The organism is Azospirillum largimobile (assembly GCF_977007025.2).
The window spans coordinates 1-112,495 of sequence record NZ_CDRMUA020000001.1; the positions used below are offsets into that span (position 1 = coordinate 1).

General features: G+C 68.6%; 101 protein-coding genes, 1 tRNA gene and 1 pseudogene (1 of these 103 cut by a window edge). 60 read left to right on the top strand and 43 right to left on the bottom strand.

Annotated elements, in window-relative coordinates; genetic code table 11:
- Both dnaA and ACWPKK_RS00010 read left to right on the top strand, forming a co-directional pair.
- A partial coding sequence (gene dnaA, locus ACWPKK_RS00005; protein WP_452000232.1) for a chromosomal replication initiator protein DnaA occupies positions 1–1,533 on the top strand: 1,533 nt, incomplete at its 5' end.
- A 116-nt stretch (positions 1,534–1,649) separates the two neighbouring features.
- Positions 1,650–2,576 carry a GGDEF domain-containing protein gene (locus ACWPKK_RS00010; RefSeq protein WP_452000234.1) on the top strand — a complete coding sequence of 309 codons (927 nt, stop codon included), beginning with the start codon at positions 1,650–1,652 and terminating at the stop codon, positions 2,574–2,576.
- A gap of 26 nt (positions 2,577–2,602) precedes the next feature.
- On the opposite strand, the gene ACWPKK_RS00015 is transcribed toward ACWPKK_RS00010, so the two are convergent.
- A complete protein-coding gene (locus ACWPKK_RS00015) occupies positions 2,603–4,150 on the bottom strand; it encodes an ATP-binding protein (RefSeq protein ID WP_452000235.1) in 1,548 nt (515 codons plus the stop codon).
- Positions 4,147–4,890, bottom strand: coding sequence for a response regulator (locus ACWPKK_RS00020; RefSeq protein ID WP_452000236.1), 744 nt, complete (start codon positions 4,888–4,890; stop codon positions 4,147–4,149). The genes ACWPKK_RS00015 and ACWPKK_RS00020 overlap by 4 nt, the downstream gene beginning before the upstream one ends.
- 256 nt (positions 4,891–5,146) lie before the next feature.
- Here ACWPKK_RS00020 and ACWPKK_RS00025 point away from each other — a divergent pair, with 256 nt between their 5' ends.
- The 4 genes from ACWPKK_RS00025 (at position 5,147) to ACWPKK_RS00040 (ending at position 10,363) form a co-directional block, all read left to right on the top strand.
- Positions 5,147–5,800 carry a Spy/CpxP family protein refolding chaperone gene (locus ACWPKK_RS00025; protein WP_452000238.1) on the top strand — a complete coding sequence of 218 codons (654 nt, stop codon included), beginning with the start codon at positions 5,147–5,149 and terminating at the stop codon, positions 5,798–5,800.
- A gap of 197 nt (positions 5,801–5,997) precedes the next feature.
- Complete coding sequence (locus tag ACWPKK_RS00030; RefSeq protein ID WP_452000239.1) at positions 5,998–8,535, top strand: helicase-related protein; 2,538 nt, start codon at positions 5,998–6,000, stop codon at positions 8,533–8,535.
- Positions 8,536–8,704: 169 nt separating this feature from the next.
- The gene (locus ACWPKK_RS00035; RefSeq protein ID WP_452000241.1) at positions 8,705–9,187 is read left to right on the top strand and encodes an RNA-binding S4 domain-containing protein; all 483 of its coding nucleotides are present in this window, start codon (positions 8,705–8,707) and stop codon (positions 9,185–9,187) included.
- A gap of 81 nt (positions 9,188–9,268) precedes the next feature.
- Positions 9,269–10,363, top strand: a complete 1,095-nt coding sequence (locus ACWPKK_RS00040; RefSeq protein ID WP_452000243.1) for a Tim44 domain-containing protein — start codon at positions 9,269–9,271, stop codon at positions 10,361–10,363.
- A 243-nt stretch (positions 10,364–10,606) separates the two neighbouring features.
- Here the strand turns inward: ACWPKK_RS00040 and ACWPKK_RS00045 are convergent, their stop codons facing one another.
- The gene (locus ACWPKK_RS00045; protein ID WP_452000244.1) at positions 10,607–11,674 is read right to left on the bottom strand and encodes an ABC transporter ATP-binding protein; all 1,068 of its coding nucleotides are present in this window, start codon (positions 11,672–11,674) and stop codon (positions 10,607–10,609) included.
- 19 nt (positions 11,675–11,693) lie between these two features.
- A complete protein-coding gene (locus ACWPKK_RS00050) occupies positions 11,694–12,893 on the bottom strand; it encodes an extracellular solute-binding protein (RefSeq protein WP_452000246.1) in 1,200 nt (399 codons plus the stop codon).
- A 363-nt stretch (positions 12,894–13,256) separates the two neighbouring features.
- Here ACWPKK_RS00050 and ACWPKK_RS00055 point away from each other — a divergent pair, with 363 nt between their 5' ends.
- From ACWPKK_RS00055 to ACWPKK_RS00085, 7 genes and pseudogenes are all read left to right on the top strand, one after another.
- Positions 13,257–15,674: a transglycosylase domain-containing protein gene (locus tag ACWPKK_RS00055; RefSeq protein ID WP_452000248.1), complete on the top strand. Its 2,418-nt coding sequence runs from the start codon at positions 13,257–13,259 to the stop codon at positions 15,672–15,674.
- Positions 15,675–15,902: 228 nt separating this feature from the next.
- On the top strand, positions 15,903–17,141 hold the full coding sequence (gene icmH, locus ACWPKK_RS00060) for a type IVB secretion system protein IcmH/DotU (protein WP_452000249.1): 1,239 nt from the start codon (positions 15,903–15,905) through the stop codon (positions 17,139–17,141).
- A gap of 10 nt (positions 17,142–17,151) precedes the next feature.
- Positions 17,152–19,245 carry a type VI secretion system membrane subunit TssM gene (tssM, locus tag ACWPKK_RS00065; RefSeq protein ID WP_452000250.1) on the top strand — a complete coding sequence of 698 codons (2,094 nt, stop codon included), beginning with the start codon at positions 17,152–17,154 and terminating at the stop codon, positions 19,243–19,245.
- Entirely contained in the window at positions 19,242–19,913 is a 672-nt protein-coding gene (tagF, locus tag ACWPKK_RS00070; RefSeq protein WP_452000252.1) for a type VI secretion system-associated protein TagF, read from the top strand. The genes tssM and tagF overlap by 4 nt, the downstream gene beginning before the upstream one ends.
- A gap of 116 nt (positions 19,914–20,029) precedes the next feature.
- Positions 20,030–21,688, top strand: coding sequence for a tetratricopeptide repeat protein (locus ACWPKK_RS00075; protein ID WP_452000254.1), 1,659 nt, complete (start codon positions 20,030–20,032; stop codon positions 21,686–21,688).
- Positions 21,682–22,983 (top strand): annotated as a pseudogene (locus ACWPKK_RS00080) (MFS transporter); the annotation flags it as partial. The gene ACWPKK_RS00075 and the pseudogene ACWPKK_RS00080, both read left to right, overlap by 7 nt.
- Before the next feature lie 102 nt (positions 22,984–23,085).
- The gene (locus tag ACWPKK_RS00085; RefSeq protein WP_324866790.1) at positions 23,086–23,322 is read left to right on the top strand and encodes a hypothetical protein; all 237 of its coding nucleotides are present in this window, start codon (positions 23,086–23,088) and stop codon (positions 23,320–23,322) included.
- 3 nt (positions 23,323–23,325) lie between these two features.
- On the opposite strand, the gene ACWPKK_RS00090 is transcribed toward ACWPKK_RS00085, so the two are convergent.
- A complete protein-coding gene (locus tag ACWPKK_RS00090; protein WP_452000256.1) occupies positions 23,326–24,417 on the bottom strand; it encodes a PA0069 family radical SAM protein in 1,092 nt (363 codons plus the stop codon).
- 220 nt (positions 24,418–24,637) lie between these two features.
- Here ACWPKK_RS00090 and ahcY point away from each other — a divergent pair, with 220 nt between their 5' ends.
- From ahcY to ACWPKK_RS00105, 3 genes are all read left to right on the top strand, one after another.
- The gene (gene ahcY, locus ACWPKK_RS00095) at positions 24,638–25,936 is read left to right on the top strand and encodes an adenosylhomocysteinase (protein ID WP_452000258.1); all 1,299 of its coding nucleotides are present in this window, start codon (positions 24,638–24,640) and stop codon (positions 25,934–25,936) included.
- Positions 25,937–26,054: 118 nt separating this feature from the next.
- Positions 26,055–26,348, top strand: a complete 294-nt coding sequence (locus ACWPKK_RS00100; RefSeq protein WP_324871625.1) for a type II toxin-antitoxin system CcdA family antitoxin — start codon at positions 26,055–26,057, stop codon at positions 26,346–26,348.
- A complete protein-coding gene (locus ACWPKK_RS00105; protein ID WP_324871624.1) occupies positions 26,348–26,662 on the top strand; it encodes a CcdB family protein in 315 nt (104 codons plus the stop codon). The genes ACWPKK_RS00100 and ACWPKK_RS00105 overlap by 1 nt, the downstream gene beginning before the upstream one ends.
- 39 nt (positions 26,663–26,701) lie before the next feature.
- On the opposite strand, the gene ACWPKK_RS00110 is transcribed toward ACWPKK_RS00105, so the two are convergent.
- The 4 genes from ACWPKK_RS00110 to ACWPKK_RS00125 form a co-directional block, all read right to left on the bottom strand.
- On the bottom strand, positions 26,702–27,922 hold the full coding sequence (locus tag ACWPKK_RS00110) for an NAD(P)/FAD-dependent oxidoreductase (RefSeq protein WP_452000260.1): 1,221 nt from the start codon (positions 27,920–27,922) through the stop codon (positions 26,702–26,704).
- A 127-nt stretch (positions 27,923–28,049) separates the two neighbouring features.
- Positions 28,050–28,316, bottom strand: coding sequence for a hypothetical protein (locus tag ACWPKK_RS00115; protein ID WP_324871622.1), 267 nt, complete (start codon positions 28,314–28,316; stop codon positions 28,050–28,052).
- Between the two features lie 254 nt (positions 28,317–28,570).
- Positions 28,571–29,554, bottom strand: coding sequence for an SH3 domain-containing protein (locus ACWPKK_RS00120; protein ID WP_452000262.1), 984 nt, complete (start codon positions 29,552–29,554; stop codon positions 28,571–28,573).
- Positions 29,555–29,567: 13 nt separating this feature from the next.
- Positions 29,568–30,740, bottom strand: coding sequence for a hypothetical protein (locus ACWPKK_RS00125; protein ID WP_452000264.1), 1,173 nt, complete (start codon positions 30,738–30,740; stop codon positions 29,568–29,570).
- A gap of 316 nt (positions 30,741–31,056) precedes the next feature.
- On the opposite strand from ACWPKK_RS00125, the gene ACWPKK_RS00130 reads away from it, so the two are divergent.
- Positions 31,057–31,374, top strand: coding sequence for a ribbon-helix-helix domain-containing protein (locus ACWPKK_RS00130; protein WP_081505887.1), 318 nt, complete (start codon positions 31,057–31,059; stop codon positions 31,372–31,374).
- 77 nt (positions 31,375–31,451) lie between these two features.
- On the opposite strand, the gene ACWPKK_RS00135 is transcribed toward ACWPKK_RS00130, so the two are convergent.
- On the bottom strand, positions 31,452–32,330 hold the full coding sequence (locus ACWPKK_RS00135) for a TIGR01459 family HAD-type hydrolase (RefSeq protein WP_452000266.1): 879 nt from the start codon (positions 32,328–32,330) through the stop codon (positions 31,452–31,454).
- Between the two features lie 55 nt (positions 32,331–32,385).
- A complete protein-coding gene (locus ACWPKK_RS00140; RefSeq protein WP_452000267.1) occupies positions 32,386–33,660 on the bottom strand; it encodes a glycosyltransferase family 4 protein in 1,275 nt (424 codons plus the stop codon).
- 113 nt (positions 33,661–33,773) lie between these two features.
- Between ACWPKK_RS00140 and ACWPKK_RS00145 the strand changes: the two genes are divergently transcribed.
- Together ACWPKK_RS00145 and ACWPKK_RS00150 are read left to right on the top strand one after the other, a co-directional pair.
- Positions 33,774–34,580: an alpha/beta fold hydrolase gene (locus ACWPKK_RS00145; RefSeq protein WP_452000268.1), complete on the top strand. Its 807-nt coding sequence runs from the start codon at positions 33,774–33,776 to the stop codon at positions 34,578–34,580.
- Positions 34,581–34,676: 96 nt separating this feature from the next.
- Positions 34,677–34,767, top strand: a tRNA-Ser gene (locus ACWPKK_RS00150).
- Positions 34,768–34,953: 186 nt separating this feature from the next.
- Here the strand turns inward: ACWPKK_RS00150 and ACWPKK_RS00155 are convergent.
- Positions 34,954–35,352, bottom strand: coding sequence for a MarR family winged helix-turn-helix transcriptional regulator (locus ACWPKK_RS00155; RefSeq protein ID WP_310118925.1), 399 nt, complete (start codon positions 35,350–35,352; stop codon positions 34,954–34,956).
- A gap of 531 nt (positions 35,353–35,883) precedes the next feature.
- Here ACWPKK_RS00155 and ACWPKK_RS00160 point away from each other — a divergent pair.
- A complete protein-coding gene (locus tag ACWPKK_RS00160) occupies positions 35,884–36,567 on the top strand; it encodes a fumarylacetoacetate hydrolase family protein (RefSeq protein ID WP_452000270.1) in 684 nt (227 codons plus the stop codon).
- A 10-nt stretch (positions 36,568–36,577) separates the two neighbouring features.
- A complete protein-coding gene (xth, locus tag ACWPKK_RS00165; RefSeq protein WP_452000271.1) occupies positions 36,578–37,372 on the top strand; it encodes an exodeoxyribonuclease III in 795 nt (264 codons plus the stop codon).
- 63 nt (positions 37,373–37,435) lie between these two features.
- On the opposite strand, the gene ACWPKK_RS00170 is transcribed toward xth, so the two are convergent.
- The 3 genes from ACWPKK_RS00170 to ACWPKK_RS00180 all read right to left on the bottom strand — a co-directional run bounded on the left by ACWPKK_RS00170 (position 37,436) and on the right by ACWPKK_RS00180 (position 39,975).
- Positions 37,436–38,017: a histidine phosphatase family protein gene (locus ACWPKK_RS00170; RefSeq protein WP_452000272.1), complete on the bottom strand. Its 582-nt coding sequence runs from the start codon at positions 38,015–38,017 to the stop codon at positions 37,436–37,438.
- Positions 38,018–38,057: 40 nt separating this feature from the next.
- Positions 38,058–38,885: a YcbK family protein gene (locus tag ACWPKK_RS00175; protein WP_452000273.1), complete on the bottom strand. Its 828-nt coding sequence runs from the start codon at positions 38,883–38,885 to the stop codon at positions 38,058–38,060.
- 202 nt (positions 38,886–39,087) lie between these two features.
- The gene (locus ACWPKK_RS00180; protein ID WP_452004672.1) at positions 39,088–39,975 is read right to left on the bottom strand and encodes an MBL fold metallo-hydrolase; all 888 of its coding nucleotides are present in this window, start codon (positions 39,973–39,975) and stop codon (positions 39,088–39,090) included.
- Positions 39,976–40,236: 261 nt separating this feature from the next.
- On the opposite strand from ACWPKK_RS00180, the gene ACWPKK_RS00185 reads away from it, so the two are divergent.
- On the top strand, positions 40,237–40,998 hold the full coding sequence (locus ACWPKK_RS00185) for a hypothetical protein (RefSeq protein ID WP_452000275.1): 762 nt from the start codon (positions 40,237–40,239) through the stop codon (positions 40,996–40,998).
- Between the two features lie 30 nt (positions 40,999–41,028).
- Here ACWPKK_RS00185 and ACWPKK_RS00190 read toward each other — a convergent pair whose 3' ends face one another.
- Both ACWPKK_RS00190 and ACWPKK_RS00195 read right to left on the bottom strand, forming a co-directional pair.
- Positions 41,029–41,742 (bottom strand): response regulator transcription factor, encoded by a 714-nt coding sequence (locus tag ACWPKK_RS00190; protein WP_452000277.1) that lies wholly within the window; start codon positions 41,740–41,742, stop codon positions 41,029–41,031.
- A 129-nt stretch (positions 41,743–41,871) separates the two neighbouring features.
- Entirely contained in the window at positions 41,872–42,402 is a 531-nt protein-coding gene (locus tag ACWPKK_RS00195; protein WP_452000279.1) for a glycosyl transferase, read from the bottom strand.
- A 188-nt stretch (positions 42,403–42,590) separates the two neighbouring features.
- Here ACWPKK_RS00195 and ribA point away from each other — a divergent pair, with 188 nt between their 5' ends.
- The 3 genes from ribA to ACWPKK_RS00210 all read left to right on the top strand — a co-directional run bounded on the left by ribA (position 42,591) and on the right by ACWPKK_RS00210 (position 45,590).
- Positions 42,591–43,847 carry a GTP cyclohydrolase II gene (ribA, locus tag ACWPKK_RS00200; protein ID WP_324871609.1) on the top strand — a complete coding sequence of 419 codons (1,257 nt, stop codon included), beginning with the start codon at positions 42,591–42,593 and terminating at the stop codon, positions 43,845–43,847.
- 217 nt (positions 43,848–44,064) lie between these two features.
- Positions 44,065–45,060, top strand: a complete 996-nt coding sequence (locus tag ACWPKK_RS00205) for a hypothetical protein (RefSeq protein WP_452000281.1) — start codon at positions 44,065–44,067, stop codon at positions 45,058–45,060.
- On the top strand, positions 45,057–45,590 hold the full coding sequence (locus tag ACWPKK_RS00210; protein ID WP_452000283.1) for a L,D-transpeptidase family protein: 534 nt from the start codon (positions 45,057–45,059) through the stop codon (positions 45,588–45,590). Before ACWPKK_RS00205 ends, ACWPKK_RS00210 begins: the two co-directional genes overlap by 4 nt.
- A gap of 26 nt (positions 45,591–45,616) precedes the next feature.
- Here the strand turns inward: ACWPKK_RS00210 and ACWPKK_RS00215 are convergent, their stop codons facing one another.
- On the bottom strand, positions 45,617–46,360 hold the full coding sequence (locus ACWPKK_RS00215) for a YggS family pyridoxal phosphate-dependent enzyme (protein WP_452000285.1): 744 nt from the start codon (positions 46,358–46,360) through the stop codon (positions 45,617–45,619).
- A gap of 155 nt (positions 46,361–46,515) precedes the next feature.
- Between ACWPKK_RS00215 and ACWPKK_RS00220 the strand changes: the two genes are divergently transcribed.
- Entirely contained in the window at positions 46,516–47,103 is a 588-nt protein-coding gene (locus ACWPKK_RS00220) for a hypothetical protein (RefSeq protein WP_452000286.1), read from the top strand.
- 70 nt (positions 47,104–47,173) lie between these two features.
- Here ACWPKK_RS00220 and ACWPKK_RS00225 read toward each other — a convergent pair whose 3' ends face one another.
- From ACWPKK_RS00225 to ACWPKK_RS00235, 3 genes are all read right to left on the bottom strand, one after another.
- A complete protein-coding gene (locus ACWPKK_RS00225; RefSeq protein WP_452000288.1) occupies positions 47,174–48,262 on the bottom strand; it encodes a porin in 1,089 nt (362 codons plus the stop codon).
- Positions 48,263–48,724: 462 nt separating this feature from the next.
- Positions 48,725–49,825 carry a porin gene (locus tag ACWPKK_RS00230; RefSeq protein ID WP_452000290.1) on the bottom strand — a complete coding sequence of 367 codons (1,101 nt, stop codon included), beginning with the start codon at positions 49,823–49,825 and terminating at the stop codon, positions 48,725–48,727.
- Between the two features lie 312 nt (positions 49,826–50,137).
- The gene (locus tag ACWPKK_RS00235; protein WP_149227688.1) at positions 50,138–51,298 is read right to left on the bottom strand and encodes a porin; all 1,161 of its coding nucleotides are present in this window, start codon (positions 51,296–51,298) and stop codon (positions 50,138–50,140) included.
- Between the two features lie 335 nt (positions 51,299–51,633).
- On the opposite strand from ACWPKK_RS00235, the gene ACWPKK_RS00240 reads away from it, so the two are divergent.
- The 6 genes from ACWPKK_RS00240 (at position 51,634) to ACWPKK_RS00265 (ending at position 57,447) form a co-directional block, all read left to right on the top strand.
- Entirely contained in the window at positions 51,634–52,173 is a 540-nt protein-coding gene (locus ACWPKK_RS00240; RefSeq protein WP_149227686.1) for a DUF3576 domain-containing protein, read from the top strand.
- Between the two features lie 104 nt (positions 52,174–52,277).
- Positions 52,278–54,848, top strand: a complete 2,571-nt coding sequence (gene leuS, locus ACWPKK_RS00245; protein WP_452000293.1) for a leucine--tRNA ligase — start codon at positions 52,278–52,280, stop codon at positions 54,846–54,848.
- 94 nt (positions 54,849–54,942) lie between these two features.
- Entirely contained in the window at positions 54,943–55,407 is a 465-nt protein-coding gene (gene lptE / locus ACWPKK_RS00250) for an LPS assembly lipoprotein LptE (RefSeq protein WP_324866152.1), read from the top strand.
- Positions 55,408–55,425: 18 nt separating this feature from the next.
- Positions 55,426–56,451, top strand: a complete 1,026-nt coding sequence (gene holA / locus ACWPKK_RS00255; protein ID WP_452000295.1) for a DNA polymerase III subunit delta — start codon at positions 55,426–55,428, stop codon at positions 56,449–56,451.
- A gap of 47 nt (positions 56,452–56,498) precedes the next feature.
- Positions 56,499–57,029: a TspO/MBR family protein gene (locus tag ACWPKK_RS00260; RefSeq protein ID WP_310118960.1), complete on the top strand. Its 531-nt coding sequence runs from the start codon at positions 56,499–56,501 to the stop codon at positions 57,027–57,029.
- 79 nt (positions 57,030–57,108) lie between these two features.
- Complete coding sequence (locus ACWPKK_RS00265) at positions 57,109–57,447, top strand: GIY-YIG nuclease family protein (protein WP_452000298.1); 339 nt, start codon at positions 57,109–57,111, stop codon at positions 57,445–57,447.
- A 10-nt stretch (positions 57,448–57,457) separates the two neighbouring features.
- Here the strand turns inward: ACWPKK_RS00265 and ACWPKK_RS00270 are convergent, their stop codons facing one another.
- Positions 57,458–58,495 carry a lysine-2,3-aminomutase-like protein gene (locus tag ACWPKK_RS00270; protein WP_452000300.1) on the bottom strand — a complete coding sequence of 346 codons (1,038 nt, stop codon included), beginning with the start codon at positions 58,493–58,495 and terminating at the stop codon, positions 57,458–57,460.
- Positions 58,496–58,561: 66 nt separating this feature from the next.
- On the opposite strand from ACWPKK_RS00270, the gene ACWPKK_RS00275 reads away from it, so the two are divergent.
- The 3 genes from ACWPKK_RS00275 to irrA all read left to right on the top strand — a co-directional run bounded on the left by ACWPKK_RS00275 (position 58,562) and on the right by irrA (position 61,654).
- Positions 58,562–59,305: a glycerophosphoryl diester phosphodiesterase gene (locus tag ACWPKK_RS00275; RefSeq protein WP_324866142.1), complete on the top strand. Its 744-nt coding sequence runs from the start codon at positions 58,562–58,564 to the stop codon at positions 59,303–59,305.
- A gap of 283 nt (positions 59,306–59,588) precedes the next feature.
- Complete coding sequence (locus tag ACWPKK_RS00280; RefSeq protein ID WP_452000301.1) at positions 59,589–60,986, top strand: NAD(P)H-dependent flavin oxidoreductase; 1,398 nt, start codon at positions 59,589–59,591, stop codon at positions 60,984–60,986.
- 236 nt (positions 60,987–61,222) lie between these two features.
- Complete coding sequence (gene irrA, locus ACWPKK_RS00285; RefSeq protein WP_324866139.1) at positions 61,223–61,654, top strand: iron response transcriptional regulator IrrA; 432 nt, start codon at positions 61,223–61,225, stop codon at positions 61,652–61,654.
- Between the two features lie 44 nt (positions 61,655–61,698).
- On the opposite strand, the gene ACWPKK_RS00290 is transcribed toward irrA, so the two are convergent.
- Entirely contained in the window at positions 61,699–61,935 is a 237-nt protein-coding gene (locus ACWPKK_RS00290) for a hypothetical protein (protein WP_194911211.1), read from the bottom strand.
- On the bottom strand, positions 61,932–62,162 hold the full coding sequence (locus tag ACWPKK_RS00295; RefSeq protein ID WP_194911213.1) for a hypothetical protein: 231 nt from the start codon (positions 62,160–62,162) through the stop codon (positions 61,932–61,934). Before ACWPKK_RS00295 ends, ACWPKK_RS00290 begins: the two co-directional genes overlap by 4 nt.
- Positions 62,163–62,396: 234 nt before the next feature.
- Here ACWPKK_RS00295 and ACWPKK_RS00300 point away from each other — a divergent pair, with 234 nt between their 5' ends.
- Together ACWPKK_RS00300 and ACWPKK_RS00305 are read left to right on the top strand one after the other, a co-directional pair.
- Positions 62,397–64,526, top strand: a complete 2,130-nt coding sequence (locus ACWPKK_RS00300) for a sensor histidine kinase (protein ID WP_452000304.1) — start codon at positions 62,397–62,399, stop codon at positions 64,524–64,526.
- A 36-nt stretch (positions 64,527–64,562) separates the two neighbouring features.
- The gene (locus tag ACWPKK_RS00305) at positions 64,563–64,784 is read left to right on the top strand and encodes a hypothetical protein (RefSeq protein WP_310118976.1); all 222 of its coding nucleotides are present in this window, start codon (positions 64,563–64,565) and stop codon (positions 64,782–64,784) included.
- 61 nt (positions 64,785–64,845) lie between these two features.
- Here the strand turns inward: ACWPKK_RS00305 and ACWPKK_RS00310 are convergent, their stop codons facing one another.
- Positions 64,846–66,516, bottom strand: a complete 1,671-nt coding sequence (locus tag ACWPKK_RS00310) for a cation acetate symporter (protein ID WP_149227662.1) — start codon at positions 66,514–66,516, stop codon at positions 64,846–64,848.
- The gene (locus ACWPKK_RS00315; RefSeq protein WP_324866127.1) at positions 66,513–66,836 is read right to left on the bottom strand and encodes a DUF485 domain-containing protein; all 324 of its coding nucleotides are present in this window, start codon (positions 66,834–66,836) and stop codon (positions 66,513–66,515) included. Before ACWPKK_RS00315 ends, ACWPKK_RS00310 begins: the two co-directional genes overlap by 4 nt.
- A 230-nt stretch (positions 66,837–67,066) precedes the next feature.
- On the opposite strand from ACWPKK_RS00315, the gene ACWPKK_RS00320 reads away from it, so the two are divergent.
- The 6 genes from ACWPKK_RS00320 to ACWPKK_RS00345 all read left to right on the top strand — a co-directional run bounded on the left by ACWPKK_RS00320 (position 67,067) and on the right by ACWPKK_RS00345 (position 76,410).
- Positions 67,067–69,871 carry a cache domain-containing protein gene (locus ACWPKK_RS00320; protein WP_452000306.1) on the top strand — a complete coding sequence of 935 codons (2,805 nt, stop codon included), beginning with the start codon at positions 67,067–67,069 and terminating at the stop codon, positions 69,869–69,871.
- Between the two features lie 63 nt (positions 69,872–69,934).
- Positions 69,935–70,657, top strand: a complete 723-nt coding sequence (locus tag ACWPKK_RS00325; RefSeq protein ID WP_324866123.1) for a response regulator transcription factor — start codon at positions 69,935–69,937, stop codon at positions 70,655–70,657.
- Positions 70,658–70,856: 199 nt separating this feature from the next.
- Positions 70,857–72,509, top strand: a complete 1,653-nt coding sequence (locus ACWPKK_RS00330) for an acyl-CoA synthetase (RefSeq protein ID WP_452000308.1) — start codon at positions 70,857–70,859, stop codon at positions 72,507–72,509.
- A 205-nt stretch (positions 72,510–72,714) separates the two neighbouring features.
- A complete protein-coding gene (locus tag ACWPKK_RS00335; RefSeq protein ID WP_452000310.1) occupies positions 72,715–73,464 on the top strand; it encodes an electron transfer flavoprotein subunit beta/FixA family protein in 750 nt (249 codons plus the stop codon).
- A gap of 162 nt (positions 73,465–73,626) precedes the next feature.
- A complete protein-coding gene (locus tag ACWPKK_RS00340) occupies positions 73,627–74,553 on the top strand; it encodes an electron transfer flavoprotein subunit alpha/FixB family protein (protein ID WP_452000311.1) in 927 nt (308 codons plus the stop codon).
- 36 nt (positions 74,554–74,589) lie between these two features.
- Positions 74,590–76,410, top strand: coding sequence for an acyl-CoA dehydrogenase C-terminal domain-containing protein (locus ACWPKK_RS00345; RefSeq protein WP_452000313.1), 1,821 nt, complete (start codon positions 74,590–74,592; stop codon positions 76,408–76,410).
- Here the strand turns inward: ACWPKK_RS00345 and ACWPKK_RS00350 are convergent.
- Positions 76,352–77,011, bottom strand: a complete 660-nt coding sequence (locus ACWPKK_RS00350; protein WP_452000315.1) for a pseudouridine synthase — start codon at positions 77,009–77,011, stop codon at positions 76,352–76,354. The two genes, ACWPKK_RS00345 and ACWPKK_RS00350, sit on opposite strands and share 59 nt — an antisense overlap.
- A 79-nt stretch (positions 77,012–77,090) precedes the next feature.
- Between ACWPKK_RS00350 and ACWPKK_RS00355 the strand changes: the two genes are divergently transcribed.
- On the top strand, positions 77,091–78,017 hold the full coding sequence (locus ACWPKK_RS00355) for a 2-hydroxyacid dehydrogenase (RefSeq protein ID WP_452000316.1): 927 nt from the start codon (positions 77,091–77,093) through the stop codon (positions 78,015–78,017).
- Positions 78,018–78,165: 148 nt separating this feature from the next.
- Here the strand turns inward: ACWPKK_RS00355 and ubiB are convergent, their stop codons facing one another.
- On the bottom strand, positions 78,166–79,704 hold the full coding sequence (ubiB, locus tag ACWPKK_RS00360) for a 2-polyprenylphenol 6-hydroxylase (RefSeq protein WP_452000318.1): 1,539 nt from the start codon (positions 79,702–79,704) through the stop codon (positions 78,166–78,168).
- 6 nt (positions 79,705–79,710) lie between these two features.
- Positions 79,711–80,487: a class I SAM-dependent methyltransferase gene (locus ACWPKK_RS00365; protein ID WP_452000320.1), complete on the bottom strand. Its 777-nt coding sequence runs from the start codon at positions 80,485–80,487 to the stop codon at positions 79,711–79,713.
- A gap of 487 nt (positions 80,488–80,974) precedes the next feature.
- Here ACWPKK_RS00365 and rpmI point away from each other — a divergent pair, with 487 nt between their 5' ends.
- The 7 genes from rpmI (at position 80,975) to ACWPKK_RS00400 (ending at position 86,615) form a co-directional block, all read left to right on the top strand.
- Positions 80,975–81,175, top strand: coding sequence for a 50S ribosomal protein L35 (gene rpmI, locus ACWPKK_RS00370; RefSeq protein ID WP_012975158.1), 201 nt, complete (start codon positions 80,975–80,977; stop codon positions 81,173–81,175).
- A gap of 35 nt (positions 81,176–81,210) precedes the next feature.
- The gene (rplT, locus tag ACWPKK_RS00375) at positions 81,211–81,582 is read left to right on the top strand and encodes a 50S ribosomal protein L20 (protein ID WP_149228229.1); all 372 of its coding nucleotides are present in this window, start codon (positions 81,211–81,213) and stop codon (positions 81,580–81,582) included.
- A gap of 131 nt (positions 81,583–81,713) precedes the next feature.
- Positions 81,714–82,781 (top strand): phenylalanine--tRNA ligase subunit alpha, encoded by a 1,068-nt coding sequence (gene pheS, locus ACWPKK_RS00380; RefSeq protein WP_452000322.1) that lies wholly within the window; start codon positions 81,714–81,716, stop codon positions 82,779–82,781.
- 4 nt (positions 82,782–82,785) lie between these two features.
- Positions 82,786–83,034: a DUF4160 domain-containing protein gene (locus ACWPKK_RS00385; RefSeq protein ID WP_452000324.1), complete on the top strand. Its 249-nt coding sequence runs from the start codon at positions 82,786–82,788 to the stop codon at positions 83,032–83,034.
- A gap of 22 nt (positions 83,035–83,056) precedes the next feature.
- Positions 83,057–83,350 (top strand): DUF2442 domain-containing protein, encoded by a 294-nt coding sequence (locus ACWPKK_RS00390; protein WP_452000326.1) that lies wholly within the window; start codon positions 83,057–83,059, stop codon positions 83,348–83,350.
- 67 nt (positions 83,351–83,417) lie between these two features.
- Positions 83,418–85,829 carry a phenylalanine--tRNA ligase subunit beta gene (pheT, locus tag ACWPKK_RS00395; protein WP_452000327.1) on the top strand — a complete coding sequence of 804 codons (2,412 nt, stop codon included), beginning with the start codon at positions 83,418–83,420 and terminating at the stop codon, positions 85,827–85,829.
- A 432-nt stretch (positions 85,830–86,261) separates the two neighbouring features.
- Positions 86,262–86,615, top strand: a complete 354-nt coding sequence (locus tag ACWPKK_RS00400; protein WP_149228226.1) for a response regulator — start codon at positions 86,262–86,264, stop codon at positions 86,613–86,615.
- Between the two features lie 37 nt (positions 86,616–86,652).
- Here ACWPKK_RS00400 and ACWPKK_RS00405 read toward each other — a convergent pair whose 3' ends face one another.
- The 3 genes from ACWPKK_RS00405 to ACWPKK_RS00415 form a co-directional block, all read right to left on the bottom strand.
- The gene (locus ACWPKK_RS00405; protein WP_452000329.1) at positions 86,653–88,392 is read right to left on the bottom strand and encodes a DUF3369 domain-containing protein; all 1,740 of its coding nucleotides are present in this window, start codon (positions 88,390–88,392) and stop codon (positions 86,653–86,655) included.
- A gap of 62 nt (positions 88,393–88,454) precedes the next feature.
- Positions 88,455–89,387 (bottom strand): SH3 domain-containing protein, encoded by a 933-nt coding sequence (locus ACWPKK_RS00410; RefSeq protein WP_452000330.1) that lies wholly within the window; start codon positions 89,385–89,387, stop codon positions 88,455–88,457.
- Positions 89,384–90,337, bottom strand: a complete 954-nt coding sequence (locus ACWPKK_RS00415) for a LysR substrate-binding domain-containing protein (RefSeq protein ID WP_452000332.1) — start codon at positions 90,335–90,337, stop codon at positions 89,384–89,386. Before ACWPKK_RS00415 ends, ACWPKK_RS00410 begins: the two co-directional genes overlap by 4 nt.
- A gap of 159 nt (positions 90,338–90,496) precedes the next feature.
- On the opposite strand from ACWPKK_RS00415, the gene ACWPKK_RS00420 reads away from it, so the two are divergent.
- A complete protein-coding gene (locus ACWPKK_RS00420; RefSeq protein WP_452000334.1) occupies positions 90,497–90,721 on the top strand; it encodes a hypothetical protein in 225 nt (74 codons plus the stop codon).
- Between the two features lie 50 nt (positions 90,722–90,771).
- Positions 90,772–91,857: an asparaginase gene (locus ACWPKK_RS00425; RefSeq protein ID WP_452000335.1), complete on the top strand. Its 1,086-nt coding sequence runs from the start codon at positions 90,772–90,774 to the stop codon at positions 91,855–91,857.
- Between the two features lie 80 nt (positions 91,858–91,937).
- Here the strand turns inward: ACWPKK_RS00425 and ACWPKK_RS00430 are convergent, their stop codons facing one another.
- The 3 genes from ACWPKK_RS00430 to ACWPKK_RS00440 form a co-directional block, all read right to left on the bottom strand.
- Positions 91,938–92,546: a hypothetical protein gene (locus ACWPKK_RS00430; RefSeq protein ID WP_452000337.1), complete on the bottom strand. Its 609-nt coding sequence runs from the start codon at positions 92,544–92,546 to the stop codon at positions 91,938–91,940.
- Positions 92,547–92,704: 158 nt separating this feature from the next.
- Positions 92,705–94,507 (bottom strand): translation elongation factor 4, encoded by a 1,803-nt coding sequence (gene lepA / locus ACWPKK_RS00435; protein ID WP_452000339.1) that lies wholly within the window; start codon positions 94,505–94,507, stop codon positions 92,705–92,707.
- Between the two features lie 145 nt (positions 94,508–94,652).
- The gene (locus ACWPKK_RS00440; protein ID WP_452000341.1) at positions 94,653–95,213 is read right to left on the bottom strand and encodes a helix-turn-helix domain-containing protein; all 561 of its coding nucleotides are present in this window, start codon (positions 95,211–95,213) and stop codon (positions 94,653–94,655) included.
- Positions 95,214–95,623: 410 nt separating this feature from the next.
- On the opposite strand from ACWPKK_RS00440, the gene phbB reads away from it, so the two are divergent.
- Entirely contained in the window at positions 95,624–96,364 is a 741-nt protein-coding gene (gene phbB / locus ACWPKK_RS00445) for a beta-ketoacyl-ACP reductase (RefSeq protein ID WP_149273630.1), read from the top strand.
- Between the two features lie 95 nt (positions 96,365–96,459).
- On the opposite strand, the gene glgA is transcribed toward phbB, so the two are convergent.
- Positions 96,460–97,929, bottom strand: a complete 1,470-nt coding sequence (gene glgA / locus ACWPKK_RS00450) for a glycogen synthase GlgA (protein WP_452000343.1) — start codon at positions 97,927–97,929, stop codon at positions 96,460–96,462.
- 139 nt (positions 97,930–98,068) lie between these two features.
- On the bottom strand, positions 98,069–99,340 hold the full coding sequence (gene glgC, locus ACWPKK_RS00455) for a glucose-1-phosphate adenylyltransferase (RefSeq protein ID WP_452000345.1): 1,272 nt from the start codon (positions 99,338–99,340) through the stop codon (positions 98,069–98,071).
- 648 nt (positions 99,341–99,988) lie between these two features.
- Here glgC and ACWPKK_RS00460 point away from each other — a divergent pair.
- The 3 genes from ACWPKK_RS00460 (at position 99,989) to ACWPKK_RS00470 (ending at position 103,140) form a co-directional block, all read left to right on the top strand.
- Entirely contained in the window at positions 99,989–101,398 is a 1,410-nt protein-coding gene (locus ACWPKK_RS00460; RefSeq protein ID WP_452000347.1) for an ammonium transporter, read from the top strand.
- Between the two features lie 199 nt (positions 101,399–101,597).
- Positions 101,598–102,455, top strand: coding sequence for a pirin family protein (locus ACWPKK_RS00465; protein WP_452000349.1), 858 nt, complete (start codon positions 101,598–101,600; stop codon positions 102,453–102,455).
- A gap of 139 nt (positions 102,456–102,594) precedes the next feature.
- A complete protein-coding gene (locus ACWPKK_RS00470) occupies positions 102,595–103,140 on the top strand; it encodes an invasion associated locus B family protein (protein WP_324869701.1) in 546 nt (181 codons plus the stop codon).
- 21 nt (positions 103,141–103,161) lie between these two features.
- Here ACWPKK_RS00470 and ACWPKK_RS00475 read toward each other — a convergent pair whose 3' ends face one another.
- Entirely contained in the window at positions 103,162–104,265 is a 1,104-nt protein-coding gene (locus tag ACWPKK_RS00475; protein ID WP_452000351.1) for a catalase family protein, read from the bottom strand.
- A 272-nt stretch (positions 104,266–104,537) separates the two neighbouring features.
- Between ACWPKK_RS00475 and ACWPKK_RS00480 the strand changes: the two genes are divergently transcribed.
- On the top strand, positions 104,538–105,878 hold the full coding sequence (locus ACWPKK_RS00480) for a calcium-binding protein (RefSeq protein WP_452000352.1): 1,341 nt from the start codon (positions 104,538–104,540) through the stop codon (positions 105,876–105,878).
- 130 nt (positions 105,879–106,008) lie between these two features.
- Here ACWPKK_RS00480 and ACWPKK_RS00485 read toward each other — a convergent pair whose 3' ends face one another.
- Entirely contained in the window at positions 106,009–106,425 is a 417-nt protein-coding gene (locus tag ACWPKK_RS00485; RefSeq protein ID WP_452000354.1) for a hypothetical protein, read from the bottom strand.
- Between the two features lie 116 nt (positions 106,426–106,541).
- Complete coding sequence (locus tag ACWPKK_RS00490) at positions 106,542–107,456, bottom strand: pseudouridine-5'-phosphate glycosidase (protein WP_452000356.1); 915 nt, start codon at positions 107,454–107,456, stop codon at positions 106,542–106,544.
- Between the two features lie 52 nt (positions 107,457–107,508).
- Between ACWPKK_RS00490 and ACWPKK_RS00495 the strand changes: the two genes are divergently transcribed.
- Entirely contained in the window at positions 107,509–108,600 is a 1,092-nt protein-coding gene (locus tag ACWPKK_RS00495) for a ligase-associated DNA damage response exonuclease (RefSeq protein WP_452000358.1), read from the top strand.
- Complete coding sequence (locus ACWPKK_RS00500) at positions 108,597–110,198, top strand: cisplatin damage response ATP-dependent DNA ligase (protein WP_452000360.1); 1,602 nt, start codon at positions 108,597–108,599, stop codon at positions 110,196–110,198. Before ACWPKK_RS00495 ends, ACWPKK_RS00500 begins: the two co-directional genes overlap by 4 nt.
- Positions 110,199–110,362: 164 nt before the next feature.
- Here the strand turns inward: ACWPKK_RS00500 and ACWPKK_RS00505 are convergent, their stop codons facing one another.
- The 3 genes from ACWPKK_RS00505 to ACWPKK_RS00515 form a co-directional block, all read right to left on the bottom strand.
- Positions 110,363–110,995, bottom strand: coding sequence for a 2OG-Fe(II) oxygenase (locus ACWPKK_RS00505; protein ID WP_452000361.1), 633 nt, complete (start codon positions 110,993–110,995; stop codon positions 110,363–110,365).
- A 78-nt stretch (positions 110,996–111,073) separates the two neighbouring features.
- Positions 111,074–111,787 carry a 2OG-Fe(II) oxygenase gene (locus ACWPKK_RS00510; RefSeq protein ID WP_452000363.1) on the bottom strand — a complete coding sequence of 238 codons (714 nt, stop codon included), beginning with the start codon at positions 111,785–111,787 and terminating at the stop codon, positions 111,074–111,076.
- Positions 111,788–111,945: 158 nt separating this feature from the next.
- Positions 111,946–112,495: the 3' portion of a mitochondrial fission ELM1 family protein gene (locus ACWPKK_RS00515; RefSeq protein WP_324869710.1), read on the bottom strand. The gene runs 428 nt beyond the window's last position; only the last 550 of its 978 coding nucleotides appear in the window; its start codon lies beyond the right edge, outside the window; the stop codon is at positions 111,946–111,948.

A 112,495-nucleotide genomic window follows, 5' to 3' on the forward strand; every position in this document is an offset into this window, starting at 1 on the left:
ATGTCGGTCGGCGTGTCGTTGGATCAGCAGTGGGCGCGCATTCGCGGACGCCTGAAGGAAGAGGTCGGCGAGATCGCCTACCGGAGCTGGCTTCAGCCGCTGTCCGTCGCCAGCCTTGTCGGCGGCGAGGTGTGCATCGTCGTGCCCACGCGCTTCATGCGCGATTGGGTGCTGACCCACTATGCCGACCGCATCCGCGCCCTCTGGTCCGGCGAGAATCCGGAAGTCCAGTCGATCGACGTCATCGTCGCCTCCACCAACCCGCCTGCGGCGCTGGTCGCCGACAATGACGACAACGGCGACGACCGCCCCGCTCCGGCGCCGCGAGCCCAGGACTCCCGTTTCGCCGAGTCGCGCCCGGCGCCCCGTCCGGCGCCGCCCCCGCGTCCGGCCGATAACGGCTTCTCCTCGGAATCGGCACCGTCGACCGTCTACACCTCGGCTTCCTATGGCGGGGCGTCGGACGAGTCGCCGAACGCCGTCCCGGCGATCCTGGAGGACCGGTCCGACCTGTCCGCCGCGCTCGACCCGCGCTTCACCTTCGAGAATTTCGTCGTCGGCAAGCCGAACGAGCTGGCCCATGCCGCCGCCCGGCGCGTCGCCGACGCCACCACCGTGACCTTCAACCCGCTGTTCCTCTATGGCGGGGTGGGCTTGGGCAAGACCCACCTGATGCACGCGCTGGCCTGGCAGATCCGCAAAAACGACCCGAACCGCAAGGTGCTGTACCTGTCGGCCGAGAAATTCATGTACCAGTTCATCCGGGCGTTGCGCTTCAAGGACACGATGGCCTTCAAGCAGCAGTTCCGCTCGGTCGACGTGCTGATGATCGACGACGTGCAGTTCATCAGCGGCAAGGACTCCACGCAGGAGGAGTTCTTCCACACCTTCAACGCGCTGGTCGACCAGAACCGGCAGGTCATCATCTCCGCCGACAAGAGCCCGTCCGACCTGGAAGGCATGGAGGAGCGGCTGCGCTCCCGCCTCGGCTGGGGGCTGGTCGCCGACATCCACCCGACCACCTACGAACTTCGGCTGGGCATCCTCCAGGCCAAGGCCGACGCGCTCCAGGCCAGCATTCCGATGAAGGTGCTGGAATTCCTGGCTCACAAGATCACGTCCAACGTGCGCGAACTGGAAGGGGCGCTGAACCGCATCGTCGCCCATGCCGAGCTGGTCGGCCGCTCCATCTCGCTGGAGACGACGCAGGAGGTGCTGCACGACCTGCTGCGCGCCAACGACCGTCGCGTCACCATCGACGAGATCCAGAAGCGGGTGGCGGAGCATTACAACATCCGCGTCGCCGACATGCATTCCGCCCGCCGCGCCCGCGCGGTGGCCCGCCCGCGCCAGATCGCCATGTATCTGGCCAAGCAGCTGACCGCCCGCTCCCTGCCGGAGATCGGCCGCAAGTTCGGCGGCCGCGACCACACCACGGTCATGCATGCGGTCAAGAAGGTGGATGAACTGCGCGCCACCGACCCGTCCTTCGCCGAAGACGTGGAACTGCTGCGCCGGATGCTCGAAAGCTGAAGATCGCTTGATCCGCTGATCAACCGCGGCGTGTCGCCACGCCACCATCCCATCGCGACGGGAAGTTTGCTAAGGTCCGTCCGCACGGATTCTTTGCGGACGGCATGGGTGTTGCGGTGGAAACAAATATTCTTGTCGCTGACGATTCCGAATACTTCCGCGAACAGATTCGTGCGGATCTGGAAAGCAACGGTTACCGGGTTCTGCTGGCCGAGGATGGGGCGCAGGCGCTGTCGATCTACCGCAGCCACGACATCCACATCCTGATCACCGACCTTGAAATGCCGGTGATGACGGGGCTGGAACTGTGCTGGCACGTCCGGGCGGAGGACGACCAGCACCGCACCTTCACCATCCTGATGACCGGCGACACCGAGACCGCCCGGCGGATCGAGGCCTTCGATTCCGGCGCCGACGAGTTCCTGGCGAAACCCATCGACCTGTCGATGCTGCGCGCCCGCGTGCGGGCCGGCGAGCGCATCACCCGCATGCACCGGGTGATGGTGGAGATGCTGCACACCGATTACCTGACCGGTGTCCTGAACCGCCGCTACTTCATGGAGCGGCTGGAGCAGTCCTATCGCGCCGCGAAGGAGGACGGGACCGCGCTGGCGGTCGCCATGTTCGACATCGACCATTTCAAGACGATCAACGACACCCACGGCCACACCAACGGCGACCTCGCGCTGAAGCGCTTCGCCGACCATTGCGCCGCCCAGGTGCCGGACGGCGGCTTCCTCGGTCGGTTGGGCGGGGAGGAGTTCTGCCTGTGCCTGCCTGCCGACGACCTGGAGACGGCGCTTGCGCGGGTCGAGGCGATCCGCCGCTCCACCGCCGAACTCATGGTGGAAACCGGGACCGGGGCTAGCTTCGCCTTCACCGTCAGCATCGGCATGTGCCTGGTTCAGGACACCGACTCGGTCAACGACCTGATGACCCAGGCCGACGAGGCGCTCTACTTCGCCAAGCGCAGCGGCCGCAACCGCACCGTCCTGCGCGGGGCGGAAGGGGTGACGGTCAAGGCGCGCTTTTACGTGATGTGAGGCGGCCGGGTTCAGAGCGGCCGGGTTCAGAGCGGCAGGGTCACCGTCGCGCGCAGGCCGCTCGAACTCCCGCCGCCCCCGGTCCCATCCCCAATCCCACCGCCGCCGCCGTCGCGGTTGGACAGGGTCACGTCGCCGCCATGGCCGCGGATGATGCTGCGGGCGGTGGACAGGCCCAGCCCGACGCCGCCGGTATCGCGCGAGCGCGAGCGTTCCAGCCGGTAGAAGGGGGCGAAGACCTTCTCGAACTCCGCCTCCGGGATGCCGGGACCGTCATCGTCGATGTGGATCAGGGCTTGGCGGCCCTGACCGCCTGCCGAACCGCCGGCCTGCCCGTCCATGCCCGCCCCCTCCGCCAGCCGAACGGTGAAGCCGCCGCCGTACTTGATCGCGTTGTCCATCAGGTTGGCGAAGGCCCTGCGCAGCGCCACCGGGCGGCCTTCCGCCACCACATGGGCGGGACCTTCATAGACGGCGCGGTGGCCGGCATCGACGCGGTCGTCGCACAGGCTCTGCAGCAGGTCGGCAAGGTCGAAGCGGACGCGCGGCTCGCGCTGGGCATCGTCGCGGGCGAAGGCCAGCGTGGCGGAGATCATCGCTTCCATCTCGTCCAGGTCGGCCAGCATCCGCCGCTGCATCTCCGGGTCGTCGACCAGCTCGGCGCGCAGGCGCAGGCGGGTGATCGGCGTGCGCAGGTCGTGGCTGATCGCCGCCAGCATTTGGGTGCGGTCGGCGACGAAGCGGGCGAGCCGCGCCTGCATCCGGTTGAAGGCGCGGGTGGCGGCGCGCAGCTCGCGCGGGCCTTCCTCGGGCAGGGGCTGGGCCTCGCCGTCGACGCTGAGCCGCTCGGCGGCGGCGGCGAATCCGGCGAGCGGTGCCGTCACCCGGCGGGCGGCCAGCAGCGAGACCAGCAGGATCACCGCCACCACCGCCCCCATCCAGAACAGGAAACGGACGATGCCGAAGGGGCCGGCCAGCGGATCGCCGCCGGTGAAGCTCAGCCAGGACCCGTCGCCGAGCCGCACCGACAGCCGGACATGCGGACCCCAGCGCCGGTTCTCGTCGCCCATGAAGGGCGGGTGATGGTGGTCGTCGTCACGGCCCCCTTCACGGGGCGGGCGCTGGACCTCCACCAGGATGTTGCGGTCGGGGGTGTCAAGCGATTCGCGCAGCCGGCGTTTCAGCCCGTCGAAGCGGTTGCTCGAATAGGTCTCCGTCGGCAGCGGCGGCGGGCGGTCGGCGCGCCACTCCACCCGCAGGACCGGATCGTCGATGGCGCGCACCACCCGCTCGCGGCCCGCCGGCGGGGTGCTTTCCACCAGCTGGACGATGGCGGTGATGCGTTGGACCAGCACGTTCGGCCCATGGATCGGCGGCCCTTCGCTGCGGTCGGTCAGATAGACCAGCGCGCTGATCGCCTGGGTCAGCAGCAGCGCCAGCACCACCGTCAGCGCGATGCGCGCGGCGAGGCTGTCGGGAAAGCGGAGGCCCAGGCGGCGGAAGGCGCGTCGGCGGACCGATGGGCGATGCGGCGCCTTGGGCTTTCCGGCAATGTCGTCCGGCCGGGCCGTCATGACGCCACGCTGCCGCTGGTCACCGACGGGGTGAAGAGATAGCCGCCGCCGCGCACCGTCTTGATCAGGGTCGGTTCGGCCGGGTCGGGTTCGATCTTGCGGCGCAGGCGGCTGACCTGCACGTCGACGGAGCGGTCGAAGGGAACCGCCGAGCGGCCGCGCGCCAGATCCAGAAGCTGGTCGCGGGTCAGCACCCGCTGCGGATGCTCGACGAAGGCGACCAGCAGGTCGTATTCGCCGGCCGACAGCTGGACCAGCACGCCGTCGGGCGACCGCAGCTCCCGCTTGGTGAGATCCAGCGACCAGCCTTCGAAACGCAACACCGTGCCGGCCGCCGCCGGGGCGCCCGCCACCGGCGGGGCGGAGACGCGGCGCAGCACCGCCTTGATGCGGGCCAGCAGTTCGCGCGGGCTGAACGGCTTCGCCAGATAATCGTCGGCGCCCATCTCCAGCCCGACGATGCGGTCGGTCTCCTCCCCCATGGCGGTCAGCATGATGACGGGGGTCTGCGCCGTCTGCGGCGCGGCGCGCAGGCGGCGGCAGAGCGACAGGCCGTCCTCCCCCGGCAACATGAGGTCGAGGACGATCAGGTCGACGCGGGCGCCGTCGAGCGTGCGCATCATCTCCGCCCCGTCCCGCACCCCGGTGACCCGGAAGCCGTGCTTGGTCAGGAACTGGGCGACGAGAGAGCGGATTTCGCGGTCGTCGTCGACGACGAGGAGGTGGGGCGTGCGGTCCATGGCTCCCATGATCGGGCGAGGGGCGTCGGGGGTGAAGGAGAAATGTGTAACGCCGGGTTACGGGAGGGCGGGCGGTTACACTCTGTTACCAAATGGCGGGTTTGCGGACATTCGGCCGCAACGTTCGGCGCCCATTGTCTGGTCATCGGGACAGCGGCGGCGATGCAGCCGGCAACGTCCCAACGGAATAAGCCCCCTCCATCCGGGGTTTAGCCAGCACCGTGATGCACGGTCCAAACACTGAGGAGTTGTCACCATGAAACGCGCCCTTCTGACGTCCGCCCTGCTGGTCGCCGGTCTCGGCGTGGCCGTTCCGGTCTTCGCCCAGGGGGGGCCGGCTGGTGGTCCGGCTGGTGGTCCGCAGCCCGGCGGTCCCGGCCCCGACCGTCACTTCGCCCGCATGTGCGAGGACCAGGAGGCCCGTCTGGCCGGCAAGCTGGCCTATGCGGAGAAGAAGCTGAACATCACCGAACAGCAGCGCGCCGCCTGGACCAAGTTCGCCGACGCCGCCCGCTCCAGCCTGAAGCCGACGCAGGATCTGTGCGTGAAGTTCAAGGACGCCCCGCGTCCCGCCGCCCTGCCGCAGCGCCTGGAACGCGCCGAGCAGATGATGCAGGCCCACCTGCAGCAGGTCCAGACCGTCCGCCCGGCCCTGACCGACCTCTATGCCCAGCTGACGCCCGACCAGCAGAAGCAGGCCGACCGCATGCTGAACCAGGGCCCGGGCGGCCATATGGGCGGTCACATGGGTAAGCACATGGGCGGCCATCATGGCGGCTGGGGCGACCATGACGGCCCGCGCCACCACGGCATGGGTCCCGGCGGCATGGGTCCCGGTGGCATGGGGCAGGGCGGCATGGGTCCCGGAAACGGTCCGGGAAAAGCTCCGCAGGAGCAGCCCAAGAACTGACGTAACAGGAAAGGACAAGCTCCCGGCGGCGATCCCAAGCCCCCCAACGCAGCCGCCGTGAGACTAAGGGCCGCCGAACCCCCATTCGGCGGCCCTTGTCGTTTGGGGGAGATAGAGATTCCTTGCGGCATAGCAGAAGGCGATAAAGACAAGCCGCCGCTTGCATTGCGGGCTTCCGCACCCCAAAGCTTAACACCATGACGTCCTCTCACGCTTCGGCGGGCGGCGGTCTCGGGCGGGGGGGCCGTGTGGTCGCCGTGCTGGGGCCGACCAACACCGGCAAGACCTATCTGGCGATCGAGCGCATGCTCGGTCACCGGTCCGGAATGATCGGCTTTCCCCTGCGCCTGCTGGCGCGGGAGAATTACGACCGCATCGTCTCGATCAAGGGAAAGAACGCGGTCGCGCTGGTGACGGGGGAGGAGAAGATCCTGCCCCCCAACCCGTCCTATTGGGTCTGTACCGTCGAATCGATGCCGCTGGACCGCGCCGTCGATTTCCTGGCGGTGGATGAAATCCAGCTCTGCGCCGATCCGGAACGCGGCCACATCTTCACCGACCGGCTGCTGAACGCCCGCGGCATGGTCGAGACGATGGTGCTGGGCTCCGATTCGATGCAGCCGATGATCCGCCGGCTGGTGCCGAAGGCGGAGTTCATCAGTCGGCCGCGCTTCTCCCAGCTGACCTATGCCGGCTACAAGAAGCTGACGCGCCTGCCGCCGCGCTCCGCCGTCGTCGCCTTTTCCGCCACCGACGTCTATGCCATCGCCGAGATGATCCGGCGCCAGCGCGGCGGCACCGCCGTGGTGCTGGGGGCGCTCAGCCCGCGCACGCGCAACGCGCAGGTGGGGCTGTATCAGGCGGGCGAGGTCGATTATCTGGTGGCGACCGACGCCATCGGCATGGGGCTGAACATGGACGTCGACCATGTCGCCTTCGCCCGCATCGTCAAGTTCGACGGCTTCGCCCCGCGCCGGCTCAGGCCCGCCGAGGTGGCGCAGATCGCCGGCCGTGCCGGGAGGCACATGCGCGACGGCACCTTCGGCACCACCGACGAGGTGGGGGAGCTGGACGCCGACCTGGTCACCCGCGTCGAGAACCACGAGTTCGAGACGGTCAAGGCGCTGTCCTGGCGCAACAGCGACCTGCGTTTCGACACGCCGGGCTTCCTGCTGAAATCGCTGGAGGAACGGGCGCCGATCGCGGAACTGAGCCGCGTGCGCGAGGCCGACGACCATCTGGCGCTGCAGGCGCTGGTGCGCGATCCCGACATCATGGACCTCGCGCGCGGTCGCGATGCCGTGAAGCTGCTGTGGGAGGTCTGTCAGGTCCCCGACTTCCGCAAGGTGCTGTCGGACGCCCATACCAAGCTGCTCGGCCAGATCTTCCGCAGCCTGCGCGCGCCCTTGCGCCGGCTGGACGATGACTGGGTGGCGAAGCAGATCGCCCGGCTCGACCGGACCGAGGGCGACATCGATGCGCTGGTCGCCCGCATCGCCCATATCCGCACCTGGACCTACATCTCCAACCGGCCGACCTGGCTGAAGGACCCGCTGCACTGGCAGGAGCGCACCCGCGCCATCGAGGACCGGCTGTCCGACGCCCTGCACGAGCGGCTTACCCAGCGCTTCATCGACCGCCGCTCCGCCACTCTGGCCCGCACGCTGAAGGACGGCCGCTCGCTGCTGGGCGGCGTGCGCGCCGACGGCGAGGTGGTGGTGGAGGGGCATGTGGTGGGGCGGTTGGAGGGCTTCCGCTTCGTCCCCGACGCGCCCGACCGCTCCGACGAGGCGAAGTCTCTGCTGACCGCCGCCCGCCGGGCGCTGCGCGACGAGTTGGCCAAGCGCCTGCGCGCCTTCGAGGCCGAACCCGACGACGTTTTCACCCTTGGGCCGGACGGGGTGCTGAGCGCCGACGATCTGCCGGTGGCGCGGCTGGCCGCCGGGCCGTCGGTGCTGGCGCCGCTGGTGGTGCCGTTCGACGAGGGCATGCTGGACCAGGCCCAGCGCGAGCGGGTGCGGGCCCGGCTGGACCGCTGGCTGAAGGACCACATTGCCGCCCGGCTGAAACCGCTGTTTGCCCTTTCCGTCGCGGAGGGGTTGTCCGGCCCAGGCCGCGGGGTGGCTTTCCAGCTGGTGGAAGGGCTGGGCGTGCTGCCGCGCGCACCCGTCGCCGCCATGGTCGAACAGCTGGAGCGCGAGGACCGCAAGGCGCTGGGCAAGCTGGGCGTCCGGCTGGGCGTGTCCCACCTCTATCTGACGGCGCTCGCCAAGCCGGCGGCGGTGAGCCTGCGCGGGCTGCTGTGGGCGGTGTCGAAGGGCCATCCCTTGCCGGTTCCGATCCCGCCGCCCGGCCGCGTGTCGGTGGAAGCCCCGCCTGTCAAGGATGGCGGCGCGCCGCCCGCCTTCTGGGAAGCCATCGGCTACCCGCTGGCCGGCGGCCGGGCGTTGCGCGTGGACATGCTCGACCGGCTGGAGACGGAGCTGCTGACGGCGTCCAAGGCGAACACCCCGATCCGCGAGGTGGCGCTCGGCCAGCGCGTCGGCCTGTCGGCGGAGGAACTGGGCGCGGTGCTGACCGGGCTCGGCTATGTGCGGATGGTGGCCGAGGACGGGGCGGTGACCTGGAAGCGGAAGCGGCCCTCCCGCCAGCAGCAGGCGAACCGGCAGCGGCGGGAAAAGCCGACGAACGAGGACCACCCGTTTGCCAAGCTGCGGCAGCTGTCGGGGATGTGAGGGGGGTGGCAAGCTAGACCCCCACCTAGCCTCCCCCGCTGGGCGGGGGAGGGACTGCCGCCACTCTCCCGCCAAAGCACTTGTCCCCTCCTCCGCCCAGCGGGGGAGGGTTAGGGTGGGGGGCTAACGTAGCGAATTTAACAACCTGAACCCAGTGACGGAAACGCCCATGAGCAACACCGCCGGCAACACCGACACCGAAGACTCCACCCCCGGCCGGCTGCGGATCGACAAGTGGCTTTGGTACGCGCGTTTCTTCAAGACGCGCAGCCTTGCCGCCAAGCTGTGCAACGACGGGGGCGTGCGACTGTCGGGGGCGGTGGTGACCAAGGCGCATGCGTCGGTGAAGCCGGGCGACGTGCTGACCTTCGCCCAGGGGCGGCACATCCGCGTCATCAAGGTGGTGGCGCTGGGCAGCCGCCGCGGGCCGGCGCCGGAGGCCCAGGCGCTATACGAGGACCTCGCCCCGCCGGTGCCGGAGGAGCGGCTGCAGGATCCCTACCGTGCGCCGTTCCAGCAGCCCGGCGCCGGGCGCCCGACCAAGCGCGACCGGCGGGCGATCGACGCCCTGAAGGGCGATCCGATGATGGATGGTGCGCTGCAAAATGAGACTGATTACGCGGCGGCACCGATTGTTGCTGGAAAAAAGTGAGACCGCCTCTTAAACGGGGCGGCCACCACCCCCATGTGGGAAGGCTGGATAACCGACCAGATGCGACAAGCGAGCACGATCATGAGCGAGAAGACCCGACCTTCGAGCCTTTCCGCCACCTCCACCAAGATGCGCGGCGCCCGCGCCGCCACCGCCGTGGCGGTTGCGCTGGTGATGGCGCTGGCCGCCGGCACCGCCGACGCCCGCGCCGGCAAGAGCAGCTCCTCGGGCAGCCGCGGCAGCCGCACGACCGAGGCGCCGGCCGCCACCTCCACCGCGCCCAACGCGGTCTCGCCGATGGAGCGCTCCGCCGCCCCGGCGGCTGCTCCGGGCGTGCAGCGCCCCGGCTCGCAGGCCACCGCCCCGGCGGCGGCACCCTCGCGCGGCTTCTTCGGCGGCGGCTTCATGTCGGGCCTGATGGGCGGCCTGATCGGCGCCGGCATCGGCGCGATGCTGTTCGGCGGCGGCTTCTTCGAGGGGCTCGGCAGCTTCGCCGGCATCCTGGGCTTCATCCTGCAGATCCTGCTGGTCGTCTTCCTGGTTCGTCTGGCCATCCGCTTCTTCCGCAGCCGCTCGCAAACGGCGAACACCGCGCCGGCCGGCGGCCCGCTGGGCAGCCAGATGGGCGGCGGCAACCCGGCCTATGCCGGCGGCCCGCAGGGCGGCCAGATGAACCGCGACGCGGCCGACGTCCGCTACAACCCGGTCGGTGGCACCCCGATGGGCGGCGGCAATGCCGGCCCGGCCCAGCGCCGTCAGGCTTCCGACGAGATCGGCATCCAGCCCGCCGACTTCGAGTCGTTCGAGCGTCTGCTCGTCACCGTCCAGACCGCCTACGGGCGTGAGGATGTTGACGCCCTGCGCGCCGCCACGACGCCGGAGATGCTGGCCTACTTCACCGACGACCTGACCGAGAACCGCAACCGTGGCGTGGTCAACAAGGTCAGCGACGTCCGCCTGCTGCAGGGCGATCTGGCCGAGGGCTGGCGTGAAGGGGCGCAGGAATACGCCACCGTCGCCATGCGCTTCTCGCTGATCGACACCACGGTGGACCGCGCCAGCGGCCGGGTGGTGGAGGGCAATGCCTCGCAGCCGACCGAAGCGACGGAGCTGTGGACCTTCGTCCGCCCGCGCGGCGGTCAGTGGCAGCTGTCGGCGATCCAGCAGGCCAGCTAAGGCTTGCGGGTTATAGGAATGCCAAACGCCCCGGCCAATCGGCCGGGGCGTTTTCGTTTGTGCGCTCTTTAACCGCTAAGATATCCCCTCTCCCCCCCGGGGAGAGGGTTAGGGTGAGGGGGTGCGCGGCGAGGATCTTCAAGGATTGCGTACCCCCCGATTTCCACCAGAGCCACGCTGTGCATCCCCCTCACCCCGACCCTCTCCCCGGGGGGGAGAGGGGGGTATGGGAGAGGGCATATCTCACCCCCTCGGCAACACCACGGCGTCCGTAGCCCGGAAGCCCAGCCGCACCGTCTCGCCGGGGACGAAGGCCGGCTCCTGGCCCAGATGCGGCATCTGCACGGTCAGCCCACCGTCGAGGAAGGCGTTGACGAAGGCGCCCTCGAAGTCGCTGTGGCTGACGCGGGCGCTCAGGCTGTTGTCGCTCTCGCCCGCCCCCAGACGTTCGGGCGTCAGCCGTTCCGGTCGGACGAACAGGGTGGCGCGATCGCCCGCCGCCAGCCCCCGCGGGTTGCGCCCGCGCAAACGCCCGAAGGCGGTGTCCAGCACCGCCCAGCCCTCCGCCGCCTCCGCGACCTGTCCGGAGAAGCGGTTCGACTCGCCGACGAAGGATGCGACGAAGGCGGTCTGCGGATGGTCGTAGATGGTCTTGCCGTCGCCCACCTGCTCCAGCACGCCGCGCGACATCACGCCGATCCGGTCGGACATGGTCAATGCCTCGCCCTGGTCGTGGGTGATGTAGATGAAGGTGACGCCGGTGCGCTTCTGGAGGTCGCGCAGTTCCGCCCGCATGTGCTGGCGCAGCTTGAGGTCCAGTGCGGAGAGAGGCTCGTCCAGCAGCAGCACCGCCGGTTCCACCGCCAGCGCGCGGGCGATGGCGATGCGCTGGCGCTGGCCGCCGGACAGGTCGGTCACCCGCTTGTCCGCCGTGTCGGGCAGGGCCACCAGTTCCAGCAGTTCCCGCACTCGGCGCTTGCGGTCGGCGGTCGGTACGCCGCGCACCTCCAGCCCGAAGCCGATGTTGTCGGCCACCGTCATCAGCGGGAACAGGGCTAGATTTTGGAAGATCAGCGCGGTCGGCCGCTTGTTCGGCCCGATTCCCTTCATGTCCCGGCCGCCGATGCGGACGGCGCCCGCCGTCGGCTCCATGAAGCCGGAGATCATGCGCAGGATGGTGGTCTTGCCGCAGCCGGAGGGCCCCAGGAAGCTAAAGAACTCCCCGGCCCCGATGGTCAGCGACACATCGCGGACGGCGACTGTGTCGCCGAACCGCATGGTGACGTGGTCGAGTTGGACGTCTTGGCTCATGGACCCTGCTGTATGCCGATCACGCCGCCAGGAAGCGATCCTGGTACTCGTTGCGGATGGAGACGTACCACGCCTCCTGGATCGGCCACCACCACAGCTTCTGCAGCGCGTCGCCCGGATAGGCGTCGGCGAAGAACTGCTTGTTCAGGTCGGTCAGGTGCGCCTCGGCGCCGACCGAGGTGCTGGCGATGCCGGAATGGTTGGTGTAGAGCGCGCCGGCCTGGGGCGTGTAGAACCAGTTGATCCAGGCATAGGCGTTCTCCAGGTTGTCCGCCTTCTTCGGAATGGCGAAGCCTTCCATCCAGGCGAGCGCACCCTCCTTCGGCGCCACGAAGCGGATCGGCAGCCCTTCCTTGCGCAGCGCCACCGCGCTGCTGTCCCAGGTCTGGCCGATGACGCAGCCGTTGGTGCGGAAGGCGCCCTGGGCCTCGTTCTCGTTGCTCCAGAACTGGGCGACCGACTTCTTGTTGGCGGCGGCCACCTTCAGGATGGCGTCGAAGTTGGCGCGGGCCTTCGCCTCGTCCTTGAACTGGTCGCGGACGGGGTGGGGCAGCTTGCCCTGGCTTTCCAGCCACAGGGCGATGCCGATCAGCGAGGAATGGCCGCGCACCGTCACCTTGCCGGCGTTGGCCGGCGCCCACAGGTCGCCGTAGCTGGCGGTGCCGTAGGCCAGCGGCGCCTTCTTCATGTCGAAGGCCAGCGCCTCCGTCCCCCAGTCGGCCGGGGCGAAATAGCGCTTGGCCCCGACGACGCCGCCCATCCCGGCGGAACCCTCGACCGACGACTTCAGGCAGCCATCCCACTTCACCTTCGATTCGTCGAGCGGCTGCACCAGCTCGAACTCGACATAGTTCGGCACGCGGTCGACGGTGGGATGGATGATGTCGAAGCCGGCGCCGCCGGTGGCCTTCAACTGGTTCAGCAGTTCGTCGTTGGTGCCGTATTCGGTCAGGGTCGCCTTGACGCCGGTCTTCTTCTCGAAATCGGCCAGCATGTCCGGGCTGATGTAGCCGGCCCAGGAGAAGATCTTCACCGATCCCGACGCGGCACGTCCTTCGCGCAGCACGAAGGGACCGACCGAGGCGACGCCGGCCGCAGCCGCCGCGCTCTGCAGCAGCAGGCGGCGGGTGAAGCTCTTGGCGGCGCGCTGCGTCTCGGCGCTGGACCGCTGGGTCTCGGACTGCGTGTGACCGATCTGGGCGTTCTCGATCTTGGACATGACGTCCGGTCTCCCTGGCTCTTGCATGGCGTTTGAAGGGGTGGCGTTCAGACGGGTTGGTGTCTCGGCCGGCGGCGCGGCCCCGCTCAAGGCGCAAAGTGTGCCTGAGACAAAAGCGCCCCGTCCATGCCGGAAGTCGGGCACCCGACAAACTTCATAGAGCCGTCATATCGGTCTCAGCCGCCGTTGCCGGGCTCTACTCCGCAATTGTGGACAGCGTCATTCTTTCGCCACGGTCGCGGGACAAATAATCGCCCGCCCGCCAGCGGTCTTTCGGCGAAGCGGGCGTGGGCGTATGAGGACCTTTGCGGGGGACGTTCCCCTTGGCATGACACCGACCTTACTGGGCTTTGCGAGCGCGCCGTGACCGCCGACCGACCGGACCACATGACGGAGCAGCACCGGACGGGTCAGCTTTATGCCGGCCCCCGCCCTGTCCGCACCCGCGACGACCCGTCGCCGCTCGACAAGCTGTCGGCTGGCGGTATCGCCCGCAACATCGCGTCCGCGGCGCTGGCGTCGCTCGCCCGCGGCAAGCCGCGCCGCAAGGCGCCGCCGCCCTCGGCCGCCCCGCCGCCGACGCCCTACAAGCCGGTCCAGCGGCCGCGCCGCCGGTCCGGGCTGCCCCTCTTCAATCTGCCGTCCTTCACGCTGCCGTCCTTCACCTTGCCAAGGATTTCCTTGCCCAAGCTCAGCGCGCCTAAGCTCCGCTCGTCTAAGCTCCACTCGTCCAAGCCGTCCGCCCACCGGTCCGGCGGCGCTCAGCCGCCGCAGCCGCCGGCCCCTCCCGCCGGACGTCCCGGCCGGGCGCCGCAGCCTCCCCGCAAGGGCGGGGGGTGGGGCAGGCGGCTTGTGCAGGGGGGGCTGGTCGCCGCCATCTGGTGCGGCATCGCCCTCGGCATGGTGCTCGCCTGGTTCGCGCTCGACCTGCCGGACATCTCCAAGGTGGCGCAGTTCGAACGCCGCGCCTCCGTCACCGTGCTGGCCGCGGACGGAACGGAGTTCGCCCGCTTCGGCGACCTGCACGGCACGACGCTCAGCGTGCGCGACTTGCCGCCGCATCTGGTCGATGCCGTGCTGGCGATCGAGGACCGCCGCTTCTACGGCCATTTCGGCATCGACCCGCTGGGTCTGGCGCGTGCCGTCTACGTCAACTGGCGCTCCGGCCGGGCGGTGCAGGGCGGGTCCACCATCACCCAGCAGCTGGCCAAGAACCTGTTCCTGACGCCGGAGAAGTCGCTGAAGCGCAAGATCCAGGAGGCGATGCTGGCGCTGTGGCTGGAGAGCCGCTTCACCAAGGACCAGATCCTCACCGCCTACCTGAACCGCGTCTATCTCGGCGCCGGCACCTTCGGGGTGGACGCCGCCGCCCGCACCTATTTCGGCAAGCCGGCGACCGAGGTCGACGTCCGCGAATCGGCGGTGCTGGCCGGCCTGCTGAAGGCGCCGTCGCGCTACGCCCCCAGTTCCAACCCCGACGAGTCGGCGGAACGGGCGCGGGTGGTGATGGCGGCGATGCTGGACGCCGGTTATCTCACCCAGGCGCAATATGAGGCGGCGCGCGCCGCCAAGCCCTCGCCCAAGCGAAAGCCGGGCGGCGACGGCCGCTATTTCGCGGACTGGGTGACCGATCTGGTGTCGGGCTTCGCCGGTCCCGACCATGGCGACGTGATCGTCCGCACCACGCTGGACCTGAAGATGCAGCGCGCCGCCGAACAGCGGATGGAGGCGCTGCTGGCCGGTCCCGGTGCCGCCGCCAACGTCCGCCAGGGCGCGCTCGTCGCCATGAGCCCCGACGGCGCGGTGCGCGCGCTGGTCGGCGGCCGCGATTACGACAGCAGCGAATTCAACCGTGCCACCCAGGCGATGCGCCAGCCGGGCTCCGCCTTCAAGCCCTTCGTCTATCTGGCGGCGCTGGAGGCCGGCTGGTCCCCCGACAGCGCGATCGAGGATGCGCCGGTCCAGCTCGGCACCTGGAGCCCCGGCAACTATGACGGCAAGTATCGCGGCACCGTCACGCTGGCCGCGGCGCTGGCCCATTCGTCCAACACGGCGACGGCGCGGCTGATCGAGCGGGTCGGCACCGACCGGGTGCGGCGCATCGCGTCGAACCTCGGCATCGCCTCGCCGCTGACCCGCGACCTGTCGCTGGCGCTCGGCACCAGCGAGGTGACGCCGCTGGAACTGGTGCGCGCCTATGCCGGCATCGCCAATCGCGGCGCCCCGGTCTGGGCCTACGCCATCACCGAGATCAAGAGCCGCGACGGCATCGTGCTGTACCGGCGCCAGGGTGGTGGCGGCGGGGCGGTGGTCGATCCCGCCCATGCGGTGCAGCTGACGCAGATGATGGGCGGCGTGCTGGATTACGGCACCGGCCGCAGCGCCCGGCTGAACCGCCCGGCGGCGGCCAAGTCCGGCACCACCCAGGACTATCACGACGCCTGGTTCGTCGGCTTCACCGCCGATCTGGTCGCCGGGGTGTGGCTGGGCAACGACAACAACGACGCGATGAAGAAGGTCACCGGCGGCAGCCTGCCGGCCAAGCTGTGGCGCGACTTCATGATGGACGCCCACGCCGGCAAGCCCGCCCGACCGCTCCCCGGCCTGGACGGCGCCCCCGCCTGGAGCCCGCCGCCCGGTGCGGTGCCGCAGGGCGGCGTCCCGGTCGCCTCCGCCGAGCCGAGGTCGGGCGGCATCGGCTCCCTGATCGAAAAGATCGCCGGCACCCCCGCCGCGGCGCCACGGGTGCAGTACGACTACAGCAACAGCGGAGTGCGGTAGGGGAGCTGGCTGCGGTTGCCCCCTCCCTAACCCTCCCCCTCTTCGAGGTGGAGGGGACTGCCGCCGCTTCGCACAAGGCACCCTCTCCCGCGATCGGATCGGCCTTCGGCCGACCGAGGGGGGAGGGATGGGGAGGGGGCAACCGCAGCCGGCGCCCTACCCCCAGGTTCCCCCCACCGCCCCGACGCTGCTATACCTCCCCCGAATTTCCCCCACAGCGGACGAGACATGAAGGCGGAAGAAAGAGCGGGCGGAGCGGAATTGCTGGTGGAGGCCGCGCCTCCGCCCATCCGAGACGCCACCAATCCGCCCCTGCGCCCCCGTCCCCGCGACTGCCTCAACCCCCTGCTGACCGTCGCCGCCCCGGTGCTGGCGCTGGCCGGAACCTTGCGTGACCGCGCCCTCGCCGATCCGCCCCGCGCCGCCGCGGCCGCGGCGCTGGAGCGGTTCGACCGCGAAGCCGCCCTCGCCGGCCTCGACCCGGACGACATCGCCGCCGCCCGCGTCGCGCTGGCCGCCACGCTGGACGACGTCGCCCGCGCCGCCGGCCATGGCGGAGCCTCGGTCGCGGAGCCCGGTGCCGGGGTGCGCTTCTTCGACCTGCTCGACGGCATGCTGGGCGACCCGCGCCGTCACCGCCACGCGCTGGAGCTGTTCTACGCCTGCCTGTCCCTGGGCTTCGAGGGGCGGTTCCGCGACAAACCCGGCGGCGCCCACGACCTCGCCCGCCTGCGTGACGAGCTGTACCGCATCCTGCGCCGCGCCCGCGGCGACGTGGCGGCGGATCTGTCGCCGGCCTGGGCCGGGGTGGCGGAGCCGTTCCGCCCGTTGGGGAGCACCCTGGGCGCTGCCTTGCCCGGCTGGATCCTGTGGGCTGCGGTGGCGCTGGGCCTGTCCGGCCTCTATGTCCATCTCGCCGGCGCCCTCGACCGGCAGGCGGAGCCGGTGGCGGCACGTATCGAAGCATTGCTGCCCGACCGCCCGATCGAGATCGCGCGGATGGTTCCTCCGCCGCCGCCCACCGCCGGTCCCGCCCTGATCGCCCGCATCACCGGCCAGCTCGCCCCGGAAATCCGCATCGGCGCCGTGGAGGTCCTGGCGGGGGAGGACGGCGCCCTGGTGATCCGCATCCCCGCGGCGGCGATGTTCGCCACCGGCAGCGAGGCGGTGAAGGCCCGCCACCGCGCCATCGTAGAACGGGTGGGCCAGACCCTGGCGGCGGAGCCCGGCAGCGTCCTGGTGGTCGCCCACACCGACGACCAGACCCCGGCCACAGGCCGGCTGCCCACCGCCCGGACCCTGACCGAAGCCCGCGCCGACGCCGTGCGCAAGCTGCTGGAGCGCAGCATCGCCCCCACCCGCCTGTCGGCCGAGGGCCATGGCGACCAGGAGCCCATCGCCCTGAACGATACGCCCGCCGGTCGTGACGCCAACCGGCGGATCGACATCCGCCTCTATCCGCAATAGGGCGCCCGCCATGGCCGATCCCCGTCCCGCAAAGGCAGGCGCCAAACCGCCCAAGCGCCGCCGCAAGCCAGCCGCCGTTCCGTCGCCGCACCGCTCCGCCCGCACCCGCTGGGCGCTGTCGCTGACCGGCGTGCTGGCGCTGGGGCTGGCCGGCTGGCTGCTGCTGCCGCGGCTGGCCGCGGCGCTGGCTCCCCATGTGCTGCCGACCGTCCAGGCCGACTGGAGCGTCCGGCTGTTGCCACTCGTCCTGGCGCTGGCCGGCTGGGTGGCGGTCAACCGCCGCATCGACGCCCGCGAGCGCGCCGCCAACGCCCGCCTGCTGGAGGCGCTTGCCGCCACCCGCGACCCGGAGTTGAAGGCCTCGCTGGAAGAGATCGCCACGGTCCGCAAGCGGATGGACGCGGTGCTGGCGCGGCTGCGCAAGCGGCGCGGCGGCCGCTATCTCTACCAGATGCCCTGGTATCTGGTGATCGGCGCTCCCGGTTCGGGCAAGACCACGGCGCTTACCAATGCCGGGCTGGGCGCCACCGCGGCGGACGACGGCGTGGCGGCGTCGCTGGCCGGACCGCTGGCGGGGCTGGCCGGCACCCGCAACTGCGACTGGTGGTTCACCGACCGCGCCGTGCTGATCGACACCGCCGGCCGCTACACCACCCAGGACAGCCGGCGCGCGGTGGACGGGCGGGTGTGGTCCGGCCTGCTCGACCTGCTGAAGGAGCATCGGCCGCTCCAGCCCGCCAACGGCGTCCTGCTGACGCTGAGCCTGCCGGACCTCGCCGCCTGGGACGAGGCGGAGCGGCGCAACCACGCCATCCTGATCCGCCAGCGCCTGAACGAGTTGCGCGTGCAGCTGGGCTTGCGGCTGCCGGTCTATCTGCTGCTGACCAAGGCCGACCTGCTGGACGGCTTCACCACCTTCTTCGATCCGCTGGACCGCGAGGCGCGTTCCCAAGTCTGGGGCCTGACGCTGCCGGCGGACGAGCCGGCCCCCGCATCAGCCGCCGGACCGTTGCCGGTGTTCCGCGATCTCTATGCCGGGCTGGTGCGGCGGCTGGACGAACGTCTGCTCGACCGGCTGCACCAGGAACCGGACCTCCGCCGCCGCGGCGACGCCTTCGCCCTGGCGTTGCGCGTGGCGGAGCTGGAACCGGCGCTGGCCGACATCGTCGACACCGTGTTCGGCTCCGAACATGGGGAGGAGACACCCCGTCTGCGCGGCCTCTACCTGACCAGCGCCACCCAGACCGGCGGCGCGCTCGCCCTGCTGGAGCCCGATCCGGCCGCCGGCGCCTCCACCTATTTCCTCGACCGCCTGCTGCCCGACGTGGTCTTCCCCGAGGCCAACCTCGCCCGGATCGACCGGGCGGTGGAGCGCGCCCGCCGCCGCCGGAGCGCGCTATCCGCCGCCGCCGCGCTGATGCTCGGCCTTCTGGTCGGCGGCTGGTGGCTGGTCAGCGCCCGCGGCAACGCCGCCCTGCTGGAGCGCGCCGATGCCGGAGCCGCGGCGGTGGAGGCGGCGCTGCGCCCGCTCGACACGCCGCCGCGCTCCCTGATCCGCGTCGACGACGCCGACCCGGCGGCGATCCTGCCGGCGCTGGACGCCCTGCGCGCCCTGCCGCTGGCCTTCGACGCGGCGCATGGCTGGGCCGAGCCCGCGCTGGCCGGCGGCCTGTACCAGGGCGGGCGCATCGCCGGCCCGGCGCAGGAGGTCTACCGCCGCGCCCTGCGCACCCAATTCCTCGCCCGCATCGTCTTGCGGCTGGAGGAGCGGCTGCGCGCCGACTGGGCCTTGCCCGACCAGCTGCGCCGGACCCTGCGCATCTACCGCATGGTCGGCGGGGCGGAGCCGATGGATGCCGGCGCGCTGGCGGAATGGGTGGCGCTGGACTGGCAGCGTACGCTGCCCGGCCCGGCCAACGAGGCACGCCGCCGCGCGCTGGGCGACCATCTGGCCGCCCTGTTCGCCGTCGGCTTCGCCCCCGTCCCGCCCGACGAGGCGCTGGTCGCCCGTGTCGAGGAGGTGCTGGCCCAATCCGCTTCCCATCCGATGGTCCCGCCCATGGCCCAGCCCACGCCTCAAAACGATCGGGCCGCGCCGCCATGATGGGATCGTTCGGCACGCCGCGCGGCACCGATCCGGTGATGGGCTTCCACGGCAAGGTTCCGGCGCGCGGCGATTTCGTCGGCCACGGCCTGCCGGCGGCGGTTCTCGGCCCCTGGGACCGCTGGCTGTCGGCTGCCCTGGGCGAGGCCGGGCGGCGGCTGGGCGGCGAGTGGGACCCGCTGTTCGCTCAAGGTCCGGTCTGGCGCTTCGCCCTGTCCGCCGGCCTGTGCGGCGCCGCCCCGCTGGTGGGGGTGTGGATGCCCAGCGCCGACCGGGTCGGCCGTCCTTATCCTTTCACCATCGCCGCCGGCCTGCCCGCCGGCTTCGACATCGCCGACGCCCCCGCCGCCTGTGCCGCGTGGCTGTCCCGTGCCGAAGCGCTGGCGGCGGACGCCTGCCGCGCCGGTGCCGACGTGGAGGGGCTGCCGGCCCGCCTCGCCATCCTCGGCCGTCCGGAGCCGGAGCGCGTCAGCCCCGCCACCCGCGCCCTGCTGAACCGCCTGTCCGGTCCGCTGGGTGAGGATGCCAGTTTGTGGTGGACCCGCGGCGCCGGCCGCGTCGCCCCATCGCTGCTGTCCTGTTCCGGCCTCCCCGCCGGCCCGCGCCTGACCGCCTTCCTCGACGGCGCCTGGGACCGCTGGGGCTGGGTGAATGCCGGCGAGGGGTAGGGGGGAGTGTGCATCCCGGGTCCAACGCCCCGGATCGAAAGGCTGTAGCGGAGCGGCAATTCCCGGTATGGTGCGGCGATCTTTTCGTGTTTCCGCCGTCCCCTGGAGCCGCAGCGATGACCGACACCCCCGCCCCGACCCTGATCGAAGCGGCCAAGCGTTTCCGCAGCAACGATCTGGCGGGGGCGGAGGAGGTCTGCCGGGCGATCCTGGCGACGGATCCGCACAATGCCCAGGCGCTGCATCTGCTGGGGCTGGTCGCCGCCCACACCGACCATCCCGACTATGCGCTGACCCTGTTCGCCCAGGCCATCGCGGAGAACGGCAACGACCCGTCCTTCCACAACAGCCGCGGCAGCCTGCTCTTCCAGCAGGGCCGTGCGGCGGAGGCGGAGGAGTCCTTCCGCGCCGGCCTCGCCATCAACACGCGCCTGCCGGAACTGCACGGCAATCTCGGCAACGCCTTGAAGGTGCAGACGAGGCTGGAAGAGGCGGCGGACTGCTTCCGCACCGCGCTGGACCTCCGGCCCGAGTCGCCGGAGATGCACCATTTCCTCGCCGCCACCCTGCGCGAGCTGGGCGAGCTGGAGGAGGCGGAGCAGCATTTCCGCATCGCGCTGGAGCAGGCCCCCGACTATCTCGACGTCCACTACAGCCTGGCCGAACTGCTCTCCACCCGCGGCCGGCTGGCGGAGGCGGAGGCGGAGTTCCGCATCGTGCTCGCCGCCGCCCCGCGCTTCGTCCCGGCCCAGGTCGGGCTCGCCCATGTGCTGCAGAGCCTGGACCGCGCGGCGGAAGCCATCGAGGTGATCGAGGCGGCGCGCGAGCAGGCGCCCGACCACCCGATGGTGAAGTTCACCCGCCGGCTGATCTATTCCAACGCTGTGCCCGGCTGGCACCTGCCGATGATCAACGATTTCGAGCGGAACGAGGCCTACAAGCAGTCGCTGGAACGGGCGGTGAAGCCCGGCCAGCTGGTGCTGGAGATCGGCACCGGCTCCGGCATCGTCGCCATGATGGCGGCGCGCGCGGGCGCCAAGAAGGTGGTGACCTGCGAGGTCAACCCGATCCTGGCTCGCGTCGCCAAGGAGACGGTGGCGCGCAACGGCTATGCCGACCGCATCGACGTGGTGCCGCGCCTGTCCACCCAGCTGACGGTGGGGGAGGGCGGCGACCTGCCGGAGAAGGCCGACGTCTTCGTGTCGGAACTGATCAACATCGGCATGCTGGCCCCGCGCATGCTGTCGGTGCTGCAGCATGCCCGCACCCATCTGGTGAAGCCGGGCGGCGCCATCATCCCGCGCGCCTCCACCGTCTACGCTGTGCTGGTGGAGACGCCGGAACTTGCCCGCATCAACCCGGTGGAGACCATCGACGGCTTCGACATGGGCAGCTTCGACGTCTTCCGCTCCCCCGGCTACCAGCAGATCGACCTCGGCGCCGACGCCCACACGCCGCTGTCCAAGCCCTTCACCGCGCTGGATTTCGACTTCACCCGCAACATGCCGGAGGAGGGCGAGCGGGTGATCGACGTGACCATCGTCACCGCCGGCACCTGTCACGGCGTCGCCTTCTGGTTCGACCTCTTCATGGACGACGAGGTGGTCTACAAGTCGGAAAGCCGCGCCCGCACCAACCACTGGAAGCAGGCGATGACCTTCCTGGAAAAGCCGATCGCGCTTTCGGCCGGCGACCGCCTGCGCATCGTCGCCCGCTACGACAACAACCAGATCTCCTTCGGGATCGACGGGTTGACGGGGGGCGAGGGCGTTTGAGCGAAGTCGTACTCTTTCACAGCCCCCCCTCCCGGCGCGCCATCGTTTCCTGGTGTCTCTACGACTGGGCGAATTCCGCCTACAACACCATCATCACCACCTTCGTCTTCTCGGTCTATTTCGCCCGTGGCGTGGTCGGCGATCCGGTGGAGGGCACCGCGCGCTGGGGGGCGGCGATGACTGCAGCCGGCGTCGCCATCGCGCTGCTCAGCCCGGTGCTGGGCGCCATCGCCGACCGGGCGGGGCGGCGCAAGCCCTGGATGGCCCTGTTCACACTGGTGACCGTGGCCTTCACCGTGGCGCTCTGGTGGGTCAGGCCCGATCCGGCCGATGCCGCCTTCGCGCTCGCCTGCGTGGTGATCGCCACCGTGTCGTTCGAACTGGCCAACGTCTTCTACAACGCCACTTTGCCGGGGCTGGTGCCGCCACGGCTGCTGGGCCGGGTGTCGGGCTGGGGCTGGGGCATCGGTTATTTCGGCGGGCTGACCTGCCTTGTCCTCGCTCTGGTCGGCTTCGTCCAGGCGCCGGCCCCGCTGTTCGGCCTGTTCGGACTGCAATGGGCCGATTGGGGCGAGCAGGCCAATATCCGCGCCACCGCGCTGTTGGCCGCGGTGTGGTACGGCGTCTTCGCTCTGCCTTATTTCCTGTGGGTGCCGGACGAACCCTCTACCGGGCAGGGCCTATTGCGTGCGGCACGGGAGGGGGTGGCGACGCTGGTCGCCACGTTGCGCGAGGCCCGGCGCTACCGCCAGGTGATGCGCTTCCTGATCGCCAGTGCCTTCTATCGCGACGGCATCAACACCATCACCGCCTTCGGTGGCATCTACGCCGCCGGCACCTTCGGCATGAGTTTCGAGGAGATCTTGGTCTTCGCCATCGTGCTGAACGTGGTGGCGGGGGCGGGAGCCATCGGCTTCGCCTGGATGGACGACCGGGCGGGGGCCAAGCCGGTAATTCTGATCGCGCTGGCCGGCATGTCGTTCTGCAGCGTGCCGCTGCTGCTGGCGACGGACCGGCTGTGGTTCTGGGTCTTCGCGCTGGGTCTGGGGCTGTTCTTCGGGCCGGCCCAGGCCGCCGGGCGGTCGATGATGGCGCGGTTGGCCCCGCCGGGCATGGCGGGCGAGATGTTCGGGCTCTACAGCCTGACCGGACGCTTCGTCGGCTTCTTCGGACCGCTGCTGTTCGGACTGGCGACCCAGGCCTTCGCCAGCCAGCGCGTCGGCATGGCGACGGTTCTCGCTTTCTTCGTGATCGGATTCGGGCTTATGCTGGCGGTTCGCGAACCGGCCCGTTAAAAAGGCCGCGTCAAAGCGCCGCACATGAGATCATTCGAGGGCAGAGCTGTTACCTTCGTTTTTGCTGCGACGCACAAAAGTCGAAGCCGAGGGGTACGGACCATGCTGCACATCAACGATATCGAAGCCTTCGCCCGCATCAACGAGGCACTCAACGACGACGCCGGCACCGGGCAGGCCGATCATGCCGGCCACGACACCGCCGGCCCGGCCCATCCCGCGCTGGTGATGGCGATGCTGGCGACCGGCCGCCTTCCGCTGTCCGCCGTTTCCAATTCAGCCGTTTCCAAATCGGCCGACCCGCTGTCGCCCTGGGGCAAGATGCCCCGCCGCTCCTGACGGTCACAACAGCGACAGCTGGTCCCCGGCGGCCGGCGGCACCCGGAAGCGGCTGCAGTCGAGCTTCCAGTTCCGGTCGCCCAGCCCATGCTTTCGGCAGGCCAGCTTGAAGCGGTGGCGCAGAAGCTCGGCGTAGGGACCGGTACCCTTCATCCGCGTGCCGAAGCCGGAGCGGTACAGCGCGCCGTCGCGGCTCTGCCGCATCAGGCTCAGCACGCGGTCGGCGCGGTTGGGGACATGGGTGCGCAGCCACTCCTCGAACAGGGTGGCGATCTCCAGCGGCAGACGCAGCAGGATGTAGCTGGCCGCACTCGCCCCTGCGCCGGCCGCCGCTTCCAGGATCGCCTCCAACTCGTGGTCGTTCAGCGCCGGGATCATCGGGCTGGCGAGCACCGCCACCGGAACACCGGCTTCCGCCAGGGTGCGGATGGCCTCCAGCCGGCGCGGCGGGGTGCTGGCCCGCGGCTCCATCACGCGGGCGAGGTCGCGGTCCAGCGTGGTGACGGAGATTGCCACCGAGGCCAATCCGCTCACCGCCATCGGCACCAGGATGTCGAGGTCGCGCAGGACCAGCGCCGATTTGGTGATGATGCTGACCGGCTGGTTGAAGTCGCGGCAGACCTCCAGCACCCGCCGGGTGATGCCCTCCGTCCGCTCGACCGGCTGGTAGGCATCGGTGTTGGCGCCCAAGGCCAGCGGTTGGCACACATAGGATTTCGCCCGCAGCTCCTTCGCCAGCAGCTCCGCCGCGTTGCGCTTGGCGAACAGCTTCGTCTCGAAATCCAGCCCCGGCGACAGGTTCAGATAGGCATGGGTCGGCCGGGCGAAGCAGTAGATGCAGGCGTGCTCGCAGCCCTGGTACGGGTTCACCGACTGGTCGAAGGCGACGTCGGGCGACTGGTTGCGGGCGATGATCGACTTGGCCGAGGCCGGGGAGACGGTGGTCCGCACCGGATCGGACAACGCCTCGTTCCCGCCCGACGCATAGCCGGTCCAGCCGTCGTCGGTCAGGACGCGGGTCTCGCGCTCGAAGCGGCCGGTGGCATTGCTCACCGCACCCCGGCCCTTGATCGGCGGTCGCTTGATCTCATCCATGCCGGCAGCTTAGCCGCGGCCGACTAGAACGTAAAGCGAACAAAACGCTATCGGTGCTTGCTTCGGTGAACATACCCAGCAAACATAAAGATATCTTTATGCTTGCATGGTTCCGGAACCGCTGGTACACCCTTCGCCAATTACAGCGGCAGGGCCGGGGATCCGGCGCGCCTGAATCTCCGCTTCCCGAACCGTCACCGCCCACCAGGAGTCATCCCTCATGGCCGCCGAATTCACGGACTACAAGGTCAAGGACATCAGCCTCGCGAACTGGGGCCGCAAGGAGATCACCATCGCCGAGACCGAGATGCCGGGCCTGATGGCCCTGCGGTCCGAGTTCGGCGATGCCAAGCCACTGGCCGGCGCCCGCATCGTCGGCTGCCTGCACATGACCATCCAGACCGCCGTGCTGATCGAGACGCTGACCGCACTCGGCGCCACCGTGCGCTGGTCGTCCTGCAACATCTTCTCCACCCAGGACCAGGCCGCCGCCGCCATCGCCGCCGCCGGCATCCCGGTCTTCGCCTGGAAGGGCGAGACGGAGGAGGAGTTCTGGTGGTGCATCGAGCAGACCCTGCGCGGCCCGGATGGCTGGACCCCGAACATGATCCTGGACGATGGCGGCGACGTCACCCAGATCATGCACGACAAGTATCCGGAGATGCTGGACGGCGTCCGCGGCCTGTCGGAAGAGACCACCACCGGCGTGCATCGCCTGTATGAGATGATGAAGAAGGGCACGCTGAAGGTCCCGGCCATCAACGTGAACGACAGCGTCACCAAGTCGAAGTTCGACAACCTCTACGGCTGCCGCGAGTCGCTGGTCGACGGCATCAAGCGCGCCACCGACGTCATGGTCGCCGGCAAGGTTGCCGTGGTCGCCGGCTATGGCGACGTGGGCAAGGGCTCGGCCGCCAGCCTGCGCTCGCAGGGTGCCCGCGTTCTGGTGACGGAGATCGACCCGATCAACGCCCTGCAGGCCGCCATGGAAGGCTATCAGGTCGTGACGATGGAAGATGCCGCTCCGCAGGGCGACATCTTCGTCACCGCGACCGGCAACGTCGACGTCATCACGATCGACCACATGCGGGCCATGAAGGACCGCGCCATCGTCTGCAACATCGGCCACTTCGACAGCGAGATCCAGATCGACGCCCTGCGCAATCTGGTCTGGGAAGAGGTCAAGCCGCAGGTCGACGAGGTCGTGTTCCCCGACGGCAAGCGCCTGATCGTCCTGGCCCAGGGCCGTCTGGTCAACCTGGGCTGCGCCACCGGCCATCCCAGCTTCGTGATGAGCGCCAGCTTCACCAACCAGGTGCTGGCCCAGATCGAGCTGTGGACCAACGCCGCCAACTACGAGAACAAGGTCTACGTCCTGCCCAAGCACCTGGACGAGAAGGTCGCCCGCCTGCATCTGGAGAAGATCGGCGCCAAGCTGACCACCCTGACCGACAAGCAGGCCGCCTACATCAGCGTGCCGACCGCCGGCCCGTACAAGCCGGACCACTACCGCTACTAAGCGGTCGCGGGGTTGAATGAAGAGGGGCCGTCCCGGTGGGGCGGCCCTTTTTCTTTGCGGCGCTTGTCACCGGGCGAAAGCCGCATCACCATACGGAGGAAGAGCAGCGGAGGATGGCATGAGCCATATCGGCAAGAGGGATGCGGGCTATGATGCGCAAGCATCCAAGCGGCGCATCGACATCACGCTGAACGAGGATCTGCTGCGCGCCGCCCAGAGCTACACCGACAACCTGTCGGGTACCATCGAGTCTCTGCTGGCGGCCTGGATGCAGGACGAGAGTCGGAAACGCGACGACGATCTGGAACACCGGCGCAAGGTCGTTGCGGCATGGAATGCGTTTGACGAGAAGCATGGGCGCTTCGCGGATGAATGGAACCGGGATTTCGTGCCGGAAGACCAGGATCGCTGATGGCGCAGTTCGACGTTCATCGCAATCCAGGGCGAAGCAGAACGGTTATTCCCTATCTTCTCGTCGTGCAGAGTGACCGTTGGGAGGACCGCTCCGATCGGGTGGTGGTCCCATTGGTCTTAGCCAGCGAGATTTCCTACCATGACCGGACGCTCAACCCGGCATTCATGGTCGAAGACATCAAAGTGCTGATGAACCCGCTGCAAATGGTGACGGTTCCCGCCAGGGTGCTCGGACCATCGGTCACCAGCCTCGATGCCGAGCACCTTCGCGTCATAGCGGCACTCGACGCGCTGGTCGCTCAAGGCCGGTAGATGGATGCCGGAGGCCTGCAGTTCGCAGGACCGTATGCGTCACCGCCGCCCCAGCCACTCCACCATGCCCTTGCCGGCCGCAACACCCATGGCGAAGCAGCCCTGCAGCAGATAGCCGCCGGTCGGCGCCTCCCAGTCCAGCATTTCGCCGGCCAGGAACAGGCCCGGGCGGCGGGTCAGCATAAGCCGCTCGTCGAACTCCGACAGGCGGACGCCGCCCGCCGAGGAGATGGCGCGCTCGATGGGGCGGATGCCGGTCAGCACCACCGACAGACCCTTGATCTGGCGGGCCAGCGCCACCGGGTCGGTCAGGTCGGCGGCGGGGGCGAACTCGCGCAGCAGGGCGGCGCGCGGGCCGGTCAGGGACAGCGACTTCTTCAGGAAGGTGGATAGCGATTCCGCACCGCGGCGGCGCAGGCGCTTGACCAGTTCGGCCTCCGCCATGTCCGGAAGCAGGTCCAGCGTCAGGGTCGCCCAGCCCTCGGCGGCGATGGCGTCGCGGAGTGGCGCGCTCAGCGCATAGACGGCGCCGCCCTCGATCCCCGTCTCGGTGATGACGAACTCGCCCTTCAACCGGCGACCGGCAGCGGACAGGCCGACACTCTTCACCGGCTGGCCGGCGAAGCGGTCGCGCAGGTGATCGGACCAGGGCACCTCGAAGCCCATGTTGGAGGGGACCAGCGGCGCCACCTCCACCCCCAACCCCTCCAGCAGCGGGACCCAGCCGCCGTCCGAGCCCGTGCGCGGCCAGCTCGCCCCGCCCAGCGCCAGCAGGGTGGCGCGCGGGGCGACGGTGACGGTCTCCTCGCCATGCCGGAAGGGCGCATGGAAGGTCAGGGCGCCGGCCTCATTCCAGCCGGTCCAGCGATGACGGCTGTGCAGGGTGACGCCAAGCCCGTCCAGCCGCCGCAGCCAGGCGCGGACCAGGGTTGAGGCCTTCATCTGCACCGGGAAGACGCGGCCGCTGCTGCCGACGAAGGTCTCGATGCCCAGCCCGGCCGCCCAGCCGCGCAGGTCGTCGGGCGAGAAGCCGGCCAGCAGCCGGCGGAACAGCGGCTCGGCCGCGCCATAACGGGGCAGGAAGCGGTCGAGCGGTTCCGAATGGGTCAGGTTCAGCCCGCCGCGTCCGGCCAGCAGCAGCTTGCGCGCCGGGGTGGGCGTGTGGTCGAACACGGCGACCCGCAGCCCGGCGCCGGCAGCGATCTCCGCCGCCATCAGCCCGGCGGGGCCGGCGCCGACGATCGCCACATCAGGGACCATGGCCGGGGCCGCGTCAGGGGTGGGATGGGGCACTTGGTAGGGCTTTCACAAAAGGAAGTGACCCCGCCCTTCCCATGCTGCGCGGGGAGGGGCGGGGCATTCGGGTCTCGAATTCACTCTCCCGAGTTCAGTCGTCGTAATCCTGGTCCTGTGCCACTTCCTCGGCCAGATCGGCGGCGAGGTCGGCGAAATAGCCGGCATCGACTTCCAGGCCGTTCTCCTCGCAGATGCGCATGAAGATGCGGTAGGCGTGCAGGATGGCGACGTCGAGAACGACGAGGTCCCCTTCCTCGCTGTGGCGGTCGGTGATGTCCCGCTCCTGCAGGGTGGCGACGATGTCGTGCGCAGCGGCCTGCAGGACCGCGTCCATGGCTTGTTTGTGTTGGGTCGACATCGTGTGAATCCTTGTCCCGGTCGTGCTTCGCGCCCCCGCTTGGCCTGACCGGCGCCGCATGGCCGGCGGGGGTGGTCGAACCGTCGGAGAAAACGGGCACGCCCCGGCTCACTTTCGATGGGGCTCCGTTCGTCCGCGATAGTTCGGCCTCCCCCTTGTTGTAGAATCCTTTTTCACGGGCGAACAAGCCCCTTCACGGAGGGCCGCGGCGTGACCTTCCGGGTAGCTCCATACCGCTTTCCAGCGCAGCCCCTTCAGCGTTTGGCGGGGGCGAGCAGCGCCGCGCCGACATAGCCCAGCGCCTTGCCCTTCTGCCCGACCTTGTACCAGCCGTCGACGGCCTCCATCACCGTCACGCGCTCGCCCGCATCCAGCACGTCCAGCACCTTGGCATCGCAAACCGGGGCAACGCGCAAATTGCCGGCGGCGCGCAGCCGGGCGACGGTGCCCCGGGGCAGGCGGGCGGTCTGCGCCCGCTCCGATTGGACCCGGGGCAGGTCGCCGGGCAGGGCGCAGCCGCGGTCCTCCCGGTCGGCCTTGGCGTAGCGGCCGGGTTTGGTCGGGGAGGCTGGATCGCCACGGTCGCCTGCGGCCTCCGTCAGGTAGGCGCTGGTGACGTAGCCCTGCGGCTTGCCGGCCCGCCCCACCCGCTGCCAGCCGTTCACCGGCGCGCCGAAGGCCTCCACGCGGTCGCCTTTCTCCACGGTGTCGAGGACCCGGCCCTTGGCGTCCGGCGTGGCGCGCAGGTAGATGCCGGCGGTGGCGATCATCGTCCGCCGGGCGGCAGCGGTCTTCTCCTGCTCATTCGGCGCCGGCCGGGCGGCAGGCTCGGGCTGCGGCTTCACCGGCGGCAGGGGAGGAACGGCGGCCGGAGCCTGGCCCGTTTCGGCAGTCCTTTGGTCGGTGTTGTGGAGATCGGCAGGCTTCGGCTCCGGTGTCCTTGCCGCGGGGGTGGGCGTCCGGATCGGGGTGGGTGCCGGGCCGGCCTGCGGGCTGACCGGCGACAGCGGGGCGGGCACCTCCGGCGGATGTTCCCAGACCACGGCAGGATTCGGCAAAGGCGAGACGGGACGAGCCGGGGTCAGGCGTGGCAGGGCGACGATCGGGGCGGCGGGCGGAGTGAAACGTTCGGCCGGCGTCTCTGCCGGCATCTGGGCCGGCACACCGGAGGGGGCGGCCAGCAGCAGCAGGAGCAGCGCCGAAGCCCGCCGGAGCCCTTTCGGAAACGCGTCGCCCATCGGCCCTCACCCCTCAGTCAAGCGTGATGCGGGCGATCAGCGTCGGCAGGGTCTGGCAGCGCAGAAGCCCGTCCAGCGTCCGGTGTTCGGTCAGCCGCAGGGTCAGGGCGCAGCCGAAGGAGTTCACGGCCAACTCGGTCTGCGCCAGGGTGCCGACGATGCTGGACGGCCGTGCGATGCTGTAGCCGGGGGCGCCCAGCTTGCCGGCCAGCGCCCCGTTGATCGGGCTGAAGCCGTCGATCTCCAGGGTCATCGGCCCCAGATTCTGAACCACCACCTCGGAACTCGGATCCTCCTTGGTGGCATAGAGCTGGACCGGCACGGCGCGGCGGCGGGCGATCCAGTCCTTCAGCGCCAGATTGGCCACCACCGGATCGCGGCTTTGCAGCGCCGCCTCCATCGCCGTCTGGCGCAGTGCCGGGTCGTTGCCGCCCAGCGCCGCTTCGAAGGCGGCCAGCCGCATCGCGCGGTCGTTGCCGGCCAGCTTGCCGCGCAGGTCCGCCAACTGGGCGATGCGCGCCTCGACCGCCCGGCGTTCGGTCTCGGCACGGGCCGCCTCGGCCTTCGCTGCGGCGGTTTGCTGGGTCAGCCGTTCCTCTTCGCGCCGGCGGCGCTCGGTGTCGTCGGCCAGCCGTTGGGCGGCGTCGCGGTCCAGCTGTTCGCGCAGGCTCCTTGCTTCGGCCGTGCCCAGCACCACGGTGCGGCCGGGCAACTCCGCGGCGGGGTTGCCGATGCCCTCGAGCAAGCCGGGGGTCTGCGGCGTCAGCGTGACCGTCCAGCCATTGGCGCCGCGGGTGCCGAGCGCGGTCGCAACCCAGCTCTTGACGAGGCCGGCATCGGCCGCCGGGCGCAGGAAGGTCACCGGCCCTTCGCGGCTGTCGACCAGGTAGGTCGGAGCGCCCAGCACCAGCTTTGCGGTCACCCGCGCCGCCGCTTGCGGTTCTGGCGACTGGGCGGCCGCGTTGGACAGCGGCTCCACCATCAGCGCTTCGATGCGCCAGGGCGCCGGCAGCATCGCCTCGAAGCGCGCACGGATTGCGGCTTCCGGAATCTGTTCAGCGGGGGCGGATTCCGCGGCCCGGGCATATCCGGAGGGCAGGGCAGGCACGACTCCGCCGGCCAACAGGGCAGCGATGGCGCAGGCCGCGACGCAGCCCGCGAATCGTCCGTTTACCGGTCGCTTCATCGCCGATCCTTCCTCTTCCACCGCCCGGTCCGTCCGTCAGGCCGTTCCGCCCCATCGGTGTCCGCCCGATTCCCGCAGGAATGATTCGGCACTGGTATAGCGAAGGTGTGAGCCAAGGGAAGCGGCTTTTCCCGGCAACCTGCCGATCTGCAGTTGGAAGCGATACCCGCCTGCGCCCGATTGTCGCGTCGAACCGCAGCCGTGGGTCGAAATTGACTTGGACGGCACACGCCGCTTGCAATATCGTCACACAAATGGATGTATTGGACCAAACCAGGCGGGCGGAACGCGCAACGGATGAGGAACAGGAATTCCCATGGCGGGCACGGGCGGAGGTAAGGAAGGGCCGGGACTGCTCTGCCGCAACGTGAAGGTGAGCGGGCGTCGAACGAGCCTCAGGATGGAGCCGTACATCTGGGACTCGCTGAAGGAAATCTGCGAGCGTGAACGGCTGAGCTTGAATGAGATTTGCAGCCGGATCGACGAACGGCGGGGGGAGGCGAACCTGACCGCCTCCATCCGCGTGTTCATCGTCAGCTATTTCCGCACCGCCATCGGCAACCGCGGCTTCTCGGAAGACGGTCCGTCGCCCCTCCTGCGCAAGGCGCTGGACGACGCGGTTCCGATGGACTGACGGGGCATCGAGCCCGGGTCGGGCTCAGGTCGGGCTCGGGTCGGGCGGCGGGCGCCCCGCCCGATCACAACGAACGCTCACCAGCGCAGGCTGGGCATCGCATAGGTCGGCATGTGGCCGGTGGCATCGGCCAGCGCCCGCAGGTTGACCGGGTCGACCGCCTCGCCCCAGGCCGCCCCGCCCAATTCCTCCTGGTGGATGCCGGCGGTGACCAGCGCCACGTCGATCCCGGCGGCGTTGGCGCCGGCGACGTCGGTGCGCAGGCTGTCGCCCACGGCCAGGATGCGGCTCTTGTCCGCGATGCCCAGCAGCTTGAAGCAGCGCTCGTAAACCGGGGCATAGGGCTTGCCGTGCTGGCGCACGTCGCCGCCCATCTCCTCGTAACGGGCGGCCAGCGTGCCGGCGCAGATCACCAGCATCGGCCCGACCATCACCACCAGATCCGGGTTGGCGCAGATCATCGGCAGGCCGGCGGCAAGGCAGGCGTCCAGTTGCGGCTGATAGTCCGCCACCGTCTCGCCGAAGGTCACGATGCCCGTGTTGACGACGAAATCTGCCTCGGCCGGGGTTGCCGCAATTTGATAGCCGAGTCCGTCATAGACGTCGGTGTCGCGGTCCGGCCCGATATGGTAGAGCCGCCGGCCGAGTGCCGCGTGCCAGGGATCGTCGCGGTCGCGCAGGGCTTCATAGGTCGCCTCGCCCGACGTCATGACATGATGGTAGCGCTCGCGCCCCAACCCCATGCCGTCGAGCTTCTCGATCACGCCGGGGGTACGGCGCGGAGCGTTTGACAGAAGGCACAGGGTCTTGCCGGCGGCGCGCATGCGGTCCAGGCAGTCGGGCACGCCGGGATAGGGCTGTTCGCCGTCATGCAGAACGCCCCACAGGTCCAGGATGAACCCGTCATAGCGGTCGATGACCTCGGCGATGCCGGAAATCTGTCGGATGTCGGCCATGGTGTCCGGTCGGTTGATGGTCGGTTGAAGGTCGGATTGCGTCAACAAGCCGGTCTCAGCGTGGTTGCAGCAACTCCGCATAGACCGCCAGCGTGTCGGCGCACATGCGGTCCTTGGTGTAGCGGTCGGCGACGAAGGCCATGGCGCGGGCGCCGATGGCGTCGCGCTGCTCCGGTGTCAGCGACAGCGCCTCGCCCAGCGCCCGGGCCAGCGCGTCGGGATCGTCCGGCGGCACCACCCAGGCGGTTTCGCCGGGGACGACGGTCTCCTGATAGGCGCCGATGGCCGAGACGATCACCGGCTTGCCCATCGCCTGCGCCTCCACGATCACCCGCCCGAAGGCCTCCGGCTCGCGCGAGGCAGAGACGACCACCGTCGACAACAGGTAGGCCGCGGCCATGTCGCTGCAATGGTCGGTCATACGCACCACGCCGCGCAGGCCGTTGGTGGCGATGCGGTTCTCCAACTCCTCCCGGTAGCCGGTGCGGCCCTGGTCGGACCCGACCAGCAGGGCCAGCACGTCCTTGCGTCCCAGCTTGGCCAGCGCGTCGATCAGCACGATCTGGCCCTTCCAGCGGGTCAGCCGGCCGGGCAGCAGGATCACCGGCCGGTCGTCCGGCAGGTTCCATTGCTTGGCAAGCGTGACCAGCCGCGTCGGGCTGACCCGGTCGGGGGCGAAGACGCTGCGGTCGATGCCGCGATGGATGACGCGCACCCGCGCCGGATCGACCGGGTAGTTGCCCAGCACATGGTCGCGGATGAAGCCGGAGATGGCGATCACCCGCTCGCCCCGCGCCATCACCGAGTTGTACCAGCGCTTCAGCCGGCCGCCGATCGGCCCGCTGCCGAAATTATAGGGGGCATGGAAGGTGGTCATGTAGCGCGCGCCGGTCTCGCGGCAGGCCAGCCACGCGCTCCAGGCCGGGGCGCGGGAGCGGGCATGGACGATGTCGACCTTGTGCTCGCGGATGATTGCGGCCAGCCGGCGTGCGTTGCGGCGGATGGTCAGCGGGTTCTTGGAGGCCAGCGGCAGCGTCAGGTGGGTGATGCGGGCGCGGTCCAGTTCGCGCACCATCGGCCCGCCTTCCGACGCCACCAGCGGGGTGCCGCCCGCCGCCTGCAGGGCAAGGGCCATGTCGATGCAGCCGCGCTCCGCGCCGCCGGTGACCAGCGTCGGCACCACCTGCAGCACCGTCGGCGCCCGCCCGCCCGGCCACTCTCCCGGCCACTCTCCCGGCCAATGGCCCGGCTGGTGCGAAGGCGGAGTATCCTGACGGGCGTCCGCGTTGCGCGGGGATTGGTCGGTGGTAAGGTGGGGGTCGAAATCCATGATGCCGGCTGCTCGCAAGGGGCGGCCCGGGACCGGCCGCGGGCCCCGGCATGCCGGTGTCCGTCGAACCGGTGTCCGACCGCGGGCCGGCATCCGTTGTCGAAGGTGACCGTATGACCGAAACCGCAGCCCAACCGGGCGGCGCGCACCATAGCCTAACGCGCGGTGCGGCGACCATAGCCTATCACCACACCCCTGCCGGTCCGTCCGGACAGGGCAAGCCCGGCGTCATGCCAGGGGTGATGTTCCTGGGCGGCTTCATGTCCGACATGACCGGCGGCAAGGCGACGGCGCTGGAGGCCTGGGCGGTGGAGCGCGGCCTGTCCTTCACCCGCTTCGACTATCAGGGCCACGGCGCCTCCAGCGGCCGCTTCGCCGACGGCACCATCGGCCTGTGGGCCGACGACGCGCTGGCGGTGCTGGACCAGGTGACGACGGGCCCCCAAATCCTGGTCGGCTCCTCCATGGGCGGCTGGATGATGCTGCTGACTGCGCTCCGCCGTCCGGAGCGGGTGGCCGGGCTGGTCGGCATCGCGCCGGCCCCCGACTTCACCGAAGACCTGATGTGGGACATCTTCGATGCCGACGTCCGCCGGCAGATCATGGAGCAGGGCGTCTGGAACCGTCCGTCGGACTACGGCCCCGAACCCCAGCCGATCACCCGCGCCCTGATCGAGGACGGCCGCAACCACCTGCTGCTGCGCGGTCCCATCGGTTTCGGCGGTCCCGTCCGCCTGCTGCACGGTCAGCGCGACCCCGATGTCCCCTGGCAGCTCAGCCTGCGAATCGCCGAGGCGCTGACGGGCGACGATGTCCGCGTCACTCTGGTGAAGGACGGCGACCACCGCCTGTCCCGTCCCCAGGATCTGGACCTGCTGTGCCGCACCGTCGGCGCCCTGGTGGACGAGGTATGTGGATGAAATCCGGACGGTTTGATGCGCCGCCAAAAAAACGTCGTTCGCGTGAAACGGAGGCTTGCATCGCCGCGAACCTCTGGCTATAACGCGGGCCTCTACGGAGGGGTGGCCGAGCGGTTGAAGGCGCACGCCTGGAAAGTGTGTATACGTCAAAAGCGTATCGAGGGTTCGAATCCCTCTCCCTCCGCCACTAAGTTTCCGGGATTGACCCGTTAAAAAGGCTCAGCTGAAAAGCTGGGCCTTTTTTATTTCCTTCCGACAGCCTTCGTTCTTGCGAAAACTCCAAATAGAAAAGCCCGCCCCGCATCCGGCAATTGCCGGTGCGGAGCGGGCTGTCAGTCTTTTCCGGTGCCTGGAACGGAAGGGACGGTGCCCCTTACTTCGCCCGCGACACGCGGCGCAGGAAGTCGATGAACTGCGCCTGCTCTTCCGGGGACAGATCCTTGACCATGCTCTGGTCGTGGGCCTGGACGCGCGGAGTCAGGTCGTCCATCAGCGTCTGGCCTTCCGGCGACAGGCGCAGTGCGTAGGAGCGGCGGTCGTTGGGCGAGGGCGCGCGGACGACGAGGCCGCGCGACTCGAGACGGTCGATCACCGCGACCATGGTCGACCGGTCGATGCCGACCGCCGTGCCCAGGTCGGACTGCGACAGCCCCTCGTTCTCCCGAATCATGATCAGCACGCCGAACTGGCCGGGCGTGATGTCGTGCGGAGCGACCGCGTTCTGAAAGCTCTGGAACACCGCGACCTGAGCCTTGCGCAGGTTATAACCCACGAGCTCGGGAAGGGGGCCAAGGGCGAGCTTGCCGTTTTTCCCGGGGCGCAGACGCGACCGCCGGTCGGCTGGGGTGGAACGCTCGTTGTCAGTCACCGTGGATGCCATGTTTTGGATGAATTATCGGATGAACGGATAAAATGCGGGCAAGGCTTTCGTTTGTCAGCAAGAACCGCACGGGGGACATGATATGCATACCAGATATGCGTGAAACGTATTGGTTGACGCCCATACAAATTCCATCTTGAAGAGTCAAGAAGTGGTCGACGCCGATTTGACGCCGATCGCCCGCCCTGCGGTTTCCCCTGCCGCGCGCGGGTTCCCGAATCGGAGCTTCCGACGCCCGGTCCCCCCCAGACCGGGCGTCTTCGTTTCCGGGTCTCGGTGTGCTTCGAGTCGCCCTGCCAGCCGCTTTGTCACGATAGGGAAATCGGCACCGCATTGCAGGGCAGAGCGGATGGTTGGACGCTTGGTCCGTCGGCGGCTTTCGGGTTAGCTGTTCGGGAGCGTCCCAACCTGAGAGCCGATGCCATGGCCTTCGCCATTCCCCTGTGGTCCCAGCCGGCCGTCCCCGTCGTGGGCGGCGATCCGTTTCCGGTGCGCCGCATCTACTGCGTCGGCCGCAACTATGCCGCCCATGCGCGCGAGATGGGCGCCGATCCCGACCGCGAGCCGCCCTTCTTCTTCATGAAGCCGGCCGACGCCATCGTCGCCGATGGCGCCACCATTCCCTATCCGCCCCGCACCGCCAACCTGCACCACGAGATCGAGCTGGTTGTAGCGATCAAGACCGGCGGCCGCGACATCCCGGTCGACCAAGCGCTGGATCATGTGTTCGGCTATGCCGTCGGGCTCGACATGACCCGGCGCGACCTGCAGAACGCCGCCAAGAAGGAAGGCAAGCCCTGGGACATGGGCAAGGGCTTCGACCGGTCGGCGCCGTGTTCCGCCATCCGCACCGTCGCCGACATCGGCCATCCGGACAAGGGCGCGGTCACCCTGCAGGTGAACGGCGAGCCGCGGCAGAAGGGTGACCTGTCCGACCTGATCTGGTCGGTGGCGGAGACGATCTCCTACCTGTCCGGACTGGTCGACCTGCAGCCGGGCGACCTGATCTACACCGGCACGCCGGAGGGCGTCGGCCCGGTGGTGGCCGGCGACGTGCTGACCGGCGAGGTCGAAGGCGTCGGCACCCTGACCCTGACCATCGCCTGAGCCGCCGGACATGCGCATCGCGACCTGGAACATCAATTCGGTCCGCATGCGTCTGGACCTCCTCCTCCGCCTGATGGAGGAGGAGCGGCCGGACGTGATCTGCCTGCAGGAAACCAAGGTGGTGGACGCCGACTTCCCGCTCGGCCCCCTGGCGGAGCGTGGCTATGTCCACGCCCATATCCATGGGATGAAGGGCTACAACGGCGTCGCCATCCTGTCGCGCCTGCCCTTCTCTTCGCACGACGTCCAGCACTGGTGCGGCAAGCAGGATTGCCGCCACGCGCTCGCCCATCTGCCGGGCGGGATCGAACTGCACTGCGTCTATATCCCCGCGGGCGGCGACATTCCCGACCCGGCGGTGAACGACAAGTTCGCCCACAAGCTCCAGTTCCTGGACGAGATGACCCACTGGCTGGGCACGGAACGGACGCCCGACCGTCCCATGGTGCTGGTCGGCGACCTGAACATCGCGCCGCTGGAACAGGATGTCTGGAGCCATCGGGAATTGCTGTCGGTGGTCTCCCACACGCCGATCGAGGTGGAAAAGCTGGCGGCGATGCAGTCCTCGGCCGGCTGGGTCGACGCCATGCGCCGCTTCGTGCCGCCGGAGGAGAAGCTCTACACCTGGTGGAGCTACCGGGCGAAGGACTGGGCCGCCTCCAACCGCGGCCGGCGCCTGGACCACATCTGGGTGACCCCGCCGCTGGAGGGCGCACTGCAGGGCATCAAGGTGCTGCGCGACGCCCGCGGCTGGGAGCCGAAGCCGTCGGACCATGTGCCGGTGATCGTCGATCTGAACGTCTGATGCCCAAGGTTTGATGGATGGGGGAAGGGGTGTCCGCAGCCGCGGCCCCCCTTCTGCCCCCCTCTACTCCAACATTCCGATATTCATCCGTACCACCGTCGGCGTGCCGTCCTCCGCCAGCCGGAACAGGTGGGCGCAGCCGTTGCGCAACTCCTCCGCCGGGTCATCGCGCATGTCCCAGCCGGTGGCGAGCGAATAGAGCGCGCGCAGGATGCCGTTGTGGGCGACGGCGCCGGTGGGACGGCCATCGGCGGCAAGGTCGGCGAGCCAGCTGCGAAGGCGGGCCTGCACCTCGCGCGGGCTCTCGCCGCCGGGGGCCTTGTAATCCAGGCCCAGCCGGTCGTGGCGGGCGGACATGCGGCCGTCGGCGCGCAGATCCTCGGTGCGCATGCCCTCCCACTCGCCCCAATCCATTTCGACGATCCGCGGTTCCGGCGTGGGGTCGAGGCCGAGCAGCAGCGCGGTTTCCCAAGCGCGGCGCTTCGGGCTGGCGACCCAGCGCAAACCGGCCGACTCGGGCGGCAGTCGATAGCGGGCAACCCGCGCGCGGCCGGCGTCGGACAGCGGCTCGTCGATGCTGCCCTGGATGCGCCCTTCGGCGTTCCAGGCGGTCGGGCCGTGGCGGAGAATCAGCAGGGTGGTCATAGGAATACCGGGACGCAGGTGAGGGGAATGCTCCCCCAGCTTAGCGTCTTGCCGGCTTCTGCACCGGCATTTCCTTTATCTGGGCCAGGGCCACGCGGACGCGCGCAAGATCGGGCGGCGGCGCCTTGGCTCCGGGAGCCGCCGGGGCCTTCGCAGGAGCCTTGATCGGCTTCGATCCCGCATCGGCCACCTGCACGCGCGCCTTCGCGTTGCCGGCCTTCTGGGCGAGCGCCAGCGCCTGGGCTTGGGCCTTGGCGCGGGCACGGGCCTGCGCCTCCAGGATCTGCGGTGCGCGCGGCTCGCCGGTCTTCGGCGTCCAGGTGCGGAAGGGGCCGGTGTCGACATGGACATGGCCGGTGTGGGCGTACATCGCATAGCCGCCGCGCTGCATTGCCGCCGCCTCCTCCGCCAGCCGGGCCGGAGGCACGCCGGCGATGGAGAAGTCCGCCGCCTGTCCGCGCAGATGGTAGGAGTTCTCGGCGACGTTCGGGTTGCTGCGGGCGAGGCTGGCGTTGGTGGCGCCCGACCGGTAGCCCGAGGTGATGCGGATCGGCGACTCGGGCGCTGCGCCGACGCGCTGGCGAAGCTCCACCAGCATGTCGACCAGGGCCGGGTCGATCGGGATCTCCTCGTCGCTGCGGCGGTCGCGGAACAGGACGGAGATCTCGCGCATCGCCGCCGGGTCATAGCCGTCGCCGGGACGCCAGTAGGTGACGGAAACCGATTCGCCGCTGGCCGGGTGGTGCAGGACCACGCTGCGCGGGGAGCCGTCAAGCTTCGTGCTTTCCAGCGGCGGCGCCGTGGCGCAGCCGCCAAGCTGCGTCGCGACGGTTAGGACGGCAAGCACACCAAAGGCACGACCGGTCATGCGCATCGCTTTTCCCCCCAAGCTTTGCACGCCCCAACGATCCCCGCCCGCCCCAATCGTGGCGAGGTTGCAGGTCCGATCTAATACCAAGAATGTCACACGAGACCAGTGTGACAAAGCAACCTGTGGCGCATTAAACACGCACAAGAGCTTTTCGCGGGGAGAAAGAATTTCCGGAGTTCAACCCGGATGGAGGGAAGTCCTACAGCGACAGCTCCATCCCCTCGCGGGCCACCAGCGATCCGGGTCGCATCGCGTCCGCCTCTGCCGCGATGGCGTCCAGTTCGCCATCGGTGCGGGCCGGGTCGTGGTGGAAGATCACCGCGCGGCCGACGCCGGCGGCCTCGGCCAGCCGCAGGCACTCCTGCCATGTCGAATGGCCCCAGCCGACGCGTGCCGGGTATTCGGCATCGGTGTAGGTGCTGTCATACACCATCAGGTCGGCACCACGCAGCAGGTCGAGGATCACCGGGTCGCGTCCCTCGGCCGGATGTTCGGTGTCGGTCAGGACGCACAGGCTGCGGCCGCCATGCTCCACCCGATAGCCGGTGGCGCCGTCGGGATGGTTCAGCGCGCAGGTTCGCACCACCACGCCCGGCGCCGGCTCCAGCGTCTGGCCGCCCTGGAAGTCGCGGAACTGGCAATCGGCGCGGAAAACGTCCACCGGCACCGGGAACAGCGGCGCCGTCATCATGTCCGACAGTACGGTCCGGAAGGGACGCTCCGGCGGCAGATGCCCGGCCCACAGCCGCAACCGGCTGTCCGGATCGAAGGCGGGGGCGAAAAAGGGCAGGCCGCAGATGTGGTCGAGATGACTGTGGGTCAGCAGCAGGTCGATGTCCACCGGCCCGCCGCTCCGCGCCAGCGACTCGCCAAGCGGGCGGATGCCGGTGCCGCAGTCGAAGACGATGTGGGCGCCGGCGCAGCGGACCTCGATGCAGGCGGTGTTGCCGCCATAGCGGATGGTTGTCGGCCCGGGCGACGCGATGCTGCCGCGCACGCCCCAGAAGCGGACGGTGAAGGGGGACGTGCCGCCAGCCTCTTCCCGGGCGGGCGGGGGAACGGAATCGATCGTATTGCGGACGGTCATGACGGCGCCATGGTGGCGATCCCGCTTGTCCAAGTCTAGCAAATCTCTTACCCCCGTCTCACTTCCGGGGGTTCCCCTTACGGACGGGGCGTTGGATGGTGGCGCGCCTTTCGAACGGGCGGGCCGCGAGTCGCCGACCCACGAAGGGCACCTGTCCAAACCCATAAGATGTGGTAGGTTGGGGCTCGTCGCGCATTGCGCGGCATGACTTACCAGGGTCCCCGCGCGGGTGGGGACCGGCTCCGGCGGAACCCGACGCGGATGGATCCTGACAAGCTCGCCAAAGTCCTCGCCATGGCCGAGTCGGAGCATCAGGGCGAGGCGCTGTCCGCACTGCGCGCCGCCCGGATCATGCTGTCGCGCGCCGGCCTGTCCTTCCGCGACCTTGCGGAGCGCGCACGCACGCCGGTGCCTCCATCCCCCGAACCGCCTCCTGCCGCCGAGCCGGCCGGTGCGCCGGCCCCGCCGCCGCCGCCGGACGAGCTTGTCCGGGGCCTGCGCCGGCAGGTGAAGGATCTGGAACTGGAACTCGCCACCCTGCGCCGCCAACTCGACAAGGCGTCCGGCGATGCCGACCGCCAGCGCGAGGAGGCCGACCGTTGGCGCACCCTGGCGCGCGAGACGGCGGAAAAGCTGTGGGACATGGGCAAGGCGCTGGAGCGCAAGCATTCCCGCCACGCCGACACCGACAAGCGCCGCGCCGTGCTGGATCTGCTGCAGGACCCCGGCAGCGCTCTGCTGTCGGACCGCGAGATCGCCCGCCGCGTCGGCGTATCGCCGCACGACGTCAGCCACTGGCGCCGCCGGATGGCGATCGTCGGGCGCAAGCTGCGGCTGTTGCCGGTGGTGCCGCGCGGCCGCGGCCTGTGGGGCGGGCCGTCGGCCATCGGTCTGGGCGCGGCGAGGCTGGGCCGGCATCCGTCGGGGGAGCGCGAACGCCAGCGCTGGCTGGGCTTCGCCGGCGAAGTCACCATCGCCGAACGGGGAAGCCGCCGGGAACTGGCCCCTTGCGGGCGGCGCTGAACTGCGACCCGCTGAGCCTGATATCGCTGCTTACGGCACCAGCCGGTAGCCGCCGGGCTCCGTCACCAGGATGCGGGCGTTGGACGGATCGGCCTCGATCTTCTGGCGCAGGCGGTAGACGTGGGTCTCCAGCGTGTGGGTGGTGACCGCGGCGTTGTAGCCCCAGACCTCTCCCAGCAGGGTCTCGCGCCCCACCACCAGATCACCGGCCCGGTACAGGTATTTCAGGATCGCCGTTTCCTTTTCGGTCAGGCGGATCTTCCTGTTGGCGGCCTCGTCCAGCAGCAGCTTGGCGCCGGGCCGGAAGCTGTAGGGGCCGATGGCGAAGACGGCGTCCTCCGTCTGCTCGAACTGGCGCAGTTGGGCGCGCAGCCGGGCGATCAGCACCCCCAGGCGGAAGGGCTTGGTCACATAGTCGTTGGCGCCGGATTCCAGTCCCAGGATGGTGTCGGCATCGCTGGCCGATGCGGTCAGCATGATGATGGGGCAGCGCACGCCCTCGCGCCGCAGAAGCTTGCAGACGTCGCGCCCGTCCATGTCCGGCAGCCCGACGTCGAGCAGGATGGCGGAAAAGCCGGCACCCGCGGCTCCTGCCGCGGCCCCTGCCCGGACCGCGTTCAACGCCCCGGCGCCGTCGCCGGCCTCCTCGGTCTCGAATTCCTCCAGCAACCGCAGCTGCTCCGCCAGCGACTGGCGCAGGGCGGTGTCGTCATCGACCAGGAGGATGCGCTTTGCAGGGATCATGGGGCGTGCGGCACGAAAGCGGGAAGCGGACGGCGCCGGACGGCAAGGCCGGGGCCGCGCCTTAGTAGCATGGTGGCGGTGGATTGTCGTGGTGGCTTGTGGGCGGGGTAGAACGCCGCCGGACGCTCGCTACAGCATGGCAATAGCCGCCATCAGCGCCGCGGCACCGCCGCCATCCGCAGCGGCACGGATCACGCGGTCGGGCTGGACCCCCAGCGCCCGCACCGCGGCGACCGTCTCGTCGTCCGGCACCACGACCCGGCGCATCAGCGACAGCGCGCCCTGTTCCAGGTTGCGGCGCACCGCGGCCTCGTCGGCGGTCAGGTCCGGATCGGCCCAGTGCAGCCGGTCGACCAGCGCGACGAAGCGCAGGCGGCGGTCGTCGGCCGGCAGGCTGGCGGCCAGATTGAACAGGGCGTTGCCGTCCAGCAGGACCGGCGCGCGGTCGGGCAGCCGGGCCAGGGCGATGTCGGCCGCCAGGATCGCCGACGGGTCGACCTGCGGGTACGGGCCGGGCAGGGCGTGAACCGTCATGCCGGCCCCGGCGGCGCGCAACGCCTCGACCATGCGGCGGCCATAGGCGTCGGCTGGCAGCTCGGCCGGCATCACCGCATGGAGGGAAGCGCGCGGCTCTTGGGGCGGCAGGGTCTCGATCGTCACGGCGCATGGGCTCCGGATGAGGGTATGATCGGGGCAGGCTAGCGGGATCGTTGCGCCTTCGGCAACGGTGTGGCGCGCGGGAATCGCTGGACAGGGGCGCGCCACCTGCGCTTTGCTTCGGCCGCCGAACGCACCATGTCCCGTTCTTGCGCCGAAGCCGGCGCTCCCGCTACGCAAAGCCGCTGACGATGCAAGCCGAACACCCGACTGACACCACCACGACGGCCACCCTGCCCGCACCCGCGGCCTCCCCGGCGCCCATCGACGAGGCTGCCGTGCGCGCCGTCGACCGGGCGCTGGCCGCGCTGCGCCGTGGAGAGGTCGTGGCGATCGAGACCGCGGACGGCACCGTCGGTGCGGCGGTGTCGGTGGAGTCGGTGGCGCTCGATGCGGTGGAACGGCTGAAGGCGCTGACCGGCGGCACGCCGCGGCTGGTGGTCACCCGCCGCCGCGCCGTGGTGCTGGGGCTTGCCTCCGCCGACGCGGCGCAGCCGGTGAGCGACATCGCCGGCGATCAGGCGCCGGGGTCCTCCACCGATGGCTTCGGCGCCATGGCGCTCGACCGGCCCGGCGGGCTGACCGCCGACCAGGCCCACGCGCTGGCCGATCCCGAACAGCATCCGCAGGCGCAGGGCGCGCTGCCGGCCGGTTTGACCGTCGCCGACGCCCGTCCCGGCAGCCGCGAGGCCGCTGCCGTCGACCTCGCCCGTCTGGCCCGCCTGCTTCCCGCCGCCATCACTGCCGACCTGCCGTCCTCCGGCCCTGCGGCCGGTGTCAGCGCAGCGGACTGGGCGGCGGAGCACGACCTGCTGCTGGTGAGGGCGTCGGACGTTGCCGATTACCGCGTCCATGTGGTGCGCACCCTGCGCCGCGTCGCGGACGCGCGGGTGCCGCTGGTGGGATCGGAGAACACGCGCATCTACGCCTTCCGCCCGGCCGATGGCGGGCCGGAGCATCTGGCGATCGTCATCGGCGATCCCGATCCGGACCAGCCCGTGCTGGCCCGCCTGCATTCCGAATGCTTCACCGGCGACCTGCTCGGCTCCCTGCGCTGCGATTGCGGCGACCAGCTGCGCGGCGCCATCGCCGAGATCGCCCGGCAGGGCAGCGGCGTGCTGCTGTATCTGGCGCAGGAGGGGCGCGGCATCGGGCTGGTCAACAAGCTGCGCGCCTATCGCATCCAGGACCGCGGTTTCGACACCGTGGACGCCAACGAGATCCTCGGCTTCGAGGCGGACGAGCGGGTCTATTTGCCGGCGGCGGAGATGCTGCGCCAGCTGGGCTTCTCCGCCGTGCGGCTGATGACCAACAACCCGGAGAAGCTGCGGCAGCTCGCCCGCTGCGGCATCGCGGTGGTGGAGCGGGTGGCCCACATCTTCCCTGCCAACGGCCACAACGAGGGCTACCTGCGCACCAAGGCGGAACGCAGCGGCCACATGTTCTGAGGCGGATGTCCCGCACCGGAATGGCGGGGCACGAATCGCTCCGCCGACCCGGCAGTTCTTGCCGCTACCCGCCATCGCCCCCGCTACTGGGAATCGGATTCCGGGTGCGGACCGCCCCGGACCTCGCGAATCGCGGGATTCCGCACCTGGTGGGACGGATCGGGTTGGCACGAGGATTGCTGTACCCTGTCGTGACCACCGAGCCGGGAGACCGCCCATGGCCATCGACGCCACCACAATCGACAGCAGCGCCGTCCATCGTCCGGCGCTGCGCGAAAAGGCGTCGCCGGTCATCGACGGCGGCCACAATGGCGGGTCGGTCGAAATCCAGGGCGACATGTCCTTCTGGGACTTCCTGGACATCATCAACCCGCTGCAGCACATCCCGATCGTCAGCACCGTCTATCGCGAGATCACCGGCGACACCATCCAGCCGTCCATGCGGGTCATGGGCGACATCCTGTATGGCGGCGTCATCGGCGGCATGGCGTCCATCGCCAACGCGGTGATCGAACAGTCGACGGGCAAGGATGTCGGGGACACGGTCATGGCCTCGCTCGGCTTTGGGGACGGTGACCATCCCGCCACCCCCACGGCCGTCGCGGACGCCTCGGGGGGGCCGGTCAAATCCGGCTCCCCCGCGGATCCGTCCCGCAAGGAGCCGCCCAAGGCCGCGGAGGGAGCACCGCCCGCGGGCGGTCTCGCCGCGGCACTGGCAGCGGCCGGCCCGGCCGCTCCATCGGCCGCTTCCGTTGCGAACTCCCCCATGGCGACCGGTCAGCCGGTCAGGCTCTCCGTTCCCGGAACCGCTTCTGCGTCCGCTCCTGCGGCCGAGGCGTCGCCGGCCCTGGTGGCGCAGCTGGCGGGCGGTGGTGCGGTGCCGCACCCCAGCAAGATGCCGGCGCGCGACACCCCGCTCGCCAGTTCCGCCCTGGCCAAGCACAGCGTGCCCCGCAACGCCGCGCCGCTCCCCGGATCGGTCATGGCCGCCGCGCGCGCGCCCGGTGCCGCTCCCGCCAACGGCAACCAGGCTGCGCCCGTCCAGCCCGCCAATGCACAGCCGGCCGGCGCCGCCCCGGGCGATGCGGCCGCCGGACCGGCACCGGTTCCGCCGGACATGCTGTCGGAAACGATGATGCGCAATCTGGCGAAGTACGAGCAGTCGCGCAAAGCGGCCCAGGGCGCCACCAGCACCACGCGGGTATCGGGATGAGCATCGAGATCATCGTGACGTCGGACGGCGGTCCGGAGGCGACCACCGGCCGCTTGCGCTGGCCCGGCGGCGATGTCGCGTGTGTGCTCGGCCGCGGCGGCGTGCGCAGCGACAAGCGGGAGGGCGACGGCGCCACCCCCGTCGGCCGCTTCGTGCTGCGCCGTGTCCTGTGGCGCGCCGACCGCCTGCCGCCGCCGGAAACCGGCCTGCCGCTCGACGCCATCGCGGAGAATGACGGCTGGTGCGATGCGCCGGAAGATCCGGCCTACAACCGTCCGGTCACGCGACCCTATCCCGCCAGCCACGAGGCGATGTGGCGGGACGACCATGTCTACGACATCGTGGTGGTGATGGGGCACAACGACGACCCGGTGGTGCCGGGACTGGGCAGTGCCGTGTTCCTGCACCTGATCCGCCCGGACCGCACGCCGACCGCCGGCTGTGTCGCGCTGGCGCCCGACGACATGCTGCGCCTGCTGAAGGACTGCGAGCCGGACAGCGCGCTGAGCGTCGCCGCACCGGCGGGATGATGCGCCTGCCGAAGGCATGCTGGCCGCTATTCCGCGGGGTAGGGACGCGCGCCGAAGATCGCCGTGCCGACCCGCACATGGGTGGCGCCGAACCGCACCGCCGTCTCGTAGTCGCCGCTCATGCCCATGCTGATCTCTGCCAGCCCCAGCCGGCGCGCCATCTCCGCCAGCAAGGCGAAATGCATCGCCGGCTCCTCGTCCACCGGCGGGATGCACATCAGTCCGGTGACGGGCAGCCCCAGACGGTCGCGGCAGTCTGCCAGGAAGGCTTCGACCTCGGCCGGGGCGATGCCGGCCTTCTGCGGCTCCTCGCCGGTGTTGACCTCGATGAGGCAGCGCGGCCGGCGGCCGGTCTTAGCCATCTCCTCCGCCAGCGCTTCCGCCAGCTTGGGGCGGTCCAGGGTCTGGATCACGTCGAACAGGGCGACGGCGTCCTTGACCTTGTTGGTCTGCAGCGGTCCGATCAGGTGCAGTTCCAGATCGGGAAAGCGCTCCTTCAGCGCCGGGAACTTGGCCTTGGCCTCCTGCACGCGGTTCTCGCCGAACACGCGCTGGCCAGCCGACAGGGCTTCCTCCACCGCCTCGGCGGGGTGGGTCTTCGACACCGCGACCAGCGTCACCGCCCCCTCGCCGCGACCGCAGGAGGACGCGGCTTCCGCAATGGTGCGGCGCACCGAGTCGAGCCGGGCCGTCACGCCGTCCGCAGTCGCGGAACCGCCTGCTTCGCCGCCGGTTTGCGTATCCTTGCCAGTGCCCTGCGTCGTCGTCATGGCCGCCCCCAATCCGGTCGCTGCGGGTGTACAGCGCTTCCGCGGCGTGTTAGCGGACGGTCCGCGGAAACGCAAGCGCCCCAACGCGCCCAACCAAAAGCGCATGGATGGAGGCGCCGGCATCATCATCGTCTGCACATCGAGGAGACCTCCGCATGCGGAGTCCGTTTCGTTCCCTGCTCTCCGCCAGCCTGCTTGCCGCCGCGACCGCTTTGCCGGCAGCGCTGACCGCCGGCCTGATTGCCGCCACCCCCGTCCGCGCCGAAGAGCACGCGAAACCCGCGCCGAAGGCTGCGGCACCGGCGAAGCCCGCCGGCAAGCAGGGGAAGGCCAAGGTCATGGCGGGATCGCCGATGACCAAGGTCCGCTTCAGCGAGCCGGCCTATCCGCTGACCGACGACGGCACCTACCGCAGCTATATGGACAAGATCCTGGACGAATACGGCCGCCGCTGCGTGCGCCAGGAGCAGTTCGGCTGGGAGGTCGCCAAGGACGACCAGGAGCGGCTGGACTTCATCTTCCAGGGCACCATGGCCAACTATGGCCGCATCGGCTACCTGCTGGGCGAAATCCATCCCAAGGCGGTGACCGATTCCGAAACCCTCGCCTTCCTCGCCGATCGCGAAAAGTCGCGCTATCTGCTGATCTGGACGCCGCTGGAGTCATCGGTGCTGTTCATGATGTGCGAGACAGCGGACAAGAACGCCAAATCGGAACCGCCCAAGTCGGCCCCGAAGAAGTGAGCGGCCTGAAAAACGAAAAGGCGGCGGATCGCTCCGCCGCCTTTTCCGTTTCCGGCCGGAAGCCCGCCGCTTAGAAAGCGAAGCGGGTGTCCCACAGGATGATGTTGGCGTCGTTGTTCACGCCGCCGACCTTGTTGTCGAGATAGCTGTATTCCAGGCCCGTGGTCAGGCCGGGAGCGACGGTGTAGGTCACGCCGGCCTGCCAGACATGGGCGCGGGAATTCAGGCCGGAGAAGTCGCTGTCGATGCCCTGGGCGTCGGTGTAGTTGGCGGCCAGGATGACCGGACCCATGGTGTAGTTGACGCCAACGATCCAGACCTGCTGGTCGTCCACGCCGCGGGTGCCGGTGGCATAGCCGCTGTCGCCGCTGAAGGCATAGCTGCCGCCGACCTTGAACCCGGCGTAGGACAGGTTGGCGCCGACATGGACCGAGGACAGGTCCTCGAGCCCGCTGGCGGCCTTGGCGAACTGGTAGGCAGCGCTCGCCTCCACGCCGAAGCCGCTGAACTCGCCCTTGTAGGTGGCCTGGATTTCGGCCATGTCGCGGTAGGCGGTGCTGTTCTTGACGCGGTTCACGTCGGTGTTGCTGCTGCCGTAGGTCGGCGTGTAGGCGGCACCGACCTGGAAGCCGGAGAAGCTCGGCGACAGGTAGATGATCTTGGAGCTGGCGTCGCCCGACTCCAGCGTGCGCAGGCTGCCCAGCACATAGGGCGCGCCGTTGGCGTTGACGTAGTAGTTCAGGTACTGGGCGTCCGGCGACCCTTCGATGCCTTCGACGTTCGGGCCGATGATGCCGTATTCGTCCGACAGACCGTTGATCACGCCAGCCTGGATCGTGCCGAAGCTGCCGTTCACGAAGATGAACGCGCGGTCGCTGTCGGTGTTGCGGTTGTTGCCGGTGCCGCCGGCGGCGCGCAGGCGCAGGCGGGCGCCGTATTCCAGGCCGTTGTCGGACTTGGCCGTTGGCGTGATGGTCAGGCGGAAGCGGTTGGCGAACTCGGTCTGGCGCAGGCCGGTGTCGATGTCCTGGTCGACGTAGGCGCCCTGGAAGTAGGCGTCGCCACCCAGCAGGATGTCGAACTTCGACTGGGCCGAGGCGGTGCCGCAGCCGGCGGCGAGGGCAACAGCGGCGCAGCCGATGACGAGAGAACGCTTCATGGATGTCATCCTTGATGCATGCATCCCGGCGGTCCTGATTGCGATCCCGGGGTGCCAGCGGTGTCTTTGTATCCCATGACTTAATCCCGCACCCGTCAGGCCGGCAAGTGGCAAAGAGACGGACAGTCTTCGCATCCCGGCCGCAGTTGCGCGGAAAACACGGAATCCCGGATCATGTTGCTTAGGTTGCTAAGTAACCACTCCCGTTCCAATGGCGACTTCATTTATTGTCACTGCAATGCCACTCGAACGGGGTAATCAACTTGGTGGGGGGGCGGCAGTGAGGTCCTTGTAAAAGGATATATCTAAGGGAAGCGGAAGCTCTGCTTCGATCGAATGGTCGCCATGTAGCGAAGCCTCGCCGCCTGGGCTGCGCAGATGAAAAAGTCCGCCGGAGCGGACATAAAAAGAGGCGGCGGATTTCTCCGCCGCCCTCGCGTTTGCTGCCAGAAAGCCCGCCCCTTAGAAGGAGAAGCGGGTGTCCCACAGAACGATGTTGGCGTCGTTGTTCACGCCGCCCGACTTGTTGTCGACGTAGCTGTACTCCAGGCCCGTGGTCAGGCCCGGGGCGACGGTGTAGGTCACGCCGGCCTGGTAGATGTGGGCGCGGGCATAATCGGCCGCGGTGGCGGCACCGCTGCCGACATTGGCGCCCTTGGCGTCGGTGTAGGTGGCGGCCAGGATGACCGGACCCAGGGTGTACTGGGCACCGACCAGCCAGATCTGGTTGTCGTCGACGCCGCGGTGGCCCTTGGCGTAGCCGCTGTCGCCGCTGAAGGCATAGCTGCCGCCGATGGCGAAGGCGCCGTAGGTCAGGGTCGCGCCGGTGTGGACCGACGACAGATCCTCGAAGCCCGACGGAGCTTCGGCGAACTGGTAGGCGACGCTCGCCTCCACGCCGAAGCCGCCGAACTCACCCTTATAGCCGGCCTGGATTTCGCCCATGTCGTTGTAGGTGACGTTCTTGCGGCGGTTCACGTCGGTGTTGCTGCTGCCGTAGGTCGGCGTGTAGGCGGCAGACACCTTGAAGCCGGCGAAGCTCGGGGTGGTGTAGACGAACTTGGTGCTGGCGTCGCCCGACTCCAGCGTGCGCAGCGAACCGGTCACGTACGGCAGCGAGGTGACGCCGTAGTAGTTGGCGTAGAAGCCGTCCGGGCTGCCCGAGATGCCGTCGACATTCGGACCGATGACGCCCCAGTCGTCCGACGGGCCGTTGGTCACGCCGGCCTGCACCGAACCGAAAGTGCCGTTCACGAAGATGAACGCGCGGTCGGCGTCGGTGGTGCGGACGTTGCTGGTGCCGCCGGCGGCGCGCAGGCGCAGGCGGGCGCCGTATTCCAGGCCGTTGTCGGCCTTGGCGGTCGGCGTGATGGTCAGGCGGAAGCGGTTGGAGAACTCGGTCTGGCGCAGGCCGTTGTCGTCGTCCTGGTCGACGTAGGCGCCCTGGAAGAAGGCGTCGCCGCCCATCAGGACGTCGAACTTGGACTTGGACTGGGCCGAGGCGGTGCCGCAGCCGGCGGCGAGGGCAACGGCGGCGCAGCCGATGACGAGAGAGCGCTTCATGGATTGTCCATCCTTGTGCGTACGCCCCGTATGAGCGGGAGCGCGCGGTTGTCTTTGTAGCTATGACTTAACCGCGCGCTGTTTCGGCCGGCAAGAGGCAAACTGCAGCGCTCCCACGCGTCCGCAACACAGTTGCAACAAAAGCACACAAACAACCCGTTGATATATAACAGAAATTAGAGCATGCCGATTTTTTGGTACATTCGCAGCCCTGATTTTAGGCGGCTTGCCTGAAAAATGCGCAAGAAAAAAGGCGGTGGCCGAAGCCACCGCCCTTCTTGTCCGTTGCCGGACGTCTGATCGGAAGACCGATTAGAACGCCAGGATCGAGCGGACCAGCACGACGTTGCCCTTGTCGCTGAGAGCCGAGGTCTCGGCGTCCAGGTCGAAGTAGTCGTACTGGGCCTGCAGGGTCAGACCCGGAGCGACGGTGTAGCCGACGCCGATTTCGTAGACCTGCAGCTCGCGGTCGCCACGCAGGGCCACCGAGCCGGCGTCCTTGCCGTTCTTGTAGTTGGCGCCGACGACGATCGGGCCGGTGGTGTACTGAGCACCGACAACCCAGTTACGGGTGTTCTCGGTGAACAGACCGGCGCGGTCGTTCAGGCCCGACTTGCCGTAGTCGGTGTAGCTGCCGCCGACGCTGAAGCCAGCGTAGCCGACGGTGGCACCGGCCTGCCAGCCGTTCAGGTCCTTGTAGTTGGAGCCGGCGACGTTGCCGACGGCCTCACCCCACATGTAGCCGGCGCTGGCCTTGACCGTCACGCCGCCGAAGGTGTTGTTGTAGTTGGCGCCGACTTCCACCATGTCCTGGTAGGTGCCGTTGCCGCCGGCCGCGAAGGTGCCGATGGTGTCGGTACGGTTCACGTCGGTGTGCGAGCTGTCGTTACGCGGGGTGTAGCTGGCGCCCAGCTGCAGACCGGCGAAACGCGGCGAGAAGTAGACGATCTTGGTGGCGTTGGCATCGGCGTTCAGCGACGGCCAAATGATGCTGTTGCCGGTAACGGTCGAGGCCGGGCCGTTGCCACCGATGTTGGTGTTCGGGCCGAACCAGTTCTGGACCTGATCGACCAGGCCGAGCGGCAGGTAGTCGGTCGGGGCCGAGACGTAGGTCTCGTCGTTGAAGGAGTTGGTCACGCCCAGGCGGACCTGGCCGAAGGTGCCCTGCGCGAAGATGTACGCGCGGTCAGCGTCGGTGGTGCGGCCGTTGTTGGCGCCGGCGTTCGCACGGAAGCGCAGACGGGCACCGTACTCCAGGCCGTTGTCGGCCTTGGCGGACGGGATGATGTTGATGCGCAGACGGTTGCGGAACTCGGTCGAGCGCAGGCCGGCGTCCAGATCCTGATCGACGTAGCCGGCTTCGAAGTAGGCGTCGCCGCCAACCTTGACTTCGAACTTGGCCTGGGCATTGGCAGCGCCAGCACCGAGAGCGAGAGCAGCGGCGGCAGCGCCGGCCAGCAGATAACGGTTCATGATTGTTGCCTCCATCCTGGCAGCAGATGTTTCAGCCTGGTTGACGTCCTGGCTGAGACTTTCGTACGCACCCCCGCCCTTGCCAGCAAGCGGCAAATCTCCGCGATTGCTGCATTGGGGGGACAGTGTGTCGCACGGAGCACACTAAGAAGGGGGGCTCCGGCCGGCCCGCCACAGTCGAGCAGGGCGGGGGCGGACTGTTGTCGTCCTGTTGTGGCGGGGCGGGGCAAAGACGCATCCGGTGTTGCGTGGTGCCGTCCACTTATGGTCTGTTCACCGGCATTCCGCGCGTGACTCGCGCGCGGCAACCCCTTTTCTGAACCGGGTTCCCGACCATGCGCCGTTCGACCGCCCTTCGCCTTGTCCCTGTACTGCTCGCGGCTTCCGTTTCGATCGCCGGCTGCGCAAGCTGGGGCGGCAAGACCGAAACCGTCGAAGAGCAGATGAAGAACAAGGACTACAAGTTCGGCAGCCTGCTCGGCACCGACGGCGGCCTGAACCTGTTCGGCAAGAACAAGCGCGGTGGCGACCAGGACAGTGCCGGCGGCATCGGCGTCAACAGCTTCCTGTGGCGCGCCTCGCTCGACACGCTCTCCTTCATGCCGATCGCCTCGGCCGATCCGTTCGGCGGCGTGATCCTGACCGACTGGTACACCCCGCCCGATTCGCCGAACGAGCGCTTCAAGGTCAACCTCTACATCATGGACCGCCAGCTGCGGGCCGACGGCGTTCGGGTTTCGGTGTTCAAGCAGCAGCGGACGGGCAACGACTGGCGCGACATCAACGTCGGTCCGGAGACCGCCGGCCAGCTGGAGGATGCGGTGCTGACCCGCGCCCGGCAGCTTCGCGTGTCGCAGAACGCCGCCGCCCGCTGACGCGGCGGCCGGCCCGAGGCGCTCCTCAAGGCGGTCCTCAAGGCCGGTCCGACTGTCGGGCAAGTCTTCGAGCATCTGGTACAACGGAAAACGGCGTCGCGCTCATGTCGCGTTATAATGTCAAGGAAACCGAGGCGAAGTGGCAGGGCGTGTGGGACGGCAAGGGCTGTTTCACCGCGCGCGAGGACGCCTCCCGGCCCAAATACTATGTGCTGGAGATGTTCCCCTATCCGTCGGGGCGCATCCACATGGGTCACGTCCGCAACTACACCATCGGCGACGTGATCGCGCGCTTCAAGCGCGCCAAGGGATTCAACGTCCTGCACCCGATGGGCTGGGACGCCTTCGGCCTGCCGGCCGAGAATGCCGCGCTGGAGAAGAAGGTCCATCCCGCCGCCTGGACGCGCGAGAACATCGCGACCATGCGCGGGCAGCTGAAGACGATGGGCCTGTCCATCGACTGGGACCGCGAGATCGCCACCTGCGACGTGGAGTATTACCGCCACGAGCAGAAGATGTTCCTGGATTTCCTGAAGGCCGGCCTGGCCTATCGCAAGGAATCCTGGGTGAACTGGGACCCGGTGGACAACACCGTTCTCGCCAACGAGCAGGTGATCGACGGCCGCGGCTGGCGCACCGGCGCGCTGGTGGAAAAGCGCAAGCTGTCGCAGTGGTTCCTGAAGATCACCGCCTATGCCGAAGACCTGCTGAAGGGCCTGGAGACGCTGGACCGCTGGCCCGAGCGTGTCCGCATCATGCAGGAGAACTGGATCGGCAAGTCCACCGGCGTCCGTTTCCGCTTCCGCATCAAGGGGCGCGAGGACGAGCTGGAGGTCTTCACCACCCGGCCCGACACGCTGTTCGGCGCCTCCTTCGCCGCGATCTCCCCGAATCACCCGCTGGCGGCCGAACTGGCCGCGTCCAGCCCGGAACTGGCCGAGTTCATCGCCGAGTGCAACCGGCTGGGCACCAGCGAGGAAGCGATCGAGACGGCGGAGAAGCGCGGCTTCGATACCGGCCTGAAGGTCGTGCATCCCTTCGATTCGTCGTGGGAGCTGCCGGTCTATGTCGCCAACTTCGTGCTGATGGAATACGGCACGGGCGCGATCTTCGCCTGCCCGGCGCATGACCAGCGCGACCTGGATTTCGCCCGCAAGTACAACCTGCCGGTCCGTCCGGTGGTGATCCCCGCCGATGCCGACCCGGCCGCGTTCGAGGTCGGGACCGAGGCCTACACCGGCCCCGGCGTGCTGCGGAATTCCGCCTTCCTCGACGGACTCGACACCGAGTCGGCGAAGGAGGAAGCCGGCAAGCGGCTGGAGGCGGCGGGCCAGGGCGAGCGCACCACCCAGTACCGCCTGCGCGACTGGGGCGTGTCGCGCCAGCGCTATTGGGGCTGCCCGATCCCGGTCATCCACTGCGAATCTTGCGGCATCGTCCCGGTTCCGGACGACCAGCTGCCGGTCGTGCTGCCGGAGGATGTGACCTTCGACAAGCCCGGCAACCCGCTGGCCCACCACCCGACCTGGAAGCACACCAACTGCCCGACCTGCGGCAAGCCGGCGCTACGCGAGACGGACACCTTCGACACCTTCATCGAGTCGTCCTGGTATTTCGCCCGCTTCTGCTCGCCGAAGTCCGAGGATGCGGCATTCACCCGCGAGTCCGTCGATTACTGGCTGGGCGTCGACCAGTATATCGGCGGCATCGAGCATGCGGTCCTGCACCTGCTCTACAGCCGCTTCTGGACGCGCGCGCTGAAGACCTGCGGCTACCTGAACCTGGACGAGCCGTTCACCGGCCTGTTCACCCAGGGCATGGTCAACCACGAGACCTACAAGGATGCCGGCACCGGCGCCTGGCTGGCACCGACGGACCTGACCAGGAACGACAAGGGCGAGTGGGTCCGGGCCGACAGCGGCGCGCCGGTCAATGTCGGCCGCGTCGAGAAGATGTCGAAGTCCAAGAAGAATGTGGTGGACCCGGCGCACATCATCGGCACCTACGGCGCCGACGCCGCCCGCCTGTTCATGCTGTCCGACAGCCCGCCGGAACGCGACCTGGAATGGACCGAGTCCGGCATCGACGGCGCCTGGCGCTACATCAACCGCTTGTGGCGGATGGTGACCGAGGCGCCGGTTGAGCTGCCCGCCGCCGGCACGCCTAGCCCCGAGTCGCTCGGCCCGAAGGCCGAGGCCGCCCGCCGTCTGGTCCACAAGACCATCGCCGGCGTGTCTGAGGATCTGGACAAGTTCCGCTTCAACAAGGCGGTCGCCCGCGTCCGCGAGCTGTCCAACGCGCTCGGCGAATTGGACGGCAAGGGCGAGGGCGAGGCCTGGGTCCTGCGCGAGGGGTTCGAGTCGCTGGTCCGTCTCGTCGGTCCGATGATGCCGCATCTGGGCGAAGAGCTGTGGGCCCAGCTGGGTCACACCACGCTGCTGGCCGACCAGCCCTGGCCGGAGGCCGACTCCGCCCTGGTGGTGGAGGACAGCGTCAAGGTCGCGGTCCAGGTCAACGGCAAGCTGCGCGCCACGCTGGAACTGCCGCGCGACATGGACAAGGATGCGGCCGAGCAGGCGGCGCTGGCCGATGCCAACGTCCAGCGTGCCATGGACGGCAAGCCGGCCCGCAAGGTCATCGTCGTCCCGAACCGGGTGATCAATGTCGTCGTCTGATCCCAGATCGTTCCCACGGGGCCCGTTCCGCCGGAGCCCGATCCGGCAGACCGTTGCGCGGGGGCTGTTCGCCCTCGCGCTCGGCCTGTCCGCCGTGTCCCTGTCGGGATGCGGTTTCCAGCCGCTTTATGGCGGCAAGGGTGTCGGAGCCGCGGCGGCGGACCGGCTGATGGAGGTCGACATCGCGTCGATCCCCGACCGGGAAGGGCAGAAGCTCCGCAACCTGCTGATCGACAACTTCTATCCGTCGGAGCGGCCGAGCAATCCGCGCTACCGGCTGGACGTGGCGCTGTCGGCTTCGGAGCAGAAGCTGGCCCTGCAGAAGGATGCCACCGCGGTGCGCGCCCAGCTGCTGGTCAATGCGCCCTACCGGCTGACCGACACCCAGACCGGGCAGGTTGTGTTCCAGTCCAGCTCTCGGTCGATGATCAGCTACAACACGCTGGAGCAGCACTACGCCGCCATCGTGACGGTGCAGAACGCCTATGACCGGGCGCTCGAGGACATCTCCAACGACATCACCACCCGCGTCGCCATGCATCTCGGCCGCGGGTCCTGACCGGCGGGAGGTGTTCGGGTGAAGCTTCAGCCCAAGGCGATCGATGGTTTCCTGCGCAGCCCGGACCCCAAGGTCCGGGCGGTGCTGCTTTATGGCCCCGATTCGGGCCTCGTGCGCGACCGTGCCCAGACGCTGGGCAAGACGGTGGTGCCGGACCTGTCCGATCCCTTCCGGGTTGCCGAATTCCTGGGCCGCGCGCTGGCCGACGATCCGGCGCGGCTGGCCGACGAGGCTGCGGCGATCTCCTTCACCGGCGGCCGGCGCCTGATCCGCGTCCGCGACGCCGAGGACAACAGCACGGCCGCCTTCACCGCCTTTCTCGAAAACCCGCCGCCGGGCGACAGCCTCGTGGTGGTCGAGTCGGGCGACCTCTCGGCCCGCTCCAAGCTGCGGCTTCTGTTCGAAGGCGCCGACGGCGCCGCCGCCATTCCCTGCTATGTGGAGGAGGAGGCATCGCTCGGCCGGGTCATTGCCGACATCCTGCACGGCCATGGCCTGACCGCCGATCCCGACGCGCTGAGCTTCCTGGCAGCCAACCTCGTCGGCGACCGGATGGTTGCCCGCGGCGAGGCGGAGAAGCTGGCGCTCTATATGGGCGACGCGAAGCGCGTGCGGCTGGAGGATGCCCAGGCTTGCATCGGCGACAGCGCCGCCCTGTCGATGGACGAGCCGGTATGGGCGGCGGCGGAGGGCGACTTTGCGACGCTCGACCGCTCGCTGGCGCGGCTGTTCGCCGAGGGGACCTCGCCGGTGCCGATCCTGCGCGGTGCCCAGCGCCATTTCCAGCGCCTGCAGCTGCTCTGCGCCCAAGTCGCCGCCGGCAAGTCGCCGGAGGCCGCTGTCGAGTCGCTGCGCCCGCCGGTCTTCTTCAAGCTGAAGACCCGGCTGGTCAGACAGGCCCGCCACTGGTCGCCCGGCCATGTCCGTCAGGCGCTGGAGCGGCTGGTCGACGCCGAAGCCGACTGCAAGCGCACCAACATGCCGGACGAGACCCTGTGCGCCCGCGTGCTGTTCCAGCTGGCCTCTCTGGGGGCGCGGCGCTGAAAGGGCGCTGACTTGACCATAAGGCGCCGCGCGCTATCTCGCGGGGCATGAGCCACGCCACATACACCGCGCCACCGCCCGCCCCCTTCCGGGTTCGCTGGTGGCAACCGCTGCTGTTCTGGGTCATCGTCAATGCCTGGGGCTTCGTCGAGCGTGGCGGCCAGCCCTTCGCCGGGCACCAGCCATCGCCGCTGCAGCCGCCGGGCTGGGCGTTTCCGGTGATGTGGTTCACGCTGAACGTCTTCCAGATCTGGGGCGACATCCGCCTGCTGAACCCGGCGCGGCGAATCCGCGACCGCGGCCTGCTGATCGGGCTTCAGGCGGTGACCTGGGTGATCTACGCCACCTTCAGCCTCGTCTACTTCACGCTGGGCAGCTCGATCCTCGCCGCGGCCTGGACGGTGTCCTTCTTCATCATCACGTCCATCTGCATCGCGCTGGTGGCGCGGGACGACCGCAGCATCGCGCTGATCTGGACGCCGCTGATTCTGTGGACCGGCTTCGCGTCGGTCGTCGGCATCCACAACGCCCTGATCAATCCCGATCCGCTGTTCGGCACCCCGGCCCTCTGGGGATAATACCCGGATAAAAACCTTGCGCCGAATATCACCCGGGTATAACCACTCGGGAGCGATGATGCATGCGGTGAGGGTGGACATGGTTGGCAAAGAGGGTCGCAAGGCGGCGGTGGCGGCCTACAAGGAGCGCAAGAGCGTGACCGGCGTGTTCGCCGTCCGCTGTGGGGCTGCCGGTGCGGTGTGGGTGGGCGGCGCGCCCGATCTCGACAAGATCCAGAACCGGCTTTGGTTCCAGTTGAAAATGGGCGGCTGTCCGCACCGCAGCCTGCAGGCGGCATGGAACGCCCATGGCGCCGATTCGCTGACCTTTGAGATCGTCGAGCGGTTGGAGGACGAGGAGCTTGCCTTCGCCCGCGCCGCTGCAATGAAGGCGCGGGTTGCCCATTGGGTCGCGGCGCTGGGAGCGGAGGCGATTTGAGAGCCGACGCTCAGCCCCGATAGCCGTGGACCCGGCCGGTGAAGTCGGTCACCTCATAGGTCCCGTCTTCCTGCTCTTCGATCCAGGCCGGGGCGGCGGGGGCCTTGCCGTGGCCGCCGGGGATGTCGAGGACATAAGTCGGCTGGCACAGGCCGGACAGCCGCCCCCGCAGGCCGGTCACCAGCGCCTGCCCCTCCGCCAGGGTCGGGCGGAAATGGCTGGTGCCGGCGGCAAGGTCGGGGTGGTGCAGGTAATAGGGCTTCACCCGGTTGCGCACCATCCCGCGGAACAGGGCCTCCAGTGCCGCGTGGCTGTCGTTGATGCCCTTGAGCAGCACGGTCTGGCCGACCAGGGGGATGCCGGCTTCAACCAATCGGGCGAGAGCGGTGCGCACCGGCGGGGTCAGCTCGTCGGCATGGTTGATGTGGACGGCGACCCAGGTGGCGAGGTCGGAGGCGATCAACGCTTCGACCAGTTCGGGTGTGACCCGGTCGGGATCGGCGGCGGGGATGCGGCTGTGCAGGCGGACGACCCCGACATGGGGCATGGCCGACAGTGCCTGGACGATCCCGCGCAGCCGGCGCGGCGACAGCAGCAGGGGGTCGCCGCCGGTGATGACGACCTCCCACACCTCCTGATGGTCGCGGATATAGGCGAGGGCGGCGTCCAACTCGTCGGCGGTCAGCGCCTCGCCGCCCGGACCCACCATCTCGCGGCGGAAGCAGAAGCGGCAATAGACGGCGCAGGCATGCAGCGGCTTCAGCAGCACCCGGTCGGGATAGCGGTGGACGATGCCCTTCACCGGGCTGCGCGCCACGTCGCCGATGGGGTCTTCCAGCTCTTCCGGCGTGCTGTACGCCTCGGCAGGGGAGGGGACGTACTGCGTATAGAGCGGGTCCTGCGGATCCGTACGTCCGGCCAGCGTCTCCCGCAGGTACGGGGTCAGTGCCACGGCGTAGCGGTCGGCGACCGTACGCACGGCGTCGCCCGCCTCCGGCGTCATCAGCCCGGCGGCCACCAGATCGGAAACGCTGTGCAGGGCCTTCATCGCTCTTTCCCGTCTCGACGGAATGGGTCATGTAGGAAAGCGACCGCTCTTACTCCTGCGAGACCCATGCTGTCGACTCTTCCCCGCCTGATCGGCCATCGCGGCGCCAAGGAAAATGCGCCGGAAAACACGCTCGCCTCGATCCGGGAGGCCGCCCGCCAGGGCGCCCGCTGGGTGGAGGTGGATGTCATGCTGACCCGCGACCAGCGCCCGGTGCTGATCCACGACGACACGCTGGACCGCACCACCACCGGCACCGGCCCGGTGCCGCTCATGGATCTGGCGGACCTCCGGCAGCTCGACGCCGGGCGCTGGTTCGATGCCGGTTTCGTCGGAGAACAGGTGCCGACGCTGGAAGAGGCGGTGGCGCTGATCCGCGACCTCGGCCTCGGCCTGAACCTGGAGATCAAGCCCTATCCGGGGCAGGAGGAGATCACGGCGGAGGTGGCGCTGAACACCCTGCGTCCGCTTTGGCCGTCCGACCGGCCGCTTCTGCTGTCCAGCTTCGAGGTCCCCTGCCTGGAGGTTGCGCAGCGCTTGTGGCCGGAAATTCCCCGCGGCTACCTGCTGTGGGATCCGCCTGCCGACTGGGCGGCCATCGCCGACCGCATTGGGGCGGCGACCCTGAATGTCGACCAGAAGCGCCAGACGGCCGACAGTGTGGCGGAATACCGCGCCACCGGACGGCCGGTGCTGAGCTATACCGTCAACGATGCCGACCGGGCGCGAACGCTGTTCGGCTGGGGGGTATCCGCAGTCTTCACCGACGCACCGGGCCGTCTGGCGCGGGAGTTGGGTGCGGATGCCTGACGGTGCATGTCTTGGGGGCATGTCTCACAGGCATGCCTGACGATGTGCCGGAGGAACGGTCGACACGCTGACGCTTCCGTTCGCAACTGCGGCAAATCGTGAACGTTTTTTGCGCGAGGGGCTGAATCCGCTCGTAGGGCGGGCCAATTCCTCATATATAGAACCGCGTTGGCGATCCCGCCGGAACCCACGTGGATTCCGGCGGAGCTTTTCGTCGTCTGGTTGTCCGCCGCTTTTGATCCGGTGTCCCGAAGGGCGCCACGTTCGGTCTTTGGAGGGTTCGTTGAAGGCGTTGAAGCCGTTGCAGATGTCCGGCCGGGAGGTTTTGCCGCTCGTCGAGGGTGGCAAGGGTATTGCCGTATCCAACGGCGAAAGCTCCGGCGCCTGGGCGGCAGCCGGCGGGATTGGCACCTTTTCGGGTGTCAACGCCGACAGCTACGATGAGAACGGCAACCTTCTGCCGCAGATCTACAAGGGCAAGACCCGGCGCGAGCGCCACAACGAGCTGATCGCCTTCGGCATCGAGGGCGGCATCGCCCAGGCGCGCATCGCGCACGAGACGTCGAACGGCCAAGGCCGCATCCACATGAACGTCCTGTGGGAAATGGGCGGAGCGGAGCACATCCTGCACGGCGTGCTGGAAGGCTCGCAGGGCCTGATCCACGGCGTCACCTGCGGCGCCGGCATGCCCTACAAGGTTGCCGAGATCGCGGTGCGCTACGGCGTCCATTACTACCCGATCGTGTCGTCGGCCCGCGCCTTCCGTGCGCTGTGGCTGCGCGCCTACCACAAGTTCCGCGAACATCTGGGCGGCGTGGTCTACGAGGATCCGTGGCTGGCCGGCGGCCACAACGGCCTGTCCAACTCCGAAGACCCGCAGAAGCCGGAGGATCCGTTCCCCCGCGTCCTGGCCCTGCGCCAGATGATGAACAGCTTCGGCCTGAACGACACCCCCATCGTGATGGCGGGCGGCGTCTGGTGGCTGTCGGAGTGGGAGGACTGGATCGACAACCCGGACCTGGGGCCGATCGCCTTCCAGTTCGGCACCCGTCCGCTGCTGACCCAGGAGAGCCCGATCTCCATGGCGTGGAAGCGCAAGCTGGTCGCGCTGCAGGCGGGCGATGTCTTCCTGAACCGCTTCTCTCCCACCGGCTTCTATTCGTCGGCGGTGAAGAACCCCTTCCTGCTGGACCTGATGGCCCGGTCGGAGCGCCAGGTCGCCTATCTGTCCAAGCCGGTGGGCGAGCATTCGGCCGAATTCCCGGTCGGTCCGCGCGGCCGCCCGGTCTACGTGACCGAAAGCGACAAGCAGCGCGCCGAAGGCTGGCTGTCCCAGGGCTTCACCACCGCGCTGAAGACGCCGGACAGCACGCTGGTCTTCGTCACCCCCCAGCAGTCGGAAAAGATCCTGCACGATCAGGTCGACTGCATGGGCTGCCTGTCGGCCTGCGGCTTCTCCAACTGGGCGCAGAACGAGGAAGGGACGACGGGCAAGCGCGCCGATCCGCGCTCCTTCTGCATCCAGAAGACGCTTCAGGCGGTCAGCCACACCGACGACTGTGAGAACCAGCTGATGTTCGCGGGGCACAACGCCTACCGCTTCGCCAGCGATCCCTACTACAATGACGGCTTCATCCCGACGGTGAAGCAGCTCGTGGAGCGGATCGCCACCGGTTACTGACCGGCCACGATCCCGGACCGACAGGGCCGCCGGCAGGTTACTGCCGGCGGCCTTTGCATTGGAGCGATCCGGCTGGCGCCGCTCCGGTTGACGCCTGCTAGGTTGACGTCGGTGCGACAATAACTTGCGCCGCCTTTCCGAATGGTTTTACAGTTGAACGGTCTGCGGCCTAGTGCCGCGGTCCTGTCCTGGACCTTCGTGTCCGCCCCTGTGTCGACCGTACGGGTGCCGCGCCCATGATGACCGCCGAACGCCCATTCAAGCGAGCCCTCGACCGGCTGAACGGCGCCGGGCTGCGCCCGACCCGCCAGCGCCTCGGCCTTGCCCGGCTGCTGTTCGAAGGCTGCGACCGGCACGTCACCGCGGAACAGCTGCATGGCGAGGCGCTTGCCGCCGACCTGCCGGTGTCGCTGGCGACCGTCTACAACACGCTGAACCAGTTCACCTCCGCCGGTCTGCTGCGCGAGGTGGTGGTGGAGGCCGGCAAGTCCTATTTCGACACCAACACCAGCGACCATCATCATTTCTTCGTCGAGTCCACCGGCCGGCTCGAGGATATCCCGGCCGACCGCCTGGTGGTGCAGAACCTGCCCACCGCCCCGGCCGGCACCCGCGTCGCCCGTGTCGACGTGATCGTCCGCCTGATCGAGGACGACCGTACGGCCTGATCCTGCCGGCTTGATCCTGCCGGCCGTTCAGCACCGGCAGGCGCTCAGCGCTCGCCGTCCGGCACGCTCGGGCTGGAGGGGCGGTCGACGAAGGGCCAGCGCATATAGGCGAAGACCCAGACGGCCACCACGTTCAGGTACGGGAACAGCAGCAGCAGGATCCACAGCGGGCTGCGTCCGGCCTTCGCCAGCACCCAGCCGCCGGCGATCAGCGTATAGGTCGTGACGATCGAGCCGATCAGCAGTTCCCAGAAGCCCAGATGGATGATGGTGTCCGTCATGCCGTCCTCCGCGCCTTGACCTTGCGGGCTTCGCGCACCGGCAACACCGGCCAGCGGCTGTGCGCCATGACGCCGATCGCGACCACATGACCCAGCGGCAGCAGTGCGAACAACGCCCACAGGGGCGAGAAGCCCGCCCGGCGCAGGATGCGTGCCATTGGCCAGACGATGGCAAGTTGGAACAGCATAAGCCCCAGAAGCGGGCTGTTGACGTAATCCTCAAGCATGCCGGCCCGGACCCTCCTCCCCATGGTTGAGGGGCAGAGAAGCGCGGGCCGTCGGCTTTGTCGAGCCAAACTTTTCCCGCACCGGCATCCCGGTGCCGCCCGCCGCCCATAAGTTCCCACCCGCATCAGGAGTGCGCGAACGTGAAATCACCCGGCAGGGCATGCTACAGTTTGCCGCGTCCGGCCTAACCGGCTTGACGTTCTCTGGAATTCAGCTGCGGCGGACTCTTGCCTTTGACGGATTTCTCCGAACCGGCCGGCGCCGCGCGCGGATGGTGGCGGCAGTTGCGATCAGGCGCGTTGTCCCTGTCGCCGGTGGCCGGCATGCGCATTGGCCTGCTCGCGGCGGTTATCGCCGGCTTCTGGCTGGTGGCCTACGCCGATCTGGAGCGTGCGCGCGACCGGGCGCTTCAGGACGGCCTGCGCCAGACCGCCAACCTGTCACGCCTGCTGGAGGAGGATGCCCGCCGCATCCTCGTCGTTGCCCGCCGCGCTCTCTATGCAATTGCCGAAGACGGGCGGATCCCCGCCCATCTGCTGGCTGACACCGCTGCTTTTTCAGGGCCGGAGGCTGGTCCGGGGCTGGCGCTGCGCAGCCTGCTGGTGGTGGAACCGGATGGGCGGGTCAGGGAGGCTGCAGGGCTGGATGCCCAAACCTCCCTTGCCGGAACCCCGCCGGCCGAGGCGGCGCGCACCGGATCGGCTGCCTTCGCCGGCCCTTACCGGGGGCCCGGCGGGGGCTGGCGCGCCGCCCTTGTCCGGCCGCTTGCCAACGGCAGCGGCGTGGCCGTGGCAGTGCTCGACCTCGACCGCTTCGCCCGGCTCTACGCCACGCAGGACATCGGCCCGCGCAGCATCATTCTGCTGTATGGCGAGGACGGTGTGGTCCTGGCCTATTCGCGGCCGAGTGAGCTTCTGGACAACGACCGTGCCGTCTTCGCCTCCGTCCTGCCGCGCCTCTCCGGCGGGGAAAGCGCGAAGACTCTGTCCGGTTTCGATCCGTCGGAAGGGCGTGATCGCATCGGTACGGTCCGTCGCGTGGCGGACTTGCCGCTCTACGTCTATGTCCGCATCAGCGCCGACGATGTGCTGGCCGGCTGGTATGCCGACCGCTGGAAACGCGTCCTGGAAACCGCCGCGGTGTCGGTGGTGGTCACGCTCCTGGCCTTGCTGGCCTTGCGGCAGCTCGGCCGGCTGGAGACGACGACACAGGCGCTGCGGTCAAGCGAACGCCGGTCGCAGGCGTTGTTCGACAGCAGTTTCCAGATCATGGGGTTGCTGTCCCCCGACGGGCGGGTGCTGGCCTTGAACCGGCCGGCCTGCGCCCTGGCCGGGTTGCCGGCGGAGGCGCTGATCGGGCGCCGCGCCTGGGAGTTCCGCGGCTGGGCCCGGACCGGCGAACTGGCCGAGTCCTTCCGCCAATCGATCGGAAAGGCGGCGTCCGGCCGACTCGTCCGCTATGAGACCGACGTGATCGCCGACGGCGTTACCCGGGTGATGGATGTGACGATCAAGCCGGTCTTCGACGACCGGGGCGCCGTGACCGTGCTGGTGGTGGAGGCGCGCGACATCACCGAACGGGTGGAGGCGGCGGAACGGCTCGCCGCCGCGCTCGACCAGGCGGAGGCCGCCAACCGCGCCAAGAGCGCCTTCCTGGCGACCATGAGCCACGAGCTGCGCACGCCGCTGAACGCCATCATCGGCTTTTCGGACATCATGCTGCACGAGCTGTTCGGACCGCTGGGCAGCCCGCGCTACCACGACTATGCGCGCCATGTGCAGAACAGCGGGCGCCATCTTCTGGACCTCATCAACGACGTGCTGGACATGTCGAAGCTGGAGGCCGGGCGCTACACGCTGGACGAAAGCTGGCTGGAGCCGGCCGACGCCATCGAGACCTGCCGGGCGCTGGCCGCGGTCCCCGCCGATGCCGGCGGGGTGGCGGTGGCGGTCGATTGCTCCCCCGGCCTGCCCAGGCTGCTGGCCGATGAGCGTGCCCTGCGGCAGGTCTTGCTGAACCTGCTGTCGAACGCGGTGAAGTTCACTCCGCGCGGCGGCCGGGTGACGGTGACGGCAGGGCTGGAGGCCAACGGCGGACTTGCCATCGCGGTACGCGACACCGGCATCGGTATTCCCGCCGACGCGCTGGCCCGCATCCTGGAGCCGTTCCAGCAGGCCGACAGCAGCATTCCCGGCCGCTTCGGCGGTACCGGGCTTGGCCTGTCGATCTGCCGCGACCTGACGGCCCTGCATGGCGGCAGCCTGTCCATCGACAGCGAGCCGGGCCGCGGGACCGTCGTCACCATCCGCTTCCCCGCCGAGCGCGTCGCCCAACCGGTTGCGGCCGATGGGATGCAGGCGTAAGCCTGTCTCCGGTGAACGGAGCGAAAGGCGGACGGGATGATCGGGAATGACGGAAAGCCGGTGTCCAAGGAGGACCTGCGCAAGCACATCGCCGTCTACAACGGCCAGTCGCGCGGCTCCAAGGAGTTCGCTGCGATCCCGCGGGCGCTGGTGACGATTCTCGATGGGCTGAAGCCGGGCAAGACCGGCTACGTCAAATGCCTGGACGGCCAGGTGCAGCTGTCGCGCCGCAAGGACAACAGCGTATCGGCGGGCTGACAAAAGAAAAGCGCCCTCCCCCGGGGTGGGGAAGGGCGCTTTCCGTTGGAAAATCAGACCGTCAGTGCTTCGCGGCAGCCGCGGCGCCGATGCCGGTCTGGGAGCGGACGAACTGGTCCTCGAAGGCGTCGCGCTCGGCACGGGCGGACGCGCTGCTGTCCAGCTTCGACACGATGATCGTGACGATGAAGGCCAGCGTCATCGAGAACAGGGCCGGCTGCTCGTACGGGAAGATCGGCTTCGGGTTGTTCAGAACCACGACCCACACCGCATTCGACAGGATCACCAGCGTCACCGCGGAAATCAGGCCGGCGATGCCGCCCGCCAGCGCGCCGCGGGTGGTCAGCCCCTTCCAGTACATCGACAGGATCAGCACCGGGAAGTTCACCGACGCCGCGACGCCGAAGGTCAGGCCGACCAGGAAGGCGACGTTCTGCTTCTCGAAGGCAATGCCCAGCACGACGGCCAGCACGCCCAGGACCAGCGACGCGATCTTGGACACGCGCATCTCCTCGCGCTCCGTCGCCTCGCCCTTGCGGATGACGCGGGCGTAGAGGTCGTGCGCGATGGCGGAGGCGCCGGCAAGCGCCAGGCCCGACACCACCGCCAGGATGGTGGCGAAGGCGACCGCCGACAGGAAGCCGAGGAACAGGTCGCCGCCCAGCGCCTTGGCCAGATGCATCACCGGCATGTTGCCGCCGCCGATCAGCTTGCCGCCGACCTTGCCGCCTTCGAAGAACTGCGGATCGGTGCCGACGATGGTGATCGCCGCCATGCCCAGCACGCAGACGATCAGGAAGAAGAAGCCGATGAAGCCCGACGCGTAGAAGACCGACTTGCGGGCCTCGCGCGCGTTGGGGACGGTGAAGAAGCGCATCATGATGTGCGGCAGGGCCGCGGTGCCGAACAGCAGGCCCAGCGACAGCGACACCGCCGACACCGGGTCGGCCAGCAGCGTGCCCGGCCCCATGATCTTCACACCGTCCTTGTGCGAGGCGATGGCGCTCTTGGCGATGGCCTCCAGGCTGAAGCCGAAGCGCGACAGGGCGAGGAAGGCCAGGATCACGCCGGCGCCCAGCAGAAGCACCGCCTTGATGATCTGCACCCAGGTGGTGGCGATCATGCCGCCGAAGGTGACGTAGACCACCATCAGCACGCCGACCACGATCACGGCGACGTTGTAGTCCAGCCCGAACAGCAGCTTGATCAGCTGGCCGGCGCCGACCATCTGGACGATCAGGTAGAAGCACACCACCGTCAGCGAGCCGATGGCGGCGAAGGTGCGGATCTTGCCCTGGTCCAGCCGGTATGAGGCGATGTCGGCGAAGGTGAAGTGGCCCAGGTTGCGCAGCCGCTCCGCCAGCAGGAACAGGATGATCGGCCAGCCGACGAAGAAGCTGATGGTATAGACGAAGCCGTCATAGCCCTTGGCGAAGACCAGGCTCGACAGGCCCAGCAGCGTCGCGGCCGACATGTAGTCGCCGGCGATCGCCAGCCCGTTCTGGAAGCCGGTGATGCCGCCGCCCGCGGTGTAGAAGTCGGAGGTCGAGCGGGTGCGGCTGGCCGCCCAGTAGGTGATGCCCAGCGTCATCACGACGAAGGCCAGGAACATGCCGATGGCGGACAGGTTGACCGGCTGCTTTTCCAGCTGCCCGACGTCGCCGGCGGCCAGCGCCGGCAGGGCGAACAGGGTGGCGGCAGCCGCCGTCAGGAGGATCCGGCGGGCGGTCATTGCAGCGTCTCCCGCGTGATCTCGTCGGTCAGGTCCTGGAAGCGGCCGTTGGCGAAATGGGAATAGACGCCGGTCAGCAGCCAGGACAGGATGATGATCGCCGCCCCGATGGGGAAGCCGACGCTGAGGGCCGAGTCGTCGGACATCGGCTTGTGCAGCATGTCCGGCGCGAAGGCCACCACCATCATGAAGCTGTAGTAGCCGACCAGGACGATGGCCGACAGGATCAGCGCCAGCCGGCTGCGCTGGCGGACCAGTTCCTGGAATTTGGGGTTCCGGCGGACCCGTTCGTAAACCGGAGTGTTCGCGGGGGAGTGCATGTTTCCTCCAGACGCTAAACGTCCTTGTTATGCCTTGGGTGATACCCTCTCGTGGGCTTATGGTTTTCCGGCTAACAAAACACTGTTTCGCAAATTTCCCGGAAATATGACGAATTGTTTCAGCGCAATTCCGGTAACAATTTCACCGATTCGGATTGAGCCGGGGCAGCGAAGCTGGAATGATGGAGGGGAGCCCTTCGATCCCCATATCCCGCCGCTCCCTCCGGAAAATGATCCGCTCGCCCCTGTTCCTTCGGCTGTTTTCGGCGATCCTGATCTCGCTCGGGCTGTTTTCGGCGGCGGCCTATGTCTTCTCCGTCCCCTTCATCGAGGAGAAGGCCTACGAGATCGAACGCGACGCCAGCCGCACCATCCTCGACAACGTATTCGAACTGGTCAGCCGCATCCGCGGCGGGCTGGAGGAACAGCGCAGCACCACGGTGGAGTCCTACAAGACCCGCCTGCGCGACGTGCTGGAGCTGGCCGTCGGCTATATCGAGCATGTCCACGCCCGCGCCGACCGCGGCGAGATCACGGCGGAGCAGGCGCAGCGCGAGGCGATGGAGGGGCTGCACGCCTTCCGCTACGGCAACGGGGATTATGTCTGGGCCATCGGCTACGACTCGGTGATCCTGTCGCATCCCTCGCCGGATTATCAGGGGCGGAAGTCCGACGATCTGCGCGACAATCTGGGCCGCCATATCCTGCCCACCATCGTCGCCACCGCCAAGCGGGAGGGGGAGGGCTTCCAGACCTATCCGTGGTGGCGCCCCAACGGCGACGAGCGGGCGCCGAAGCTCAGCTTCTTCAAGGATCTGTCCAGGCGCGGCATCATCGTCGGCACCGGCGCCTATCTCGCCGATGTCGACGCCGAGGTGGAGCGGCGCAAGGCCGAGGCCATCGAGGATCTGCGCCAAGCCCTGCGCAAGCTGCGCATCGCCCGCACCGGCTATCTCTACATCTTCGATTCGGCGAACCGGATGATCATCCACCCGAATTCGAACATCGAGGGCACGTCGTTCGGCGACCGGCTGAACTCGGCCACCGGCCGCCCGATCGCCGAGGATCTGAAAGCCGCCGCGGCCAGGGGGGAACCGCTGACCTACCTGTGGGACAAGCCCGACGATCCCGGCAACTACGCCTACGAAAAGATCAGCTGGGTCCGGCATTTCGAGGGCTTCGACTGGTACATCGCCTCGTCGGTCTATGTGGACGAGTTGCAGCGGTCGTCGGTGGTGCTGGGCAACCGCATCCTCGCCATCGGCATGGCGCTGATGGCGGCGGGCAGCCTGCTGGGCTACATCGCCGTCGGACGTCTGGTCCGGCCGCTACGCCGGCTGGCCGACACCGCGGTGCAGGTGCGGGCCGGCGACCTGGGCGCGCAGAGCGGCATCCGCCGCGGCGACGAGATCGGGCTGCTGGCCTCCGCCTTCGACGGGATGGTCCGGCAACTGCGCGACACCGTCGCCACGCTGGACAGCCGCGTGCGCGACCGCACCGCGGCGCTGGCGGAGGCGGAGACGCGCCAGCGCGTGATCCTGGATGCGATTCCCGCCTGCATCGCCGGGTTGGACCGCGACGGGCGGCTGACCTTCGCCAACCTGCGCTGGGGCGAACTGGTCGGCCGCGACAAGGCCGAAGTGATCGGCCGCGACGTTGCCGCGGTCGTCGGCCAGCGCGCCATGGCGGTGCTGCGCCCCCATCTCGACCGCTGTTTGTCGGGGGAGGTGGTGACCTTCGAATACGCCTTTCCGCGCGACGGCCGCGACATCGTCACCAAGACCACGCTGATTCCCCATCGCGGCGAGGGCCATCGTGGCGAGGGTGGAGCGGAGGACGGCGCCGTCACCGGCCTGTTCGTGCTGACGCTGGACATCACCGACGAGAAGCAGACCGAACGCCAGCTGGTGGAGGCGCAACGCCTGAAGGCGGTCGGCCAGCTGTCGGGCGGGCTGGCGCACGACTTCAACAACCTGTTGTCGATCATCATCGGCAACCTCGCGGCGGCGCGCGAGCGCTACGCCGCGGTCAAGGGATTGGACGCCTATCTGGAGCCGGCCCAGCGTGCCGGCCGCCGCGGCGCCGACATCACCGCCCGGCTGCTCGCCTTTTCCCGCCAGCAACCGCTGAAGCCGGAGCCGATCGAACTGTGCGGGCTGCTGCGCGACATGGCGGTGCTGCTGCGCCGCTCCTTCCCCAGTTCCATCGCCATCGGCGTGCCGGAGGAGGGGCGGGAATGCTGGACTATCGCCGACCAGACCCAGCTGGAGAACGCGTTGGTCAACCTCGCCATCAATGCGCGCGACGCCATGCCCAACGGCGGCCGGCTCGACATCGCGGTCGGTATCCGCCGGGTGGAGGACACCCTGTCCTTCGACGAGCCGGTTCGCCCCGACGATTACCTGGAAATCCGCGTCACGGACACCGGCACCGGCTTCACCCCGGAGGCGCTGGCCCGCGCGGTGGAGCCCTTCTTCACCACCAAGGCGCTGGGATCGGGGCTGGGGCTGTCGATGGTCTACGGCTTCGTCAAGCAGTCGCGCGGCTATCTGCGCATCGACAGCCGGCCGGGGGAGGGGACTGTCGTCACCCTGCTGTTGCCGCGCGCCGAGCCGGTGGCGCGTCTGCTCGATGCCGAACCGGCGGCGGCCGAACCCCTGGGTAGCGGCTGGTCCGGCCAGCTTGCGCTGGTGGCGGAGGACAATGACGATGTCCGGCAGGTGATGCGCCAGCAGCTGGTCGACCTCGGATTCTCGGTGGTGGAGGCAGCGAGCGGCGACGAGGCGGCGGAACTGGTGGAGCAGATCGACGGGCTGTCGCTGCTGGTCTCCGACATCGTCATGCCCGGCCTGTCGGGGGTGGAACTGGCGCGGCGTGCCCGGTTGCTGCGGCCGGACATGCGGGTGGTTCTGGTCAGCGGATTCACGGTCGAGTATGGCGATATCCCTGCCGATGCCGTCATACTGAGCAAGCCATGGGACAAGCGGGACCTGGTGGCGGCCATCGGCCACGCCGCCCAACCCGCGCCGGTCTGATATGATCGGACCAAATGAACGCACCTGGAAATACAGGGCGACGAGTGCCGAGGGGAAACGCGCGTGGTGCAGAAGAAGCGCATTTATCTGGTCGAGGACGAGGCCGACATCCGCCGGCTGGTGAAAGAGGTGCTGGAGGGATACGGCTACGAGGTGTCCTGCTGGCCCAGCGGGCGGGAGGCGCGGGCGGCGATCCAGCGCCAGGCCCCCGACCTGTGCCTAGTCGATCTCGGCCTGCCGGACATGGACGGGCTGACCCTGGTTCGCGAGCTGTGGGAGGATGTGCGCTTCGGCGTGATCATCCTGTCCGGGCGCGGCGGCACCTCCGACCGGATCCTGGGGCTGGAACTGGGCGCCGACGATTACATCGTGAAACCCTTCGAGCCACGGGAACTGGTCGCCCGCGTCAACAGCGCCATCCGCCGCCGCGAACAGCTGGCCGGCGCCACGGCCGCGGCGGAGACCGCGCGGGCGCGCTTCGGCAATTGGGTCTTCGACCTCGGCAACCTGACGCTGAGCGCCGATGACGGCCGTCAGGAAAGCCTGACCGCGGCGGAGGCCTCGCTGCTGCTGACCTTGCTGAAGGCGCCCAAGCGCGTGCTGTCGCGCGAGCATCTGCAAGGCCCCGACCAGGACCGTGACGATTTTCCCTATGACCGCAGCATCGACGTCCGCGTGTCGCGCATCCGCAAGAAGATCGAGGACGATCCCCGCGCCCCGCGCCTGATCAAGACGGTCTATGGTGCCGGATACCTGTTCGCCGGCGACGTGACCTGGCTGCGGTGACTGGGCTGAGGTGATCTGGGCTGCGGCGATCCGGGTTACGGTGAATGGGGTGCCTCGCTTGCCTGGGGCAGCAACAACTCCAATAACAATTGGTCATAATCCTGAGAAAGTTGCGCAAAGCTGATCTGGTACAGGCTGTTTCCAACACCGCCGCGCCCAATGTCGGCGCGCAACAAGAACCCCTGGGGAGAACGGTCCGATGAGTGAAACTGCCGCCGCAGCCGATGTCCGCGCCAATCCGTATGAACGCGACCTCGACCGCAACGCCGCCAATTTCGTTGCGCTGACGCCGCTGACTTTCCTGGAGCGCGCCGCCTCCGTGTGGCCCGACCGGCTGGCCGTCGTCCATGGCCCGGTTCGCCGGACCTGGGCCGAGACCTTCGTCCGCGTACGCCGTCTGGCCGCGGCGCTGGCGAACCTGGGGATCGGCATCGGCGACACCGTCGCCATGCTGGCCGCCAACACGCCCGAGTTGTTCGAGGCGCATTTCGGCGTGCCGCTGGCCGGCGCCGTGCTGAACGCCGTCAACACCCGCCTGGACGCCGAAGCCATCGCCTTCATCCTGAAGCATGGCGAGGCGAAGATCCTGATCGTCGACCGCGAGTTCTCCGGCGTGGCGAAGAAGGCGCTGGCCCTGCTCGACGCGCCGATCCCGGTGGTGGACATCGACGATCCGACCTACACCGGCGGCGAACTGATCGGCGACCGCGACTATGAGGCCTTCATCAGCGACGTCGGGACCGAACACCCCTGGACCCTGCCGGCCGACGAATGGCAGGCCATCGCGCTGAATTACACCTCCGGAACCACCGGCAATCCGAAGGGCGTCGTCTATCACCACCGCGGCGCCTATCTGAACGCGGTGTCGAACGCGCTGTCCTGGAACATGGGCGACGCGCCCGTGTATCTGTGGACGCTGCCGATGTTCCACTGCAACGGCTGGTGCTTCCCCTGGACCATCGCGGTCACCGCCGGCACCGCGATCTGCCTGCGCCAGGTCCGCCCCGATGCCGTGCTGAAGCTGATCCGCGAGGAGCGGGTGACCAACTTCTGCGGCGCGCCCATCGTTCTGAACATGCTGAACAACGCGCCGGCCGAACTGAAGCAGGGCATCGAGCAGAAGGTGAAGGTGATGGTTGCCGGCGCCGCCCCGCCCGCCGCCGTCATCGCCGGCATGGAGCGCATGGGCTGGGAAGTCACCCACGTCTACGGCCTGACCGAATGCTACGGCCCGACCGTGGTCTGCGTCTGGCACGACCGCTGGGATGGCCTGTCGCTCGACGAGAAGGCGGCGATCAAGGCCCGCCAGGGTGTCCGCGGCCCGATGCTGGAGGCGGTGATCGTCGCCGATGCCTTCACGCTGGAGCCGGTGCCGAAGGACGGCCGCACGATGGGCGAGATCATGATGCGCGGCAACAACGTCATGAAGGGCTACCTGAAGAACCCCAAGGCGACGGAAGAGGCCTTCGCCGGCGGCTGGTTCCACACCGGCGACCTCGCCGTCTGGCATGAAGACGGCTATGTCGAGATCAAGGACCGGTCGAAGGACATCATCATCTCCGGCGGCGAGAACATCTCGTCCATCGAAGTGGAAGATGTCCTCTACAAGCACCCCGAGGTGCTGGAGGCCGCCGTCGTCGCCCGCCATGACGAGAAGTGGGGCGAGACGCCCTGCGCCTTCGTCACGCTGAAGGACGGCGCCACCGCGACCGAGGCCGACATCATCGCCTTCTGCCGCGCCCACATGGCCCACTTCAAGTGCCCGCGCACGGTGGTGTTCGGCCCGCTGCCGAAGACCTCGACGGGCAAGATTCAGAAATACGTCCTGCGCAAGCAGACCGAAGGGCTGTAAGGGGCGGGGCGCTTTGCCCCCACCCTAACCCTCCCCCGCTCTCGGCCGGCCGAAGGTCCGTCCGATGCGGGGGAGGGGACTGCCGCCCTTCTTTGCGATGCCTTTGCAAGCATCCGCTCCCTCCCCCGCCCAGCGGGGGAGGGCCGGGGTGGGGGCAACGCCCGCCCACGCCCACACGCTGCCCAATCCTTAGGGGACCCGCGCCATGAAGATCCTCTGCGCCGTGAAGCGCGTCGTCGATTACAACGTCAAGATCCGGGTGAAGACCGACCAGTCCGGCGTCGAGACGTCCAACGTGAAGTTCTCGATGAACCCCTTCGACGAGATCGCCGTCGAAGAGGCGGTGCGCCTGAAGGAGGCCGGCAAGGCGACCGAGATCGTCGTCGTCTCCATCGGCCCGACCCAGGCGCAGGAAACGCTGCGCACCGCTCTCGCCATGGGTGCCGACCGCGCCATCTTGGTGCAGACCGATGCCGAGACCCAGCCGCTGGCCGTCGCCAAGGTCCTCAAGGCGCTGGTCGAGAAGGAGGCCCCCGGCCTCGTCATCCTCGGCAAGCAGGCGATCGACGACGACTGCAACCAGACCGGCCAGATGCTCGCCGCCCTGCTCGGCTGGGGCCAGGGCACCTTCGCCTCGAAGGTCGCGCCGGCTGGGGACGCCGTGGCGGTGACGCGCGAGATCGACGGCGGGCTTGAGGTCGTGTCGCTGAAGCTGCCGGCGGTGGTCACCGCCGACCTGCGCCTGAACGAGCCGCGCTACGCCTCGCTGCCCAACATCATGAAGGCGAAGAAGAAGCCGCTGGAGACGGTCACGCCGGACGCCCTGGGTGTCGATGTGACGCCGCGGCTGAAGACGGTGAAGGTCGCCGAGCCGGCGAAGCGTCAAGCCGGCATCAAGGTGCCGGACGTCGCCGCACTGGTCGACAAGCTGAAGAACGAGGCGCGGGTGATCTGAGCGCCTGTCCGGTGCCCCCACCCTAACCCTCCCCCGCTTCGCAGGGGAGGGAACTCCGCCAGCCTCCCGCATCAGCACTTACCCCCTCCCCCGCCCAGCGGGGGAGGGTTGGGGTGGGGGCAAGTGACTGCACTCTCCGCCCGTCCGACAGAGGAATCCGCCATGCCCATCCTGATCCTCGCCGACCACGACAACGCCAGCCTCAAGCCTGCCACCGCCCATGCGGTGACCGCCGCCGCCAAGCTGGGCGCCGACATCCACGTCCTCGTCGCCGGCCGCAACGCCGCCCCCGCCGCGGAACAGGCCGCGAAGCTGGCCGGTGTCGCCAAGGTGCTGCTCGCCGACGATGCCGCCTACGAGCATGCCCTGGCCGAGCCGGTCGCGGCCCTGCTGGTCTCGCTCGCCCCGGCCTACAGCCACGTCCTCGCCGCCGCCACCTCGGTGGGCAAGAACGTGCTGCCGCGCGTCGCGGCATTGCTCGACGTGGCGATGGTCTCCGACGTCACCGCCGTGGTCTCTTCGGATACGTTCGAGCGGCCGATCTATGCCGGCAACGCCATCGCCACCGTGCAGTCGGCCGATGCGGTGAAGGTCGTCACCGTCCGCACCACCGCCTTCGAGGCCGCCGCCGCCACCGGCAGCGCCGCGGTCGAGAGCGTCGCCACCGTGGCAGACCCCGCCCTGTCGAGCTTCGTCTCGGCCGAGCTGTCGAAGTCGGAACGTCCGGAGCTGACCTCGGCCCGCATCGTGATCTCCGGCGGGCGCGGCATGCAGTCGGGCGACAACTTCCACCTGCTGGAGGCGATCGCCGACAAGCTGGGTGCCGCGGTGGGCGCCAGCCGGGCCGCGGTCGATGCCGGCTTCGTGCCCAACGACTATCAGGTCGGCCAGACCGGCAAGATCGTGGCGCCGGACCTCTATGTCGCCGTCGGCATCTCCGGCGCCATCCAGCATCTGGCCGGCATGAAGGACAGCAAGGTGATCGTCGCCATCAACAAGGACGAGGAGGCGCCGATCTTCCAGGTCGCCGACTACGGCCTCGTCGCCGACCTGTTCAAGGCCTTGCCGGAACTGCAGCAGGCCGTCTGACACCGTTCGTTTCCCCGTTACCCGAAGAGGTCCCCCATGACCGCCGCCGCGATCCCCTACACCCCGCCGCTGAAAGAGATCCGCTTCGTCCTCGACCACCTCGCCGGCATGGCCGACGTGGCGGCTCTGCCGGGCTTCGAGGATGCCAGCCCCGACATGGTGGACAGCATCCTGGGCGAGGCGGCGAAGATCGCCGAGAACGTCCTGGCGCCGCTGAACCGCATCGGCGACGTCCAGGGGGCCAAGCTCGGCACCGACGGCATCGCCCGCACGGCGGAGGGCTGGGGGCCTGCGTGGCAGGCGCTGGTGGAGGGCGGCTGGAACGGTCTGCCCTTCGATCCGGCGCGCGGCGGCATGGGGCTGCCCAACCTGTTGAACACCGCGGTGCAGGAGATGTGGCATTCCGCCAACATGGCCTTTGCGCTCTGCCCGATGCTGACCCAGGGGGCGGTGAACGCGGTTCAGCTCTACGGCTCCGAAGCGTTGAAAGACATCTACCTGCCCAAGATGATCTCGGGCGAGTGGACCGGCACCATGAACATCACCGAGCCGCAGGCGGGCAGCGATCTTGCCGCCACCCGATCGCGCGCGGTGCCGAACGGCGACCATTACCTCGTCAGCGGGCAGAAGATCTTCATCACCTACGGCGACCACGACCTGACGGAGAACATCGTCCATCTGGTGCTGGCCCGCCTGCCCGATGCGCCTCCGGGCGTGAAGGGCATCAGCCTGTTCGTCGTGCCGAAGTTCCTGGTCAATGCCGACGGCAGCCTGGGCGCCCGCAATCAGGTGAAGTGCGTGTCGCTGGAGCACAAGCTGGGCATCCACGGCAGCCCGACCGCCGTGCTGTCCTTCGGCGACGAGGGCGGGGCGACCGGCTTCCTGGTGGGCGAGCCGAACCGCGGCCTGGAATACATGTTCACCATGATGAACCACGCCCGGCTGAACGTCGCCATGCAGGGCCTGTCGATCGCCGAGCGCGCCTACCAGCAGGCTTTGGCCTATGCCCGCGACCGCGTGCAGGGCAAGCCGCTGGGCTGGAGCGAGGGCCAGTCGAAGGGCATCGTCAACCACCCCGACGTCCGCCGCCTGCTGATGGGCATGAAGGCGCGGATCGAGGCGATGCGCGGCATCCTCTACACCGCCGCCGCCGCGGTGGACGTGGCGCACCATCATGCCGACGAGGCGGCGCGCGGCCGGGCCGCCCTGCTGGTCGATTTGCTGACCCCCATCGCCAAGGGCTGGTGCACCGAGACCGGCCAGCAGCTGGCGTCGGACGGCGTGCAGGTCCATGGCGGCATGGGCTTCATCGAGGAGACGGGGGCCGCCCAGCATCTGCGCGATGCCCGCATCACCACGATCTATGAGGGCACGACCGCCATCCAGGCCAACGACCTGATCAACCGCAAGATCCTGCGCGACGGCGGGGCGACCGCCAACGGGCTGCTGGACGAGATCGCGGCGCTGGGCGGCGAGCTGTCCGGCCATGCTGACGACGCCTTGCGCGTCACCGGGGCCGAATTGGCCGCCGCCGTGCTGGAGGCCAAGCAGGCGGTGGCCTGGGTGCTGAGCGTGGCGAAGCAGGACCCGCGCCTGCCGGCCGCCGCGTCGGTGACTCTGCTGGAGCTGATGGGCGTGGTCGTCGGCGGCTGGCAGCTTGCCCGCGCCGCCAAGGTGGCGGTGGAGCGGCTGGCGGAGGGCGATGCCGACACCGCCTTCCTGTCGGCCAAGCCGCTGACCGCGCGCTTCTTCGCCACCCATGTTCTGCCGAAGGCGGCGGCGCTGCGGGCTACCGTCGTCAACGGCTCCGCGAGCGTGATGGCGCTGAGCGAGGAGCAGCTGTTCGGCGCGGCTTGACGGGGACGCGCTTGCCGGTTGGTGCCGGGGTCTTTGGCCCTTTGTTGGGTGTCGCGGGTGGTTGGGGGACCTCCCGCCACTGCCCCGGCGCCAGCCCGTCCAGCGTCCAGTCGCCGATCGACCAGCGGATCAGCCGCAGGGTGGGGAAGCCGACCGCCGCGGTCATGCGGCGGACCTGCCGGTTGCGCCCCTCGCGCAGGGTCAGCGCGATCCAGCAGGTGGGGATGGCGGCGCGGTAGCGCACCGGCGGATCGCGCGGCCACAGCGCCTCGGGCTCTTCCATCCGCCGCACTTCGGCCGGCAGGGTGGGGCCATCCTTCAGCGTGACGCCGCGGCGCAGAGCCTCCAGCGCTTCGTCGGTCGGGATACCTTCCACCTGCACCCAGTAAGTCTTGGGCATCTTGTTGGCCGGCGAGGCGATGCGGGCGATCAGCGGTCCGTCGTCGCTCAGCGCCAGCAGCCCCTCGCTGTCGCGGTCGAGCCGGCCGGCGGCATAGACCCCCTTCACCGGCACCAGTTCCGCCAGGGTCGGGCGGCCCTGGTCGTCGGTGAATTGCGGCAGCACGCCATAGGGCTTGTTCAGCAGGATCAGGCGCGGCACGGGCTTGCTTCCTTGCGCGGTTCGGGAAAGGCGCTATCGTTCGCACCCCAACACCAATCTAAATAGCAGGGGTTCGGCCGTGACGCTTCTGTTCTGCTCCGCCAGCGACAGCGCCGAGGATTGGCGCCGGGAAATCGCCCTCCATTTTCCCGACCTGGAGATGCGCGTCTGGCCCGAGACCGGCGACGTCGCCGACATCGAAGTGGCGGTGGTGTGGAAGCCGCCGGCCGGCATGCTGGCGACCCTGCCCAACCTGCGGCTGATCGTTTCGCTCGGCGCCGGGGTGGAACCGATCCTGGAGGACCCGACCTTGCCCGACGTGCCGCTGGTGCGGATGGTGTCGGAGGGGCTGACGGTCGATATGGCCGGCTATGTGGTCTACCAGGTTCTGTACTGGCACCGGCTGATGGACGCGTATGCCGCCTTCCAGGCCGAAGCGCGGTGGGAGCAGCTGGATCATCGCCCGGCCTCCGAGGTGACCATCGGATTCCTGGGCATGGGTGAATTGGGGGCGGCATCGGCCCGCACGCTGCGGACCCTGGATTACCGCCTGATGGGCTGGAGCCGCAGTCCCAAGAGCATCGAGGGGGTGGAGAGCTTCTCCGGTCCCGACGGTCTGGCGGCGATGCTGCCGCAGTGCGATTTCCTCGTTTGCCTGCTGCCGCTGACCGACGAGACCCGCCGCATCATGGATGCGTCGCTGTTCGCCGCCTTGCCCAAGGGGGCGGTGGTCATCAACGCCGCCCGCGGCGGGCATCTGGTCGAGTCGGATCTGCTGGATGCGTTGGACAGCGGCCATCTGCGCGGTGCCAGCCTGGACGTCTTCGCGACGGAGCCGCTGTCGGCCGACCACCCGCTCTGGCGCCATCCGCAGGTCCGCGTCACCCCCCATGTCGCCGGGATCACCCACCCGTCGCTCTGCGCCGTGCAGGTCGCCGACGCGGTGAAGGCCCTGCGCGAGGGTCGGCCGCTGCCCAATCTGGTGGACCGCAGCCGGGGCTACTGAGCTTAAAGAAGGATCTTCCTCGACTGTCATCCCCGCGATGGCGGGAATCCAGGCTTCCGGCTCAAACAGTTGAAAAGTCTGGATTCTCGCCTTCGCGGGAATGACGCTCGACGAAAGCGCTTCGGGGATTCCAGCGCAGTCGCGGCCCTTACAGCATCTGAACCGCGATCACCGCCAGCAGGGCCGCGATCACCCAAAGGGCGGCGCGGTCCGAGCGGCGGCGGTGTTCCCAGCCGTTCAGCATCTGGCGGACGGTGTGCGGATGCAGGCGCACCCCGCCTTCCGCGATGTCGCGGGTCACCCGCTCCGCCTCGCTGACCAGGGCGGGGATGCGGCGGACGGTGGTCAGCAGGGCGCCGGCATCGTCGATGATCTGCGCCTCCGGCCCGCGGTTCTCGCGCATCCACTCCTCGATCAGCGGACGGGCCAGTGCCCACATGTTGATGTTGGGGTTCAGCAGCCGCCCGACGCCCTCGGCCGTCAGCATGCTCTTCTGCAGGAGCAGCAGTTGCGGCTGGGTTTCCATCTCGAACTGTTCGGTGACCGCGAACAGCTGGGCCAGCAGCCGGCCGACCGAGATGTCGGCCAGAGGCTTGTTCTGCAACGGTTCGCCGATGGCGCGGCAGGCCTGGGTGAAGATCTCGATCGACTGGTGGCGGGGGACGTAGCCGGCCTCGAAATGCACGATGGCGACGCGGCGGTAGTCGCCGGTCAGGAAACCGATCAGCATGTCGGCGAGATAATAGCGCGTCTCACGGTCCAGCCGGCCCATGATGCCGAAATCGACGGCGGTGATGGTGCCCTGTTCGTTGATGAACAGGTTGCCGGGATGCAAATCGGCGTGGAAGAAGCCGTCGCGGAAGACTTGGTTGAAGAAGCTGGCCGAGGCCATCGCCAGGATCTCGTCGCGGTCGAAGCCGGCGGCGGAGATGCGGGCCGGTTCGTCCACCTTGAAGCCGCGGATGCGCTCCAGCGTCAGCACCCGGCCGCCGGTGCGCTCCCAATCGACCTTCGGCACGTTGAAGGTGGCATCGTCCTTGAAGTTCGACGCCAGTTCCGACGCGGCCGCCGCCTCCATCCTCAGGTCCATCTCCAGGCGGGAGGTGCGGGCGAAGGTATCGACGATTTCGGTCAGGCGCAGCCGCTTCAGCCTGGGCAGGACCCATTGGGCGAGCGCCGCCAGCCGGTAGAACAGGTCGATGTCGCGCTCGAAGGCCTGCTCGATCCCCGGACGCAGCACCTTGACCGCCACCTCCTGCCCGTCGGCGGTGACGGCGAAATGCACCTGGGCGATGGAGGCGGCGGCGACCGGCTTGTCGTCGAAGCTCTGGAACAGCGCCTGGACCGGCTGGCCGAACTCCGCCTCGATGATGGCGCGGGCCTGATGGGCGGGGAAGGGCGGCAGCTTGTCCTGCAACTCGGCCAGATCGACGGCCATCCGCTCGCCGACCAGATCGGAGCGGGTGGACAGAAGCTGCCCCAGCTTGATGTAGGTGGGCCCGAGTTCGGCCAGCGCACGGGCCAGCCGCTCGCCCTCGCGGCCAGGCACGTCCTTGCGGGCGATGCGGCGCCACAGCCACAGCAGGCCGGGGGCGGTGCCCAGCAGGCTGGTGGGCAGGGCATCGTGACGGGCGACCGTTCGGCCGATCACGGCCATCCGGATCAGGTTGCGCAGGATACGGAACACGGGGTCTTAGATCCGCCAGCCGGAATGGATGGCGGCGATCCCGCCCGACAGGTTGCGCACGCGCACCGCACCGAAGCCCGCAGCCTCGATCCGCTTCGCCAGATCGGCCTGTTGCGGGAAGCGGCGGATGCTCTCGGCCAGATAGCGGTAGCTCGCCTCGTCCTTCGCCACCACGCGGCCCATGAAGGGCAGCACCTGGAAGGAATAGACGTCGTACAGCTCGCGCAGCACCGGCAGGACGACGTGGCTGAATTCTAGGCAATAGAATTTGCCGCCGGGCTTCAGGACGCGGTGCGCTTCCTTGATCGCCTCGTCGATGCGGGTGACGTTGCGCAGGCCGAAGGCGATGGTGTAGGCGTCGACCGAGCGCGAGGCGATGGGCAGCTTTTCCGCGTCGCCGACCGTCCATTGCACGCCGGACAGGATGTTGCGGTCGACGGCGCGGTCGCGGCCGACCCGGACCATCGCCTCGGTGATGTCGCAGACCACCGCGGCCCCGCCGCCCTTCTTCAGGAAGCGGAAGGCGATGTCGCCGGTGCCGCCCGCCACGTCCAGCAGGGTCATGTCCGGCTTGGGCGCCACCATCTCCATCAGCGTGTCCTTCCACAGCCGATGGATGCCGCCCGACATCAGGTCGTTCATCAGGTCGTAGTTGGTCGCCACGCTGTCGAAGACGGCGCGGACCAGCCCGGACTTGGCGGACGGATCGACGGGGGTGAAGCCGAACCAGTTGCCTTCGGCACCGGACGCGGGCTTTTGCGGGTCGGGGGTGTGGTCGCTCATGGCCGGGAAGATAGCGCGGGCAGGGGCCATGCGCCAGCGGGGGCGTGCGATGCGGCAAGCGCTGCGGCGAATGGCGTAGGGCGGATGGGGGCGTTGGTTGGCGGTGCGGGGGATGGAACGGCGTGGAACAGATTTCGGACACTGTTTCATCGGGCGCGGTGGGGCGGTGAGCCGGCGGTTCGATGCGGAATGAAACAGGGTGAAACACTTTTTCGCTGATGTTCCATCTGGCGCTCCCTCCTCAAACTGTTAGGCGCAAAATCCTAACATAAGGGCGGGCCGGTGAGGAGGAGGGCCGGAAAACCACGCGGCTCCCGATCCTTGCCTTACCCTTCACTCGGCCGCCCCGTCCCACATCTCCCTTGCATCCCGCCGCCCCCGCGCGTATAAGCGCATCCTTCCACGGGCGGCGAGGCTGGGCCGTATGGCTCAGGGCATGCCCACCCGTCCGATGGAATTCCGCCTCATTTCCCTCTAGGAAACGAAAATGCCCAAGCTGAAGACGAAGAGCGGCGCCAAGAAGCGCTTCAAGGTGACCGCCACGGGTAAGGTTCGCGCTCAGGCCGCCTACAAGCGCCACTGCCTGGAACAGAAGTCCCCGAACATGAAGCGCAACGCGCGCGGCATGATGACCCTGTGCGACTCCAACGCCCGCACGGTGCTGAAGAACTGGCTGCGCAACGCCTGATCTCGGCACATCATAGAATTCGGAAGGACTGAACCATGGCTCGTGTTAAGCGCGGCGTCACGACGCACGCCCGTCACCGTAAGATCCTGAAGCTCGCCAAGGGCTACCGGGGTCGCAATTCCAAGAATTTCCGCATTGCGGTCGAGAAGGTCGAGAAGGCGCTTCGTTACGCCTACCGCGACCGCCGCAATAAGAAGCGCGATTTCCGCGGCCTGTGGATCCAGCGCATCAACGCCGGCGTCCGTCAGTACGGCCTGACCTACTCGCGCTTCATCAACGGCATCAAGCTGGCCGGCATCGAGATCGACCGCAAGGTCCTGTCCGATCTGGCCGCGCGCGAGCCGGAGTCCTTCAAGACCCTGGTGGACAAGGCCCAGGCCGCGCTCGCCTCCAAGGCCGCCGCGTAACGCCTCGCGCTTCCCGCCCTGGGAACGCTTGCCGTCACGGCGTCAGTTGTAAGAGAAGGGAGCCGGGCCGCTGGGCCGGCTCCCTTTTTCTTTTTGCACCGTTTTCTTCCCCACGCTTGCCGGGAACCGCCATGCTCGACGCGCTGAAAGACGAACTTCTGTCGCAGGTCAACGCCGCCGCCGACCTTTCGGCGCTGGACGAGGTGCGGGTCTCCGCGCTCGGCAAGAAGGGGCGCATCACCGGCTTCATGAAGGAGCTGGGGAACCTCACGCCGGACGAGCGCAAGGAGCGCGGCCAGGCGCTGAACGCGCTGAAGGACGAGATCGCCGCCGCCATCGACGCGCGCAAGGCCGACCTCGCCGCCGCCCACCTGAAGGCGCGGCTGGAGGCCGAGCGGGTCGACGTCACACTGCCGATCCGCCCGGAGACCGAGGGGCGCATCCACCCGATCAGCCAGACGATGGACGAGATGATCGCCATCTTCGCCGAGATGGGCTTCTCGGTCGCCGAAGGGCCGGACATCGAGGATGATTTCCACAACTTCACCGCCCTGAACTTCCCGCCCGGCCACCCGGCGCGCGACATGCACGACACCTTCTATCTGCCCGATTCGGGCGATAAGAAGATGCTGCTGCGCACCCACACCAGCCCGGTGCAGGTCCGCACCATGCTGAACAACAAGCCGCCGATCCGCATCATCGCGCCGGGGCGCACCTACCGCTCCGACTACGACATGACCCACACCCCGATGTTCCACCAGATCGAGGGGCTGGTCATCGACGAGGCGACCAACATGGGGCACCTGAAGGGCTGCCTCGTGGAGTTCTGCCGCGCCTTCTTCGACGTGGACGATCTGCCGCTGCGCTTCCGCCCCAGCTTCTTCCCCTTCACCGAACCGTCGGCGGAGGTCGATATCGGCTGCTCGCGCAAGGGCGGCGAGCTGAAGCTTGGGAATTACGGCGACTGGCTGGAGATCCTCGGCTGCGGCATGGTCCACCCGAACGTGCTGGAAGCCTGCGGCATCGACAGCACCCGCTACCAGGGCTTCGCCTTCGGCATGGGGGTGGAGCGCGTCGCCATGCTGAAATACGGCATCCCCGACCTGCGCACCTTCTTCGAAGCCGACCTGCGCTGGCTGAAGCATTACGGCTTCGTCCCGCTCGACATTCCCAACATCGCCCAGGGGCTGACGCGCTGACGCGATGCCGACCATTGCCGAATTCGACGGGATCAAGATCCTGATGTATTATCAGGATCACGATCCGCCCCATTTCCATGTCGAATACGGTGAGTGCGAAGCGCTGATCCGCGTTGCGGATCTGGCGTTGATCGAAGGGGATGTACCGGGCCGGATCCTGCGCCGCGTCACAGAATGGGCGCGACCGAAGCAGGCCGATCTGGCGTTGAACTGGGTCAAGTGCCGCAGTCATGTGGCGCCGGATCGCCTGTGACGGGCCGAGTTTGGAGGGAAGCATGCCGGGTTTGCTGAAGAACCGCATCGAAAGCGCCACCCCGCTCCCGGAAGGCCGGCGGGTGCTGTTGCGCTGGGTCGGCGGTGCCGAGACCAGCGTCGACATGAGCCCCCTGATCGCTCGTGGCGGCGTGTTCGCGGCGCTTTCTGATCCGGCCCTGTTCGCTGCCATCGCGGTCGGCCCGCGTGGCCGCTCGCTGGTGTGGCCGGGCGAACTGGACCTGGACGCCGACGCGCTGTGGTTCGAGGCCCACCCGAACGACAACCCCTTCACCCATTCCGCCGCGGCCGAGTGATCCTCGCTCCCTTTCTCTTCGCCCCTCTCTGCCCGCCAGACATTCATCGCATCACGGACCCGCTCCCATGAAGTTCACGCTGTCCTGGCTGAAGGACCATCTGGAGACCGACGCCTCGCTCGACCAGATCACGGAGAAGCTGACCGCCCTCGGCCTGGAGGTGGAAGGCGTCCATGACCGGTCGAAGGAGCTGGCGCCCTTCCGCGTCGCCCATGTCGTCTCGGCCGAGAAGCATCCGGACGCCGACAAGCTGCGCGTGCTGATGGTCGATACCGGCGCCGGCACGCTGCAGGTCGTCTGCGGCGCTCCCAATGCGCGCGCCGGCATGAAGGGCGTCTTCGCGCCGGAGGGGACCTATGTCCCCGGTTCCGACATCACGCTGAAGAAGGGCGTCATCCGCGGCGTCGAGTCGAACGGCATGATGTGCTCGAAGCGCGAGCTGAAGCTGTCCGACGAGCATGAGGGCATCATCGAGCTGCCGGACGACGCCCCCGTCGGTGCCGGCTTTGCCGATTATGCCGGGCTGAACGATCCGGTCATCGACATCAACCTGACGCCCGACCGCGCCGACTGCGCGGGCGTGCGCGGCATCGCCCGCGATCTCGCAGCATCCGGCATGGGCACGCTGAAGCCGCTGACCGCCGGTCATCTCGACACCACCGCGGTGGAGGGCCGCTTCGCCAGCCCGATCGGCGTGACCATCGCCGCCCCGGAGGCCTGCCCGCTGTTCGTCGGCCGCTACATCCGCGGCGTGAAGAACGGTCCGTCGCCGAAGTGGCTGCAGGACAAGCTGGTGTCCATCGGCCTGCGCCCGATCTCGGCGCTGGTCGACATCACCAACTACCTGACCTTCGACGCCGCCCGCCCGCTGCACGTCTTCGACGCCGACACGGTCAAGGGCAACATCACCGTACGCCTGGGCCGCGAGGGTGAGACGCTGGCGGCGCTGAACGGCAAGGAATACGCGCTGGACGGCGCCATGACCGTGGTGGCCGACGACGAACGGGCGGAGGCTCTGGCCGGCATCGTCGGCGGCGAGCCGACCGGCTGCACCGAGACGACCGTCAACGTCTTCGTCGAGGCCGCGCTGTTCGACCCGGTGCGCACCGCGCAGACCGGCCGCCGGCTGGGCATCGATTCGGATGCGCGCTACCGCTTCGAGCGTGGCGTCGATCCGGCCGCGGTCTTCGCCGGCATGGAACGCGCCACCCGCCTGATCCTGGAACTGTGCGGCGGCGAGCCGTCGGAACTGGTGGTCGCCGGGGCCGAGCCGGACTGGAAGCGCAGCCTGAGCCTGCGTCCGGGCCGCGTCGCGGCGCTGGGCGGCGTCGACCTGCCGCGCGACCGTCAGGTGCAGATCCTGATGGACCTGGGCTTCACGGTCGAGGGCGAGGATGCGGACGGCCGTCTGCGCTTCGGCGTCCCGTCCTGGCGCGCCGACGTCCATGGCGAGGCCGATCTGGTGGAGGAGGTGCTGCGCGTCCACGGCTTCGACGCCATCCCGGCGACGCCGCTGCCGCGCGAGACGGTACTGACCCGCCCGGCCCTGACGCTGAAGCAGCGCCGCGTGGCGCTGGCCAAGCGCACGCTGGCCGGCCGCGGGCTGTCGGAGGCGGTGACCTGGTCCTTCCTGTCCGGTCCGGTCGCCGAGCTGTTCGGCGGTGGCGAGCCGGGCCTGCGGCTGGTCAATCCGATCAGCAGCGACCTGGACGTGATGCGTCCGTCGATCCTGCCCAATCTGATCCAGGCCGCCGGGCGGAATGCCGACCGCGGCTATGCCGACGTGCGCCTGTTCGAGGTCGGGGCGGCCTTCCGCAGCCCGGCGCCGGATGGGCAGGACAGCGTCGCCGCCGGCATCCGCGCCGGCGCGGCCGTGCCCCGCCACTGGGCGGAGAAGGCCCGCGGTGTCGACGTGTTCGACGCCAAGGCCGACGCGCTGGCGGTGCTGGAGGCGGCCGGTGCCCCGACGGCCAACCTGCAGGTCACCACCGACGCGCCGGGCTGGTACCATCCCGGCCGGTCCGGCGTGCTGCGGCTCGGCCCCACCGTGATGGCCCGCTTCGGCGAGATCCATCCGTCGGTGCTGGAGACGCTGGGCGTAAAGGGGCCGGTCGTCGGCTTCGAGGTGATGCTGGACGCCGTGCCGCTGCCCAAGAAGAAGGGCGGCACCGCCAAGCCGATGGTCCAGCTGTCCGCCTTCCAGCCGGTGGAGCGCGACTTCGCCTTCGTCGTCGACCGCAAGGTGGAGGCCGACAAGATCCTCCGCGCCGTCAAGGGCGCCGACAAGGCGCTGGTCAAGGATGTCGCGGTGTTCGACGTGTATGAAGGTCCCGGCGTGGGCGAAGGACGCAAGTCGGTCGCCGTCTCGGTCACCTACCAGCCGACCACTGCGACCCTGACCGACGAGGCGATTGAGGCGGTTGGCCAGAAGATCGTCGCGGCAGTGGTCAAGGCCACCGGCGGAAGCCTGCGCAGCTGAGGGCCGGCATCCTTCGGTTGAAGGAAAGACCGAGCAATACAAAGACCCCCCGCTTCGCCGGGGGGGCTTTTTTTGTGAAGCGGAAAAACTCAGAGAGAGTCGCTACCCGGTTACCCGATCACTCAAGCATATGATGAATCGCTGATTGAGGAATCCCGAGTGCTTTCGGTAAGGGAAGACCGTGGTACTCTTCGTTGCAATTCAATGTTTGACGAAGGCGTGGGGCTCTGTGGAAAGATCGGGTTGCCGGACAATTTGTCTACGGAAGGCCCGTGAATCGACCGATGTCACCGCTATGGCACAGGCAACGCTTCCATTGCCTTGGCGTGTTCGGTGGCAATCATAATGCTGATGACGAAGCTGGGGTAACCAATGGCTGAGCCGAAAGACGATCAAGCAAACAAACCGGCGTCGGTTAAGCCACTTATCGTTGTGGTTGACGATGACCGGTCGATCGTTGAAGGGCTGGCGATCCTGCTGGACGGCTGGGGGTACGAGGTGGTGACCGCGGTCAGCGCCGCCGCCCTGGAGGCGCAGCTCGGCGGCCTGACCCGGACGCCGAACCTGATCATCGCCGACCATTACCTGCCGGCCGGCCGGACCGGGCGCGAGGTGGTGGAGCGCGTCCGCACCGAAACCGGGCAGCAGATCCCGGCCATCATCCTGACCGGCGACAGCACCCCCGAGCGGCGTGACGAGGCCGAACTGATGGGCTGCCAGCTGCTGCTGAAGCCGGTGCAGGTCGGACCGCTGCGCGAGGCGGTGGAAGCGCTTTGCCGTCCCTGAGGACGGGGTAAACAGCCGTCCGACAGCGCGCAGGATCCTAACGCGTTGCCGGACCCATCCGGTCGATGTCCGGCAGCACCGCAAGAAAGGCATCGACAACCGCCGGGTCGAAGCGAAGCCCCGCCAGCCGCCTGATCTCCGCCACCGAGTCTTCCCGGGACAAAGCCTTGCGATAGGGGCGGTCGCGCGTCATCGCGTCATAGGCGTCGGCGACCGCGACGATGCGGGCGCACAGCGGGATCGCCGCCCCGGTGCGGCCGTCAGGATAGCCGGTGCCGTCCCAATTCTCGTGATGCCAGCGCGCCACCGCCGCCCCCAGATGCAGATGGGTAGGGCCATCGGCCAGATGGCTCGCCTGGTTCAGCAGGGTGGCGCCGGCCACCGTGTGTGCCTGCATGGCGCTGCGTTCCGCCGGGTCGAGGGGGCCCGGCTTCGACAGGATCTCCGGATCGACCGCGGCGTTGCCGATGTCGTGCAGGATCGCCGCCAGCCCGATGATCTCCAGTGTCGATTCGTCCAGCGACTCGGGGAACAGTCCATCGGCATGCAGGCGGCGGGCGATGCGTTCCGTGATCGCCGCGATGCGCAGCGACCGGCTGAAGCGGCCGTCCTCCACCGCCTCCACCGCAAGCCGGTCCATGCCGAGCACGCCGCGACCGCCTTCGGCCAGATCGGCCAGTGCCGCCAGCGTGCCCTGCTGCGCCCGGTAGAGCTGTTCGTAATGGTGCAGGTTGTCGAAACCGACGGAGATCTTGCCGCAAAACACCTCGATCAGCTTGCGGTCCAGGTCGGACAGCGGCCGGTTGGAGCGCAGATAGACCACCGTCTCGCGGTCGTTTGGCGTGCGGATATAGAGCGTGCAGTGGTCGCCGGCATAGAGGTGCGTCCGCTTTTCCAGGCAGGCGGTGACCGCCGCCAGCACCGAAGCGTCGACGTGGCCGGCGGCGGGCTCGTTGATGAGATCCTCGAAGCGGCCGGAGCCGGCCAGCACATAAAGACCATCGCAGCCTTTCCCCTCGCCGCCACGCCCCTCGCCATTCCCTTCGCCGCTGCCGCCGCGCTGCATGCAGAGGATCGCGTCCGGCCCCACCCCCAGCAGGCCGGACAGCTGCGTCAGCACGCCGGCTGCGAACAGCTTCATGGAGCGGGCGCGGAACAGCGACGACGAGGCCTCGATGATCTTTTCCAGGCCGCGGCGGTTGGCGTCGATCGCCACGATGTCCTCGTAGGAGCGCAGCGCCGCGACCGTGGTGGTGAACAGCTGCTGGGCGGTCAGCTGGGTCTTCGCCTTGTAGTCGTTGATGTCGTAATCGAGGATCACCGCGCGTTCCGGCGCCTGTCCCGGCTGGCCGGTGCGCAGGATGATGCGGACGTTGCGGTTCTGCAGCTCCTCGCGGATGTGATGGACCAGCCGCAGGCCGGCATCCTCGGTCTCCATCACCACGTCCAGCAGGATCAGCGCGATATCGCTTTCCCGCGCCAGGATCCGCCGCGCCTCCGCCGCCGAATGGGCGGACAGGAAACGTGCCTTGCGCCCCTTGTAGGCGAAATCCGACAGGACGAGCTTGGTGATCGAATGGACCTCCGGCTCGTCATCGACGATCAGCATGGTCCAGCGGCTGCCGGGCTCCTCCTCTTCCCACGGACCGGCGTCGGGAGCCGCGTCGTCCAGGAACACCAGATCCTCGTCGGCATTCTCCGGCATGGACCCTGTATCCGCCTGGGGCGGATCGGGCTTCGCGTCGTCTTGCGGGGCGGTCGGGTCGGCGTTGGTCATGGCTCTTCGTTCGTGAAGGGGTCATGAGGGAGGGCGCGGCCGGCCCATCTGGTGCAAATCCATCAAAACGTATCCAGCTCGATCACCGTACAATCGAGTCCGCGTTGCGCCAACGTGCCGCAGGCGGTGTCGACCTGCAACCGCGTGAAAGGGGCGACCCCCACCTCGTACAGCAGCCGGCCCTTGCGGAAGACCGGCCACACCATCGGCGGCAGGTCGCGATAGGCGCTGCCCGGCCCGGCGGTGAACTCCTTCCAGGCGCGCAAGCCCTCGGCATAGCTGACATATTCGCCGAGCTTGATGCCGTAGAGCATTCCCGGCTCGACCGGCGGCATGCCCGGCAGCGGATAGGGCGCCACCACCCCGACCAGTCCCTGCACCGGCGCCACCGCGCGGGAGCCGGCTGGCAGCGCCAGCGTCGCCTCGCCGTTCGCGGCGCCGATCAGCGCCACCACGTCGCCCTTGCGCAGGGTGAAGCCGCGTCGCTTGCGGTTGCTCAGGATCTCGGTCGCGGAAATCGGGCCGGCGGCGACGACATAGCCTTCCGCCGGGGTCTGGGCGGCCTTGTCCCAGGCGGCGCGCGGCACGACGGCGGCGCTGCGGTGGGGCAGGGGGGCGTCCGCCGGCTGGCTGGCGGCCGGCTTCGGCGGGCGCGGCCCCTCGCCGCCGATCGCCGGCCGTCCGGTGACCATCAGCGCCGGGTCCAGCGAATCGGCGGGGACATAGCCGATGGGCTGGCCGCCGATGGCGATCTCCGTCCAATAGGTGCCGCGCGGGGTGCCCAGCGCGTTCAGCGCCTTGCCCTGCTTCAGCGTCATGACGATGCGGGCATCCTCGCTGGGACCGATCCGAACCTCGATGTCGCGGTTCAGCACGACCTCGCCGGTCAGCGGCGCGCCGATGGCGACGGGGCTCTGCGCCCGGGCCGGCGGGATGGCCGCCATGATGCTGCCGAGTCCAAGGAGGATGGCGGCGGTGATGAGCGCTGCGGTCATGACGTGACCTCCCTCGCGTGCACCGGCACATCGCGGTTCGGCACCCGGCGGCCCAGCATCTGCCGGCCGACAAGGTCGTGGATGGCGTCGGCCAGCAGGCGCACCGGCTTGGGCGCCGTGCCGCGGGCGCGGTGCAGGGCGATGTCGATGTCGGGCAGCTCCGGAAACCCCTCCGCCGCACCGATGCGGCGCAGGCTGGGCGGGATGGTGCAGTTTTCCATCGCCGTCACCCCCAGCCCGCCCATCACCGCGCCATGGACGGCGACGACGCTCTTGCTGGTGAAGGCGACGCGCCAGTCGCGGCCGATCCCGTCGAGCGCGGCGACCGCGAGGTCGCGCACGACGCAGCCCTTGGGGAACAGCGCCAGCGGCAGGGGATCCAGGCTCTCCACCGGGCGGTGTCCCGGCGGTGAACCCGATGGGGATACCGGCTCCTGCGGCGGGGCGACCCAGGACACCGGTTCCTGCCGCACCAACTCGCCGCCGGCCTCTCCGGCCTTGCGGGTGACCAGCGCCAGGTCGTAGCGGCCCTTGTCGATCTCCGCCACCAGATCGGGGCTGTTGTCGCAGATCACCTCCACCATCACGTCGGGATAGGCGGCGTTGAAGCGGGCCAGCACGTCGGGCAGCAGCATGGTGGCGTAATCGTCGGGCGTGCCGATGCGGACGCTGGCCACCGTCGGGCTGCGGTGCATCAGCGCCATCACCTCGTCGTTCAGGGTCAGCATGCGCCGGGCATAGGCCAGCAGCACCTCGCCGTCGCGGGTCATGCGCACGCCGTGGGTGTCGCGTTCGAACACCCGCTTGCCCACCGTGTCCTCCAGCCGGCGCACCTGCTGGCTGACCGCCGCCTGGGTGCGGCCCAGCCTTTCGCCGGCACGGGTGAAGCTGGCGCTGTCGGCGACGGCGACGAAGGCGCGCAGCAGGTCGGTATCGAGATTGGCGGGCATGGCGGGGGACCGGAAGTTGCCTCCCATTCAACCAGAGCGCCCGCCCATCCGCAACGATGCGGTCATTACGAATCGTGATGACGGCATAATGCCTATTCATTTCCAAGGGAATGGAGCGCGGCCCATGTTCGGTCTCCAATCGCTTTGGAGTTTCCGACCATGTCCCTGTTCGCCGCCTGGACCAGCGTGGTTCTCGCTGCCGCCCGGATCGATCCGCCCGCGGCGCCCCCGCCGGCGGTGTCGGAACCGCGGCGGTTTCGCCTTGCCTACAACCCGGTTCCGGCAGCCGCTCCAGCGCCCGGCCGGCGGTTGGTCGCAGAGGAGGCTCCGGCGTCGGTGCGGACTCCGCTGGCGCTCCAGGGGCGGCTGTGCCTTGAGAAGTAGCGGGGGGTCCGCCTATCCTGCAGCCGACAGGAATGCGGGAGGAGCGGACGATGGCGCGGGTCTATGTGCTGTACACCGGGGGCACCATCGGGTGCGTCACCAATCCCGACGGGGCGCTGGCCCCGGTGGCGGGTGCGGAGTTCGAACGGCTGGTCCTGTCGATGCCCGGCCTGTCCGGCCATGGGGTGCGGGACTACAAGGATCTGACCTGGACCATGGGCTGGTTCGACCGCACGCTCGACAGCTCCAACATGACCCCGGCGGACTGGGTCGCCATCGCCCGGCGGTTGCTGTCGGTTTACGACGAGTATGACGGCTTCGTCGTGCTGCACGGCACCGACAGCATGGCCTACAGCGCGTCGGCCTTGTCCTTCCTGCTGCCCGGCCTGACGAAGCCGGTGGTGTTCAGCGGGTCGCAGGTACCGCTGACCTTCACGCTGAGCGACGCGCTCGCCAATCTGGTCGGCGCCGTGGTGGTGGCGGGGACCCTGCCGGTGCCGGAGGTCTGCGTCTATTTCGACACAAAGCTGCTGCGCGGCAACCGGTCGTCCAAGGTCGATGCCAACCGCTTCGCCGGCTTCGATTCGCCGAACTTCCCGCCGCTCGCCACCGTCGGCAGCGTGGTCGCCCGCAACGAGCCTTACTGGCTGCCGATGCCGGGTGCCGCGGTCTCGCTGGACGAGCCGGAGAACCTGGCCAAGCGGCTGGCGGCGCTGGACGCCCAGGCAGTGGCGCTGGCGGCGTTCTCCGTCGTCATGCTGTGGCTGTATCCCGGCATCCGCGCCAGCACGGTGACGGCGATGCTGACGGGCACCAGCCCGGCGCCGAAGGGGGCGGTGCTGCTTGCGTTCGGCGAGGGCAACGGGCCGACCGACCCGGATTTCCTGTCTGCGCTTTCGGCCGCGGTGAAGGCGGGTGTGGTGCTGATGGACAACACCCAGGTCCAGCGCGGCGCCGTGTTGCCCGGCGCCTACGCCACCGGGCTGGGCGCCATCGGCGCCGTCGGCGCCTATGACATGACGCCGGAGGCCAGCTACGCCAAGCTGGTCTGCCTGCTCGCCGGCGGTCTGGACGCGGCAACGGTCAAGGCGGAGATGCCGAAGCCGCTGGCCGGCGAGCTGACGGTGACCGACTGAGGGGGATCGACTGAGGGGGGTCGGGGGTTGAGCTTTCCGGAGGCGGGGACCGATGGCGGCCTCCCGCCTCCGCCGGTTGCTTACTCCATACCGGGCTTGTTCGGCGACATGATGCGCTCGTCCATCGTGCCCTGGCCCATCGTGCCGCGGTTCATGGTGCCCTGGTTCATCTGCCCCTGGCCCATTGAACCTTGGCCCATCGACCCCTGGTTCATGCTGCCCTGGTTCATGGAGCCGGCGCCCATACCGCCCATGGAGCCGCCCATCGACCCACCCATGGACCCGCCGGTCGAGCTGCCGTAGCCGGTGTTGGCCTGGCTGCTGTACTGGGCGAGCTGCTGCAGTTCATTCGCGTCATGCATGATGACGACCTGACGGCCGCGCCGTTCGAAGGACGACGGGGTGAGCATGACCGTCTGGCCGGTCTTGGCCATCTTCAGCTCGACCATCGTCTGGCCCTGGGCGTCGGTGGTCACGTTCTGGATCGTGCCGGCGACCGGCCCGCCATGGCGGTGGACCACTCGCTTGCCGATCATGTCGCGGCTGGCCTGGACGTCGCGGGCGCCGCTGTCCATCGTGCCGTTGGCGACCGCATTGGACCTTGCCGACCCGCTGGTCTGGGCATGGCCCGGCGCGGCAACGGCCATCAGCATGAGGGCCGGAACGGCGGCGGCGAGAAACTTGCGCATGTCATCCTCCCGGAATTGAATCACAGGTGAGGGGCACCGCGCATGCGCGGCACCGTACCCACGCGTGATGACACGCGAACGGCCGGTTTGTTTCGCAGGTTGTACGGAATTGTCGGGCTGCACAAAAAAGGCGGGCCGAGGCCCGCCTTTCCGTATCCTTACTCGTCGCCCATCTTGAGGGCCGCGATGAAGGCGCTCTGTGGGATTTCGACCTGGCCGAACTGGCGCATGCGCTTCTTGCCTTCCTTCTGCTTGTCCAGCAGCTTGCGCTTGCGGCTGATGTCGCCGCCATAGCACTTGGCGGTCACGTCCTTGCGCATGGCGCTGATGCTCTCGCGGGCGATGATCTTGCCGCCGATGGCGGCCTGCACGGCGATCTTGAAGAGCTGGCGCGGGATCAGTTCCTTCAGGCGTTCGCACAGCTGGCGGCCACGGCGTTCGGACTGGCTGCGGTGGACGATCATCGACAGGGCGTCCACCGGCTCGGCATTCACCAGGATCGACAGCTTCACGAGGTCGCCTTCCTCATAGCTGTCCATCTGGTAGTCGAAGCTGGCATAGCCGCGGCTGATCGACTTCAGCCGGTCGTAGAAGTCGAACACCACCTCGTTCAGCGGCAGGCGGTAGACCAGCATGGCGCGGGCGCCGGCGTAGGTCAGCTCAATCTGCTGGCCGCGCCGCTCGGTGCAAAGCTGCAGGACGCCGCCGAGATACTCGTCGGGCAGCATGATCGTCGCCCTGATCCACGGCTCCTCGATGTGGTCGATCCGCATCACATCGGGCATGTCGGCCGGGTTGTGCAGGTCCCGCACCGTCCCGTCGGTCATCGTCAGCTTGTAGACCACCGAGGGGGCGGTGGTGATCAGGTCGAGGTTGAACTCGCGCTCCAGCCGCTCCTGGATGATCTCCAGATGCAGCAGGCCGAGGAAGCCGCAGCGGAAGCCGAAGCCCAGCGCCGCCGACGTCTCCGCCTCGTAATGGAAGCTGGCGTCGTTCAGCTTCAGCTTGCCCAGGCTGTCGCGCAGCCGCTCGAAATCGGCGGCATCGACGGGGAACAGGCCGCACCACACCACGGGGATGGACGGCTTGAAGCCGGCCAGAGCCTCGGTCGCCGGCTTGCGCTCGTCGGTGATGGTGTCGCCGACCTTGGTCTGGGTGATGTCCTTGATCGCGGCGGTGATGAAGCCCATCTCGCCCGGCCGCAGCTCGCCGGTCAGCAGGGCCTTCGGCGTGAAGACGCCGACGCGGTCCACGTCATGGGCGGAGCCGGCGGCCATGAAGCGGACCTTCTGGTTCACCTTCAGCACGCCGTCGACCACGCGCACCAGGATGACGACGCCGAGATAGGGGTCGTACCAGCTGTCGACCAGCAGGGCCTTCAGCGGCGCATCGGCATCGCCCTTGGGCGGCGGCAGCCGCTTGACCACCGCCTCCAGCACCGCGCCGATGTTGAGGCCGGACTTGGCCGAGATCTCCACCGCGTCGGAGGCGTCGAGGCCGATCACGTCCTCGATCTGCTGCTTGATCCGCTCCGGCTCGGCGGCGGGCAGGTCGATCTTGTTGAGGACCGGGATGATCTCGTGGTTGTTGTCGATCGCCTGATAGACGTTGGCGAGCGTCTGCGCCTCGACGCCCTGGGAGGCGTCGACCACCAGGATCGAGCCCTCGCAGGCGGCCAAGGACCGGCTGACCTCATAGGCGAAGTCGACGTGGCCGGGGGTGTCCATCAGGTTCAGCGTGTACTGCTTGCCGTCCTCCGCCTTGTAGAGCAGGCGGACGGTCTGGGCCTTGATGGTGATGCCGCGCTCGCGCTCGATGTCCATGCTGTCGAGCACCTGTTCGCGCATCTCGCGCGCGTCGAGGCCGCCGCACTGCTGGATCAACCGGTCGGCAAGGGTCGACTTGCCATGGTCGATGTGGGCGATGATCGAGAAATTGCGGATGTGCGAAAGGTCAGTCATCGGGGCCCGGACAAGCGAGAGTTTGCCGGGAACATAGGGCGGACGGCGGATGGGCGCAATGATGGTGTGGTGGGGCCGCCCTGGCAGGGTCGGATCCGCGCGCGGCGTGCGCGAGCTGGCAACGGTGTCTTTGCGCGACTGATGCTCAGGGCATGACTTCGGCCAGGATCGCCCATTGTCCCTCATCCTCGACCAGGGCTTCGCGAGTGCCGGCGCTCGTTACAACCTTTTCGATAACGCGAGCGTAGGCGCCGGCCGCCGCGTCAACCGATTCGACCCAAACATACGGGATCGTTCGCCCCACCAGCGGCTCGATACTGCCAGTTTGAAAGCCGCTGGTCATGAACGCGCGCGTACAGAGGATGATGTGGGAATTTCCCGCCCGCAGCCCCACGCAGCCGGGGTCACCCGTTTCCACGGGAAGGAAACCGAGGTCGCGATAGCGGGCAAGGGCCGGGCCGATGTCGGGCAGAATGGTAAGCGGAGTAACGCGGCGGGCCGGGCCGGCTGGGGTGACGAGTGCTGACATCGGCAAGGTCATGGCGGCAGCCACCGCCATGACGGTGGCGTATGCTGCCCCTTCGCCCTTTTCCAGCCGTTGGACCGTGCGAACGCTTACCCCGCTGGCCTCTGCCAAGTGATCCTGTGACCAACCCCGATCATGGCGTTCTGATTTCAGACGGGCGCGATTGATACGGATGGGCATGGTGGCGCTCCAACGGATGCGGGAGCGTTACCGTACTGCCGCCCCAGGCCTTCCGCCACGACAGCTCCCCGTCAATGCCGAAGGTTCAAGTGGGACGAAAGCGAGCGGGCAGGATTTCCATTCGACGCGGATGCTGAATCAGCGGTAACCGCAGCGCTTGCGATAACAATGGCGCCCGATCTTCTGAGACACTTTCGCGCAAGGCGATCGGACGCTGACGCGATTCGCCTTTCTGCCTAGCGAAAGTCGAGCTTTTCGCATATGCAATATGACCGCGCGGGTGGAACAAGATCCACCCCATCGGTACAGCAGCCACCGACGGGATTCGGAGGCGACCAAGCCCTTTACATTGCGCACAGCCTCTGGCGCTTGCCCGGAACAATTGACCCAATAGGATTGGAGAAATAGGGATGTCTCAGAAGATCGCGCTTGTTACCGGTGCCATGGGCGGCCTCGGCACCGCCATCTGCCGGGCGCTCGCCAAGGACGGCTACCTCGTGGCCGCCAATTGCCTGCCCAACTACGAGCCGGCGGCGGCGTGGCTCGGCGAGCAGGAAGCGGCCGGCTTCAAGTTCTACATGGTCGAAGGCGACGTCTCCGATTTCGAGAGCTGCAAGGCCATGGTGGCGCGGATCGAGGCCGATCTGGGCCCCGTCGACGTCCTGGTGAACAACGCCGGCATCACCCGCGACAAGTTCTTCCCCAAGATGGAAAAGGCGCAGTGGGACGCGGTGATCTCCACCAACCTCAGCAGCCTGTTCAACGTCACGCATCAGGTCTCGGCCAAGATGGCTGAGCGCGGCTGGGGCCGCATCATCAACATCTCGTCGGTCAACGGCGTGAAGGGGCAGGCCGGCCAGACCAACTATTCGGCCGCCAAGGCGGGCGTCATCGGCTTCACCAAGGCGCTGGCCGCCGAACTGGCGACCAAGGGCGTCACCGTGAATGCGATCGCGCCGGGCTACATCGGCACCGAGATGGTCATGGCGATCCGCGACGACATCCGCCAGGGCATCATCGACACCGTTCCGATGAAGCGTCTGGGCAAGCCGGAGGAGATCGGCGGCGCGGTGTCGTACCTCGCGTCCGATATCGCGGGCTATATCACCGGCACGACGCTGAACATCAACGGCGGCCTGCACTATCAATAAGTCGCGGCCAATAAGTCGCCGCGCGGTCGGTCGGGGCAAAGGACGCCCGCTTCTCCAGCGCCGGGACATGGCCGGAGAGGCGGGCGACCGGCCCTTTAACCCCCGGCGACGCCCCGATAAAGCTCCATATACTCCTCCGCCGGCCCATGCCAGCCGAAGTCCCGCGTCATGGCGCGGCGCTGCATCGCCTGCCAGCGGTCGGGCTTGCGGTAGACGGTCATCGCGCGGCGGAGCGCCCACACCAGTTCCTGCCCCGTCGCGTTGACGAACTGGAAGCCGGTGGCGCTGCCGTCGGCGCTGGCAGCGGGGTTGGCGTCGATCACCGTGTCGGCGAGGCCGCCGGTGCGGCGGACGAGCGGCAGGGTGCCGTATTTCAGGGCGTAGAGCTGGGTCAGGCCGCAGGGCTCGGAGCGCGAGGGCACCAGGAACAGGTCGGAGCCGGCCTGGATGCGGTGGGACAGCGGCTCGTCATAGCCGATGCGGACGCCGATCGATTGCGGGTGCCACTGGGCGAGGTGGCGGAAGCCGGCCTCGCTGGAGGCGTCGCCGCTGCCCAGCACCACCAGCTGGCCGCCCCAGGACACCCATTGCGAGGCGGCCTCCAGCACCAGATCCAGGCCCTTGTGCCAAGTCAGGCGGCTGACCACGGCGGCCAGCGGCGCGTCGGCGCGGCGGTCCAGGCCGAAGGCGGATTGCAGGTCGGACTTGCAGGCGTCCTTCCCACCCAGATCGTCGGGGGTGTAGCGGGCGGGCAGATGCGGGTCGGTCGCCGGGTCCCACACCGCGTAGTCGACGCCGTTCAGGATGCCGGTCAGCACGTCGGACCGGGTGGCGAGCAGGCCCTGCAGGCCGGTGCCGTGCTCGGCGGTCTGGATTTCGTTGGCGTAGGTCGGGCTGACCGTGGTCAGGCGGTCGGCGTAGAAGCAACCCGCCTTCAGGAAGCTGACGTTGCCGTAATACTCGACGCCGTCGATGCGGAAGCTGGAGGACGGCAGGCCGATGTCGCCCATCATCCAGGGGCCGAACAGGCCCTGATAGGCGATGTTGTGGATGGTCAGCACCGTGCCCGGCCGGAAGGGGCCGGCGAAACGGTCGGGGCGCAGGGCCAGATAGGCGGGGATCAGGCCGGCCTGCCAGTCGTGGCCGTGCAGGATGTCGGGCCGCCACCAGGGATCGTAGGACTTCTCGGCGGCGAAGCCGGCGGCGACCCAGGCGAGCGCGGCGAAGCGCAGGGCGTTGTCGGCCCAATCCTTGCCGTCCGGGCCGAGATAGGGGTTGCCGGGACGGTCATACAGCGACGGCGCGTCCAGCGCATAGGCCAGAACCCCGTCCGCCGTGCGGCCGATGCACAGCCGGGCGCGGTCGCAGCCGGGCAGGTCGGTGATCAGGTCGCCGACCTCGTGCAGGTTCTGCAGGCTGTTCAGAACGGCGGGATATCCCGGCAGCAGCAGGCGGACATCGGCGCCGGCGGCGATCAGGGCCGGCGGCAGGGCGGCGGACACGTCGGCCAGCCCCCCCGTCTTGACCATCGGGTAGCATTCGGACGTGACGTAGAGGACGCGCATCGGGAAGGCACTCGGATGAAAGGCGGGAGGGATGGCAGGCGGAAGGGTGCAGGCATGGTATAGCGCCGATGCGGGTCCGGTGGGGAGCCGGACCGCATTGGCGCGGGGCCATCGTGCCGGGGGGCGGCGATATGCCGCCTTATTCCTTCGGCAGCTTCTCGATCATCTCGCGGGTGATCAGGACGACGCCGCCCTCGCTGCGGTGGAAGCGCTTGGCGTCGAGTTCCGCGTCCTCGCCGACGACGAGGCCGTTGGGAATGCTGACGCCGCGGTCGATCACCACCTTCTTCAGGCGGCAATGGCGGCCGATGTCGCATTCCGGCAGGACCACCGCCTCGTACAGCTCGCTGTAGGAGTTGACGCGGACCGAGCTGAACAGCAGCGACCGCCGGACGGTTGAGCCGGAGATGATGCAGCCGCCCGACACCAGGCTGTCCACCGCCATGCCGCGGCGGTTCTCGTCGTCGAAGACGAACTTCGCCGGCGGAAGCTGTTCCTGGTAGGTGAAGATCGGCCAGTCGCGGTTGTACATGTTCAACTGCGGCGTGACGTGGCAGAGGTCCAGGTTGGCTTCCCAATAGGCGTCGATGGTGCCGACGTCGCGCCAGTAGGGGCTGTCGTCCGGCGCGTCGATGATGGCGCTGTCGGCATAGTCGTGGGCGATGATCCGCGCCCCGGTCTTCACCAGATGCGGGATGATGTCCTTGCCGAAGTCGCGGCTGGAGCCGGGGGTGGCGACGTCGCGCTCCAGCTGTTCGTAGAGGAACTGGGCGTTGAAGACGTAGATGCCCATGCTGGCCAGCGCCAGATCGGGACGGCCGGGCATCGGCGGCGGGTCGGCCGGTTTTTCGACGAAATCGATGATGCGGCGTTCCTCGTCGATGTGCATCACGCCGAAGCCGGTCGCCTGTTCGCGCGGAACGGCGATGCAGGGCACGGTGACGTCGGCCTTGCGGTCGATGTGGTCCAGCAGCAGCGCGCCGTAATCCATCTTGTAGATGTGGTCGCCGGCCAGGATCAGGACATATTCCGGCTCGTGGTCGCGCAGGATGTCCAGGTTTTGGTACACGGCGTCGGCCGTGCCCTGGTACCACTCCGTCTCGCTGACGCGCTGCTGGGCCGGCAGCAGGTCGCAGAACTCGTTCATCTCGCCGCGGAAGACGTTCCAGCCGCGCTGGAGGTGGCGCAGGAGGCTGTGCGACTTGTACTGCGTCAGCACGCCGATGCGGCGGAAACCGGAATTGACGCAGTTGGACAGCGCGAAGTCGATGATGCGGTACTTGCCGCCGAAATAGGTCGCCGGCTTGGCCCGCCGGTCGGTCAGCTGCTTCAGACGGCTTCCGCGTCCGCCGGCCAGCACCAGCGCTACCGCACGTCGCGGTGCGAGGCGCAGATCGCGTTTGTCGAGCATGGCCGTTACCCCCTTTGCCTTTTTCTTGCGGCCGCTCGGCTGCGGCCTTCCCGATGGAGGCGTTGACGGTGCCACATCTCGCCGCCATGTCCAATAGGCCCGGCGGCGGGTTTGGATCGGCTGACCCGCCGCATCGCCCGCCCGCCTGCCTAGGCGGAAAGAGAGGCAAGCCGTTCGGACTGGATGGAAGAGGTAGAAGGGCTGCCCCATTCTCGCCGTCCGCGGCGGCAGCGACCGCCGCGCAGGCCGTTTTCTGCACATTTTTTGATCAACTGCCGGAATGACAGCCAGACGGCTGCGCCAAACCTGCGCATCCGGCCCTTTCGTTCGGTCGAAAGCCCGAAAATTGCGGCGGAATGTCGGCTCCGGCATCTGCCCATTTCCTGTGCAAACCCACCCCGCGACTCGCCGGGGGATGCCTGTTCCGGGGTACCGCCCCAGGACAACCCTGACGATTCCAAGCCGTTTTGGGCTGGCACGCTTCTTGTAACGGTGGAGGCGTCCTTGGTCCCGTCCGCCGCCCCGTCTTTGCCGGGGACGGGGCGACCGGGACGGGGTCGCCCCAGTGCGGCGTTTGCGCGCGGAATGCCTCCGGTGCCGCGCCGGCCATGCAGGGGTGGGAGCGATTTTGGAGAAAGAGGAGCCTCGATGAACCGTCTGTTCCTTCTGGCCGCACCGATGATGGCGGTTGCTCTGGGCGCGGTCGGCATGCCGGCCGCAGCCCTTGCCCAGGATGCGGCGGCTGCCGCCGCTGCTGCCGCGCCGGCGGCTCCGGCGCTGAATGGCGGCGACACCGCCTGGATGCTGGTCTCCACGGCGCTGGTGCTGATGATGACCATCCCGGGCCTGGCGCTGTTCTACGGCGGCATGGTCCGCAAGATGAACGCGCTGGCGACGGTGATGCAGAGCTTCGCCATCACCTGCCTGATCAGCGTCCTGTGGTACGTGATCGGCTACAGCCTGGCCTTCACCGGCACCGGCGCCTACATCGGCGGGCTGGACCGGCTGTTCCTGAACGGTCTCGACTTCTCGAAGGCGTTCGTGCTGGGCGAGGCGACCGGAGCCGGCGTGCCGACGACGATCCCCGAGCCGGTCTTCATGATGTTCCAGATGACCTTCGCGATCATCACCCCGGCGCTGATCACCGGCGCCTTCGCGGACCGCATGAAGTTCTCCTCGCTGCTGGTCTTCACCACCCTGTGGTCGATCGTGGTCTATGCGCCGATCGCCCACTGGGTCTGGTATCCGTCGGGCTTCCTCTTCGGCATGGGCGTGCTGGACTTCGCCGGCGGCACGGTCGTGCACATCAACGCGGGCGTCGCCGGTCTGGTCGCCGCGCTGGTGATCGGCAAGCGCAAGGGCTACCCGAAGGAAGCCTTCATGCCGCACAACCTGGTGCTGTCGCTGATCGGCGCCTCGCTGCTGTGGGTGGGCTGGTTCGGCTTCAACGCCGGTTCCGCCCTGACCGCCGGTCCGCGTGCCGGCATGGCCATGGCCGCCACGCACATCGCCACCGCCGGTGCCGCCATGGGCTGGCTGTTCGCGGAGTGGATCGTCAAGGGCAAGCCGTCGATCCTCGGCATCATCTCCGGCGCGGTCGCCGGCCTGGTCGCCGTCACCCCGGCCGCCGGCTTCGTCGACCCGACGGGCGCCATCATCATCGGCATCGTCGCCGGCGTGATCTGCTTCTGGTCGGCCACCAGCCTGAAGCACATGCTGGGCTATGACGACAGCCTGGACGCCTTCGGCGTGCACGGCGTCGGCGGCCTGATCGGCGCCATCCTGACCGGCGTCTTCGCCAAGATGTCGGTGTCCAACGCGGAAGGCGCCTTCGCCGCCGTCCTGCAGGCCGATCCGTCGGCCACCCTGGGCCTGCTGGAAGGCAATGCCGGTGCGGTGTGGATCCAGATCCAGGGCGTGCTCTACACCATGGTGTGGTGCGCCGTCGCCACCTTCGTCCTGCTGAAGGTCATCGACGTGGTGATGGGCCTGCGCGTGGACGAGGATGTGGAGCGCGACGGTCTCGACCTCGCCCTGCACGGCGAGAGCATCCACTAAGAACACTCCCTTTCCCACGGGTCTCTTCGAAAGGGCCGCCGGGCTTCCCGGCGGCCTTTTTCGTTTGCCGATGCGGGAGCGTTGCCCGGTGATTGTTGCGCCGGCGGAAACGCTGTGGAGCGGGCGGGCCGGCTTCACGGCGGGGCCGCGGCGGACTACCTCTGGTGCAACATCAGCGCTTTCTTTGGGAGTCCCCGCCATGTCCACCCAGTCCGCCACCACCGGTGTCCGTCCGGTCCTCGCCGCCGTGGAGGGCATGGCCACCTCCGACGGCGCCGGCGTCAGCATGACCCGCATGCTGGGCACGCCCCGCCTGCGCACGCTCGACCCGTTCCTGATGCTGGACCTGTTCGGGTCCGACCAGCCGACCGACTATCTCGCCGGTTTCCCCGACCATCCCCACCGCGGTTTCGAGACGGTCACCTACATGCTGGCCGGCCGCATGCGCCATGCCGACAACCACGGCCATGAAGGCGTGATCGAGACCGGCGGCGTGCAGTGGATGACCGCCGGCCGCGGCCTGATCCACTCGGAGATGCCGGAGCAGACCGAAGGGCTGATGCGCGGCTTCCAGCTGTGGATCAACCTGCCGGCCCGGCTGAAGATGACCGAGCCGCGCTATCAGGAGTTCCCGGCCGCCTCCATCCCGGTGGAGCGGCGCGAGGACGGCGCGACCGTCACCGTGATCGCCGGCGACACCGCCCGCGGCACCGCCGGGCCGGTGCGGGCCGAGGCGACCGACGCCCGCTATTTCGACGTGACGCTGCCGCCGTCGGTTTCCTTCGCGGAGCCTCTGCCGGCCGGCCACACCGCCTTCCTCGTGCTGTTCGAAGGCACGCTGGATGTCGACGGGGAAGGGTTGCTGTCGGGACCGCGGGTGATCGTGCTGGGCGACGGCGAGCGGGTGGAGGCGACCGCCGGGCCCGAGGGCGCGCGCTTCCTGCTGCTGGCCGGCGAGCCGATCGGCGAGCCCATCGCCTGGGGCGGCCCCTTCGTCATGAACACGCGCGAAGAGGTGATGCAGGCCTTCCGCGACTTCGAGGAAGGCCGCATCTGATCGGGGGACGCCGCGCGCCGGCCTTCCCTTGGCCGGTCCTTCGGGGCCGGCGCGCGGCATCTCGTGCCTTGCACCCCCGCCACCGCCGGTTATCATGGCGCTTTCCGTGTTAACACGAACGATGGCGGGAGCGGGGGCGATGCGTGCAAAGGGTCTGATGGGTGGCTTCAGGGCGGCTGTCGCCACGGGACTTCTGGCCCTGTCGCTAGCCGGGGGGATCTTTGCCCCGGCACCGGCCGCCGCCGTGGACTTCTCCAAGGCCGCCGCCGATTTCGGGCCGGAGGGCGCCTGGACCAACCAGTGCGACATCGACCGGATGACCGACAGCAAGACCTGCCGGCTGATGATCTACCGCCTGTTCGACGACGGGAAGGATGTCGGCTTCATCGCGCTCAGCGTCATCCCGACCGGAAACGACTTCCACCTGTTCCTGACCACCAGCCAGGGTCTGGTCGACCGCTGCGCCATCCGTGTCGACCGCCAGCCGCGGATCGAATCGCATGTCGCGACGCTGAACATGTGCATGTTCCCGAACTTCGTGTCCGGCCGCGTCGCCGACCAGTTCCGCAATGGCTCGACCATCCTGGTCCGCGTCAGTTCCCCGCGCCTGGGCAAGCGCGACATCGATTTCCCGCTGAACGGCTTCTCCCGCACCTTCGAGGAGATGCAGCGCAGCCTGCAGTGAGCGGGGCTGCGCCGCGCCCTCTCACCCCGGCAGCCGGTAGCCCGCCGCCGGTTCCTGCATCGGGCAGCCGTTGCGCTCCATGCGGAAGCCGGAGGAGCGGGCGTAGGCGAGGCGGCGCGCGCGCATGATCGAGCCGAGCGGCCGATGCGCGGCCAGACCGTGCCAGGGGCTGAAGGCCAGCCGGTCGTCGCCGGCGCGGGAGCGCTCCTCGCTCCAGGCGGTCTGGGGCGGCACGGTGATGCGGGCGACGGCGCGGTAGGGGCTCAACTCCTCCGGCCACAGCACGCTGGCGTCCTCCACCGGCATGCGCTCCTCGTCGGTGCGCAACTGGACGCGCAGCTCCCAGACCGCTTCATGGTCGCGGAAGAACTCCACCACCGCCTCGCGCAGGCTGTCGGGCTTGCCGTTGACGGTCAGCGGCGCATCGGTCAGCGCCGTCAGGTTGGGCGAGACGGGGACGATCTGCAGCTTGGCGACATGGGCGCCGTGGCGCAGGGCCGCCTGGCTGTAGAAGGTTTCGCCCAGAATGTGGGTCGCGGGGTGGCCGCCCAGGGTCTTCAAAGTGGCGCTCTCGCCGCCGAAGGCCTCCACCACCCGTTCGGCAACCCGCAGGGTCGCGGACAGCGCCTTCTTCGCCGTCTCCGCCCGGTCGGTGGTGGCGGCCAGCAGCTTCAGCGTCGACAGGAACTGCTTGGCGTCCGGTGCGGAGAAGACCGGGGCGTTGGCCATCACGAAATCCTGGGTCGCCTGATCCTCCGACCCCGGCAACCGCTCGCCGGTCACGCCCAGCACCTTCACCGCCAGACCGCGCGGGGTCGACACGCTGTCGGGCAGGATGTCGCCCGGCGTCGTCGACAGCCGCAGGATCGCCGGATAGCTCTCCGCCCGCGCGAACAGGCCCTGGGCGAGTTCCGCCGGCAGATCGTCCAGCACGTCCAGCCGGCCGATCAGCAGGCCGTGGCTCTTGGCATGGACGCTGCGGTTGGCGTGGCCGCTGTCCTCGTAGGTCTTGCGGCTGATCGACAGCATCGTTTCCGCCAACTCGTCGAAAAGCTGGGCTTCATCGGGACCGGGACTTTCGACCGACGGTGAATAGGGCAGGGGCTTGGCGGAGGCGGCTGACACGGATGGTGTCTCCCGAATGGGGAAAGGGCGGGTGTAGCCGGGAGAACAGCCGCGGCCATCCCCTGTTCCGCCGCCCCGTTCCGGGGCGGTGCGCTTCCCTGTCGGAGCGGTCCGGGCGGGCGATGGGGGTGCGGCGTCACTCCGCCCGATTGGACTCGGCAGCGAGGTGATTAGTCCGGCTTGCCATATCCCATCCCAAGCCGCAATCGACAGCCTGCGGTTGCCGGCAAACACTTGATGGACAAGAAGACAATCAACCATGGAGGACGGTCGTGGTTGCCTATACGTCGATCTACGGGGAGGTGCTCGAACGGACGGCGTGGGAGGGACGGAACATCGTTCTCCTCACCCAGTCGTCGGATCTTGATGCCGGAGTGATGCAGGACATCGTCGCCAAGCTGGACGACGCCTATGATTTCTATTCGCGCATCACGGGCCGGATCCCGTCGCCCTACTTTACTTACAACGGCAAGGCCACCATCGCCGAGGTGCAGGATACCTGCGGGGCGGGCTGCGGGTTCCTCGGCTTCACGGGCATCGAGATCATGCCCGAGTACTTCAACATCCTCTATGACGGCGTCCGGGACGCGGGCCTTTACGATCAGGTTCTCTTCTACGAACTTGGACGAAATTTCTGGTTCTACGACCAGCCGCTCAACACGCTGCCGCCCTTCACCACCGGCTTCGCCATCGAGAACCGCTTTCTTTCGATGGAGGCCACAGGCGTGGACGGCCTCTCCTTCAACGGTATGGAATGGGACCAACTGGTCGCTGCCGTTCAGCAGGACATGGCCCAACTCTATTTTTCAAACCCCAACCTCACCTGGCGCAACACACTCGTCACCGATACGGCCCCGGAGAATCCCTACGGCCTCAACGGAGCCGACCTCGCCGGATCGCTTCTCCACCGCCTCTACGAGGATTTCGGCGAGGACAATTACGCCCGCTTCTGGCAAAGCCTCATCTCCAAGGAGGCGGCGACCACCCCGGAGCAGGCCCGCGCAAACTTCCTGGCTGCGGCGGACGAGGCCACCGGCGTCGATTACAGCTGGCTTTTCAAGGAGGGTTGGCGGTTCGACACCGGAACGGCCGACGGTGAAACGCTGGAGTCGAGCGCGAGGAGGGGCAACCACGCCGTCCTCGGCTTCGGCGGCGACGACACCCTCCGCGGCTCCAGGAGGGCGGAACTGATGGTCGGCGGGCTCGGCGACGACACGCTGCTGGGCGGCCGTGGCGACGACACCCTGCTCGGCAGCGTTGGCGACGATCTGATCCGGGGTGACGAGGGCGCCGATCTGCTCGCCGGAGGCGACGGTGCCGACCGGTTCGTGTTCCGCTCCGTCCGGGACATCGGCAAGGGCGCGCAGCACGACACCATCGTTGATTTCGCCCCGGACGACACCCTGGATCTGCACGGCATCGACGCCAACACCCGTCGGCGCGGCGATCAGTCCTTCACCTTCATCGGTGGCGCCGACTTCGATCGGAAGGCCGGCGAATTGCGCTGGGCCGACGGCATGATCCAGGGGGACGTCAACGGGGACGGACGTACCGACTTCAAGATCACCCTGCAGGGGGTGGACAGCCTCACGGCGTGCAACATCATTCTTTGAGCGTGCGGCGGACCGGAAGTCCGCCCCGATACGACGAACGCCCCGCAGGCTGCCTGCGGGGCGTTCGTCGTCGAGTGGGACATAAGGAGCGGATGCGTGGACCCGGTATGCGGAACCGGATCGGCCGGGATCAGTGCCGGGTGCGGGCCGGGGTGACGTAGACGCCGTCCCAATCGACGCCGAACAGGGCGTCGTCGCCGGCCTCTTCGACCAGATCGTCATACTCGTGGGCCTCGATCAGCCCGAAGATGGACGCGGTGCCGGAGGCGTCCAGATCGCAGGTCACCACATGGCCGCCCACCTCGACCGAGGTGAAGAACACTTCCGGCAGTTCCATGCTGTCCAGGTCGGCGGTGACCGCGCTTTCGATCTCGTGGACGGTGCGGGAGGAGAGGGAGACCCGGAGCTTCGCCGCCTGGGAAGCCCAGACGATACGCTTCACGTGGGCCGGCTCCTTCATCTCCGCGATGCCCGACGCCTCGTCGCCTTGGCCGGCCATCGCGATCATCCGGGAAACCAGGGTCGAGGTGCTGCTGGGTGCGCGCATGGAAGCCTCCGCTCGTTCGATGACGACAGATTTGCGCGTAGGCGGTTAACGGGGTCTTAAGCCGGGGGCGAGGCTAAAGCCTTACCCCTGCTGGGGTATGGCCTATCCATTCGGTTCTAGGTGGCGGCAAGGGCGGCGGCGACACCTGCCGCGACCTGCGCATTGTTGCGGATCAGCGCGATGTTGGCGGTCAGGCTGCGCCCGCCGGTGATGCGCTCCAGCGCCGCCAGCAGGTGGGGGGTGATGTTCTTCCCCTTGATTCCATTGGATTCCGCGTCGGCCAGCGCCTGGGCGACGGCGGTTTCCATGGCGTCGGCGTCAAGCTCGTCGGCGGGTGGGATCGGGTTGGCTAGCAGCACGCCGCCTTCCAGGCCAAGCTGCCATTTCGCGCGCAGAATGTCTGCCACCGCGGTTACGTTGTCACAGCGATGATCGACGGGCAGGCCGCTGCGGCGGCTGTAGAAGGCCGGGAATTCGTCGGTGCCGAAGCCCAGCACCGGGACTCCGCGGGTCTCCAGCACCTCCAGCGTCTTGGGCAGGTCGAGAATCGACTTGGCCCCGGCGCAGACCACGCAGACCGACGTGCGCGCCAGTTCGTCCAGGTCGGCGGAGATGTCGAAGCTGGTCTCCGCCCCGCGATGCACGCCGCCGATGCCGCCGGTGGCGAAGACGGATATTCCTGCCAGCCGCGCCCCGATCATCGTCGCCGCAACCGTGGTGGCGCCGAGCGCCCGAGTCGCGATGGCGACGGGGAGGTCGCGGCGGCTGAGCTTGCGCACCCTGGTGCCGCCGGTCGCCAGACGCTCCAGCGCCTCGTCGTCCAGCCCGATGCGGATGCGCCCGTCCATCACCGCGATGGTGGCGGGGATGGCGCCGGCGGCCCGCACCTCCGCCTCCAGCGCGCGGGCAGTCTCCAGGTTGCGGGGGTAGGGCATACCGTGGGAGATCACCGTCGATTCCAGCGCCACCACCGGGCGCTTTCCGGCAAGCGCGTCGGCGACCTCGGGGGTGGGCAGCAGGATCGGGTGCATGCGCGATCTCTTCGATGTTGGGGGGCGGTTTTCGCGCCCTATATTAGGACGCATGTCCGCTGCACACCAATCCAATCCCGGCCAATCCAATCCGGGCCGCCCGCACCCCGACAGGTGGATCAAGGTCCTTCCCGAAGGACTCTATGTCGAGCCGGGGGGCTTCTACATCGACCCGGTGCGCCCGGTGGAGCGCGCGGTCGTCACCCACGGCCATTCCGACCATGCGAGGCCGGGCAACCGCCATGTTCTGGCGACTCCGGGCACGCTCGCCATCATGCGCCAGCGGATGGGGGCGGGGGTGGGGGGCAGCCTGCAGCCGCTGGACTATGGCGAGGGGCTGACCATCGGCGACGTCAGGGTCCGGCTGGTGCCGGCCGGCCATGTGCTGGGCAGCGCCCAGGTGGTGCTGGAGCATGCCGGGTCGCGCGTCGTCGTGTCGGGCGACTACAAGCGCCGCCTCGACCGCACCTGTGCGCCGTTCGAGCCGGTGCCCTGCGACGTCTTCGTCACCGAGGCGACCTTCGGCCTGCCGGTGTTCCGCCACCCGCCCGATCTGGGGGAGGTGGGAAAGCTGCTGCATTCGATGGCGCTGTTCCCGGAGCGCAGCCATGTCGTCGGCGTCTATGCGCTGGGCAAATGCCAGCGGCTGATCACGCTGCTGCGGGCGGCTGGGTACGACCGGCCGATCTGGCTGCATGGCGCGCTGGAGCCGCTGTGCCGGCTCTATAGCGATTGGGGGGTGGAGTTGGGGGAGCTGCGGCCGGCCACGGTCGCGGCGAAGGAGGATCTGAAGGGCGCCCTGGTGCTGGCCCCGCCGGCGGCGGTGGCCGACCGCTGGGCGCGGCGGCTGGCCGATCCGGTGGTGGCGATGGCGTCGGGCTGGATGCGGGTGCGCCAGCGCGCCCGCCAGCGCGGGGTGGAACTGCCGCTGGTCATCTCCGACCATGCCGACTGGGACGAGCTGTGCCAGACGCTGGAGGATGTCGGCGCGCCGGAGGTCTGGGTGACCCATGGCCGGGAGGAGGCGCTGGTCCATTACGCCACCAGCCGCGGCATCCGCGCCCGCGCCCTGGCGCTGATCGGCTTCGAGGACGAGGATTTGGAAGGCGAGCCTGAGAAGGCCGGGGAAGGAGAGGCGTCGTGAACCGCTTTGCCGCGCTGATCGACGCGCTGGTCTTCATGCCGTCGCGCAACGGCAAGATCCGCCTGCTGGTCGACCATTTCGCCACCACGCCGGATCCCGACCGCGGCTGGGCGCTGGCGGCGCTGACCGGAGCCCTGAGCTTCCGTGAAGCCAAGCCGGCGGCGATCCGCGAACTGGCGGCGACCAGGGTCGATCCGGATCTGCTGGCGCTGTCCTACGACTATGTCGGCGATCTGGCGGAGACGGTGGCGCTGATCTGGCCGGAGAGGCCGGCCATTTGGGCTGAGAGGGCCAACAGCCTGCCGCCCAGCCTGAACGAGGTGGTGGAGGGGCTGCAGGCCGCCAAGCGCGGGCAGGTGATGGGGCTGGTGGAGGGTTGGCTCGACACGCTCGATTCGTCGGGGCGCTTCGCCCTGCTGAAGCTGATCACCGGGGCGCTGCGCATCGGCGTGTCGGCGCGGCTGGCCAAGACGGCGCTGGCGGAATGGGGCAGGGCGGCCCGGCCGGAGGTGAGCGTCGATGACGTGGAGGAGGTCTGGCACGGGCTGAGCGCTCCTTATCCGGAGCTGTTCGCTTGGCTGGAGGGGCGGGCGGAGCGGCCGGCGGCCGGGTCCGGCGCCGGGTTCCGGCCGATGATGCTATCCCACCCGCTGGAGGAGGAGGATCGCGCCGCGCTCGACCCCGCCGCCTATGCCGCGGAATGGAAATGGGACGGCATCCGCGTGCAGATGGTGGCGCGCGGCGGGGAACGGCGGCTCTACAGCCGCACCGGCGACGACGTGTCGGGGGCTTTCCCGGACATCGTCGATCACATGAGCTTCGACGCGGTGCTGGACGGCGAACTGCTGGTGGCGCGCGACGGGGTGGTGGCGCCCTTCAACGATCTGCAGCAGCGGCTGAACCGCAAGACGGTGACGGCGCAGATGCTGCGCGACGGGCCGGCCTGGGTGCGGCTCTACGACATCCTGTTCGACGGAGAGGAGGATCTGCGCGGCCTGTCCTTCGTCGAACGGCGTGCCCGGTTGGAGCGCTGGTTCGAGGCGGTGCAGCCGCGGCGGATGGATTTGTCGCCGCTGGTGCCCTTCGGCGGCTGGGACGAGCTGGTGGCGATGCGCGAAGGTGCGCGGGAGAACGGCATCGAGGGGCTGATGCTGAAACGGCGCGACAGCGCCTATCTGGCCGGGCGGCCGAAGGGGCCGTGGTTCAAGTGGAAGCGTGGGGCGCTGACGCTCGACACCGTGATGATGTACGCCCAGCGCGGCCACGGGAAGCGGTCGAGCTATTATTCCGACTACACCTTCGGCGTCTGGCGCGGCGAGGAGCTGGTGCCGGTCGGCAAGGCCTATTCCGGTTTCACCGACGCCGAACTGATCGAACTGGACCGCTGGGTGCGCAACCACACCACCCGCCGCTACGGACCGGTGCGCGAGGTGGAGGCCGGGCTGGTGCTGGAGGTCGCCTTCGACAGCGTGCATCCGTCGACCCGGCACAAGAGCGGGCTGGCGATGCGCTTCCCGCGCGTCCACCGCATCCGCTGGGACAAGCCGGCGCACGAGGCGGACAGGCTGGAGACGCTGGCGGCGATGGTGGTGGGGTGAGGGTGAATTCTAGGGGACGTTAGACCCCCACCTAACCTCCCCCGTTGGGCGGGGGAGGGACTGCCGCCACTCTCCCGCCTAAGCACTTACCCCCTCCCCCGCCCAGCGGGGGAGGGTTGGGGTGGGGGCATTCAGCGGGCGCTCAACAGTCAGAAGCAGTGCCCTCAATACCCTTTCGCCTGCCCCCCGAAGACGCCCTTGGCCCAGGCGCCGATGCGGTGGCGCCACTGTTCGTGCCAGATGTAGACGCTACCCTTGACCCAGTTCATCTGGATCGCGCGGCGCTGGCCTTCGAAGGGATAGTGGCCGTGCCAGGAGGTGTCGCTGCGGCGGAAGCACATCAGGGTGCCTTCCTCCGGCGGGACCTCGGCGGCGTAATCCTCAAGGTTCTGGGTGCGCAGGATGCGCAGGCGGCCGCCGGTCGCCTCCCAGGGCGGGTTCATGTAGATCAGGACCGTGATGACCTTGCTGGCCGAATCCGGATGGATCTTGCCGTCGGTCGGCCGGCACATGCCGCGCGCCGTGAACATCGTCGGATAGTCCGACAGGTCGAGCCCGAACTTGTCGGAAAAGGCCTTGCAGACCTCCGGCCCCTTCAGTTCGGCGATCAGCCGGTCGAAGCTCGGCCCCTGGGGGAAGACGCCCAGCGGGATGGAGCCGGGCTTGTCGACCTTGGGATAGTCGCGGTGCAGATCCTCGAGAAACTCACGCTTCACGAAGCCGGGAACGCACAGGAAGTCGAAGGGGTCGTGCTGCAGAGGGGTGGCGCGGAACTTGTCCAGATCGAGCATGGACATGGGTACTGAACTCCCAACGAGCGTGCCGACAGTGGCATTGCCCCCCAAAACCGGCGTCACTTAAACACGACGGAAGTTTTATGCAATAGGTTTGTCAGGGAAGCAGAGTTCCTGCCGCGCCCGCCATTCGGGGCCGACATAGTTGACGATAATCGACTTGCGCACGCCGTCGATCGAACGTTTCTCGAACCCATGCCAAGTATTGCCGGCGGGGATGAAGATCAGGCCTTCATTGAAGGCGTAGGGCGCGCGGGCGACCACCGTCCGCGTCTCGTCCAGCACGTCGGTGCCCCAGTGCGAGCAGTTCGGCCCCTTGGACAGATAGATCAGCATCGTGAACTTCTTGACGCCGATGTCGGTGTGCGGCTCCAGCCAGAAGCCGTCGGTGTCCTGGCAATATTCGATGCGCAGGCTGGTGCCGGACAGGTCGACGTTGCAGGTGCGCTGGATCGCCTCCACCACCGGACGGCCCTGGAAAGCCTGGGCGACCGTCTCGCACACCGCGTATTTCGCCCGGTTCTCCTCGCCAAAGTAAGTGCGCGACGCGTTGTTGGTCTCGCGCTTGCCATAGGTGTCGGACACCCGCGGCGGCCCCCAGGGCAGATCGGCGATGGCGTCGGCGGCGTCCTCCGGCAGGGCTTCGGACAGCAGCCAATGAGTGTAGGGCGTCCCCGACAGCCGGCTGCGCTCCAGGCAACGGAGGAAGGAGGCCGAAACGGTGTCGGCGGTGGAGGTCGTGGCGAGCGTGTCGGCGGCGAGCGTGTCGGCGGCGGTCATGGCGGCGGCTGTCATGGCGGCGATTGATCCGGAAGGAAGGACGGCCCCCGACCGGCCTGGCGGAGGGCGGTCGGCTTGCCAGCGCTTATGGCATGGCCCGTCCCCGAACTCCGCAGGCAAAGGATCGCGCCGAAGGGGTGCGCGCATTGGTCGCGCCGCACCCCGCAGCCTTGTTACGCCAGACCGTGCCGCTTCCTGTGCGCGGGCAGGCGGCGCATCACCTCTTCGGCGACGATCCGCGTCTCGTCCATCGGCTGATAGCTCCAATGGTCGAGCGAGCCGTCGAAGGGCCGGGTGATGCCGTCCTGGTACAGGCCGTCATGGAAGGCGCGGAACTTGGGCGACCCGCCGTCCAGCTCGATCACATAGACCGGCTTGCCGGTGGAGCAGGCCTCCGACGTCATCGACACGCTGTCGCAGGTCACCACCACGGCGTCGGCGAGGCCGAGATAGGCGAAATAGGGGTTCTCGCCGGTGCCGTCCCACACCTCCGCCGGCAGGCCGGACAGGCGGGCGCGCAGGATCGCCTCGTTGTCGGCGCCGGTCCGGCGCGAAGGGGTGACCATCAGCCCGGCGCCATGGGTGCGCGTCAGGTTGGCCAGCCGTTCGGCCACGTCGCCCATGATGGTGGGCGTCAGGCGGTAGACGCCGTTGTCGCCGCCGATCAGCACGGCGATGCGCGGGTGCGGCAGATGGGCCAGCCGCGGGGCGAAGCGTTCGGCC

What these genes read in the sequence shown, in the direction of transcription:
- ACWPKK_RS00465 (WP_452000349.1), top strand. Translation starts at nt 101,598, where the DNA reads ATGTCCACCCAGTCCGCCACCACCGGTGTCCGTCCGGTCCTCGCCGCC.
- ACWPKK_RS00220 (WP_452000286.1), top strand. Translation starts at nt 46,516, where the DNA reads ATGCGGAGTCCGTTTCGTTCCCTGCTCTCCGCCAGCCTGCTTGCCGCC.
- ACWPKK_RS00485 (WP_452000354.1), bottom strand. Translation starts at nt 106,425, where the DNA reads ATGCGCGCACCCAGCAGCACCTCGACCCTGGTTTCCCGGATGATCGCG.
- ACWPKK_RS00440 (WP_452000341.1), bottom strand. Translation starts at nt 95,213, where the DNA reads ATGCCCATCCGTATCAATCGCGCCCGTCTGAAATCAGAACGCCATGAT.
- ACWPKK_RS00305 (WP_310118976.1), top strand. Translation starts at nt 64,563, where the DNA reads ATGATCGGGAATGACGGAAAGCCGGTGTCCAAGGAGGACCTGCGCAAG.
- ACWPKK_RS00115 (WP_324871622.1), bottom strand. Translation starts at nt 28,316, where the DNA reads ATGTCGACCCAACACAAACAAGCCATGGACGCGGTCCTGCAGGCCGCT.
- xth (WP_452000271.1), top strand. Translation starts at nt 36,578, where the DNA reads ATGCGCATCGCGACCTGGAACATCAATTCGGTCCGCATGCGTCTGGAC.
- ACWPKK_RS00175 (WP_452000273.1), bottom strand. Translation starts at nt 38,885, where the DNA reads ATGACCGGTCGTGCCTTTGGTGTGCTTGCCGTCCTAACCGTCGCGACG.
- ACWPKK_RS00410 (WP_452000330.1), bottom strand. Translation starts at nt 89,387, where the DNA reads ATGACCGCAGCGCTCATCACCGCCGCCATCCTCCTTGGACTCGGCAGC.
- ACWPKK_RS00075 (WP_452000254.1), top strand. Translation starts at nt 20,030, where the DNA reads ATGACCGACACCCCCGCCCCGACCCTGATCGAAGCGGCCAAGCGTTTC.
- ACWPKK_RS00345 (WP_452000313.1), top strand. Translation starts at nt 74,590, where the DNA reads ATGACCGCCGCCGCGATCCCCTACACCCCGCCGCTGAAAGAGATCCGC.
- ACWPKK_RS00310 (WP_149227662.1), bottom strand. Translation starts at nt 66,516, where the DNA reads ATGACCGCCCGCCGGATCCTCCTGACGGCGGCTGCCGCCACCCTGTTC.
- ACWPKK_RS00275 (WP_324866142.1), top strand. Translation starts at nt 58,562, where the DNA reads ATGCTGTCGACTCTTCCCCGCCTGATCGGCCATCGCGGCGCCAAGGAA.
- ACWPKK_RS00510 (WP_452000363.1), bottom strand. Translation starts at nt 111,787, where the DNA reads ATGACAGCCGCCGCCATGACCGCCGCCGACACGCTCGCCGCCGACACG.
- ACWPKK_RS00100 (WP_324871625.1), top strand. Translation starts at nt 26,055, where the DNA reads ATGAGCCATATCGGCAAGAGGGATGCGGGCTATGATGCGCAAGCATCC.
- ACWPKK_RS00185 (WP_452000275.1), top strand. Translation starts at nt 40,237, where the DNA reads ATGGATCCTGACAAGCTCGCCAAAGTCCTCGCCATGGCCGAGTCGGAG.
- ACWPKK_RS00120 (WP_452000262.1), bottom strand. Translation starts at nt 29,554, where the DNA reads ATGGGCGACGCGTTTCCGAAAGGGCTCCGGCGGGCTTCGGCGCTGCTC.
- tagF (WP_452000252.1), top strand. Translation starts at nt 19,242, where the DNA reads ATGATGGGATCGTTCGGCACGCCGCGCGGCACCGATCCGGTGATGGGC.
- ACWPKK_RS00205 (WP_452000281.1), top strand. Translation starts at nt 44,065, where the DNA reads ATGGCCATCGACGCCACCACAATCGACAGCAGCGCCGTCCATCGTCCG.
- ACWPKK_RS00040 (WP_452000243.1), top strand. Translation starts at nt 9,269, where the DNA reads ATGAGCGAGAAGACCCGACCTTCGAGCCTTTCCGCCACCTCCACCAAG.
- ACWPKK_RS00335 (WP_452000310.1), top strand. Translation starts at nt 72,715, where the DNA reads ATGAAGATCCTCTGCGCCGTGAAGCGCGTCGTCGATTACAACGTCAAG.
- ACWPKK_RS00215 (WP_452000285.1), bottom strand. Translation starts at nt 46,360, where the DNA reads ATGACGACGACGCAGGGCACTGGCAAGGATACGCAAACCGGCGGCGAA.
- rpmI (WP_012975158.1), top strand. Translation starts at nt 80,975, where the DNA reads ATGCCCAAGCTGAAGACGAAGAGCGGCGCCAAGAAGCGCTTCAAGGTG.
- ACWPKK_RS00260 (WP_310118960.1), top strand. Translation starts at nt 56,499, where the DNA reads ATGAGCCACGCCACATACACCGCGCCACCGCCCGCCCCCTTCCGGGTT.
- ACWPKK_RS00505 (WP_452000361.1), bottom strand. Translation starts at nt 110,995, where the DNA reads ATGTCCATGCTCGATCTGGACAAGTTCCGCGCCACCCCTCTGCAGCAC.
- ACWPKK_RS00315 (WP_324866127.1), bottom strand. Translation starts at nt 66,836, where the DNA reads ATGCACTCCCCCGCGAACACTCCGGTTTACGAACGGGTCCGCCGGAAC.
- ACWPKK_RS00320 (WP_452000306.1), top strand. Translation starts at nt 67,067, where the DNA reads ATGATCCGCTCGCCCCTGTTCCTTCGGCTGTTTTCGGCGATCCTGATC.
- pheT (WP_452000327.1), top strand. Translation starts at nt 83,418, where the DNA reads ATGAAGTTCACGCTGTCCTGGCTGAAGGACCATCTGGAGACCGACGCC.
- icmH (WP_452000249.1), top strand. Translation starts at nt 15,903, where the DNA reads ATGAAGGCGGAAGAAAGAGCGGGCGGAGCGGAATTGCTGGTGGAGGCC.
- ACWPKK_RS00160 (WP_452000270.1), top strand. Translation starts at nt 35,884, where the DNA reads ATGGCCTTCGCCATTCCCCTGTGGTCCCAGCCGGCCGTCCCCGTCGTG.
- ACWPKK_RS00135 (WP_452000266.1), bottom strand. Translation starts at nt 32,330, where the DNA reads ATGGCCGACATCCGACAGATTTCCGGCATCGCCGAGGTCATCGACCGC.
- ACWPKK_RS00085 (WP_324866790.1), top strand. Translation starts at nt 23,086, where the DNA reads ATGCTGCACATCAACGATATCGAAGCCTTCGCCCGCATCAACGAGGCA.
- ACWPKK_RS00030 (WP_452000239.1), top strand. Translation starts at nt 5,998, where the DNA reads ATGACGTCCTCTCACGCTTCGGCGGGCGGCGGTCTCGGGCGGGGGGGC.
- ACWPKK_RS00430 (WP_452000337.1), bottom strand. Translation starts at nt 92,546, where the DNA reads ATGCGCAAGTTTCTCGCCGCCGCCGTTCCGGCCCTCATGCTGATGGCC.
- ACWPKK_RS00240 (WP_149227686.1), top strand. Translation starts at nt 51,634, where the DNA reads ATGCGCCGTTCGACCGCCCTTCGCCTTGTCCCTGTACTGCTCGCGGCT.
- glgC (WP_452000345.1), bottom strand. Translation starts at nt 99,340, where the DNA reads ATGCTCGACAAACGCGATCTGCGCCTCGCACCGCGACGTGCGGTAGCG.
- ACWPKK_RS00330 (WP_452000308.1), top strand. Translation starts at nt 70,857, where the DNA reads ATGAGTGAAACTGCCGCCGCAGCCGATGTCCGCGCCAATCCGTATGAA.
- ACWPKK_RS00230 (WP_452000290.1), bottom strand. Translation starts at nt 49,825, where the DNA reads ATGAAGCGCTCTCTCGTCATCGGCTGCGCCGCCGTTGCCCTCGCCGCC.
- ACWPKK_RS00365 (WP_452000320.1), bottom strand. Translation starts at nt 80,487, where the DNA reads ATGAGCGACCACACCCCCGACCCGCAAAAGCCCGCGTCCGGTGCCGAA.
- ACWPKK_RS00015 (WP_452000235.1), bottom strand. Translation starts at nt 4,150, where the DNA reads ATGACGGCCCGGCCGGACGACATTGCCGGAAAGCCCAAGGCGCCGCAT.
- ACWPKK_RS00180 (WP_452004672.1), bottom strand. Translation starts at nt 39,975, where the DNA reads ATGACCGTCCGCAATACGATCGATTCCGTTCCCCCGCCCGCCCGGGAA.
- ACWPKK_RS00495 (WP_452000358.1), top strand. Translation starts at nt 107,509, where the DNA reads ATGTCCGCTGCACACCAATCCAATCCCGGCCAATCCAATCCGGGCCGC.
- ACWPKK_RS00405 (WP_452000329.1), bottom strand. Translation starts at nt 88,392, where the DNA reads ATGACCAACGCCGACCCGACCGCCCCGCAAGACGACGCGAAGCCCGAT.
- ACWPKK_RS00190 (WP_452000277.1), bottom strand. Translation starts at nt 41,742, where the DNA reads ATGATCCCTGCAAAGCGCATCCTCCTGGTCGATGACGACACCGCCCTG.
- pheS (WP_452000322.1), top strand. Translation starts at nt 81,714, where the DNA reads ATGCTCGACGCGCTGAAAGACGAACTTCTGTCGCAGGTCAACGCCGCC.
- ACWPKK_RS00090 (WP_452000256.1), bottom strand. Translation starts at nt 24,417, where the DNA reads ATGGATGAGATCAAGCGACCGCCGATCAAGGGCCGGGGTGCGGTGAGC.
- ACWPKK_RS00420 (WP_452000334.1), top strand. Translation starts at nt 90,497, where the DNA reads ATGTCCCTGTTCGCCGCCTGGACCAGCGTGGTTCTCGCTGCCGCCCGG.
- ahcY (WP_452000258.1), top strand. Translation starts at nt 24,638, where the DNA reads ATGGCCGCCGAATTCACGGACTACAAGGTCAAGGACATCAGCCTCGCG.
- ACWPKK_RS00140 (WP_452000267.1), bottom strand. Translation starts at nt 33,660, where the DNA reads ATGGATTTCGACCCCCACCTTACCACCGACCAATCCCCGCGCAACGCG.
- ACWPKK_RS00385 (WP_452000324.1), top strand. Translation starts at nt 82,786, where the DNA reads ATGCCGACCATTGCCGAATTCGACGGGATCAAGATCCTGATGTATTAT.
- ACWPKK_RS00025 (WP_452000238.1), top strand. Translation starts at nt 5,147, where the DNA reads ATGAAACGCGCCCTTCTGACGTCCGCCCTGCTGGTCGCCGGTCTCGGC.
- ACWPKK_RS00290 (WP_194911211.1), bottom strand. Translation starts at nt 61,935, where the DNA reads ATGACGGACACCATCATCCATCTGGGCTTCTGGGAACTGCTGATCGGC.
- ACWPKK_RS00270 (WP_452000300.1), bottom strand. Translation starts at nt 58,495, where the DNA reads ATGAAGGCCCTGCACAGCGTTTCCGATCTGGTGGCCGCCGGGCTGATG.
- ACWPKK_RS00490 (WP_452000356.1), bottom strand. Translation starts at nt 107,456, where the DNA reads ATGCACCCGATCCTGCTGCCCACCCCCGAGGTCGCCGACGCGCTTGCC.
- ACWPKK_RS00105 (WP_324871624.1), top strand. Translation starts at nt 26,348, where the DNA reads ATGGCGCAGTTCGACGTTCATCGCAATCCAGGGCGAAGCAGAACGGTT.
- phbB (WP_149273630.1), top strand. Translation starts at nt 95,624, where the DNA reads ATGTCTCAGAAGATCGCGCTTGTTACCGGTGCCATGGGCGGCCTCGGC.
- ACWPKK_RS00125 (WP_452000264.1), bottom strand. Translation starts at nt 30,740, where the DNA reads ATGAAGCGACCGGTAAACGGACGATTCGCGGGCTGCGTCGCGGCCTGC.
- ribA (WP_324871609.1), top strand. Translation starts at nt 42,591, where the DNA reads ATGCAAGCCGAACACCCGACTGACACCACCACGACGGCCACCCTGCCC.
- ACWPKK_RS00170 (WP_452000272.1), bottom strand. Translation starts at nt 38,017, where the DNA reads ATGACCACCCTGCTGATTCTCCGCCACGGCCCGACCGCCTGGAACGCC.
- ACWPKK_RS00235 (WP_149227688.1), bottom strand. Translation starts at nt 51,298, where the DNA reads ATGAACCGTTATCTGCTGGCCGGCGCTGCCGCCGCTGCTCTCGCTCTC.
- irrA (WP_324866139.1), top strand. Translation starts at nt 61,223, where the DNA reads ATGATGACCGCCGAACGCCCATTCAAGCGAGCCCTCGACCGGCTGAAC.
- ACWPKK_RS00460 (WP_452000347.1), top strand. Translation starts at nt 99,989, where the DNA reads ATGAACCGTCTGTTCCTTCTGGCCGCACCGATGATGGCGGTTGCTCTG.
- ACWPKK_RS00145 (WP_452000268.1), top strand. Translation starts at nt 33,774, where the DNA reads ATGACCGAAACCGCAGCCCAACCGGGCGGCGCGCACCATAGCCTAACG.
- ACWPKK_RS00425 (WP_452000335.1), top strand. Translation starts at nt 90,772, where the DNA reads ATGGCGCGGGTCTATGTGCTGTACACCGGGGGCACCATCGGGTGCGTC.
- ACWPKK_RS00050 (WP_452000246.1), bottom strand. Translation starts at nt 12,893, where the DNA reads ATGTCCAAGATCGAGAACGCCCAGATCGGTCACACGCAGTCCGAGACC.
- ACWPKK_RS00340 (WP_452000311.1), top strand. Translation starts at nt 73,627, where the DNA reads ATGCCCATCCTGATCCTCGCCGACCACGACAACGCCAGCCTCAAGCCT.
- ACWPKK_RS00295 (WP_194911213.1), bottom strand. Translation starts at nt 62,162, where the DNA reads ATGCTTGAGGATTACGTCAACAGCCCGCTTCTGGGGCTTATGCTGTTC.
- ACWPKK_RS00210 (WP_452000283.1), top strand. Translation starts at nt 45,057, where the DNA reads ATGAGCATCGAGATCATCGTGACGTCGGACGGCGGTCCGGAGGCGACC.
- ACWPKK_RS00020 (WP_452000236.1), bottom strand. Translation starts at nt 4,890, where the DNA reads ATGGACCGCACGCCCCACCTCCTCGTCGTCGACGACGACCGCGAAATC.
- ACWPKK_RS00470 (WP_324869701.1), top strand. Translation starts at nt 102,595, where the DNA reads ATGCGTGCAAAGGGTCTGATGGGTGGCTTCAGGGCGGCTGTCGCCACG.
- ACWPKK_RS00415 (WP_452000332.1), bottom strand. Translation starts at nt 90,337, where the DNA reads ATGCCCGCCAATCTCGATACCGACCTGCTGCGCGCCTTCGTCGCCGTC.
- ACWPKK_RS00035 (WP_452000241.1), top strand. Translation starts at nt 8,705, where the DNA reads ATGAGCAACACCGCCGGCAACACCGACACCGAAGACTCCACCCCCGGC.
- ACWPKK_RS00265 (WP_452000298.1), top strand. Translation starts at nt 57,109, where the DNA reads ATGGTTGGCAAAGAGGGTCGCAAGGCGGCGGTGGCGGCCTACAAGGAG.
- tssM (WP_452000250.1), top strand. Translation starts at nt 17,152, where the DNA reads ATGGCCGATCCCCGTCCCGCAAAGGCAGGCGCCAAACCGCCCAAGCGC.
- leuS (WP_452000293.1), top strand. Translation starts at nt 52,278, where the DNA reads ATGTCGCGTTATAATGTCAAGGAAACCGAGGCGAAGTGGCAGGGCGTG.
- rplT (WP_149228229.1), top strand. Translation starts at nt 81,211, where the DNA reads ATGGCTCGTGTTAAGCGCGGCGTCACGACGCACGCCCGTCACCGTAAG.
- ACWPKK_RS00225 (WP_452000288.1), bottom strand. Translation starts at nt 48,262, where the DNA reads ATGAAGCGTTCTCTCGTCATCGGCTGCGCCGCTGTTGCCCTCGCCGCC.
- ACWPKK_RS00045 (WP_452000244.1), bottom strand. Translation starts at nt 11,674, where the DNA reads ATGAGCCAAGACGTCCAACTCGACCACGTCACCATGCGGTTCGGCGAC.
- ACWPKK_RS00130 (WP_081505887.1), top strand. Translation starts at nt 31,057, where the DNA reads ATGGCGGGCACGGGCGGAGGTAAGGAAGGGCCGGGACTGCTCTGCCGC.
- ACWPKK_RS00110 (WP_452000260.1), bottom strand. Translation starts at nt 27,922, where the DNA reads ATGGTCCCTGATGTGGCGATCGTCGGCGCCGGCCCCGCCGGGCTGATG.
- ACWPKK_RS00390 (WP_452000326.1), top strand. Translation starts at nt 83,057, where the DNA reads ATGCCGGGTTTGCTGAAGAACCGCATCGAAAGCGCCACCCCGCTCCCG.
- glgA (WP_452000343.1), bottom strand. Translation starts at nt 97,929, where the DNA reads ATGCGCGTCCTCTACGTCACGTCCGAATGCTACCCGATGGTCAAGACG.
- lepA (WP_452000339.1), bottom strand. Translation starts at nt 94,507, where the DNA reads ATGACTGACCTTTCGCACATCCGCAATTTCTCGATCATCGCCCACATC.